The organism is Mesorhizobium sp. M0676, assembly GCF_040320535.1.
Classification (GTDB): domain Bacteria; phylum Pseudomonadota; class Alphaproteobacteria; order Rhizobiales; family Rhizobiaceae; genus Mesorhizobium.
The window spans coordinates 1-113,163 of record NZ_JAMYPU010000004.1 but is presented as its reverse complement, the minus strand read 5'-3'; the positions used below and the strand labels follow the sequence as shown (position 1 = coordinate 113,163).

General features: G+C 60.6%; 110 protein-coding genes and 1 pseudogene (1 of these 111 only partly in view). 66 read left to right on the top strand and 45 right to left on the bottom strand.

Annotated features, from left to right (window positions below; translation table 11 throughout):
• Nucleotides 1-918, bottom strand: the 5' portion of a protein-coding gene (locus tag NKI35_RS05905; protein ID WP_352739040.1) for a phospholipase D family protein. 483 nt of this gene lie to the left of the window's left edge; 918 of the gene's 1,401 nt are visible here — the first part of the coding sequence; it begins with the start codon at nt 916-918; the stop codon falls past the left edge of the window.
• A 422-nt stretch (nt 919-1,340) separates the two neighbouring features.
• On the opposite strand from NKI35_RS05905, the gene NKI35_RS05900 reads away from it, so the two are divergent.
• The 6 genes from NKI35_RS05900 to NKI35_RS05875 all read left to right on the top strand — a co-directional run bounded on the left by NKI35_RS05900 (nt 1,341) and on the right by NKI35_RS05875 (nt 4,137).
• Nucleotides 1,341-1,868: a YciE/YciF ferroxidase family protein gene (locus NKI35_RS05900; RefSeq protein WP_023681150.1), complete on the top strand. Its 528-nt coding sequence runs from the start codon at nt 1,341-1,343 to the stop codon at nt 1,866-1,868.
• A gap of 63 nt (nt 1,869-1,931) precedes the next feature.
• Nucleotides 1,932-2,087 (top strand): hypothetical protein, encoded by a 156-nt coding sequence (locus NKI35_RS05895; RefSeq protein WP_155923313.1) that lies wholly within the window; start codon nt 1,932-1,934, stop codon nt 2,085-2,087.
• Nucleotides 2,084-2,296, top strand: coding sequence for a hypothetical protein (locus tag NKI35_RS05890; protein ID WP_245259911.1), 213 nt, complete (start codon nt 2,084-2,086; stop codon nt 2,294-2,296). The genes NKI35_RS05895 and NKI35_RS05890 overlap by 4 nt, the downstream gene beginning before the upstream one ends.
• A gap of 68 nt (nt 2,297-2,364) precedes the next feature.
• Complete coding sequence (gene xth / locus NKI35_RS05885; RefSeq protein WP_023696334.1) at nt 2,365-3,141, top strand: exodeoxyribonuclease III; 777 nt, start codon at nt 2,365-2,367, stop codon at nt 3,139-3,141.
• Nucleotides 3,142-3,255: 114 nt separating this feature from the next.
• On the top strand, nt 3,256-3,825 hold the full coding sequence (locus NKI35_RS05880) for a hypothetical protein (protein WP_031193040.1): 570 nt from the start codon (nt 3,256-3,258) through the stop codon (nt 3,823-3,825).
• 15 nt (nt 3,826-3,840) lie between these two features.
• Nucleotides 3,841-4,137, top strand: a complete 297-nt coding sequence (locus NKI35_RS05875) for a SemiSWEET family sugar transporter (RefSeq protein WP_023681146.1) — start codon at nt 3,841-3,843, stop codon at nt 4,135-4,137.
• 1 nt (nt 4,138) lies between these two features.
• Here NKI35_RS05875 and NKI35_RS05870 read toward each other — a convergent pair whose 3' ends face one another.
• The gene (locus tag NKI35_RS05870; protein WP_023691414.1) at nt 4,139-4,738 is read right to left on the bottom strand and encodes a cupin; all 600 of its coding nucleotides are present in this window, start codon (nt 4,736-4,738) and stop codon (nt 4,139-4,141) included.
• Nucleotides 4,739-4,778: 40 nt separating this feature from the next.
• Entirely contained in the window at nt 4,779-5,288 is a 510-nt protein-coding gene (locus tag NKI35_RS05865) for a pyridoxamine 5'-phosphate oxidase family protein (protein WP_023691415.1), read from the bottom strand.
• A 16-nt stretch (nt 5,289-5,304) separates the two neighbouring features.
• On the opposite strand from NKI35_RS05865, the gene NKI35_RS05860 reads away from it, so the two are divergent.
• On the top strand, nt 5,305-5,607 hold the full coding sequence (locus tag NKI35_RS05860) for a hypothetical protein (protein ID WP_155923928.1): 303 nt from the start codon (nt 5,305-5,307) through the stop codon (nt 5,605-5,607).
• A 259-nt stretch (nt 5,608-5,866) separates the two neighbouring features.
• On the opposite strand, the gene NKI35_RS05855 is transcribed toward NKI35_RS05860, so the two are convergent.
• The gene (locus tag NKI35_RS05855; protein WP_023681142.1) at nt 5,867-6,784 is read right to left on the bottom strand and encodes a glycoside hydrolase family protein; all 918 of its coding nucleotides are present in this window, start codon (nt 6,782-6,784) and stop codon (nt 5,867-5,869) included.
• A gap of 353 nt (nt 6,785-7,137) precedes the next feature.
• Here NKI35_RS05855 and NKI35_RS05850 point away from each other — a divergent pair, with 353 nt between their 5' ends.
• The 3 genes and pseudogenes from NKI35_RS05850 to NKI35_RS05840 all read left to right on the top strand — a co-directional run.
• Nucleotides 7,138-8,310, top strand: coding sequence for a glycosyltransferase family protein (locus NKI35_RS05850; RefSeq protein ID WP_023817827.1), 1,173 nt, complete (start codon nt 7,138-7,140; stop codon nt 8,308-8,310).
• A gap of 2 nt (nt 8,311-8,312) precedes the next feature.
• Nucleotides 8,313-9,455 carry a UDP-galactopyranose mutase gene (glf, locus tag NKI35_RS05845; protein ID WP_023733195.1) on the top strand — a complete coding sequence of 381 codons (1,143 nt, stop codon included), beginning with the start codon at nt 8,313-8,315 and terminating at the stop codon, nt 9,453-9,455.
• Nucleotides 9,456-9,502: 47 nt separating this feature from the next.
• Nucleotides 9,503-10,018: pseudogene (locus NKI35_RS05840) on the top strand (ferritin-like domain-containing protein); the annotation flags it as partial.
• 75 nt (nt 10,019-10,093) lie between these two features.
• Here NKI35_RS05840 and NKI35_RS05835 read toward each other — a convergent pair.
• Entirely contained in the window at nt 10,094-11,251 is a 1,158-nt protein-coding gene (locus NKI35_RS05835; protein ID WP_023691420.1) for a hypothetical protein, read from the bottom strand.
• A gap of 299 nt (nt 11,252-11,550) precedes the next feature.
• On the opposite strand from NKI35_RS05835, the gene NKI35_RS05830 reads away from it, so the two are divergent.
• From NKI35_RS05830 to cyoD, 5 genes are all read left to right on the top strand, one after another.
• Entirely contained in the window at nt 11,551-12,441 is an 891-nt protein-coding gene (locus NKI35_RS05830) for an MBL fold metallo-hydrolase (protein ID WP_023668030.1), read from the top strand.
• Between the two features lie 197 nt (nt 12,442-12,638).
• Nucleotides 12,639-13,604 carry a ubiquinol oxidase subunit II gene (gene cyoA / locus NKI35_RS05825; protein ID WP_352545315.1) on the top strand — a complete coding sequence of 322 codons (966 nt, stop codon included), beginning with the start codon at nt 12,639-12,641 and terminating at the stop codon, nt 13,602-13,604.
• Nucleotides 13,605-13,606: 2 nt separating this feature from the next.
• A complete protein-coding gene (cyoB, locus tag NKI35_RS05820; RefSeq protein ID WP_352739183.1) occupies nt 13,607-15,607 on the top strand; it encodes a cytochrome o ubiquinol oxidase subunit I in 2,001 nt (666 codons plus the stop codon).
• Nucleotides 15,604-16,290: a cytochrome (ubi)quinol oxidase subunit III gene (locus tag NKI35_RS05815; RefSeq protein ID WP_023681134.1), complete on the top strand. Its 687-nt coding sequence runs from the start codon at nt 15,604-15,606 to the stop codon at nt 16,288-16,290. The genes cyoB and NKI35_RS05815 overlap by 4 nt, the downstream gene beginning before the upstream one ends.
• Nucleotides 16,287-16,697, top strand: a complete 411-nt coding sequence (gene cyoD, locus NKI35_RS05810) for a cytochrome o ubiquinol oxidase subunit IV (protein ID WP_352739035.1) — start codon at nt 16,287-16,289, stop codon at nt 16,695-16,697. Before NKI35_RS05815 ends, cyoD begins: the two co-directional genes overlap by 4 nt.
• A 217-nt stretch (nt 16,698-16,914) precedes the next feature.
• Here the strand turns inward: cyoD and NKI35_RS05805 are convergent, their stop codons facing one another.
• Nucleotides 16,915-17,805: a LysR family transcriptional regulator gene (locus NKI35_RS05805; protein WP_023752165.1), complete on the bottom strand. Its 891-nt coding sequence runs from the start codon at nt 17,803-17,805 to the stop codon at nt 16,915-16,917.
• A 151-nt stretch (nt 17,806-17,956) separates the two neighbouring features.
• Between NKI35_RS05805 and NKI35_RS05800 the strand changes: the two genes are divergently transcribed.
• Both NKI35_RS05800 and NKI35_RS05795 read left to right on the top strand, forming a co-directional pair.
• Complete coding sequence (locus NKI35_RS05800; protein ID WP_023748057.1) at nt 17,957-18,340, top strand: DUF1330 domain-containing protein; 384 nt, start codon at nt 17,957-17,959, stop codon at nt 18,338-18,340.
• 100 nt (nt 18,341-18,440) lie between these two features.
• The gene (locus tag NKI35_RS05795; protein WP_023752166.1) at nt 18,441-19,283 is read left to right on the top strand and encodes an SDR family oxidoreductase; all 843 of its coding nucleotides are present in this window, start codon (nt 18,441-18,443) and stop codon (nt 19,281-19,283) included.
• A 131-nt stretch (nt 19,284-19,414) separates the two neighbouring features.
• Here the strand turns inward: NKI35_RS05795 and NKI35_RS05790 are convergent, their stop codons facing one another.
• The gene (locus NKI35_RS05790) at nt 19,415-22,744 is read right to left on the bottom strand and encodes a DEAD/DEAH box helicase (protein WP_352739032.1); all 3,330 of its coding nucleotides are present in this window, start codon (nt 22,742-22,744) and stop codon (nt 19,415-19,417) included.
• Nucleotides 22,745-23,050: 306 nt separating this feature from the next.
• Between NKI35_RS05790 and NKI35_RS05785 the strand changes: the two genes are divergently transcribed.
• The 3 genes from NKI35_RS05785 to NKI35_RS05775 all read left to right on the top strand — a co-directional run bounded on the left by NKI35_RS05785 (nt 23,051) and on the right by NKI35_RS05775 (nt 24,526).
• Nucleotides 23,051-23,890 (top strand): Crp/Fnr family transcriptional regulator, encoded by an 840-nt coding sequence (locus NKI35_RS05785; RefSeq protein WP_352739030.1) that lies wholly within the window; start codon nt 23,051-23,053, stop codon nt 23,888-23,890.
• A gap of 19 nt (nt 23,891-23,909) precedes the next feature.
• On the top strand, nt 23,910-24,146 hold the full coding sequence (locus NKI35_RS05780; protein WP_023725511.1) for a DUF6894 family protein: 237 nt from the start codon (nt 23,910-23,912) through the stop codon (nt 24,144-24,146).
• Nucleotides 24,147-24,349: 203 nt separating this feature from the next.
• Complete coding sequence (locus tag NKI35_RS05775) at nt 24,350-24,526, top strand: hypothetical protein (protein ID WP_023725512.1); 177 nt, start codon at nt 24,350-24,352, stop codon at nt 24,524-24,526.
• A gap of 168 nt (nt 24,527-24,694) precedes the next feature.
• Here the strand turns inward: NKI35_RS05775 and NKI35_RS05770 are convergent, their stop codons facing one another.
• The 4 genes from NKI35_RS05770 to NKI35_RS05755 all read right to left on the bottom strand — a co-directional run bounded on the left by NKI35_RS05770 (nt 24,695) and on the right by NKI35_RS05755 (nt 27,319).
• The gene (locus NKI35_RS05770) at nt 24,695-25,087 is read right to left on the bottom strand and encodes a response regulator (protein WP_023668021.1); all 393 of its coding nucleotides are present in this window, start codon (nt 25,085-25,087) and stop codon (nt 24,695-24,697) included.
• A gap of 242 nt (nt 25,088-25,329) precedes the next feature.
• Nucleotides 25,330-25,860 carry a DUF1003 domain-containing protein gene (locus NKI35_RS05765; RefSeq protein WP_023668020.1) on the bottom strand — a complete coding sequence of 177 codons (531 nt, stop codon included), beginning with the start codon at nt 25,858-25,860 and terminating at the stop codon, nt 25,330-25,332.
• A 20-nt stretch (nt 25,861-25,880) separates the two neighbouring features.
• Nucleotides 25,881-26,939: an alpha/beta fold hydrolase gene (locus NKI35_RS05760; protein WP_352739028.1), complete on the bottom strand. Its 1,059-nt coding sequence runs from the start codon at nt 26,937-26,939 to the stop codon at nt 25,881-25,883.
• A 125-nt stretch (nt 26,940-27,064) separates the two neighbouring features.
• On the bottom strand, nt 27,065-27,319 hold the full coding sequence (locus tag NKI35_RS05755) for a hypothetical protein (RefSeq protein ID WP_352739026.1): 255 nt from the start codon (nt 27,317-27,319) through the stop codon (nt 27,065-27,067).
• Between the two features lie 221 nt (nt 27,320-27,540).
• On the opposite strand from NKI35_RS05755, the gene NKI35_RS05750 reads away from it, so the two are divergent.
• The gene (locus tag NKI35_RS05750) at nt 27,541-30,693 is read left to right on the top strand and encodes a GAF domain-containing protein (protein WP_352536753.1); all 3,153 of its coding nucleotides are present in this window, start codon (nt 27,541-27,543) and stop codon (nt 30,691-30,693) included.
• A 177-nt stretch (nt 30,694-30,870) separates the two neighbouring features.
• Here NKI35_RS05750 and NKI35_RS05745 read toward each other — a convergent pair whose 3' ends face one another.
• Complete coding sequence (locus NKI35_RS05745) at nt 30,871-31,080, bottom strand: hypothetical protein (protein WP_352739024.1); 210 nt, start codon at nt 31,078-31,080, stop codon at nt 30,871-30,873.
• Between NKI35_RS05745 and NKI35_RS05740 the strand changes: the two genes are divergently transcribed.
• From NKI35_RS05740 to NKI35_RS05685, 12 genes are all read left to right on the top strand, one after another.
• Complete coding sequence (locus tag NKI35_RS05740) at nt 31,073-32,041, top strand: manganese catalase family protein (protein WP_023691426.1); 969 nt, start codon at nt 31,073-31,075, stop codon at nt 32,039-32,041. The two genes, NKI35_RS05745 and NKI35_RS05740, sit on opposite strands and share 8 nt — an antisense overlap.
• Nucleotides 32,042-32,176: 135 nt before the next feature.
• Complete coding sequence (locus NKI35_RS05735; protein ID WP_023681123.1) at nt 32,177-33,226, top strand: chemotaxis protein CheB; 1,050 nt, start codon at nt 32,177-32,179, stop codon at nt 33,224-33,226.
• Between the two features lie 273 nt (nt 33,227-33,499).
• Nucleotides 33,500-34,282 (top strand): heme-binding protein, encoded by a 783-nt coding sequence (locus NKI35_RS05730; RefSeq protein ID WP_023712209.1) that lies wholly within the window; start codon nt 33,500-33,502, stop codon nt 34,280-34,282.
• Complete coding sequence (locus NKI35_RS05725) at nt 34,279-36,156, top strand: methanol/ethanol family PQQ-dependent dehydrogenase (RefSeq protein WP_023691428.1); 1,878 nt, start codon at nt 34,279-34,281, stop codon at nt 36,154-36,156. The genes NKI35_RS05730 and NKI35_RS05725 overlap by 4 nt, the downstream gene beginning before the upstream one ends.
• Before the next feature lie 58 nt (nt 36,157-36,214).
• Nucleotides 36,215-37,006 (top strand): substrate-binding domain-containing protein, encoded by a 792-nt coding sequence (locus NKI35_RS05720; protein ID WP_023815901.1) that lies wholly within the window; start codon nt 36,215-36,217, stop codon nt 37,004-37,006.
• On the top strand, nt 37,003-37,536 hold the full coding sequence (locus NKI35_RS05715; protein WP_023668011.1) for a c-type cytochrome: 534 nt from the start codon (nt 37,003-37,005) through the stop codon (nt 37,534-37,536). Before NKI35_RS05720 ends, NKI35_RS05715 begins: the two co-directional genes overlap by 4 nt.
• On the top strand, nt 37,533-38,546 hold the full coding sequence (gene coxB, locus NKI35_RS05710; RefSeq protein WP_023736070.1) for a cytochrome c oxidase subunit II: 1,014 nt from the start codon (nt 37,533-37,535) through the stop codon (nt 38,544-38,546). The genes NKI35_RS05715 and coxB overlap by 4 nt, the downstream gene beginning before the upstream one ends.
• The gene (gene ctaD / locus NKI35_RS05705; RefSeq protein WP_352739021.1) at nt 38,543-40,519 is read left to right on the top strand and encodes a cytochrome c oxidase subunit I; all 1,977 of its coding nucleotides are present in this window, start codon (nt 38,543-38,545) and stop codon (nt 40,517-40,519) included. The genes coxB and ctaD overlap by 4 nt, the downstream gene beginning before the upstream one ends.
• Nucleotides 40,516-41,121 carry a cytochrome c oxidase subunit 3 gene (locus NKI35_RS05700; RefSeq protein ID WP_352597011.1) on the top strand — a complete coding sequence of 202 codons (606 nt, stop codon included), beginning with the start codon at nt 40,516-40,518 and terminating at the stop codon, nt 41,119-41,121. The genes ctaD and NKI35_RS05700 overlap by 4 nt, the downstream gene beginning before the upstream one ends.
• Nucleotides 41,121-41,462 (top strand): hypothetical protein, encoded by a 342-nt coding sequence (locus tag NKI35_RS05695; protein WP_023681115.1) that lies wholly within the window; start codon nt 41,121-41,123, stop codon nt 41,460-41,462. Before NKI35_RS05700 ends, NKI35_RS05695 begins: the two co-directional genes overlap by 1 nt.
• Complete coding sequence (locus NKI35_RS05690) at nt 41,459-42,337, top strand: cytochrome c oxidase assembly protein (RefSeq protein WP_352739019.1); 879 nt, start codon at nt 41,459-41,461, stop codon at nt 42,335-42,337. Before NKI35_RS05695 ends, NKI35_RS05690 begins: the two co-directional genes overlap by 4 nt.
• Nucleotides 42,318-42,734, top strand: coding sequence for a c-type cytochrome (locus NKI35_RS05685; protein WP_023681113.1), 417 nt, complete (start codon nt 42,318-42,320; stop codon nt 42,732-42,734). The genes NKI35_RS05690 and NKI35_RS05685 overlap by 20 nt, the downstream gene beginning before the upstream one ends.
• Before the next feature lies 1 nt (nt 42,735).
• Here NKI35_RS05685 and NKI35_RS05680 read toward each other — a convergent pair whose 3' ends face one another.
• From NKI35_RS05680 to NKI35_RS05645, 8 genes are all read right to left on the bottom strand, one after another.
• Complete coding sequence (locus NKI35_RS05680) at nt 42,736-43,542, bottom strand: lanthanide ABC transporter permease protein PedC (protein WP_023681112.1); 807 nt, start codon at nt 43,540-43,542, stop codon at nt 42,736-42,738.
• Entirely contained in the window at nt 43,539-44,264 is a 726-nt protein-coding gene (locus NKI35_RS05675; protein WP_023733211.1) for a lanthanide ABC transporter ATP-binding protein PedB/LutE, read from the bottom strand. Before NKI35_RS05675 ends, NKI35_RS05680 begins: the two co-directional genes overlap by 4 nt.
• The gene (locus NKI35_RS05670) at nt 44,261-45,223 is read right to left on the bottom strand and encodes a PQQ-dependent catabolism-associated beta-propeller protein (RefSeq protein ID WP_031203155.1); all 963 of its coding nucleotides are present in this window, start codon (nt 45,221-45,223) and stop codon (nt 44,261-44,263) included. The genes NKI35_RS05675 and NKI35_RS05670 overlap by 4 nt, the downstream gene beginning before the upstream one ends.
• Nucleotides 45,211-46,389: a lanthanide ABC transporter ABC transporter substrate-binding protein PedA1 gene (locus NKI35_RS05665; RefSeq protein ID WP_352739017.1), complete on the bottom strand. Its 1,179-nt coding sequence runs from the start codon at nt 46,387-46,389 to the stop codon at nt 45,211-45,213. The genes NKI35_RS05670 and NKI35_RS05665 overlap by 13 nt, the downstream gene beginning before the upstream one ends.
• Nucleotides 46,386-47,057 carry an ABC transporter ATP-binding protein gene (locus NKI35_RS05660; RefSeq protein ID WP_031204093.1) on the bottom strand — a complete coding sequence of 224 codons (672 nt, stop codon included), beginning with the start codon at nt 47,055-47,057 and terminating at the stop codon, nt 46,386-46,388. The genes NKI35_RS05665 and NKI35_RS05660 overlap by 4 nt, the downstream gene beginning before the upstream one ends.
• Entirely contained in the window at nt 47,057-47,824 is a 768-nt protein-coding gene (locus tag NKI35_RS05655; protein ID WP_023833991.1) for an ABC transporter permease, read from the bottom strand. The genes NKI35_RS05660 and NKI35_RS05655 overlap by 1 nt, the downstream gene beginning before the upstream one ends.
• 10 nt (nt 47,825-47,834) lie before the next feature.
• Nucleotides 47,835-48,869 carry an ABC transporter substrate-binding protein gene (locus NKI35_RS05650; protein WP_023687801.1) on the bottom strand — a complete coding sequence of 345 codons (1,035 nt, stop codon included), beginning with the start codon at nt 48,867-48,869 and terminating at the stop codon, nt 47,835-47,837.
• A gap of 157 nt (nt 48,870-49,026) precedes the next feature.
• Complete coding sequence (locus NKI35_RS05645; RefSeq protein ID WP_023667997.1) at nt 49,027-49,368, bottom strand: DUF768 domain-containing protein; 342 nt, start codon at nt 49,366-49,368, stop codon at nt 49,027-49,029.
• Nucleotides 49,369-49,556: 188 nt separating this feature from the next.
• On the opposite strand from NKI35_RS05645, the gene NKI35_RS05640 reads away from it, so the two are divergent.
• The 4 genes from NKI35_RS05640 (at nt 49,557) to NKI35_RS05625 (ending at nt 52,884) form a co-directional block, all read left to right on the top strand.
• Nucleotides 49,557-50,513, top strand: a complete 957-nt coding sequence (locus NKI35_RS05640; RefSeq protein ID WP_352739013.1) for an NAD(P)/FAD-dependent oxidoreductase — start codon at nt 49,557-49,559, stop codon at nt 50,511-50,513.
• A gap of 165 nt (nt 50,514-50,678) precedes the next feature.
• Nucleotides 50,679-51,965 (top strand): SDR family oxidoreductase, encoded by a 1,287-nt coding sequence (locus NKI35_RS05635; RefSeq protein ID WP_352739011.1) that lies wholly within the window; start codon nt 50,679-50,681, stop codon nt 51,963-51,965.
• Nucleotides 51,965-52,447, top strand: coding sequence for a DUF2269 family protein (locus tag NKI35_RS05630; RefSeq protein WP_023691442.1), 483 nt, complete (start codon nt 51,965-51,967; stop codon nt 52,445-52,447). Before NKI35_RS05635 ends, NKI35_RS05630 begins: the two co-directional genes overlap by 1 nt.
• Before the next feature lie 110 nt (nt 52,448-52,557).
• Entirely contained in the window at nt 52,558-52,884 is a 327-nt protein-coding gene (locus tag NKI35_RS05625; protein ID WP_023681103.1) for a low affinity iron permease family protein, read from the top strand.
• 214 nt (nt 52,885-53,098) lie between these two features.
• On the opposite strand, the gene NKI35_RS05620 is transcribed toward NKI35_RS05625, so the two are convergent.
• Nucleotides 53,099-53,374, bottom strand: a complete 276-nt coding sequence (locus tag NKI35_RS05620) for a hypothetical protein (RefSeq protein ID WP_023667991.1) — start codon at nt 53,372-53,374, stop codon at nt 53,099-53,101.
• Between the two features lie 217 nt (nt 53,375-53,591).
• On the opposite strand from NKI35_RS05620, the gene NKI35_RS05615 reads away from it, so the two are divergent.
• The 9 genes from NKI35_RS05615 to NKI35_RS05575 all read left to right on the top strand — a co-directional run bounded on the left by NKI35_RS05615 (nt 53,592) and on the right by NKI35_RS05575 (nt 62,810).
• Nucleotides 53,592-54,698 carry an NAD-dependent epimerase/dehydratase family protein gene (locus NKI35_RS05615; RefSeq protein WP_023681102.1) on the top strand — a complete coding sequence of 369 codons (1,107 nt, stop codon included), beginning with the start codon at nt 53,592-53,594 and terminating at the stop codon, nt 54,696-54,698.
• A complete protein-coding gene (locus tag NKI35_RS05610) occupies nt 54,695-55,768 on the top strand; it encodes a GDP-mannose 4,6-dehydratase (RefSeq protein ID WP_352739009.1) in 1,074 nt (357 codons plus the stop codon). The genes NKI35_RS05615 and NKI35_RS05610 overlap by 4 nt, the downstream gene beginning before the upstream one ends.
• Nucleotides 55,765-57,057: a TIGR04295 family B12-binding domain-containing radical SAM protein gene (locus NKI35_RS05605; RefSeq protein WP_352739008.1), complete on the top strand. Its 1,293-nt coding sequence runs from the start codon at nt 55,765-55,767 to the stop codon at nt 57,055-57,057. Before NKI35_RS05610 ends, NKI35_RS05605 begins: the two co-directional genes overlap by 4 nt.
• Nucleotides 57,042-58,142 carry a glycosyltransferase family 4 protein gene (locus tag NKI35_RS05600; protein WP_352739006.1) on the top strand — a complete coding sequence of 367 codons (1,101 nt, stop codon included), beginning with the start codon at nt 57,042-57,044 and terminating at the stop codon, nt 58,140-58,142. The genes NKI35_RS05605 and NKI35_RS05600 overlap by 16 nt, the downstream gene beginning before the upstream one ends.
• Nucleotides 58,143-58,144: 2 nt before the next feature.
• The gene (locus tag NKI35_RS05595) at nt 58,145-59,275 is read left to right on the top strand and encodes a CgeB family protein (RefSeq protein WP_352497978.1); all 1,131 of its coding nucleotides are present in this window, start codon (nt 58,145-58,147) and stop codon (nt 59,273-59,275) included.
• The gene (locus tag NKI35_RS05590; RefSeq protein WP_352739003.1) at nt 59,272-60,366 is read left to right on the top strand and encodes a CgeB family protein; all 1,095 of its coding nucleotides are present in this window, start codon (nt 59,272-59,274) and stop codon (nt 60,364-60,366) included. Before NKI35_RS05595 ends, NKI35_RS05590 begins: the two co-directional genes overlap by 4 nt.
• On the top strand, nt 60,363-61,466 hold the full coding sequence (locus NKI35_RS05585; RefSeq protein ID WP_352739001.1) for a CgeB family protein: 1,104 nt from the start codon (nt 60,363-60,365) through the stop codon (nt 61,464-61,466). Before NKI35_RS05590 ends, NKI35_RS05585 begins: the two co-directional genes overlap by 4 nt.
• Nucleotides 61,467-61,489: 23 nt before the next feature.
• The gene (locus tag NKI35_RS05580) at nt 61,490-62,530 is read left to right on the top strand and encodes a UDP-glucuronic acid decarboxylase family protein (RefSeq protein ID WP_023681096.1); all 1,041 of its coding nucleotides are present in this window, start codon (nt 61,490-61,492) and stop codon (nt 62,528-62,530) included.
• Between the two features lie 94 nt (nt 62,531-62,624).
• Nucleotides 62,625-62,810 carry a hypothetical protein gene (locus NKI35_RS05575; RefSeq protein ID WP_023667982.1) on the top strand — a complete coding sequence of 62 codons (186 nt, stop codon included), beginning with the start codon at nt 62,625-62,627 and terminating at the stop codon, nt 62,808-62,810.
• 8 nt (nt 62,811-62,818) lie between these two features.
• On the opposite strand, the gene NKI35_RS05570 is transcribed toward NKI35_RS05575, so the two are convergent.
• A complete protein-coding gene (locus NKI35_RS05570; RefSeq protein WP_352462707.1) occupies nt 62,819-64,633 on the bottom strand; it encodes a hypothetical protein in 1,815 nt (604 codons plus the stop codon).
• An 85-nt stretch (nt 64,634-64,718) separates the two neighbouring features.
• Between NKI35_RS05570 and NKI35_RS05565 the strand changes: the two genes are divergently transcribed.
• The 11 genes from NKI35_RS05565 (at nt 64,719) to NKI35_RS05515 (ending at nt 73,691) form a co-directional block, all read left to right on the top strand.
• On the top strand, nt 64,719-65,822 hold the full coding sequence (locus NKI35_RS05565; RefSeq protein ID WP_023681094.1) for an inositol-3-phosphate synthase: 1,104 nt from the start codon (nt 64,719-64,721) through the stop codon (nt 65,820-65,822).
• Nucleotides 65,819-66,415 carry a histidine phosphatase family protein gene (locus NKI35_RS05560; RefSeq protein WP_023667978.1) on the top strand — a complete coding sequence of 199 codons (597 nt, stop codon included), beginning with the start codon at nt 65,819-65,821 and terminating at the stop codon, nt 66,413-66,415. The genes NKI35_RS05565 and NKI35_RS05560 overlap by 4 nt, the downstream gene beginning before the upstream one ends.
• Nucleotides 66,416-66,429: 14 nt before the next feature.
• Nucleotides 66,430-67,530, top strand: a complete 1,101-nt coding sequence (locus NKI35_RS05555; RefSeq protein WP_023687793.1) for a CgeB family protein — start codon at nt 66,430-66,432, stop codon at nt 67,528-67,530.
• Nucleotides 67,530-68,333: a sugar phosphate nucleotidyltransferase gene (locus NKI35_RS05550; protein ID WP_023712232.1), complete on the top strand. Its 804-nt coding sequence runs from the start codon at nt 67,530-67,532 to the stop codon at nt 68,331-68,333. The genes NKI35_RS05555 and NKI35_RS05550 overlap by 1 nt, the downstream gene beginning before the upstream one ends.
• A gap of 3 nt (nt 68,334-68,336) precedes the next feature.
• Entirely contained in the window at nt 68,337-69,098 is a 762-nt protein-coding gene (locus tag NKI35_RS05545) for a TIGR04290 family methyltransferase (protein WP_023687791.1), read from the top strand.
• Nucleotides 69,091-70,023: a glycoside hydrolase 5 family protein gene (locus NKI35_RS05540; RefSeq protein ID WP_352462709.1), complete on the top strand. Its 933-nt coding sequence runs from the start codon at nt 69,091-69,093 to the stop codon at nt 70,021-70,023. The genes NKI35_RS05545 and NKI35_RS05540 overlap by 8 nt, the downstream gene beginning before the upstream one ends.
• Nucleotides 70,024-70,030: 7 nt before the next feature.
• On the top strand, nt 70,031-71,188 hold the full coding sequence (locus tag NKI35_RS05535; protein WP_352462711.1) for a glycosyltransferase: 1,158 nt from the start codon (nt 70,031-70,033) through the stop codon (nt 71,186-71,188).
• A gap of 8 nt (nt 71,189-71,196) precedes the next feature.
• Nucleotides 71,197-72,174: a GNAT family N-acetyltransferase gene (locus tag NKI35_RS05530; RefSeq protein WP_023667972.1), complete on the top strand. Its 978-nt coding sequence runs from the start codon at nt 71,197-71,199 to the stop codon at nt 72,172-72,174.
• 4 nt (nt 72,175-72,178) lie between these two features.
• Nucleotides 72,179-73,081, top strand: a complete 903-nt coding sequence (locus NKI35_RS05525; protein ID WP_023691450.1) for a class I SAM-dependent methyltransferase — start codon at nt 72,179-72,181, stop codon at nt 73,079-73,081.
• 73 nt (nt 73,082-73,154) lie between these two features.
• Nucleotides 73,155-73,373 carry a hypothetical protein gene (locus NKI35_RS05520; RefSeq protein ID WP_023691451.1) on the top strand — a complete coding sequence of 73 codons (219 nt, stop codon included), beginning with the start codon at nt 73,155-73,157 and terminating at the stop codon, nt 73,371-73,373.
• 141 nt (nt 73,374-73,514) lie between these two features.
• On the top strand, nt 73,515-73,691 hold the full coding sequence (locus tag NKI35_RS05515; RefSeq protein WP_023667969.1) for a hypothetical protein: 177 nt from the start codon (nt 73,515-73,517) through the stop codon (nt 73,689-73,691).
• Here NKI35_RS05515 and NKI35_RS05510 read toward each other — a convergent pair whose 3' ends face one another.
• From NKI35_RS05510 to NKI35_RS05490, 5 genes are all read right to left on the bottom strand, one after another.
• The gene (locus NKI35_RS05510) at nt 73,692-74,255 is read right to left on the bottom strand and encodes a sigma-70 family RNA polymerase sigma factor (protein WP_023667968.1); all 564 of its coding nucleotides are present in this window, start codon (nt 74,253-74,255) and stop codon (nt 73,692-73,694) included. It abuts the gene before it with no gap.
• Between the two features lie 623 nt (nt 74,256-74,878).
• Nucleotides 74,879-75,850, bottom strand: coding sequence for an amino acid ABC transporter permease (locus tag NKI35_RS05505; protein WP_352738998.1), 972 nt, complete (start codon nt 75,848-75,850; stop codon nt 74,879-74,881).
• Between the two features lie 19 nt (nt 75,851-75,869).
• Entirely contained in the window at nt 75,870-77,150 is a 1,281-nt protein-coding gene (locus NKI35_RS05500) for an NAD(P)/FAD-dependent oxidoreductase (RefSeq protein WP_352738996.1), read from the bottom strand.
• Nucleotides 77,151-77,294: 144 nt separating this feature from the next.
• Entirely contained in the window at nt 77,295-78,122 is an 828-nt protein-coding gene (locus NKI35_RS05495) for a transporter substrate-binding domain-containing protein (RefSeq protein WP_023687783.1), read from the bottom strand.
• Nucleotides 78,123-78,419: 297 nt separating this feature from the next.
• On the bottom strand, nt 78,420-79,622 hold the full coding sequence (locus NKI35_RS05490; RefSeq protein ID WP_352738993.1) for an MFS transporter: 1,203 nt from the start codon (nt 79,620-79,622) through the stop codon (nt 78,420-78,422).
• A 176-nt stretch (nt 79,623-79,798) separates the two neighbouring features.
• Here NKI35_RS05490 and NKI35_RS05485 point away from each other — a divergent pair, with 176 nt between their 5' ends.
• The 4 genes from NKI35_RS05485 to NKI35_RS05470 all read left to right on the top strand — a co-directional run bounded on the left by NKI35_RS05485 (nt 79,799) and on the right by NKI35_RS05470 (nt 82,969).
• Complete coding sequence (locus tag NKI35_RS05485) at nt 79,799-80,710, top strand: LysR family transcriptional regulator (protein WP_023681081.1); 912 nt, start codon at nt 79,799-79,801, stop codon at nt 80,708-80,710.
• Between the two features lie 287 nt (nt 80,711-80,997).
• Complete coding sequence (locus NKI35_RS05480; RefSeq protein WP_023741853.1) at nt 80,998-81,201, top strand: hypothetical protein; 204 nt, start codon at nt 80,998-81,000, stop codon at nt 81,199-81,201.
• Between the two features lie 224 nt (nt 81,202-81,425).
• Nucleotides 81,426-81,680, top strand: a complete 255-nt coding sequence (locus NKI35_RS05475) for a hypothetical protein (RefSeq protein WP_023699977.1) — start codon at nt 81,426-81,428, stop codon at nt 81,678-81,680.
• A 314-nt stretch (nt 81,681-81,994) separates the two neighbouring features.
• Complete coding sequence (locus tag NKI35_RS05470) at nt 81,995-82,969, top strand: L,D-transpeptidase family protein (protein WP_023691458.1); 975 nt, start codon at nt 81,995-81,997, stop codon at nt 82,967-82,969.
• 88 nt (nt 82,970-83,057) lie between these two features.
• Here NKI35_RS05470 and NKI35_RS05465 read toward each other — a convergent pair whose 3' ends face one another.
• From NKI35_RS05465 to NKI35_RS05435, 7 genes are all read right to left on the bottom strand, one after another.
• Nucleotides 83,058-85,103: a CHASE2 domain-containing protein gene (locus NKI35_RS05465; protein ID WP_352738991.1), complete on the bottom strand. Its 2,046-nt coding sequence runs from the start codon at nt 85,101-85,103 to the stop codon at nt 83,058-83,060.
• A gap of 15 nt (nt 85,104-85,118) precedes the next feature.
• Complete coding sequence (locus NKI35_RS05460) at nt 85,119-85,943, bottom strand: FecR family protein (RefSeq protein ID WP_023687780.1); 825 nt, start codon at nt 85,941-85,943, stop codon at nt 85,119-85,121.
• The gene (locus NKI35_RS05455) at nt 85,940-87,214 is read right to left on the bottom strand and encodes a tetratricopeptide repeat protein (RefSeq protein ID WP_352738989.1); all 1,275 of its coding nucleotides are present in this window, start codon (nt 87,212-87,214) and stop codon (nt 85,940-85,942) included. The genes NKI35_RS05460 and NKI35_RS05455 overlap by 4 nt, the downstream gene beginning before the upstream one ends.
• A gap of 473 nt (nt 87,215-87,687) precedes the next feature.
• Nucleotides 87,688-88,875 (bottom strand): magnesium transporter, encoded by a 1,188-nt coding sequence (locus tag NKI35_RS05450; RefSeq protein ID WP_352738987.1) that lies wholly within the window; start codon nt 88,873-88,875, stop codon nt 87,688-87,690.
• 504 nt (nt 88,876-89,379) lie between these two features.
• A complete protein-coding gene (locus NKI35_RS05445) occupies nt 89,380-90,096 on the bottom strand; it encodes a pentapeptide repeat-containing protein (RefSeq protein WP_352738985.1) in 717 nt (238 codons plus the stop codon).
• Nucleotides 90,097-92,127: 2,031 nt separating this feature from the next.
• Nucleotides 92,128-92,274 (bottom strand): hypothetical protein, encoded by a 147-nt coding sequence (locus tag NKI35_RS05440; RefSeq protein ID WP_198020077.1) that lies wholly within the window; start codon nt 92,272-92,274, stop codon nt 92,128-92,130.
• Nucleotides 92,275-92,346: 72 nt separating this feature from the next.
• On the bottom strand, nt 92,347-92,643 hold the full coding sequence (locus tag NKI35_RS05435; RefSeq protein WP_023681052.1) for an ATP-dependent DNA ligase: 297 nt from the start codon (nt 92,641-92,643) through the stop codon (nt 92,347-92,349).
• Nucleotides 92,644-92,795: 152 nt separating this feature from the next.
• Between NKI35_RS05435 and NKI35_RS05430 the strand changes: the two genes are divergently transcribed.
• Nucleotides 92,796-93,335 carry a response regulator gene (locus tag NKI35_RS05430; protein ID WP_352738982.1) on the top strand — a complete coding sequence of 180 codons (540 nt, stop codon included), beginning with the start codon at nt 92,796-92,798 and terminating at the stop codon, nt 93,333-93,335.
• A 1,106-nt stretch (nt 93,336-94,441) separates the two neighbouring features.
• Here NKI35_RS05430 and NKI35_RS05425 read toward each other — a convergent pair.
• The gene (locus NKI35_RS05425; protein WP_352738980.1) at nt 94,442-94,942 is read right to left on the bottom strand and encodes a pyridoxal phosphate-dependent aminotransferase; all 501 of its coding nucleotides are present in this window, start codon (nt 94,940-94,942) and stop codon (nt 94,442-94,444) included.
• A 480-nt stretch (nt 94,943-95,422) separates the two neighbouring features.
• Here NKI35_RS05425 and NKI35_RS05420 point away from each other — a divergent pair, with 480 nt between their 5' ends.
• Nucleotides 95,423-96,853 (top strand): coiled-coil domain-containing protein, encoded by a 1,431-nt coding sequence (locus tag NKI35_RS05420; protein ID WP_023681049.1) that lies wholly within the window; start codon nt 95,423-95,425, stop codon nt 96,851-96,853.
• Between the two features lie 289 nt (nt 96,854-97,142).
• Here NKI35_RS05420 and NKI35_RS05415 read toward each other — a convergent pair whose 3' ends face one another.
• The 9 genes from NKI35_RS05415 to NKI35_RS05375 form a co-directional block, all read right to left on the bottom strand.
• Complete coding sequence (locus NKI35_RS05415) at nt 97,143-98,438, bottom strand: HlyD family type I secretion periplasmic adaptor subunit (protein ID WP_348524481.1); 1,296 nt, start codon at nt 98,436-98,438, stop codon at nt 97,143-97,145.
• Nucleotides 98,439-98,509: 71 nt separating this feature from the next.
• Nucleotides 98,510-100,222 carry a type I secretion system permease/ATPase gene (locus tag NKI35_RS05410; protein WP_023681048.1) on the bottom strand — a complete coding sequence of 571 codons (1,713 nt, stop codon included), beginning with the start codon at nt 100,220-100,222 and terminating at the stop codon, nt 98,510-98,512.
• A gap of 333 nt (nt 100,223-100,555) precedes the next feature.
• Nucleotides 100,556-101,470, bottom strand: a complete 915-nt coding sequence (locus tag NKI35_RS05405) for a class I SAM-dependent methyltransferase (RefSeq protein ID WP_023706596.1) — start codon at nt 101,468-101,470, stop codon at nt 100,556-100,558.
• Nucleotides 101,471-101,542: 72 nt separating this feature from the next.
• On the bottom strand, nt 101,543-102,802 hold the full coding sequence (locus tag NKI35_RS05400) for a polysaccharide biosynthesis/export family protein (RefSeq protein WP_023691487.1): 1,260 nt from the start codon (nt 102,800-102,802) through the stop codon (nt 101,543-101,545).
• Complete coding sequence (locus tag NKI35_RS05395) at nt 102,789-104,066, bottom strand: hypothetical protein (protein WP_352738976.1); 1,278 nt, start codon at nt 104,064-104,066, stop codon at nt 102,789-102,791. The genes NKI35_RS05400 and NKI35_RS05395 overlap by 14 nt, the downstream gene beginning before the upstream one ends.
• On the bottom strand, nt 104,063-105,067 hold the full coding sequence (locus NKI35_RS05390; protein ID WP_023748029.1) for an SDR family NAD(P)-dependent oxidoreductase: 1,005 nt from the start codon (nt 105,065-105,067) through the stop codon (nt 104,063-104,065). The genes NKI35_RS05395 and NKI35_RS05390 overlap by 4 nt, the downstream gene beginning before the upstream one ends.
• 44 nt (nt 105,068-105,111) lie before the next feature.
• Nucleotides 105,112-105,786 carry a sugar transferase gene (locus NKI35_RS05385; RefSeq protein ID WP_023681043.1) on the bottom strand — a complete coding sequence of 225 codons (675 nt, stop codon included), beginning with the start codon at nt 105,784-105,786 and terminating at the stop codon, nt 105,112-105,114.
• Nucleotides 105,783-106,934, bottom strand: a complete 1,152-nt coding sequence (locus tag NKI35_RS05380; RefSeq protein WP_023706592.1) for a DegT/DnrJ/EryC1/StrS family aminotransferase — start codon at nt 106,932-106,934, stop codon at nt 105,783-105,785. The genes NKI35_RS05385 and NKI35_RS05380 overlap by 4 nt, the downstream gene beginning before the upstream one ends.
• 49 nt (nt 106,935-106,983) lie before the next feature.
• Nucleotides 106,984-107,712 (bottom strand): nucleotidyltransferase family protein, encoded by a 729-nt coding sequence (locus NKI35_RS05375; RefSeq protein WP_023706591.1) that lies wholly within the window; start codon nt 107,710-107,712, stop codon nt 106,984-106,986.
• Between the two features lie 620 nt (nt 107,713-108,332).
• Between NKI35_RS05375 and NKI35_RS05370 the strand changes: the two genes are divergently transcribed.
• The gene (locus NKI35_RS05370) at nt 108,333-109,010 is read left to right on the top strand and encodes a LuxR C-terminal-related transcriptional regulator (RefSeq protein WP_352738974.1); all 678 of its coding nucleotides are present in this window, start codon (nt 108,333-108,335) and stop codon (nt 109,008-109,010) included.
• 101 nt (nt 109,011-109,111) lie between these two features.
• Here NKI35_RS05370 and NKI35_RS05365 read toward each other — a convergent pair whose 3' ends face one another.
• The gene (locus NKI35_RS05365) at nt 109,112-110,830 is read right to left on the bottom strand and encodes a sensor histidine kinase (RefSeq protein WP_352658288.1); all 1,719 of its coding nucleotides are present in this window, start codon (nt 110,828-110,830) and stop codon (nt 109,112-109,114) included.
• Between the two features lie 250 nt (nt 110,831-111,080).
• Between NKI35_RS05365 and NKI35_RS05360 the strand changes: the two genes are divergently transcribed.
• Both NKI35_RS05360 and NKI35_RS05355 read left to right on the top strand, forming a co-directional pair.
• Complete coding sequence (locus NKI35_RS05360) at nt 111,081-111,758, top strand: helix-turn-helix transcriptional regulator (protein ID WP_023706589.1); 678 nt, start codon at nt 111,081-111,083, stop codon at nt 111,756-111,758.
• Between the two features lie 160 nt (nt 111,759-111,918).
• Complete coding sequence (locus NKI35_RS05355; protein ID WP_081725364.1) at nt 111,919-113,055, top strand: NAD-dependent epimerase/dehydratase family protein; 1,137 nt, start codon at nt 111,919-111,921, stop codon at nt 113,053-113,055.
• Nucleotides 113,056-113,163 lie beyond the last annotated feature (108 nt).

Below are 113,163 nucleotides of genomic sequence, written 5' to 3'. Positions count from 1 at the left end.
AACGTCAACACCGGCGCCGACAAGGTCCAGCAAGATCGCTGTGCCCCTTTTGCCGGGGATGAAATAGGGCGACACAATTTCCAGACACCCGCGGGTGGATTGGATGATCGGACGCAGCTCTTTCATAAGCCAGCTGCGACGTCTCCAACCACGAACCTTCTCCGGCGGATCGGAAATGACCCGCACGCCATCCACCCAATGAACGTCGTTGCTGGCCGCAATAAACTCCGTGATCGAGCCCCGGTTGCCGATGCCGTTCAGGAATTTGGGATCGGGGCCGGTATCGCTTCCTTCAAGCCATTTGGCATGCTCATGCTCAGCCACTGATCCCAAGGTTTTGATTGGCTTGGCTTCATTGCAAGCCCAGAAGGCATCGAATATCGCCGCGGTTTGCCGTACCGCAGGCCCCAGGAGCAGCAGATCGAGATCCCGGAAATTGGTTTCTGCCGCATCGAAATAGGCATCGCCAACATTCCGACCGCCGACAATGGCAAATTTGTCGTCAACGATCCAAGCCTTGTTGTGCATCCGTCGCGTCAATGCAAAGAGCCGCAACAGCACTTCCACACCACGCATGATCCGGCCGCGCCTGATACCGCTCGGATTGAACAACTTCAGTTCGATGTTTGGATGGTGGTTCAGCGCCAGATATGCCGCATCATTTTTGCGCGGATTGACGTCGTCAAGGAGCATGCGCACCCGAACACCGCGCTCAGCAGCTCGAAAAACCTCGCGAAGCAGCAAGCGGCCGGTGTGGTCATCATGCCAAAGGTAATACATCAGGTCGAGGCTGCGCTCAGCGCTCCTTGCCGCCAGCACGCGCACGGCGAAAGCGTCATAATTGTCCGAGACAAGCAGCAAGCCGCTCTTGCCGGCCTTGATGTTGTCGTCTGCGGTTCGCGAAAGTGATACGTCCATAAAAATTGCCACCTTTGGACGGCGCTCGCTGCCATCCCGCTCAAATCATAGCTAGAACCATTCTGAGGTATTCTGGTTGCATACGCAGCGTCCAATCACCCAATTGCTGGATGCAAGCAGGGCCAGCAATCAAGCGGCTGCAGAGCGGTCAGGAGGCTTGAGAGGCGTTGCCCCGACTGCTCTGCTGCCGCCGCGGAACTTGCTTCTCCTGTAGTCCCAGCCCCTCAGACCGTGAACTGTTGGCGGGAGCCCGATGGCGTGCACCCCGCCGCGGCTCTTCGACGAGAATGACGTGGTCGTTGTTCTCACTGAAGCGCAGGACCCTTTAAATTTAGATATCTCCATTATGCCGGAACCGGGTTCGGGTTTCCGAGTTAAGAAAATGCTCGCGACGGGCAATTTTCAACAGAGGAGACGGCACAATGCCCACTGCCAAGAAAGCCAATGGCAACAACAAGGACCTGGAGGACCTTTTCCTCGATGGCCTCAAAGACATCTACTATGCCGAGAAGAAAATTCTGAAAGCCTTGCCGAAGATGGCCAAAGGCGCATCCGAAGAGCAAGTTTCGGCAGCATTCGAGAAGCACCTCGCTGAAACCGAGGGGCAGGTCGAACGTCTGGAGGAGGTCTTCGAGATTCTCGGCGCGGCCGCGCGCGGCAAAACCTGCCCGGCGATCGACGGCATCCTGGAGGAAGGATCTGAAATCCTTCAGGAGTACAAGGGTTCGACTTCGCTCGATGCAGGGCTCGTCGGTGCCGCGCAAGCCGTGGAGCACTACGAGATCGCCAGGTATGGAACCCTGATTGCCTGGGCTACGACGCTCGGCAAGGATGACGTGGTTGCGCTCCTCAATGCGACACTTGAAGAGGAGAAGGCCACCGACGAGGCGTTGACTGCCCTCGGTGAAGCCGGCGTCAACGAACGAGCGGCAGAACGGAAAGCGGCTTGATTGATCGCCTACCCAACCGCCTCGGCGACCCATGTGCCGAGGCGGTCCCGGGAGATGAAGGACATGATCACGCATATCTACAAAGGACTGGAATGTTTCCTGCTTGAGTGTTCGGCCGCGCTGGTCAGGCGCCGCGCGCTTGGCGGTTCGCGCAGCGATCCTCGGCAGCTGCGAGAACAGCGCAGAGATGAGTTCAGGGCCCGCAAAGTCGCCGAATGAGCGCCAAGATGGAGAGTCGGATGGGCTTCTTTGGAAAATATTTCTCAGGACTGTTGAGCAAGAAATCGACTGACGGCAAGGGGAGCGGCGATATGCGGAAAGCTACCGGCGCGGGTCCGGCAATTGCCGCGCATTCCAAAGATGCAAAGACATCCGCTGCTTCCGGTCAAAGCACCAATGCTTCGAGCAAAAATGCAGATGGACGATGACAAAAGGCAAGATTTGGCTACCGACTCTATGTCGCATCGAAGCGGCGCAAAGACGTTAAATCGTCGAGATGACCCGCATCGCAACCTTCAACGTCAATGGCGTCAACGGCCGACTGCCAGTGCTTCTCAAGTGGCTTGGCGAAACCGGCTATGACATCGTCTGCCTTCAAGAACTGAAGACCTCTGACGAAAAATTTCCCGTCGACGCGATTAGAAACGCCGGCTATGGCGCAATCTGGCACGGACAGAAGTCCTACAATGGCGTGGCAATCCTCGCTCGCGGGATTGAGCCGCTGGAACGTCGTCGAGGTCTGCCGGGCGATCCCGACGATTCGCACAGCCGCTACATCGAGGCTGATGTGAATGGGCTTGTTGTCGGCTGCCTGTATTTGCCCAATGGCAATCCAGCGCCGGGGCCGAAGTTCGACTACAAACTTCGCTGGTTCCAACGTTTGATCACCTATGGCCAGGTGCTGCTCGGCGATAGCTCACCGACCATCCTGTGCGGCGACTATAACGTCGTTCCAGGCCCGATCGACGCGGCGGTGCCGGGGCGCTGGGTTGGCGATGCCGTTTACTTCCCCGAGAGCCGGAGCGCGTACGCCGAAATGCTTGCTCAGGGCTGGATCGATGCCGTCCGTCGCATTCATCCAGAAAAGGGAATTTACACCTATTGGAACTTCTCCTACCGCGGCGGGTACGATCGGAGTTCCGGGCTCCGGATGGACCATCTCTTGCTGAGTTCATCCCTATTGGATCGCCTGAAGAATGCCGGAGTAGATGCCGAAACGCGTGCATGGGACAAGCCGAGCGATCATGCCCCAGCCTGGATAGAACTTGATTGAGCTTCCTCGGCAAGGAGCCTGAAGACCTAGTGGCGCTCCTTCGTGATTAGATTTGGCCGCATGTCATGCCAGCAATGAGGACTTCCGGCGCCAAGCGATTCAAAGGACGCAATGATGACAAACAGTCAAAAGGAAGCTGAACTGATTGCGCGTCTTGCACGCCAGCATGGCGTCACCGATGGCGCTGTCATGGCTGTCCTCGAGGCGTTGCGGCGTGGTGGTGGAACCATGGCCCAGTTCAGCCACGTCGACTTCGGAGGAATGTCACAATGGTCTTCCGGCATGACGATGGTCGGCGACGTGTTCAATGACAGCCTCAAGGCGAAGCTCAACGCTATCGCGGCGGAGCTCTCGGCCTACCTGCTCGATCATCCCGCCAAGCCAAAACGCGCCGACACGAATGTGAGCTATCGTTCTGCAGCTATGGCCCACGCCGGCTCATGGTGGCCTGAGGAGCTTGGGAGCCCGTCTGCCGCTGGTTCTCAAAACAATATGCGCTACGCAGCGTTTCCTGAGCGAAGCCGCCTGGTCATCGACGATCATGGAAAGATGGAGATTTATGACACAGGCGACCATCGCATATCCGGCGTTTCGCAGAGCCAGAGCACGGCCTCCACCCTGACCTTTGTCAGCCAGCACGGCGTGGTCCGCGTATCTGATCTCAAGCGCATATCTGCGACGTAGGCCAGGGCCGCTTCCATGCAGACAGTCACGCTCATCGGCTATCTCGCGACCGTCTGCTCGATGAGCAGTTTCACCCCGCAAGCCTGGAAAATCATCAGGACACGGGAGACAAGCGGCATCTCCGCGCCGACGTATGCCATCACTGTGTTGGGCTTCGCCTTGTGGCTGGCCTTCGGCATCATGAAGGCAGAGTGGCCGATCATAATCACGAATGGCGTCTGTCTCCTGCTGTCAGCCTTCATTCTCACAATGACAGTCCTGCCGCAGGCTGAGAAAGACGCAGTTGCCAAGGCTTTCGACCCCGACGACTAAATTAGCGCTTCCAACTTTTCAGCAGCGGACCTTGGCTGCCATATGCAGGATCCTTGCGCGGACGCCCCACGCTGGGGATGGTTGCGAGCGCATCGCTATGCTGATCCTTGCTCCTACATTCGTCATAACTCCCAAACGGAGGATACGCGCCGACAACCAAAAAATCATCGGATGCCGAGAGGCATTGGTGCCCGGTCCCTGCCGGGAGGACCGCGACGTCACCGGCCTTCAGCGACAGCGTTCGTCCTTTCTTGCCGCCAAATCGGACTTCAGCATTTCCGCGCGCAATTCCCAGAACCTCGTGTATTTGCGAATGATAGTGAACGTAATCATAGATGCCGTTTCGCCAGCTATCGCCCCATCCGTTTGCATCGAAAAGCACCTCCATGACGGCTGCTGGATCAAGTCCTTCGGGCAATTCGACGGCGCCGCGATAAACGACGAGCGGCCATGCTGGATGATTGGGTACAAGTCCATCATCCTTGAACCAGAACTCATTCGACTTTCGCTGCCTCACAAATCCGGCGACAGCTTGCTTGCGCGGTCTTGCGAAACCGGTGACGTTCTCGATCACTTTCTTGCTGGTTTCCAAAATGCTCATCGACGCTGCCTCTAAAGCAGAGGTTAGTTTAGCCGCTCGCTCAGAGCTCGACCTTCGCGTTGTCGCCCACATTCGGCTTGGCGCCGGTAAAGGCCGCAAACACCATCGTTGCGGTAGCCATCATTAGCCCCGGGCTGTCCCACAATTCGCCTTCGTCGGGTTTGACCGTTATCAGACGAATCTCGGGATCATCGGCATTATCCCACCAGGCTGAGTCAGTTTTCTCCCAGAGCTCGGCGATCTTTTCCCTATCATTTGTCACTGTGGCCGGGCCTGACATCGTGACGTATTTGTAGTGGCTGTTGTCACTCCAGGCCAATGTGACCTTTGGATAGGTCGACAGCTGCTTGCTCTTGGCGCTGTCGTCATTGACGAGGAAGTATATGGCGTTTTCTTCACGGACCACACGCGCAGATAGCGGACGGGCTCGATTGTACTCGCCGTCCCAGGTCACAAACATGCAGACGTCGATGTCCTCGGCGAGTTCCCAGATGCGGTCTGTTGCCTCGGCGGGCGTGAGGTCCGTCTGCTGCTCTCGGCGGTTAGCCATAAGCGTCCTCCTGCGGGTGAATATCCTCGCTTACAACTCACGTCCCGCCACGACGTTCCAACTCACTGGTTCCTTCGACCTGCTAAGCGGCGGTGGAACTTTCGAAATTGCCGGAAGTTTGGATGGCAAACGCGAGGCCATGATGGTGGACAAGACGCTTCGAACATCAAAACGGACACCCGAGCAGGACGCAAAGGGTCAGTCGGAAAAGGACCACAAGGGCGGGGGAAGCGATGGCGTCGCCAGCGCCGATCCGCGGGTGATCTCCGGCAAAAAAGACGGCGACGCGACATTCCCTGTCAAGGGACCGAAGAAATAGCTATGAGCCCATTAGTCGGGCATCTGGCGGTGTCATCAATGCCACGGAGAAAATTGACGAACGGGCTGAAATCATTTCGCTAAAGCCACAGAGTCAAGGCCAGCCTTCCCGACTTGCCGCCCCCAAGTGCAATCGCGGCAATCCGTCGATCCGTCTGTGTCGCGATGACACTTTGCTAACGTCACCGACGCGGATCACCTTCAACCCTCCGGAGTTTCATGACGCGCATCGGCCTCAAGGCGCTAATGGCAGCCTGGAATCACGCGACCTTTGAAAAGAGAGCGACGTCGCATCTGGCCAAACCGTAGCGCCATCGGTGATCGGTTGTGGCAACCCGGCTCTGGTAGAACAGCGAAAGCTGACTTCCTTCGATCATCACTGTCGAGTGGCCGTTCTCGCCCGGTTGACCTGGCTCCAGCACCGGGCCGATCGAAACGTAAGGTCCGCTGACCTCGTCGGCTATGGCAAAAAACACCCGTTGCCGGTTTCCCCGAAGGCCGTCCGGAAGAAAGCACGTGGCATTGAGAAGCACCCGGCCGTCCGGCAATTCGATCAGTTGCGCGCCCTCAATGCCCCATTCGTAGTCGGGATCATCTCTGGTGTTATGGTGGGGAACATCGTTGTGGTCGAGGATTTTGCCGATCCGCTTCCACGGACCGAACCACGAGTCGGACTGGCTACGCGCCAGATAGATGTCGGGCTGAGGCACCCTGGTGAATTTTGGCATAGCCGAATAAACGAGGTAGCGCCCACCGCCAATGACTGCCGGATGCGGATCGTAAATTCCGTCCTCTTCCGTGTCCGGGATGGCCAGAATGGCCGGACTGAGGACTACCCAATGGAACCCGTCGTTGGAAACCGCATGCTCGCAACGGCCACCCGACTTCATGAATTCCGTCTGGATGAACATGTGGAAGACGCCGCACTCGTGGGTCACACCGGGAGCCGCAACACCAGTGCCGTTGATTGGAAGTTCGATCGGCTCATGCTCGGCCCACGGCCCATACAGATCGGGCGCCGTGGCATGCAAGATTCTCCACGTCTCGGTGGTGACCGTGCCGCTTGACCCGAAGACGTGCCAGACACGGCCATCGAAGACAGGACACGGGTCCTTGAGATCATCCACGCTTTGCGGATGAAACAGTGGAAAAACGTTAGTTTCAAAGTTGATGTTCATGTCAGCCCCGGAATTCGCCTCGGCAGTCGGAGACGCGCAGAGATACAGGCGAATCATTGATGTTAGGCACATTCTATAGCCAACGAGTTCAACGCAAATACGGCAATGCCGCTGTCCACCAGCATTCCTCGTTGAACCACGCTTTCAGTGGCGGCCGGGTTCCGACAGCCGCCCTCGCCTCCGCAACCAGATCCCGCTTCGTGCGTGGAACAAGCGGGCGACCGGGCCTTCTTCATTTCAGTTGGAACAACTCACCTGATCGAAAGTTAGGAGCTGGAACTAAGTAGTTCTCTCCATTCGCGATTAACAAATGTTAATCGTAACATAAATAGTGTCACAGAGGGAGTATGTCAATGGATGCGGCCTTTGGCGGGGTAACCGGCAGTCAATATGTTCGTCGCGAAAATATACTGGTCTGCTTCTCCCACTTACGATGGAATTTTGTTCACCAGCGTCCGCAGCATCTCCTCACTCTCGCATCCGCTCAGCAGCGAGTGGTCTACTTTGAAGAGCCCCTTTTCGAAGAATTGCCGCAGCCGCTGATGCGGACGAGCGTGGCATCGGAAAACATTCTAATTGTCACACCAGTGCTGCCGCTCGGCACGTCGGCCGCGAAAGCAGATGCCGTCCAGCGGAGATTTGTGCAGCAGACGATCGCTTCTATGCCGCATAGCCGGCTGATCGCCTGGTACTACACCCCAATGGCTCTTCGCTTCACGGAATTCCTCGACCCAGACATATGCGTCTATGACTGCATGGACGAACTCTCTGCGTTCAAGAATGCGCCCCCCGAGCTGGGCCAGATGGAAAAGGCGCTTCTGCGCCGCGCGGATCTGGTTTTCACCGGTGGTCTAAGCTTGTTCGAGACCAAGCGTCACCTGCATCCTGCCATCTTTCCATTTCCGAGCAGCATCGATGTGAGGCACTTTCACACCGCAAGACGGCCAGGAAGGGACCCAGCCGACCAGGCCGGCATTCCTTCCCCGAGGGTTGGATATTTCGGCGTCATCGACGAGCGGCTGGACGTCGATCTCGTGGCGCTAGCGGCAAAGACAATGCCGGACGTGCATTTCGTCATGCTCGGTCCGGTCGTCAAGATCGACCCTGCAAGCCTGCCGCAAGCCGAAAACCTGCATTGGCTTGGCCCGAAAGCCTACTGCGATCTGCCCGACTATTTGCGCCATTGGGACGCCGGATGGATGCCGTTTGCCCTCAACGAGGCCACGCGTTTCATCAGCCCGACCAAGACGCCGGAATTCCTCGCCGCGGGTCTGCCGGTGATCTCGACGGCAATCGTCGACGTGGTGCGCAGTTACGGTGCTGCCGGGCTGGTGGAAATCGCCGACTGTGACGATCTGGAAATCAAGCTGCGCTCCGTTCTTTCGCGACCGCGTCAGATGCTCCTGCAGCAAGTCGATGCCTATCTTGCGGACATGTCCTGGGAACGGACATGGAATGTCATGGCAGCTCACATTGAGCGCGCCTATCAACGCAAGAAGGTCGTGCCCCTTCGCAGGAGTGCATAGCCATGTTCGATTGGCTGATCGTCGGCGCGGGTTTCGCCGGCAGCGTGCTTGCCGAAAGGATAGCGTCGCAGCGTCAGGAAAGCGTTTTGCTGATCGATCGCCGCAGCCATGTCGGAGGCAACGCCTATGACTGCTACAATGAAGCCGGCATCCTCATCCATCGCTACGGCCCGCACATCTTCCACACCAACAGCCAAGCCATAGTGGACTACCTTTCGCAGTTCACGCAATGGCGGCCGTACGAGCACAGGGTGTTGGCGGCCGTAGACGGGCAACTGGTTCCCATCCCGATCAATCTCGACACCATCAACCGGCTTTACGGGCTGGACCTGACCTCGGCACAGCTGGAGGATTTCTTCGCGTCGCGACGCGAAACGGTGGAGGACGTCCGAACGGCTGAGGACGTCGTCGTCAGCACCGTGGGGCGCGAGCTCTATGAAAAATTCTTCCGCGGCTACACTAGAAAGCAATGGGGCGTCGATCCCAGTCAGCTGAGCAAATCCGTGACGGCACGAGTGCCGACCAGGACCAACCGTGACGACCGCTATTTCAGCGACAGCTTCCAGAAAATGCCGGCCGGCGGGTACACGCGGATGTTCGAGCGCATGCTCGACCATCCGAATATCAAGATCATGCTGCAGACCGATTTCCGTGAAATTCGTGAGAAGATACCGTTCAGGCGCATGGTTTATACCGGCCCGATCGATGAATATTTCGGCTGGCAGCTCGGGCACCTTCCGTACCGTTCGCTTCGTTTCGAGCACGTTACACTGGATTGCGAGCAATTTCAGCCGGTTGCCGTGGTCAATTATCCCCAGACGGAAGATTACACGCGCATTACCGAGTACAAACATCTGACCGGCCAGCAGAGTTCGCGGACCAGCCTGACCTACGAATATCCCACGGACATCGGGGACCCGTACTATCCCGTGCCCCGGCCCGAAAACGAAGTGCTCTACAAGCGCTATGAAGCGCTCGCGGCAAGCTGCCCAGACGTGTGGTTTGTCGGTCGGCTTGCAACTTACCGCTATTACAACATGGACCAGGTAGTCGGACAGGCTCTGGCCACTTTCGCGCGCATCCAAAAAAGCCTCCCGGCCTGGGCGCGCACGGAGGAGCCGTTGTTGGCCGAGCCGAGAAGATAGTTTCTTCCAAGACGGAAGATCGGGCGGGTATCAGAAGGAGAAACTCGATGGATACAAACTTCAACTCGGAAAGCCGTGAGATATTTATCGTCGGTTTGCGGAACGCGCACGCCATGGAAAATCAAGCGCTGTCGATCATGAAGCCTCAGGTCGAGCGTATAGAGAACTATCCGGAGGTGGCCGATCGCTTGCGCCGGCACATTCAGGAAACCGAAGGCCAGATCACGAGACTCGAGTCCGTCCTGGAGAGCCTTGGTGAGGAGCACTCCACCCTCAAGGACACTGCCTTGTCGATGGTTGGCAGCGTAGCCGCCATTGGACATTCGATGGCCGGCGACGAGATCATCAAGAACAGCCTGGCGAATTTCGCATTCGAGAACTACGAGATTGCTGCCTACAATTCGCTGCTGGTACTGGCCGACGCCGGGGGCTTCCAGGATGCTGAAAGGGCCCTCAAGCAGAACCTGAACGAAGAGGAAGCCATGGCCAACTGGCTCAAGGAAAATCTGAGCGACGTTACCATGCGATATGCCTGGCTGCGCGAGGCTGGGGCGCCTGAAAAACGCTTATGCCCCGCCCGGGCGCGGGCGGCGTTTCTAAACAGACGCCCGCCCGCCCCTCCCCCGTTTGAGGCCCCTTCAAGGCGTCGTGTCCGCCACGAGAAGAGCTTGCTGACGGGCCAGTTCATCTGCTGTGGGTTTGCGCAGGTGTCGCCTGCCATCAGCCTGGATGACGGAAAACAAACCAACCTCGGCATGTCGCGAATTGTCCCAGCCCGGGTAGGCCGTTATCGGGTACAGGCAAATACCCTCGATCGGCGCTCCGAGACTGATTGCGGAACGCACCTCGTCGCAGACATAGTGGAGCCAAGCCGGCCCGCCGGATCCCTCGGAGCCGGTCTCCGCAATGAACATCGGCTTGCCGTACCGGTGAGCAACTTCTAGCAACATTTCCGACAGGGCGCGGTACTCGTGGTGTCCCATCGGAATCGTCGGCCCGTTTACGTACCATTGATTGTGCGGGTAAAAATTCAAGCCCACGACATCGACAACATCTTCGCTCCCGCCCAACTCAGGTTCGACGCGGCCCAGCAACATGTCGTAAGCTTCGAACTGTCCCTGTCGGGCGTTTTCGGCCCGGCGCCGTTCGCTGCGGGTCCGGTCACGAGGGGCGATATGGATAAGCGGCTCGGCCCAGACAAATCTGCAGGCGGGATCGATCTCCCGCATTGCACGAACACCCGCGATGGCGGCCTTGACGAGGTGCCGCTTGAACCATCCACGTTTGTTCGGCCCCACGCGCGGGAAATAGCCGACCTCGACAGCCCATGCGAAAAAGGAGATTTCGTTGATGGGACACAACAGAGGCGATGTTCCGGTGATCGAACGGTGTACCTTGACGGCTTCCGCCGCGAACGAGGCATAGGCGTCGATGAAATGCAGCGAGCCCTGATCGACATGGTCCGGAGATCCGTAGTGAAAGATGTCCCAGATTACCTGAACACCTGCCGATCGGGCTGCCTCGACCATTGGCGCCCAACTTGACCAGTCATAGGTTCCGGGAGCGGTTTCGATCAAATGCCAACGCAGGCCGTCGCGGATGGTGCGAAGGCCGAGTTCGGCGCAGCCGCGGTAGTCGCCCAGGGCATGCAAATTATGCGAGGTCGCACGAATAAGATCGAGGCGAACGCCGTCCTTGCGCCGGTGCGAGGAGCATTCAAAGCCTGCCATGAAAAAACTGGCGAAGCGCGAAGCTTCCGGAACCGAGGCCTCCGTCTGGCGTCCCACTTCGCTCATTTTTCGAAGTCTCCTTTGGGCAATCGGCTTCGAACTCGGCCGCCTTGTCCGGACCGGGAACCGCGTTGGCGAAATACCGAATTCAGTCGGGCGCGCCCCATGTTCGTTGCTCAGTCCAGCTCGTCCTTGCGTGGCCGGGTAGTGCCGAACCCATTGGTAGAGCCTTTGTTCCGGTGGTGAACTGTCCGGGCGCCGCGTGCAAATGAGGAACAAGGAGGCCCGTCCCAAGTTCGGGGCGATGTACAGCCGCCGTCATCCACTCGAGCGGCTGCTCGGCAACAACAGAGGCATGGGATCACATGACCGTTCAGATTCGACTTTCCGAGATCGACCACGCCAGGCGCGAGGATCGTGGCGACGGCGCTTGGAGCATCGCACCGGACCTGGGTTACTTGCGGCTAGCAATCGTCAATGTCGTGTTCTTCGGCGCACCGGGCAGCGGAGATCGGAACTGGGTGCTGATCGATACCGGGTTGCCGACGTCTCGCAGCAGCATTCTAGCGGTCGCGGAAAAGCGGTTCGGCGTTAACGCACGGCCGGCTGCAATCATCCTGACCCATGGCCATTTCGACCATGTGGGAACGGTTCTAGAACTCGCAAATGGCTGGGACGTGCCTGTCTTCGCCCATCCACTCGAGCACCCCTATTTGGACGGAACCACATCCTATCCGCCACCGGATCCCTGGGTTGGGGGTGGACTGATGGCGCTGCTTTCACCGCTTTTTCCACGCGGGCCAATCGATCTTGGCAGCCGTTTGCAACCCTTGCCCGCCGATGGATCGATCCCCGGAATGCCCGGATGGCAATGGCTGCACACACCCGGACATGCCCCTGGGCATATCTCGCTCTGGCGCGAGCAAGACCGCTCGCTCATTGTAGGAGACGCTTTCATCACCACCGGTCAGGAGTCGGTCTATGAAGTCGCCATTCAGGATCTCGAGATGCACGGTCCGCCGCGCTATTTCACGCCAGACTGGGATGCAGCGGAAAGGTCCGTGAAGCATCTGGCTGCCTTGGGTCCCCAGATGGTCATCAGTGGACACGGTGCGGCTGCTGCGGGAGTGGGCATGCGGCAGGCTCTCGATAACCTGGCTGAGCGATTCAGGGTATTCGCCGTCCCGCCGAAATTGAAATTCGTGCGCGAGCCAGCGTCGCCGATAGCTAGGCCAATCGAGCCGCCATCGTTCTGAAATTATGGTCGGATTGGCCAACGCGGGACCATCGGACAGAGTAACTCGGTCCAGCGGAACAAACCCGGCCGGCGACAGTTGGGGCACTCGCTCAGGGGGCGACACCCTGCGAAGTGCCGCGAGGTTCCGCGCCATGGGGAGGCTCAGATGGAAACCCGATGAACGCATGCCCCTAGCACGCGTTCCCGCAAAGAGAGATTGCAGAGCCGGTGTTCTTGCCATCCAGCCCTAAGTTGACACGCCAACTGCTCTGGATCGTCGGAGGCGCATTCTTGCCCGGTTGCACGGGGGGAGTGCTCGATCCCCAAGGACCAATTGGTGTCGGTAATCGCACGATCCTTTTGAACTCGCTGGCGGTGATGCTGGTGATCGTTGTTCCCACGCTTGTTGCACTTCTGGCATTCGCCTGGAAGTTCCGCGCCTCGAACAGCAACGCCCGCTATAACCCGGAGTTCACCTATTCGGGACGCGTGGAGTTGATCGTCTGGTCGATCCCGACGCTCACCATCCTGTTCATTGGCGGTCTGATCTACTACGGATCGTATCAGCTCGATCCGCGCAAACCGATCCCTTCTAGCCAGCCGCCGCTCGACATTCAGGTGGTGGCGCTCGACTGGAAATGGCTGTTCCTCTATCCCGAGCAGGGCGTGGGCGCTGTCAATCAACTGGTTATTCCCGCCGGTGTTCCAGTGCGTTTCAAGTTGACCTCGGCCAGCGTGATGAACACGTTCTTCGTGCCCCAGCTTGGCAGCATGGTCTACGTCATGAACGGCATGCAGACCGAATTGCATCTGCAGGCCGACCGCGAGGGCAGCTTTTTCGGCCAGTCGGCGCACTTCAGCGGCGACGGCTTCTCGGATATGAATTTCAGTGTGAGCGCGGTTTCAGCCGATGCCTTCACCCGCTGGGCGTCATCGCTGCGTGGCGGGGGCGGCGTGCTCAACGCCAACGCCTATCGCGAACTCGCCCGGCAAAGCACAAATGTGGCGCCGGCTTCCTTCGGTCATGTCCAGCCTGGGCTGTTCGAAGCGGTCGTTCAGCAGACGCTCCCACCGGGTCCGGGGCCTGCTGAGAGCGCAGCCAGCGGCGAGCCACAGGTGAGCCCAAGGGCATTACCCGCGGCGGCGGCAACGATGACCCATCATCCACAAGGCGCAGAATGACGATGCTGGGCAAGCTCGACTGGTCGGCCGTTCCTTTCGATCAACCCATCCCCCTCGGCGCAGCCCTTGGCGTCTTTCTGGCAGCAGCCGCCGTGCTTGGCTGGATAACGGTGAAGGGCTACTGGCCATATCTGTGGAGCGAGTGGATAAGCTCGGTCGACCACAAGCGCATCGGCGTGATGTACATTGTGCTGGCGATGCTCATGCTTCTTCGTGGTTTTATCGATGCTATCATGATGCGCACACAACAGGTGCTGGCGATTCACGGGCCGGGCTACCTCCCGCCGGAGCATTACGACCAGATCTTTTCCGCGCACGGCACGATCATGATCTTCTTCGCCGCGATGCCGTTCATGATCGGCCTGATGAATTTCGTCGTGCCGCTGCAGCTTGGCGTACGCGATGTCGCTTTTCCGACGCTCAATTCCGTCAGCTTCTGGCTGACGGCTTCCGGAGCCCTGCTGGTCAACATCTCGCTTGTGGTCGGCGAGTTCGCGCGCACCGGCTGGCTGCCCTATGCCCCTTTGTCGGAAACCACCTACTCGCCGGGCGTCGGTGTCGATTATTATCTGTGGGCGATCCAGATCTCCGGCGTCGGCACGCTGCTCACCGGTGTCAACCTGGTGACGACCATCCTCAAGATGCGGGCGCCGGGAATGGGCTATCTGCGAATGCCGATGTTCTGCTGGACCTCGCTCGCGTCCAACCTGCTCATTGTCGCAGCCTTCCCGATCCTTACCGCCACGCTCGCAATGCTGACGCTGGACCGGTATCTCGGCTTCCACTTCTTCACCAACGAAGCCGGTGGAAATCAGATGATGTTCGTCAACCTGATCTGGGCGTGGGGCCATCCCGAAGTATACATCCTGGTGCTTCCCGCCTTCGGAATCTTTTCCGAGATTTTCTCGACTTTTTCATCGAAGCCGCTGTTCGGATACCGTTCGATGGTCGCGGCCACGATGTTCATCTGCATCGTCTCGTTCATGGTCTGGCTACATCACTTCTTCACCATGGGTGCCGGAGCAGACGTTAATGCCGTCTTCGGCATCGCCACGTCGGTCATTGCCGTGGGAACCGGTGTGAAAATCTACAACTGGCTCTTCACCATGTATGGCGGGCGCGTTCGTTTCGACACGCCGATGCTTTGGGCACTGGCTTTCGTGACCACCTTCACCGTCGGCGGCATGACTGGCGTCCTGCTTGCCGTCCCGCCGGCCGACTTCGTGCTACACAATTCCCTTTTCCTCGTCGCGCATTTCCATAACGTCATCATCTCGGGCGTGTTGTTTGGAGCATTCGCCGGCTTCGCCTACTGGTTCCCCAAGGCGTTCGGTTTCCGTTTGCACGAAGGCTGGGGAAAAGCGGCATTTTGGGTCACCTTGGCCGGCTACATGCTGGTCTTCGTACCGCTCTATATCGTCGGTCTGCTCGGCATGACGCGGCGCCTGCAACATATCGATATGGACCTTTGGGCACCGTGGCTGGTGGTGGCCGCTTTCGGCGTGGTGGTGATGATCGCCGGCGCGGCGCTGCAGATCACACAGCTTTTCGTTTCGATCCGGCATCGCGACAAGTTTCGCGACGAAACCGGCGACCCGTGGGACGGGCGTTCGCTGGAGTGGTCGACATCTTCCCCTCCTCCTGTCTTCAATTATGCACGGCTGCCTCACGTGGAAGACGAAGAGCCCTACTGGAGCATCAAGCAACGAGGGATCGAACAGAGCGCGGACGAGGAAAAGGCATATGAGCCGATCGAGATGCCTCGCAACAGCCCGACTGGCTTCGTCACCGCCTTCTTCAGCACACTGATCGGCTTCGCGCTGATCTGGCATATATGGTGGCTGGCGATCGTCGGCTTCATCGGCGCCTACGCAACCTTCGTCGTATTCGCCTGGCGCGATCATGGAGACTACGAGATCCCTGTCGACGAGGTCGCCCGCATCGACCATGACCACAAGGCAGCCCAGTTTGCCTGGCTGCGCGGGTGGGAGCGCCCGGCATGAGCGATCACGCATTCTCCGGCGACATCAGCGCCGGCACCCAGGCACGGGACCCGTATCGGCTTAATCACACCGGTCGGCATGCGGTGCGCTCTGCGACGGGCCACGGAGAAGGCGGCCCGGCCTCAAAGTTCGTCACAGTGACTTACGGCTTCTGGATCTTTCTCCTGTCCGACATCATCATGTTCTCGGCATTTTTCGCCGCCTACGCCGTGCTCGCCAAGGCAACCGCCGGCGGACCGACAGGCAAGGATCTGTTCGAACCGACACGCGTTGCGGTCCAGACGGGCCTTCTGCTCACTTCGAGCTTCACCGGCGGCGTGGCAACACTCGCCACCCGTCGCAGATCAATGGCTGCCACGCAGTTCTGGCTTCTCGTCACGGGGTTGCTCGGGGCAGCGTTCCTGTTCCTGGAACTACAGGAGTTCGCGGCAATGATCGGCGAGCAGGCAGGCCCCTCGCGCAGCGCATTTCTTTCTGCCTTCTTTGCGCTCGTTGGCTGCCACGGCGCCCACGTCGGTCTCGGCCTGCTCTGGCTGGGAACGATGATGGCGCAGCTGTGGGTCAAGGGCTTTCGGCCCGACATCTTGCGGCGGCTCCACTGCTTCGGGCTCTTCTGGCACGCCCTCGACATCATCTGGGTTGCCATCTTCACCCTGGTCTATCTTCTGGGAGCATCGTCATGACCGAGTTCGAGAGCAAGACCGGCGAGTTGCAGGACCGCCGCGATTCAGCGCCGGGCGAGGAACACCTAAGCGAGCACGAAACGGCTGGGGGCCTCTCGGGCTATGTGCTCGGCTTCGGGCTGGCCATCCTGCTCACGATCGCATCATTCCTGGCGGCGCGAACCGATCTGATTTACCAGCCCGCGGTCATCTCGGCCCTGGTGGTGCTCGCTGTTGCGCAGATGGGCGTGCATCTTGTCTTCTTTCTGCACCTGACCACCGGGCCGGACAACACCAACAACATCCTGGCCCTGGCCTTCGGCGTGCTGATCGTCGCGCTGGTGGTTCTGGGCTCTATCTGGATCATGGCCCATCTGAATCAAAACATGGCTGCCATGACACCCCATCAAGCCGGAACGATGCCTTGAACGCTGCCCTGCGAACGCACGGCCGCCCACAGTGCACCATTCGCACCGATGGCCCGAGCCAAGCTGCGGCGGCAACGCTGAGATGATACTAGGCAGTGAACTCATAAATTGGGGAGACTGGGATCGGTGGGAAACGGGCGCTCCGGACTTCCTGTACTGGGCGGCTTTGATAGGCGCCATGGTCGTCGAGGTCTGGCGATCCTTATTTCAATCGCACTCAGTCGCGGTAGCGCAGCCTTTCCAGCGCGAGTGCGAAAGCCGGCGAGTGTTGGCGCCGGCTTGGATAATACAGGTGATATCCCGGCCGAAGGGGGCACCAGTCCTCAAGAACGCGCACTAGGCGACCCTGTTCGAGTAGGTAGGTCACTAGATCCTCGGGCAGATAGGCGAGCCCGAACCCTTCAAGGCTGGCCTGGCAGATCATCGCGAGGGTGTTGAAGGCGGCGTGTCCGTGAACGCGCACCTTCAATTCCCGCCCCTCCTTGCGAAACTCCCACGGTGCAAAGCCGCCTGTGGGCAGTCGCAGGGGTATGCATGCATGATCGGCAAGATCTTCAGGCGTGACCGGACGGGAGCGGCTTACAAAATATGAAGGCGCTACCACAACCGCCATGCGGAAGTCTGGCCCAATGCGCGCCGAGATCATGTCCTTATCCACCTGTTCGCCGAGCCGTACACCCGCATCGAAGCGATCGGCCGCAATGTCAGCCAAGCCGTAGTCGTGGATAATCTCGACCCTGATGTCGGGATAGTCGCGCATGAGCCCGACCATGGCGGGCCAGATGATGGTCTCGCCGGCATGCTCCACGGTGGTGATCCGGACTGTACCGGCCGGCTTGTCGCGCAGGGCGCTGAGGGCGGCAATCTCGCTTGCGATCTCATCTAACTTGGGAGCGATGCTTCGAAACAGGCGATCCCCCGCTTCGGTTAGCGAGACGCTGCGGGTCGTGCGGGTCAGCAGCCGAACGCCGAGGCGCTCTTCCATCGTCCGGATCGAATAGCTCAGGGCAGACTGCGACACGCCGAGCATGGCGGCCGCCTTGGTGAAACTGCGCTCGCGGGCGACGGCGATGAAGGTCAGGAAGTCATCCAGACTATCGCGACGCATTCATCAATCCTACTTCTAAGCCCATGCAGATTATACCACCTAATGGCATGTCGCTAAAGGAGCTAACTTCCTGACTCAAGGCCAGACGGTCAACCGGAGCAACTCTCCGCGCAATGCCTACCGTCCCACTGGCCCACTGAAGGAGAACAATATGAAGAAGGTAATCGTGGGCGCGCTCGCCGCCCTCACCATGATCGTGAGCCCGGCCGCCTTTGCTCAGCAAGCGACGGGCGTCGCTCCCCGCGCCTACATGATCGGCAGCTATGACATCAAGGATCAGGCGGTGTTTCAGCAGTACATCGAAGCGGCGTCGCCGCTCGTCACCAAGTATGGCGGCCGCGTGATCGTCTACAATCCCAATGTCACTGCCATCGAAGGAAGCTCGAGATCGGTGATCGCCATCGCCGAGTTCCCGAGCCTTGCTGACGCCAAGCGCTACTACAACTCGCCGGAATACACAGCGGCCCGGCAGTTTTTTACCAGGTCGACCGAAGGATTTCGCATCATCACCGAAGGCGCCGGCCTTCCGCAGTGACGCAGTCCGCCGGCGGATGGATCAACATGGGGATCAGTCCCTGCTGGCCATCGCGTCCAAATCCGGGGCCGTGCTGCGGCCTAGAGAACAGGAGCCCAATATGAGTGTTTGGTTCATCACCGGCGCAGGCCGGGGCCTCGGTCTGGATATCGCCAAGGCCGCATTGGCGGCGGGCCACAAGGTGGTGGCAACCGGCCGCAACACGGAAAAAGTCGCAAGGGCCGTGGGAAACGCCGAGAACCTCCTTATCGTCAAGCTGGACGTGACGAGCGCGGCCGACGCCGAAGCCGCTGCCCAGGCCACGTTTGACCGGTTTGGCCGCATCGACGTGCTGGTCAACAATGCGGCGAGTTTCTTTGCCGGGTACTTCGAAGAGTTGACCGCCGAACAGATGCAACTGCAGCTCAGCACCAGCCTCGTCGGACCCATGAATGTGACGCGGGCCTTTCTGCCAGCGATGCGCAAGCAGCGGTCCGGCAGGGTCATTTCGATCTCCTCGACGGCCGGGCTAATGGGTTTCGAGTTCTGCACGGCCTATTCAGCCTCGAAGTTCGGCCTCGACGGCTGGATGGAGGCGCTGCAGACCGAAGTCGTGCCGTTCGGCATCGAGACGATGATCGTGAACCCGGGCTTCTTCCGCACCGAGCTTCTCACGGAAGAGTCGACCAACTATGCCGCCCCCTCCGTCGAGGACTACCATGAGCGGCGGACGGCGCAGATCGCCTTCTGGCGTTCTCAGAACGGCAAGCAGGGGGGTGATCCGGCCAAGCTCGCGCGCGCCCTGATCACGCTCACGTCTGGGGACGTGCTCCCCCAGCGTTTCCTTGCCGGTACTGACGCCATTGCGACGGCAGAGCAGAAGATTGCCATTCTGCAGCAGCAGATCGGTGCCTATCGCGAGCTCTCGAGTTCCCTCGCCATGGACGAGAACGGCCGCAACTAACGACCCCTGCGGAACATCCGGACTTGCGGTACTGGTGGCTGAACACCACTGGCACTGCAATTCCGAGGTGAAGACTCGTGGCTGCGGCACTCCCATTGTCGTGCCGCCGCCGGATGGAGAGAAAAGGCTAGTCAGATCTCGTGCTTTGGCTGAGCTGCACGTATGGCATCAAGCGCTAAGCGAACGGCGTCGACGCCAGAGACGCCGGGCGGGATCGGCCTGAAAATCAGGCGGCCGTTCCGGTACTCCAGGCCCAACGCCTTGCTGTTCCGCCATTGGGACGCCGACGGCTTGTTCCGAAGGGTGATCGCGATGGCCTCGGGACCCAAATCGACTTTGCCGATGCCCAGTTCCGACGCTGCTATTCGCAACCTGGTAAATTCCAGCAAAAGGGCTACTTCGCCAGGCATGTCTCCAAAGCGGTCCTCGAGCTCTTCGCTGAATGTATCGAGGTCCGGCTCCGAACGGATGCGGGAGAGCCGCGCATAGAGGCCAACACGCACCGTAGGCTCTTCGACATAGCTCTTGGGAAAAGCGCCCTTTCCCGAACCGTTGATCTCGGCAAGTTGCTTGTCGAAGTCGGCCCCTCCGCCAGCCGCCGAGACCGCCCGCTCCAGCAAGTGCTCGTACAAGCCCACTCCGATCAGCTTCATATGCCCGGCCTGGTCTTCTCCGAAAAGATCTCCGGCGCCACGCAGGTCGAGGTCCCTTTGACTGATTGCCAGGCCGGAGCCGAGCCGATCGAGCGCAAGCATCGTCGAAAGCCGGGTCCTGGTGCTGTCGGCCAGTTCAACGCCAGGCTGGGTCAGAAGAAACGCAACAGCCTGCACCGCCCCCCTTCCGACCCGGCCCCGCAGCTGGTGCAACTGCGCCAGACCGAACCGGTCGGGGCGCCAAACGATGATGGTGTTGGCCCGCGGCACATCGAGGCCGCTCTCGATGATGTCGGTGCTCAACAAAATGTCGCCATCACCGTCGGCGAATCCGACCATGACTTCGTCCAGCTGTCTCCCCTTCATTTCACCATGCGCCGTCTTGACCCGGAGTTCCGGCACCAGTCTGTTCAGTTGGTCACAGGCCGGGGCAATATCCTCGATCCGCGGGACCACGAAGAAGCTCTGTCCACCCCGGTGAAATTCACGCAGAAGGGCCGCGCGCACCGATGCTGGATCGAACGCTGCCAAGATCGTGCGAACGGGACGTCTTTTGGCGGGCGGAGAGTTTAGAACGCTGACGTCCTGGATGCCCGACAACGTCGATTGCAGCGTCCGGGGTATCGGTGTGGCGCTCATGCTCAGCGTATGGAGGCGAGGCGTCATGGTCCGCAGGGCCCGCTTCAACTTGACCCCGAACCGGTGCTCCTCGTCGATCACCAGCAGTCCAAGATTGGCGAAGCTGACGCTCCTGGACGCCAGGGCCTGGGTACCCACAACGACCGCAACCTGGCCGCTCCGCAGACCCTCTTTTGCCGCTCTCGCCTCCGCTGCCCCGACCATTCTTGAAAGGTGGGCGACCTGCAGGCCGGTTCCTGCGAAGCGGCGGCTGAACGTCTCATAGTGCTGTCGTGCCAACACCGTTGTCGGCGCTATGATAGCAACCTGTTTCCCGCAGAAAGCCGCGGCGGCGCAAGCACGCAGGGCGACCTCTGTCTTGCCGAAGCCGACATCGCCGCAGACGAGCCGGTTCATTGTTCTTCCCGACGAAAGATCATCGAGCACAGCGCGGATGGCGGCCGCTTGGACGGGCGTCTCCGTGTAGGGAAATCTCGCCGCAAAACGGGCCAAGTCCGTGCGGGAGGGCTTGATGATCTCGGCAGGCTGGCTGGACCTGATTTTGGCAAGACTCAAGAGGCGTTTGGCCAGCCTGTCGATCTCGCGCAACGCAGCTTCGCGTCGCTTCGGCCAGCCCTCGCCTTTGAGGCGATCAAGCGACACTGCCTCCGGTTCCGAGCCGTAGCGCCATATTCGTCCAAAGTCGTCGACCGGAACCAGCAAGGAAGCCCCGCCATGATATTCCAGTCTGACGACATCCTGTTGCTGGCCAGCCAACTCGACCTGTTCGACCGCGGCGAGCACGCCCAGGCCATGGTCTTCATGGACGACGACATCGCCGATGCGCAACTCGGGTTCGAGTATGCCCGTGGTCGCGCTCCCGTTCGCCTTCAACGCGGGACCAAACAGGTCGGATGCGGTCACCACGGCGATATTGGATTGCGCGTCGACAAACCCTTCGTCGAGGACGAATTCAGCCTTGAGAAGAGAGCCCCTTGCGGCCGAAAGGATTTGCGGCAAGTCGGCCGCTTCCTCTGCCCGCCGGCCTAGTCTCCTATCGAGCAGGCGATCTGCCCGCTGCAATTCAGAGGCATCGCCGGTGAACGCTACTCTGACTCCGGCGCTCGTCTGCCTTGTGACGAATTCCGCGAAATCATGCCCGGGTCGGGCCTGGCGGAAGAATTTGGGAACTCCCACGGCAGAAACGGCAAGTCTCACGCAGCGGCGGTTAAGCAGAGCAGCGTCCCACTCTTCACGGGATAGGTAAAATCGTCCCGGCAAAGGTTTTTTCGTTCCGACTGCCTCCTGCCTGGCACGACGTGCATCCTCGACCAGATCCAGAATTCTGCCGAGCGGCTGCCCGTCGGTCCCTTCAAGGAAGGAGATCGAGGCGCTGGAAGCCGCATCGAAGACGGATGGCATAGCGCCATACGATGCGACCAGGCGCTCCTCCATCGACGTCGCGCGCATCGCTGTCAGCTCAGGATGCTCACCAGCTTTAAAGATCACCTCGGATGCCGGTCCGACCGTAATCGAGTCTCGAACCTGATCGCTGAGCTGACTGAGCGGGTCGTAGGTCTTGAGCTGGCGGATGCAGGCATCGGGACCAACGATGATGCGAACGGGGCCAGCCGCGCCAGCAGGAAAAATATCGATGGGATCGCCCCGAAAGGCTATCTCACCCGGTTCGTCGACCCTCTCGTCGACGACATAGCCAATTGCTTCGGACCTGGTTCTGAAATCGTCACGGTCGAGCTTTTGTCCCACCTCCAGAATTGTGAAACCGGCAGCGATGACCGGAGCAGGCGGCACCCGCTGCAGAATGGCTTCGAGCGACATTACAGCGATGCGCGGGCGATCCGGCTTCGTTGCGATCTCACGCAACGCGCGAAGCCTTCGCCCCATATTGGCGCGTGTGGGCCATACCCTGTCGTAGGGCAGACAATCCCAGGACGGCAGCAAGATGATATCCGCGTCAGGCAGGAACTGACGCAAGGCGCCGGCGATCTCCTCGGCACTGCGTTCCGAGGGAGCTATATGGATGATGTGCTTGTCCCGACTGGTCTCCAGGCCACGGGCCAGCGCTACCGCGATTGCTGAGGATGGCGGTCCGCCGTGCCCTATCGCAGACCCGCTGTCATCCGTGTGATCGATTTGTTCGACATCCGTCCGCGAAATATGCCTGTTCACTGAAATCTCACCTTGCCACTGAGACAACGTCAGCGGAGCCACCCCGTTCCTGGTGGCGCATCAAAGAGTTCCAGGACGGGCTGCGGGTGCAGCCCTCGAAAGGGCGGAGCGAAGGGTCAAAGCTGCGCCGTGATCGGCGAACTCCCGGGCTGGCTGCCCAGCGGGACAATTTCTAACCGAGCCTATGTCATAGGTTAATGCATTGCTGCCTGGCTCACCTATGGCTGTCCTAAAAAACCGGTGCTTCGATCATTCCGGGATCTTCAACCACCCTCGACGCTGGCAGAACGCTCCAGGCATGGGACCATGCCGCACGGCGGCGCCTTCTGCCGCCGCGCATATCTCCCCATGCCAATCGGAACTTTTGGCGCGGATAATAGTTCGATCACCAACATCAGCCAGGTAGTCAATTTGTTCCCCACCTCATCCTCGGATGTACTCATTCGCAAGCTTCAGACCATCTCGGATCTTCGAGAGGCCGACATCGGCGTTCTGAAAGGCATTCCGATCCAGGAGAAGGAATATTTGGCCAACCACGATCTGGTGCGTGAGGGCGACCGTCCTGTTTACTCGTTTATCGTTCTTGATGGCTTGGTCGGTTCCACCAAACATACGGGCGAAGGAAAGCGACAAATCACATCATTCTTCGTCGCCGGCGACATTCCTGATCTGCATGGGCTGCATCTGTCGGTCATGGATTGTAACTTCTCGACCCTTACGCCGGCCCGAGTAGGTTTCATGCGGCATGACACTCTGCGTGCCGTTTGCGACCAGCACCCTCGCATCGCCACCGCTTTTTGGCGGTCGACGTTGATAGATGCCGCGATTTATAGGGAGTGGGTCATCAATGTGGGAAGACGCGAGGCATACACCCGCATGGCTCACATCCTGTGCGAACTGATTTTTCGCTTGCGCTCTATGGGGCGCATTGAGGATCACGTGGCGGATATTCCCATTACACAGGCGGCCCTTGGCGATGCACTGGGTTTGTCCACGGTCCACGTCAACCGGATGCTCCAGGAACTACGACGCAGAGGCCTCATTGCCACCTCGGGATCAAAAGTTCACGCACTGGACTGGGCTGGCCTCACTCACGCAGGAGATTTCGACACGACCTACCTGCACCAAAGGAACCCCGCAGATTAGCAGTGACGGAAGCTCTCCGATGGCACGATTTTTCTTCGACAGCGGCGATGGCGATCTCATCTTCGAGGACGAAATAGGTGTCGAATGCGCTGGCCTCGAAGAGGTCCGCCGCGCGGGATTCGAGGGCCTTGTCGACCTCACGAGAGAGTCACTGAAGAGCGTCGACGGGCAGCAATTGTTTATCGAAGTGCGTGATGAAAACGGCGCCAAGATTTTGCGGCTGAGCCTCTCGCTTCGGGTAAAATCGATCGCTTAAATTTGCACTCTGCGGTCAGCGCTAGGCGCGCGGATTGAGACTGCAAACATCCACTGGCATGTCGTTGTCTCAAAACCAGGGCCACTTTTGAGCGACATACATTAACCCATAGATTGTGCCTCGATTCGCCTCGATTTGTGTACAGGACGGGGAACCATCAAAGAGCCGCCGAGTTCGTCCAACGGACAAGCTCGGGTTCTAACATGGAAGAAATCGGCAAGGCACAACAAAAGGTCATAGCCCGCCTCATACGGCAGTGGATTTCATCGGACGCCAATCGTCGCCAGCTTCGCCAGTTGCTGGATCTGCCGACAGATACGGACATGCCCAGCGAGCATCGGTCATTGCTTGACGAACTCGACCGAAAGCTCAACCAATGAGCGCCCCTGCTTTCGGGAGGGCTCCCGAGTGGATGCGAGCCGGTGGCGAGGGGAAGGAGCTGAGGTCGACATCTGGTTGAGGCCGCCGGCCCAAGCAGACGCGAACGCTTTACGCCGGACGGCGCCGATTGAATGTTCCGTGGTTTTCGTGGAGCCGCGGTCCGATTCCTAGAGGTGAGTTTCTGCACCTTGCTGCGCGTTTAAAAGTTGAGAAACGGCAGTTATGATCTGCGGCAGAAAAAAGGGCTTGGTGATCATTATGCTGTTGGGCACACCTTCCGCTCCCCAGTGTACCGCGCTGTCGCCACTGATATAGACAACCGGGATGGTAGAGTTGGACCTTCGCAAGTGCCGAGCGACCTCCCACCCCGACTGTCCTGGTCCCAAACGGATGTCCGTGAGTACGGCCTTGAACTTGGTCGGATCGGGGTCGAAAGCCGCCAGCGCCTCGGCGGCACTCCGAGTGCCGACCACCTGGAAGCCGGCCTCCTCCAAAGCTGACTCGAGGTCGAGCAGGATCATTGTCTCATCTTCGACGATCAGAACAGCACCTTCGCTCATCCGGAATCTCCCCAAGCCGCCACCGCTAATACGATTTCGGCGTCAACTTGGTTCCATCTGACGCGCAGCAGCCTGTTGGTTATCGAAGTTCTACGCTGCTTCGATTGCGCGGCGGACTTGTGACGTCGGGAAGCCGCCCTAGAGAACCCCGACGCCGGCTTAGCTGCTTCGACAGCCCTGGACAATGAGGCTGATTACAGGCTGCAGCCGACGCTGAACCGTTGCCGGCGAGGTCGCTTTGATCAAGCGTTCTCCTGATCTTCAGAAGCTTGCTGGATTTGCGTCATCACCTTTTGGGGATCGACATTCTCGGCGAGTTCCGGCAGCTCTTTGTCGGCCGGGGTCGAGATATTCAGACGCGCCGTCAAGGCAGCCACCATCTCGATCAGCCGCGTGGTTTCATGTTCGTTCAGAAGGCTGATCTGCAAATCCAGTTCCGCTCGCCGCTCGCTGTGTGCGGCCATTCTGTTCTGATTGATCAGCACAAAAGTAGACAGGAAGATTGCCTCAACCGAGGCGACCATGGCCAGGATCACGAAAGTCGGGTCCCAGGCTGGGACGGCTGGTATCGCGCCAAGGTTCGCGAGGACCCAGACGACAAGAATTGCAAGGTGCAGATAGACGAAAGTCATGCTTCCCGCGAAGCGCGAAACAGCGCCGGCGACCCACGCTTGAACGCCTTGGTGCTCCTCTTGCTGCCGCCTGTGCTCCACCAGGGCCTGTATGTTCTGGTGGAGCACCGACTGCATGTCGGCTGGACGTTGGTCGCTCATTTGAAAGCCCCGTTTGGAGATCATTCCGTGCAAGCGGCGTCGCTTATCGCCGGTGGCTCCCGCGAGGCCGGATCTGCCTTGAACTCGTCGGCACCCGACTTGGGTCGCTGCCGACGGCCCGCTTGGAACAAGGCGTGCCGCCCTGCAATAGTGTGCACCATGCCAACCACTGCTTGCGGGGCGCTCTGATGAACCATGTGGCCGGCGCCCGGAACCACCTCAAGGAGAGACCCACCGACTTCCGCGTGCAAGCGTCGTGCATCGCGTTGCGCGTCGAACAAACGATCCCCGGATCCCGCCATGATGCCGGTGGGCACGGCAATGTCCCTATAGTTGGCTTTTCCCAACAGGGACGCGGCCAGCATCGATGCTGTCTCCAGAGAAACCGCCCGCAGTTGGGAAGGGCGGCTGGCGACATCTTTGGCAAGTGCGGCGAACTCGCCGGCGACGACGGCGGGTTTAAAGATCTTCTCCATTGCCCAATGCCAAGCAAGCCTTACAAGCGGCGGCAGCAAGGTGTGACGAAACGCGGTGCCGATCACAGGCAGTGCAGGGAGTGCGGCCAGTGCAAGATCCAGCCGCGGTGGCGGATAGTAATAGCCCGAGACCAGCACGATGCCGACGACCGATTGAGAATGCCTGCGCGCCAATTCGAGGGCGATCCAAGCTCCCCAGGAATGTCCAAGCACGAGGTATTTCTCTATACCCAGCCCGCAGGCCGCGGCATGTATAAGGTCGGCTTGGTCGCGAGCGGACCAACGCCGGCCGCGCGGCCGTGAGCTTCGCCCAAAACCGGGACGATCAAATGCAAGCACCCGGTAGGTCTTTGCCGCCTCATCGAAGATGCCGCTCGACTTGAAATCCTCCGCCATGGATCCATTGCCATGCAGGAGAAGCAGCGGCATGCCGGTTCCGGCTTCGATAAAATGCAGACGCAGACCATCGATCTCCATCACACGTCCGCATTCCCGGCCGGCAATCGCACGTTTGGCGCGGATGGCGTTGTATGCCGCCAGCCCCGCCAATGAGGCCGCGAGCAACCCGGTCGCGAGTTTCGGTCCATCTCTGTCGAACGCCATGCCCGTGCCTGTTGGAAACTATCTGCCGACCCCAACTCTCGGGGCGAAAGCTTGTTCCGCCAGACAAGACACGCTGTACAACCGGCTCAAGCGTCTTGGAAAGTAGGCCCATGGAGTTGGGACCGTTAAGCCTGGGCAGCGCTGCTGCCTCCCAGTTTCCAATCACCCTGCCAACGTGCGCGCACGGCAATCATCAGCATGGCCGCTTCCGTCATCCCGGTCTGGAAAAGTCTGACCAGCTCTCTCGCGATGGATTCTGCCGCGGTAGTGTCCGACGAAATCTCAAATTCCAGACACAGCGCGTCGAAAACCGACCGAAGCGTTTTCAGGTCGTCTGGATAGAGAGCGTCCGTATTCGTAAGAATGGGTCGGTCAAGCATCAAACGTCTCCAAACGAGTGAAGTGCGGTTCGGGCACCCAGCCAGCGGGAGCTCGTCAAGTGCCCGCTGGTTTCCCCCTTTATCCGCCACAGCGCGCCAAGCTGTCATTAACCTATGACCGGTGCGGCGTGTTCGGCTGACCGGCCCGCCAAAGAAACTGCCGTCCTGCGGGGAACTCTTGGCCGCAGACTGCATTTAAGTCCGGGCAAAACGGGGGCGAAATGGGGGCCACTTCAAGCAATCCGCGATCTGAACTGCAGCGCTTCGAGCTTTTGGCAGCGCTGGGCGACCGTATTCGCGAGATTACGGATCCCGCAGAACTGGCCTACGCAGCCGCGGAACTGCTGGGGAACCATTTTGGCATCAGCCGAGCCGGATACGGCACGATCGATCTAGAGAAAGAAACGATCACCATCGACAGGGACTGGAACGCGCCAGGCATCAAAAGCCTGGCTGGGACGCTGAATTTCAGGAACTACGGCTCGTATATCGAGGATTTGAAGCGAGGCGAAACCGTTGTCTTTGAAAACGCCGAGACAGATCCGCGAACCAGCGGCCATGCGGAGGCACTCAAAGCCATCAGCGCCCAATCCGTCATCAACATGCCCGTCACCGAGCATGGCGGGCTGGTGGCGCTGTTATACCTGAACCACTCCGCGCCCAGACGCTGGGCGACGGAGGAAGTAGCCCTCATTTCGGCAGTCGCGGACCGGACGCGTACGGCGATAGAACGCCTTCGCGCCGAACTGGCCCTGCGTGAGAACGCCGAACGCCTTGCTTTTCTCGACCGCCTCGGCAGGGAGATAGCCCTCGCGGCCGACGCCGATGCTGTCATGCAGATCACCACTCGGCTCCTCGGCGAACATCTTGGCGTCTCGATTTGCGCCTATGCCGACATGGAGCAGGACCAAGACCATTTCACCATCCGCGGCGATTGGAGCGCACCTGGCTCGCCCAGCATCAGGGGATATTACAGTCTTGCCGATTTCGGTCGCCTGGCTGTCACCAATCTCAGCGCCAACAAGCCGCTTATCATCAACAACAACCTTGAGGAAATTGCTCCCGAGGAAGCGAAGACCTTTCAGGATATCGGGATAACGGCAACCATCTGTATGCCTTTGGTCAAACAAGGCCGACTGACTGCCCTGATGGCCATCCACGACAAGCAGCGCCGCGTCTGGTCGCAACGCGAACTGTCCTTGCTGACCGAGGTGACGGAGCGGTCCTGGGCTCACATCGAGCGCGTTCGCTCGGAGCAGGCGGCACGGGCGAGCGAGGAGCGGCTGAGGCTTGCCACCGACGCGGCCGCTATCGGCACCTGGGATTACGATCCCATCAGCGGAGTGCTGCGTTGGGACGACCGGTGCAAAGCCCTTTTTGGTTTGCCGCCGGACGCGGAGGTGACATATGAAAGCGCCTTCCTGGCGGGCCTCCACCCGGAAGATCGCGCACGGGCCGACGAGGCCGTACGCCAGTCGCTCGCGCCGGGCACCCCCTCCCGCTACGACATCGAATACCGGACGATCGGCCTTCGGGATGGCAAGGAGCGCTGGATTGCCGCAACGGGGGAAGCGCTTTTCCAGTCCGGCCGTGCGATCCGCTTCATCGGCACCGTGGTCGACGTCACCGCGCGAAAGCGGGTGGAGCATCAGCTTCAGTTGATGAACGCCACTGCGGCAGCCGTGGCGGCCGAGCTTGACGTAGAGCGAATTGTCCAGACGGTAACCGATGCCGGCGTGGTGCTGTCGGGCGCACAATTTGGAGCTTTCTTCTACAATGTGATCGACGACAAGGGCGACAGCTATGTGCTCTACGCCCTGTCGGGGGCACCTCGTTCTGCTTTCGAAAACTTTCCGATGCCGCGCAACACCGCGGTGTTCGAGCCCACTTTCCGCGGAACAAGCGTGGTGCGTTCCGACGATATCCTCACCGATCCGCGCTACGGCAAGAACTGGCCCCGCAAGGGAATGCCGGAGGGCCATCTGCCGGTGCGTTCCTATCTCGCCGTGCCGGTCGTCTCGCGTTCGGGCGAGGTGCTGGGTGGCCTCTTCCTTGGCCATCCAGAAATCGGCGTCTTCGCCGAACAGCAAGAGGCGGCCTTGCTGGGGCTTGCGGGCCATGCCGCGACGGCAATCGACAACTCCCGACTGTTCAAGGCGCTGCAGACACTCAACGGCACGCTCGAACAGCGTGTCAAAGATGAAGTAGCGGAACGCGCCAGAGCAGAAGAGCACCTGCGCCAAGCCCAGAAGATGGAAGCTGTCGGACAGCTCACCGGTGGCATCGCGCACGACTTCAACAATATGCTGGCCGTCATCATCGGCGGCCTGAACCTTGTGCAGCGCAAGCTCAGAAACGGCGATACCAACGTCCACCAATTCGTAACCGGCGCGATCGATGGAGCACAACGTGCCGCAGAACTTACCAGGCGACTGCTCGCCTTTTCCCGCCAGCAACCACTGGCGCCGAAGCGGCTGAATCCAAATCGCCTCGTCTCCGGTATGAGCGAATTGCTGAACCGGACGCTTGGCGAGACCATTCAGATCGAGACCGTGCTCGCTGCGGGCCTATGGCATGTCGAGGCCGACGCAGGGCAATTGGAAAGCGCGCTGCTCAACCTTTGCGTCAACGCAAGGGATGCCATGCCTGCTGGCGGCAAGCTGACGATCGAGACATCAAACGCCCACGTCGACGATCGCTATGCCAGGGAGAACGCGATCCCCTCCGGCCAGTATGTGATGATAGCGGTCACCGATACAGGAACGGGCATGACTGCTGATGTTGTCGCAAGAGCCTTCGATCCGTTCTTCACCACCAAGGGGGTCGGCAAAGGCACCGGGCTGGGACTCAGCCAAGTCTATGGGTTTGTTCGCCAGTCCGGCGGCAGTGTGAAGATCTATTCCGAGCAGGGCATCGGAACCACCTTGAAAATATATTTGCCGCGCTCGCACCACGGCGTGCTCGACAGCCAAATCGACGTCGTGGCAGGCGAGCACCCCGGCTGTGCAGACGAGATCATCATGGTTGTCGAGGATGAAGATCGCGTCCGGCTGATGGCGGCGGAAGCGCTGCGGGAACTGGGCTACTCCGTGCTGGAAATGCAAGGCCCACGCGACGCGCTGGTGGCCGTCGAAAGCGGGCAAGTGCCGTCGCTTTTGTTCACCGACGTGGTGATGCCGGAGATGTCGGGCCGGGAGCTGGTGGATCAGGTCAAGACAATGCACCCGTCGCTAAAAGTGCTCTACACCACCGGCTACACACGAAATGCGATTGTCCACAACGGCACGCTCGATTTCGGAACCGAACTTTTGACCAAGCCCTACACGATCGACGAATTGGCAGAGAAAGTCCGGAAGGTGCTGGATCGAAAGTGAACGGGCAACAGCCCGCGACGCTCGCCGTGTGACCGAACCCGGCGTTTGCCGCGTAAGGTGTGCGGCGAAACGGGCCGAAGGTGTCGACACCGACATCGTATTAATATGGCCCGGCTTCACTTTTCCGAGCCAGTATCCCTCCAGATTTAGTCTACCTCTTGCCCATCCGCGGCCTTGCTAATTGCCGTGATGGCGCAGCACGATCGAAATCTCGTTGCCGCCGGTCACCAGTCGGAGAATCCCGGCGAGAAATAAATGCCGCCTCTGGCTCCCTGCGATGCTCAACACTGAAGCTGCCGTAAAAATGCTCGCTGGCCGATGGCCGGATGGAACAATCATCTTGCGGGGATGTTCGGATGATCTAACCGGAGAGATGTCCATGTTCATGCACAACAAGCGCCTGCAATACACCGTTCGCGTCTCGGAGCCGAATCCTCGCCTGGCCTGCATGATCATGGAACAGTTCGGCGGCGCCGATGGCGAGCTTGCAGCGGCCATGCGCTATTTCACGCAAGGGCTTGGCGAGGACGATCTTGGCCGTCGCGACATGTTGCTCGATATTGCGACCGAAGAACTCAGCCATCTCGAAGTGGTGGGATCAATCGTCACCATGCTCAACAAGGGGCTCAAGGCACAGCTGGCCGAGGGCCAAATGAAGGAAGCGGACCTTTACCTGATGATCGGCGCCAGCGGCACAACAGCCAAGGAATCAATTCTGTTCGGCGGCGCTCCCGCGCTGTGCGACTCAGCCGGCGTTCCCTGGACCGCGGCCTATGTCGACTCGCGCGGTGAACCTACGGTGGATTTGCGGTCGAATATCGCCGCCGAAGCCCGCGCCAAGATCGTTTACGAACGCCTCATCAACATCACCGACGACCCGGGAATCAAGGACGCGCTCGGCTTCCTGATGACCCGCGAGATCGCGCACCAGAAGTCGTTCGAGAAAGCACTCTACGCGATCGAAAACAATTTCCCTTCCGGCAAGCTCCCAGGCGTAGAGAAGTACGCCAGCATGTATGTCAACACCTCTCAAGGCGACGGCGATGTCGCTGGCCCATGGAATTCCGGCGAAGAGTGGGATCGGATCGATGACCTTGAAGAGGTGATGCCCGTCGACGGCGGAGACGGCCTGGCAACTGTCAAGCTGGGGGCCAAAGACCTGAAGGTGGTGGCCAGGATGGCCGACCGTACGCTTTCCGATCCGGCTTCCGATCCGACAACAGGCGCTGATCTAGGAGCGGGCCCGGGAGCTGGCCGTACCAAGAACGCCGATTTCGGCGGCGCGGCAAGCATTCAGGAGGCCCCGGCCGTGGCAGAGGCTGCTGTCAAACGCGCACGTAGGCGTTAGTACAGAGCCGACGCGGGCATCTATGTTCCGCGATGCGGCCGGAAGCTAACACCGACGAAGGCAGGGCGCCCGACCAGCAGCGGACTGGCCGGAGCGCTCGCATCGACATCTGTGCTGAATGTGGGTGAAGCAACCATGGCCACCGCCGCACCACGATCAGATTCGGAGCGTGCGGGCCAGCCGGACAAGGTCCGTCCCGACGGTTGCGAGAACCGGTGCATCGTGACAATCGGAGCATCGGCCGGCGGCGTCGACGCGCTGAAGAGACTTGTCCGCGACCTTTCGCCGGACATCCCGGCGGCTCTCCTCGTCGTACAGCACGTTGGTCCCACGAGTTACCTCGGCGACATTCTCGGTCGCGCTGCCAACATGCCCGTTGCAAATGCCTCCAACGGCATGAAGGTTAAAAACGGGCACATCTTCGTTGCACCGCCTGGAGCTCACCTTCTGTTACACGACGATCATATGCTGCTGCGGCGCGGGCCGCGCGAGAACCTGGCGCGCCCCGCCATCGACCCTCTGTTTCGATCGGCCGCTTGCAGCTTTGGCGGCAGCGTGATCGGCGTCGTGCTCACAGGCAGCCTCTCCGACGGCACCGCCGGCCTGCACGCAATCAAGATGTGCGGAGGCGTCAGCGTAGTCCAGGACCCCGGCGACGCCGCAGTACCCGATATGCCGCTGAGCGCCTTGCAGAATGTGGAAATCGACCATTGCGTCCCTCTGTCCGAAATGGCTGGCCTGTTGCACAGGCTTGCTTCCGAAATCGCAGGGCCGACACCAGAAATCCCGTCCGGCATCCGCCTTGAGGCAGCGATTGCAGCTCAGGAGCACAGCACAATGGAACTGACCGAAGGCCAGCTTGGCGCCCCCTCGACATTTGTCTGCCCCGAATGTCATGGCCCCCTATGGGAGATAGAAGACGGGCCGATTACCCGTTACCGCTGCCACACCGGACATGCGTTCGGGGCAGACGTTTTGATGCAGGCCCAGGCTGACGATGCGGAACAGGCGCTTTGGAGCCTTCTAAGAGCGCACCAGCAGCGGGCTGAGTTGGCGAAACGTACGGCAAAACGCGAAGCCGCGCGGGAAAGACACAGCCTGGCCAGCCAAATGGCTGCGCGGGCCGCGGAATACGAAGCCGACGCGAAACTTATTGAAGAGATCATCCATCGTCGAACGCCGTGACAAGGCAACAGCGTTTGTCAGGGCGGGTGCGTCTGCGCCATCCCGATCGCATTTTCCTGGATCAGCCGCGTTGCCTCACCGCTTGGCCTGTGGCCACGGGTATCCAGGTCCCATGCTTTGATTGAACACCTGCACCCAAATCCAACTGCACGAATTTTATGCAAAGCAGGAACATAGAAGCATTACGCGAGTTAGGCACTGACCCATTGGACGTATCCTCGCATTCTGCGGTCTGCCTGGGTGGTCCTTGTTTTGTAAACGAATGCCAGGACAATGTATCGCTCGCAGCTTTTCGTACCTCTTTTTGGCCTGCTGTTGCTGATGGGTGGCCTGTTCCACGGGCACGAGGCCATGGCGCAGGAACCCTGTCCGGCCGATCACGATAAGCTGCTTGCAGCCCTCAAAGCCAACGTGAAGGCAAGCGGCGGACCAGCCAATGGCGGCTTTGAAACCAACGAATGGGCAGCCATCGTTGCCCGTGACGGCACTGTCTGCGCGATTGCGTTCAGCGGCCCCACCCCCGACTCGCAATGGCCGGGAAGTCGGCTCATAGCAGCGGAGAAAGCCAACACGGCCAACGGTCTCAGCCTGGCTCAGATGGCCCTCTCGACGGCCAATCTCTATGCGGGGGTGCAGCCCGGCGGACCGCTATTTGGCCTGCAGGAGACCAATCCCGTCAACCAGGCCGCGGCCTATACGGGCGATCCCAAAACGTTCGGAAGCGCCGGCGACCCGCTCGTCGGCAAGCCGATCGGAGGCGTCGTGGTGTTTGGCGGCGGGCTTGCCCTCTACGACGGCAAGAGCATTGTCGGCGGCCTCGGCGTTTCAGGCGATTCCTCATGCGCCGATCACAATGTCGCCTGGCGTATCCGCGCGGCGCTCGGCTTCGACAAGGTCCCGGCAGGCGTCAATCCAAATCGCAAGGATGCCATTGTCTACGATCTGGACCCCGGCGGCAAAAGCGCTTCGGGCTGGGGCCATCCGCTTTGTGCCGGAACGGAGGCCGACATCGCGGCCGAACTCGGCGCCGGCGTGGGAGGCTCGATCAATAAATGAAAGCTATGCCGCAGTTGGCATTAACGCGCGTTGACGTAGAACGACGTACCCGCAAATTGGCAGCCGGGAATTCCTTTGGCGCTATCCTTCTGGTGACGCTGCTCGCCTGCGTGCTGCTTCTGGGCGCTGCGTCCGAGCCTCCTAAAACACCAGCGATCGTACCGCCAGCCGCAGCCTCGCCACCCGATGACGGCCAATGGACGATGCCGGCCAAGAACTACGCGTCGACGCGCTTCAGCGAACTCTCCGAGATCAATGAAGGCAACGTCAAGAACCTGCAGGTCGCGTTCACGTTCTCGACAGGCGTGAACAAGGGCCAGGAAGCAGCGCCGCTGGTCGTCGGCAACACCATGTATATCGTGACGCCCTTTCCCAACTTCGTCTATGCGCTCGATCTCTCCAAGCCCGGCGCCCCGATGAAGTGGAAGTACGAACCCAATCCCGAGCCGGCGGCACAGGGAGTGGCCTGCTGCGACGTCGTCAACCGCGGGGTGGCATTCGCCGACGGGCGCATTTTTTTCAATACGCTGGACGGCCACACGATTGCCCTTGATGCGAACACGGGCAAGCCGATCTGGAACACTCATGTCGGCAACATCAACATCGGCGAGACCATCACCATGGCGCCGCTTGTGGTGAAGGGCAAAGTGCTGGTCGGCAATTCCGGAGGCGAGATGGGCGTTCGCGGCTGGGTAAAGGCGCTCGACGCCGGCGACGGTCATGTCGTCTGGATCGCCTATAGCACCGGGCCGGACAAGGACGTGCTGATCGGATCGGACTTCAAGCCGCACTACGACATGGACAAAGGCAAGGATCTTGGCGTCACGACGTGGCCGCCGGAAGCCTGGAAGATCGGCGGCGGCAACATGTGGGGCTGGATTTCCTATGATCCCGATCTGAACCTGATTTTCCACGGCACCGGCAATCCCGGACCATGGAATCCGGATTTGCGGCCGGGCGACAACAAGTGGACGTCTGGCATTTTCGCGCGCGATCCAGACACCGGCGCGGCGAAATGGTTCTATCAGTGGAGCCCGCACGACCTCCACGACTATGACGGCATCAACGAGCAGATCCTGCTCGACATGACCTGGCAGGGCAAGCCGCGCAAGGTGCTGATCCGGCCGGAGCGCAACGGCTATCTCTACATCCTCGACCGGACAACCGGCGAGGTGCTGTCGGCAAAACCCTTTGGTCCCGTAAACTCCAGCAAAGGTGTGGACCTGAAAACCGGTCGACTGATCGTAAATCCGGACAAGAAGACCGGCACCGGCAAGGTCGTTCGCGATATCTGTCCGACGGCGTCTGGCCTCAAGGACTGGCAGCCTTCCGCGTTCTCGCCGAAGACCGGCCTGCTCTACATCCCGCACAACAATCTGTGCATGGATGAAGAAGGCGTCGAGGTGAACTACATCGCCGGCACGCCCTATGTGGGCATGAACGTCCGCATGATACCAGGGCCCGGCGGTAATCGCGGCGCCTTCACCGCCTGGGACATCGCCGCGGAGAAACCCGCCTGGAGCCTCAAGGAGAATTTCCCGGTATGGAGCGGCGCGGTGGTGACCGCCGGCGACGTTGTCTTCTATGGCACGATGGAAGGCTGGTTCAAGGCGGTCAGCGCCAAGACCGGAGACCTGCTTTGGCAGTTCAAGACCTCGTCCGGGATCATCGGCCAGCCTATCACCTATCGCGGTCCCGACGGGCACCAATATGTCGCCATCCTCTCAGGCGTCGGCGGCTGGGCCGGCGCAATTGTATCGGGCGATCTTGATCCGCGTGACGCCACCGCCGCGCTCGGTTTCGTCAATGCCATGAAGGATCTGAAGAACGCGACAACCTCGGGAGGCACGCTTTATGTGTTCCGGCTGCCTTGATGAATTGTACTTGACCGTAGGTCCGGCGCGAAAGGCGTGTCAACGACTGGCGATCGGCATGGCCGCCATCGCCTTCGTGTTCTTGACGGCCACAGCCGACGCACGTGAGTTGAGGGTCTGCGCCGATCCGAACAACATGCCGTTCTCCAACGCGGCCGGTCAGGGCTTCGAGAACAGGATCGCCGAAATCGTTGCGTCCGATCTCGGCGCGAAGCTGACCTATACCTGGTGGGCGCAGCGCCGCGGCTTCATCCGCAACACGCTGAAGGCGGGCCTGTGCGATCTCGTGCCGGGCACGCCGAGCAACCTCGAAATGCTGCGCACCACCACGCCCTACTACCGATCGTCCTATGTCTTCGTCACCCGCAGGGACGGCCCCGACGTAGCATCGTTCAATGATCCGCGGCTGCGCGACATGCGGATCGGTGTTCAGCTCATCGGCGACGATGGCGCCAATTCGCCTCCGGTCCAGGCGCTTGGCCGCCGCGGTATCGTCGGGCACCTCGTTGGCTATCCGGTCTATGGCGATTATTCCGCCCCCAACCCGCCGGCGCGCATCGTCGAAGCGGTGGCGAGTGGCGAGATCGACCTTGCCGTGGTCTGGGGCCCCCTCGCCGGCTACTTCGCCGCAAGGCAGAAGGTGCCGCTCCGCATCACGCCGGTTGCGCCCCGCATCGATGGACCGCAACTGCCGATGATCTATGACATCTCGATGGGCGTCCGCCGCGAAGACGATGCGCTGCGCGGCGATGTCAATGGCGCCCTGTCCAGGCACAAGGTCGAGATAGATGCCTTGCTGTCACAGTATGGCGTGCCGCGCCTCGATGCCTCGGGGAGCCCGGTGCGATGAGAGCCGTTGTGGCCATGCTCCTGTTTCCAGTCCTGGCGCTCGCTGCCTGCCAGCGCGAGGAACGTGACACGCGCCCGCAATCGGCGCTCGGATCGGGCGAGCAGCCGACGCCTGTGACCACGCTGGAGCCCGGCGGACAGCGCCCCCCCGCCAGCGATAACAAGGCGGCGAGCTTCGAGGCCAACGCCTTCCATATGAGCGAAGGGAAACGGCTTTTCGGCTGGTTCAACTGTTCGGGATGCCACGCCAATGGCGGCGGCGGCATGGGGCCGGCCCTGATGGACCAGAAGTGGCTCTATGGCAGCTCGATCGAAAGCATCCATGCCACGATCCGCGACGGTCGGCCAAACGGCATGCCGAGCTTCCGCGACAAGATTCCCGACGACCAGATCTGGGAGCTTGCGGCTTTCGTGCGCTCGCTGAGCGGCAACGCGCCGTCTTCCGCCGCGCCGCAACGCAATGACGACATGATGGCGCATCCTTCGGAAAACCGCATGCCGGACGCGGCCACGCTGGGGAAGTCGCCGTGAAACGTCTCGTCTCGATGGCGTTCGCCACCGCCGGCGCTCTGTTGCTCCAGGGATGCGCGGGCTGGCAATCCGCCCTCGACCCGAAAGGTCCCGCGGCGAGCGAACTGGCATGGCTGATCTGGTTCTTCACCGCGCTCTGCGCCGTGGTGTGGGTGCTGGTGATGATCGCCCTCGTCGTGCCCTTGATGATGCGGTCGCGCGCGCAGGCGGAGCCGCTCGCGATCGAGGCCGGCGCCGACGACCGGAAGCTGCGCGCGGTGATGACCGCCGTCGGATTGACCGCCATTGTCCTGATCGGACTGACCTTGCTGAGCTTCTTCGCCAACAGGACGCTCGCCGCGATCGGCTCGGATGCCGCGCTGACCATTCGGGTCACCGGCCATCAATGGTGGTGGGAGGTGCGCTATGAGGATGCCACGCCAAGCCGCATCCTGACCACGGCGAACGAGATCCATATCCCCGCCGGGGAGCCGGTGCGGCTTCTTCTGACCTCGACCGACGTCATCCATTCCTTCTGGATTCCGAGCCTTTCGGGCAAGCTCGACCTCATTCCCGGCCACATGAACGTGCTCGACCTCAAGGCCGACAAGCCTGGTGTTTACCGAGGTCAATGCGCCGAGTTCTGCGGGGCGCAGCACGCAAACATGGGTACCTTCATCATCGCCGAGCCGCGTGCGAAGTTCGACGCTTGGTGGAACGACCAGTTGCAGCCGGCAGCTACTCCGACGGGGGACGAGGCCAAGGCCGGCCAGGATCTGTTTCTGAAGCGCCCTTGCGTGGTGTGTCACAGAATAGGCGGCACGCCTGCCGGAGGAACGGTCGCCCCCGACCTCACCCATATAGCCAGCCGGCAGACGCTTGCCGCCGGGACATTGACGATGAGCCGCGGCAATCTCGCCGCCTGGATAGCCGACCCACAGGGCATCAAGCCCGGATCCCACATGCCGGTGGTGGAGCTCAGCGGCGACGAGCTCAACGCCATGGTCGCCTATCTCGAGGCGCTTAAATGAGCAGCGCGGACCTCACAAGCGAACGCGACCTGCCGCCGGTGCGTGAAACCTCTACCGCGGGCGACGTCGCACCCGAGCATGACGGACCGCGCGACACCGGCATGGACGATGCCAGCCTGGATCGCTGGCTGGCGCGGACATGGCGCACGCCCCCCGGCATCATCGGCGCGCTGTCGAGCGTCGACCACAAGGTCGTCGCACGGCGCTATCTGATCACCGCCTTCGTGTTTCTGTGCCTGGGCGGGCTCAACGCTGTCGCCATGCGCATCCAGCTCTCAGGGCCGCAGCGCGGTCTGATGGGCCCGGACCTCTACAACCAGCTGTTCACGATGCATGGTGTGACCATGATGTTCCTGTTCGCCGTGCCCATCGTGCAGGCGACAGGCATCTATCTCGTCCCGCTGATGGTCGGCAGCCGCAACATCGCCTTTCCCCGCCTGAATGCGTTCAGCTACTGGATCTATGTTTCGGGCGGCATATTCGCCTGGGTGTCTTTCGCGCTCAACATGGCGCCCGACGTCGGCTGGTTTGCTTATGTGCCGCTGTCAGGCCCCGAATTCGCGCCGGGCAAGCGGGCCGACGTCTGGGCCCAGATGATCACTTATACAGAAGTATCCTCACTGGCCGTCGCGGTGGCAACCATCGTCACCGTGTTCAAGCAGCGAGCCCCCGGCATGTCGCTGGACAGGATTCCGCTCTACGTCTGGGCAATGCTGGTTACCTCCTTCGTCGTCGTCTTCGCCATGCCCGCGGTGATGATCACCTCGACCTTCCTGATCCTCGACCGGCTGGTCGGCACACATATCTTCAACCCGGCCGAGGGCGGCGACGCACTGCTCTTCCAGCATCTGTTCTGGTTCTTTGGCCATCCCGAGGTCTACATCATCTTCCTGCCGGCGACGGGCATGGTCTCCGCGATCATCCCGGTCTTCGCCCGGCGTCCCGTGTTCGGGCATCTCGGGCTGGTCTTGTCGCTGATCGCCGTCGGTTTCCTTTCGTTCGGCCTCTGGGTCCATCACATGTTCGCGACGGGGCTACCCAAGCTCGGCGCCAGCTTCTTCACCGCGTCGAGCATGCTGATCGCCATCCCCAATGGCATTCAGATCTTCTGCTGGCTGGCGACCTTGTGGGACGGCAGGCCGGTGATGCGCACGCCGCTGCTGTTCGTGTTCGGCTTCTTTTTCATCTTCGTCATCGGCGGCCTCACCGGCGTCATGCTCGCTTCGGTGCCGCTGGACCTCCAGGTGCACGACACCTATTTCGTCGTCGCCCATTTCCATTACGTGCTGATCGGCGGTTCGGTCTTCCCGCTGCTGGGCGCGGCCTATTTCTGGTTCCCCAAGATCAGCGGCCGCATGATGAGCGAGCGTCTCGGGCGCTGGCATTTCTGGCTGGCTTTCATCGGCTTCAACGCGGCTTTTTTCCCAATGCATCTCGTCGGGCTCTGGGGCATGCCACGCAGGGTCTACACCTATCCGGCCGAGCTTGGCTGGGGCAACATCAACCTGTTCATCAGCGCCGGCGCGGTGCTCTTTTTCCTCAGCTTCGTACTGTTCACGTTCAATCTTATACACGGCGCGTTGAAGGGCGCACTGGCCGGAAACAATCCCTGGGATGCCGGTACGCTCGAATGGGCGACGTCTTCGCCGCCGCCAAGCTATAATTTCGCGCGGATACCGATTGTCACACATGTCGAGCCGCTCTGGGCCGAACGCGAGGCGCTGCCTGTGGCGACCGGTCTCCGCGTCGATGTCCGTGAGCTGTTGATCTCAACCGTGGCGGAAGCCCATCCCGACATTCGCGAGAAATCGGCGACACCGTCGATCTGGCCGCTGCTGGCGGCAATCGCCGTCGGCGGTACGTTTGTCTATTCGATCTTCACGCCCTGGGCGATCGTCTGGGGCGCCGCGCCGATCGCCATCACCTTGATCGGCTGGTTCTGGCCCAAGGACGACCCGGAGGATGAGGGATGAGTGAGCGTCCCAGCTTGGATCTTTCGGACCTCCCAACCTTTGGAGATGGTCCGCGCAGCCCGACCTGGTGGGGAACGCTCGGCTTCATGGCGCTGGAAGGCATGGGCTTTGCGTTGGCCGCGGGCGCTTATCTCTATCTCGCCACCTTGTGGCCCAATTGGCGTCTAAGCGCCCCGCACCCCGACCATTGGCCCGGAACGATCGTCACCATCCTGTTTATCATCAGCGTGGTGCCGAATCACATCCTCCACGGCCATGCCAAGCAACGCGCGATCGTGCCGGTGCGGATCGGGCTGGTGGTGATGTCGCTGCTCGGTCTGGCCCCGCTTGTCGTGCGCTGGTTCGAATTCCCGGCGCTGAACATCTACTGGGACACGAACGCCTACGGCTCGATGCTCTGGGTGCTGCTCGGGCTGCACACCACACACCTGATCACCGATGTCGGCGACACCATCGTTTTGACGGTGCTGATGTTCACACGCCATGGCTATAGCGGCCGGCGCTTCGGCGATGTCGGCGACAATGTCTTCTATTGGGATTTCGTGGTGCTGACCTGGATCCCGATCTATCTGCTCATCTACTGGATGCCGAGGCTAGGCTGATGCGTGCGTTGAAAATGGGAACGTCCTGGGGTGGTCTTCTGTCGGGGCCGATGGCTTGGGCAATCTCGACGCAGCTGAACTACGCACTCGTACCATGGCAGTGCAACCGCCAGGTGCCGGTGGTGCTTCCCGTGGCACTGGTGCTCGCCGTGCTTTCGCTGCTCGGCGGTGCCTTGTCATGGCGGGCGAAGCGGCAGGGCGGCGCCGCCTTCAAGCCTGAGCGCACGCGCAGCACCGAGCAGTTCGTCGCCGATCTCGGCATGCTTGCGGCATTGCTGTTTGCCCTCGTCATCATCATGCAAGGCAGCGCGGCTCTCATTCTCGACGAGTGCCTGCGATGAGCTTCGACGCGTTCTTCTCGACCTCGATCTGCTACGGCGCCGGCGCGCCCGAGGCCGGATGGACGCTCGCATTTCCCATCACGTTTCCGCTGGCCGCGATTGCCTTCCTTTATGCCATCGGAGCGACTCGGTTGTGGCGCCGCAGCAGCCGAGGCCGTCCCGAGCGGATGCGGCAGGCGTTGTTGTTCGCCGCCGGTTGGGGCGTGCTGACGGCAGCACTGGTCAGCCCCATCCATGCGCTCGGCGAGCGGGTGTTTGCCGCCCATATGATCGAGCATGAACTGCTGATGGCGGTGGCGGCGCCTCTCCTTGTCGCCGCGTGCCCAGGCGCAGTCCTGCTCTGGTCCTTGCCGGCCTCACTTCGCCGCGGAACGGGCAAGCTCACGCGCGCAAAGACGCTGCAATCGGTTTGGGCCCTGGTGATCCGCCCCCTCAACGCGACGATCATTCACGGCGTCGCCATCTGGATCTGGCACATTCCGGCGTTGTTCCAGGCAGCGCTCCAGCAGGGCTTTCTCCATTATGCCCAGCATGCGAGCTTCCTCGGCACAGCCTTGCTGTTCTGGTGGGCGCTCCTACCGCGCCCCGGTCGACAGCAGACCTATGGCAACTCCGTCATGCATCTTTTCTTCACCTCGCTTCATACCGGCCTGCTCGGTGTCCTGCTGCTGATGTCGCCCAAACTCTGGTATCCGGAGAATGGCGCCGGCGCGGCATTGTGGGGAATGACCGCGATCGAGGACCAGCAGCTCGCCGGATTGGTAATGTGGGTTCCGGCAGGCTTGATCTATGGCGGCGCCGCCTTGCTGCTCGCCGGCCTCTGGATAAGCAACAGCGCAACCAGGGAGGCAACACATGCGCTCCGACCTGGGTAGGCTGATCGGGGGCGCCCTTGCCGCAATCCTGCTGCTGGCTGCGGCTGTCGCAGCGGCGACTTTGTGGTCCGACAGGCGCGAGCGCGTCCGGCACGAGTCGGATGCGGCGACCGGCGGCGTAGGCGCCCGCGCCATTCCAATCATGACGGCGAATGGCTGCTCCGGCTGCCATACGATACCCGGCGTGCCGGGTGCGCAAGGCCAGGTCGGACCCCGCCTAGACGGTGGCCTTGCCGACAGGGTCTTTATCGGTGGCCTGCTGGCAAACAATCCGGAGAACATGATCCGCTGGATACGCTCGGCGAGGGAAGTCAATCCGCACACGGCCATGCCGTCGACGAGGATCACCGAGCAACAGGCGCGGGACATCGCCGCTTATCTCTATGCTTTGAGGTAAATCAGCCCTCGCCGCCGCGCCGGGACCACAAGCCGCGGCCGGGATCGTAGCCGATGACCGCCGCGAGGAAGAAGGCGATGAGGCAGCCAAGGACCACAATCGCCGCGACAGGATCGAACCGCAGATAGAGCGCGAAGCGTATCAGCTCGACCGCCGAGCTGAACGGGTTCCAGGCGGCGATTGTTGCCAGCACCGGTCCCGCCTCGGCAAGCCGCCACAGCGGATAGAGCGCCGTCGAGGCAAAGAACACCGGAAAGATGACGAAATTCATGACACCGGCAAAGTTCTCCATCTGTGTCGAAACCGAGGAGACAAGCAGGCCGAACGCGCCAAGCATCAGGCCCGCCAGCACGAGCGCCGGAAATACCGCGACGTAGCCGAGAACGGGCGGCCGCACATCCCAGAAACGCGCGATCAACAGAAACAAATAGACCAGCGGCACGCCGACGATCACGCTGGCCAGCAGGCGCGCCGCAAGCAGGTACCAGCGCGGCAATGGTGCGGTCAGCAACAAGCGCATGCTGCCCATCTCGCGATCGTAGACCATGGCCAGCGAACTCGCCATGGCATGGAAGAGCAGCATCATGGCCGCTAGCCCGGGCACCACATACACGTCATAGAGAACATAGGTCTGGTAGGGTGGCGTGATCGACAGACCGAGAACGGAGCGGAAGCCAGCGGCAAAGATTGCCAGCCAGACCAGCGGCCGTACCATCGCCGAGAGCAGCCGGCCGCGTTGCCGCAACGTGCGCAGCATCTCCCTGCGCAGGATGCCGTTGAGCGCGCGCACCGCGTGAGACGTTTTCATTCGGACTCCGTCAGCGACGCGAAGGCCTCGCCCGTGCTCGCCACACCGAGATCGGCAGCCAGCCGATCGGCGCGGCCGGCCCACCGGATTGTGCCTCGATGCAGCACCACCACATCGTCATCCGCCGTTAGTTCCTCCAGAAAATGTGTTGCCCACAGGACGGCAATGCCGCGCTGGCGGCAAAGCTCCCGCACGTGCCGCTCGAGCGCGCGGCGGCCCGGCACGTCGAGCCCGGTGGTCGGCTCGTCCAGCAGCAAAAGGCGTGGGCTATGCATCAGAGCGCGTGCTATCTCGACACGGCGACGCTGCCCCCCGGAAAGCGCTCGGGCAGGATCGTCGATCCTGTCCAGCACGTCCAGCCGGCCGAGTTCGTGGATGGAGCGCTCCTTGCTCAAGGCCTGGCTAAGCCCATGCAAGGCCGCGTGGTAACGCAGGTTCTCGCCGGCCGTCAGATCGAGATCGAGGGTCGGCAACTGGAAGACGACGCCCATCTGCGCCAACGCGGCGGACGGGTTGACATCCATCGCCTGGTCGAAGACATGCACCGAGCCGGAGCGGGCGTGATAAAGACCGGTGATCAGCGAGAACAACGTCGTCTTGCCGGCGCCGTTGCGGCCTAGCAAGATGCACATCCTGCCTTGGGCCACAGAGAAAGAGACGCCGTCGAGAACCCGCCGGTTCCCGAAACTATGACCCAGATTCTCGACCGACAAGGCGTTCATGGCCCGATCACGACGCCCCACGGCCCCCGCCCCACCGGCAGCGATTTCACCACCTCCTGGTTTTCCAGATCGATAAACGAGATATCGCCGGAATTCCCGTTTGCGGTGACCAGGCGCTTCTGGTCGCCGGAGAGCGCAACGTGCCAGGGTCGTTGACCAACAAGGTAGAGCCGACGGACCGCCAGCGTTTTCACATCGACTTCCGCAATCCTGTTGGCGGGGCCGAGCGCCACATAGACGGTCGTGCCATCGCGGGACGTCGCCATGCCGACCGCCTGCACACCCTCGCGTCGTATACCCGGCACCTCGAACTCGACTTTGCCGGTCTGCGCGCGCGTTGCCGTGTCGAAGACGGTGACGGTGCCCCGGATCTCCGAGGACACCCAGAATTGCTTACCGTCCGGCGAGAATAAAGCCGCGCGCGGCCGGGTATCGACCAGTAGATTGTCGACGAGTTCAAGCGTGCCTGCGTCGATCAGATGCACCATGCTGGTGGTCTCCGAAGTGCAGGCGACATAGCGGCCGTCGGCGCTGGCCGCCATTCCTTCCGGTTCGACGCCGACATCCACGGTGCCGATGACCTTGGCCGCGGCGATGTCCACCACCGACACCAGATTGTCATTCTCGTTGGCGACGAACAGCCGCTTGCCATCGGGATGGACTGCGAAGAATTCCGGATCGGCTCCCGAAGGCAATTCCCCGACGACCCGCCGCTTCGCGACGTCGACCACGTCAATGCGGTTGTCGTCGCCTTCCGCGACGAACAGCATCTTGTTGTCGATCGACAGTGCCAGCCCGCGCGGACGGCGGCCGACATCGATCGTCGCCAGCAAAGTCATTGTCACGCCGTCGACGACCGCGACGGTATTATCCTGCTCATTGGAAACGTAGATGGTCTCGGCGGCGGCGGGAGCAGCAAGAGCGAACGCCGCCAACAACAGCGTCATCAGAACTTGCATGTGCTCTCCTCCAGGTCGATGCCCAGCGTGTCGAGCGGCGTGCACTGATGCAGGAAGCCCGGTTGCGGTGAGCTGGAAATCAAGAGGCGAGGCCCGGCGATCAAAATGGGCTGGCGCATCTGTCCGTCCCAGGGACGGAAACTAAGCCCCTGCCCCTTGAAGCCAGCGAGAAGAAACGCGTCGCCGCGTATATATCTGCCGATTGCCGCGGGATCGAGACTGTGCAGGCGCGTCGCCGCTTCGCCGATACTGCGCACAGCGAGCCAGGCCGCGTAGTCGCTGGGCAACATCCAGCGCCCTGCCTGCCTGTGGAAACGGTCCTGCAGTTGCGTGGCGCCCCATTCCTCGCTGACAGCGCTCCAGCCTGTGGCGACAAGCCCTTGCGTGCCGGCGACGATTCTCGGCAGCGCGGTGCGGCCCTCCAGATAGGCGCCGAATTCATCCGCCTCGTCGGCGACCACGAGCACATCATAGTCGCTGACCTGCGTGACCGCCGGTATTTCGGTCTGCAGCGTGACATGCCCTGTATCGGCACGTCCGTTGGCGGGCCTGAATGTCCACGGCTGGTCGATCGTGATCTCGGCTCCGAAGCGAGCCGCCGCCCGTCGAAAGGCCGCAGCCATCGCCTGATCCTGCGAATGCGGCCCCACAAGCAGGAACCAACGCTGCCAGCGCTTCCAGGCGAGATATTGCGCCAGCCCGTCGGCGAGCATGGCGCGGCTCGGGATCGTGTGCAGGACGTTCCCACGGCAGTCCTGCTGGCGAAGCACGTCGTCCGGCGCCCGGCTGTTGAGCAACGTCATCTGCTCGGCACCGGGCGCGGCACTGGCCTGTAGAAGCTGACTGGCGTCGAGATCGGCGACGACAAAGGCGATGCCGGCATCGGCGAATTGTCTTACCGCGTCGTCCGGCGTTTCGGTTGGTTTCAATATCCTTTCCTCCAGCCGAAATTTCTGCCCAAGAAACCGGCCGGTGCTTTCGTCGTCGGCAATGCCGAGCCGTGCGCCTTGCAGGCCGTCATCGGTGACGGTTTCATCAAGGGGTCCAAGGGGCAGAGCCGGTTTGCGCTCCTGGCCGATATACCCGATCACCATCGTCTGTTGTTGCTCGGTGGCGCCAGGGCCGGTGATCAGCAAAAGAAAGAGAAGGCCCAGCAACAGTCTCATTGTGTCGCCCCCAGCCCAAAGCGCGACGATCCCGCTTCATCGCCACGAGAGATTGCGACATCGCGCACGATGCGGGCCGGCGATCCCTCCAGAACAATAACCCGATCACCCAGCGACGAGGCATATGCGAGATCATGCGTAACCAGCAGCGTGGTAGTCCGCCGACTGGCGAAACAATCCTGCAGCAGGCGGCGCATGGCTTGCGCGGTCGCCTCGTCGAGTGAAGCGAATGGCTCGTCGAGGAGCAGGAGCGCAGGCTCCACGGCGAGCGCCCGGGCAAGCGCTACGCGCCGCGCCATACCGCCCGAGAGTCGCTGCGGATAGCTCTTCTCATTGCCTTTCAGGCCGACAGCGGCAAGCCACCGGGCCGCATCGGGCGCGCGATCCGGGATGGCCAGCTCTACATTGCGCAAGGCGGTGAGCCAGGGCAGCAGCCTCGGTGTCTGGAACAGCATGCCTATCGGAAGCGGTCGTCCGCTCACGCTGCCGCGAAATTCGCGGTCGACGCCCGAAACGATCGACAGCAGCGTCGACTTGCCGACACCGGAAGGGCCGGTCAGGACGCAGACCTGTCCGTCGGCTATATCAAGCGACAGCGCGCGAAAGATCGTCCGGCGCTGTCCGTCGTCACCGGGGAAAGTCTTGTCCTCGATCCTGATCCTCAGCATCAGCGTCGCCAGGCGAACAGACGACGTTCCAACGGCACAAGCAGTCCATACTCTATGGCAAGCATCACAACGCCGAAGCTGATCGCATAGGCAAGGATGTGGGTGACGTCGAAGTTCTGAAAATAGACCTGTAGCTGGAACCCGACGCCGTTGGAGCGGCCGAGCAGTTCGGCGAGCAACACGATCTTCCACGTCAATGCCAGCCCGCTGCGCAGGGTGACGAGAAAGAACGGCGCCAATTGCGGCAGCACGACATGCCGCAGCTTTGCAGCACGCCCGAAGCGATAGAGCTCAGCCATTTCGGCAAAGTCCTTGTCCAGCCGGCTGGCGCCTTCACGAATAGTCACCACGACATTGGGGATCTTGTTGAGCGCGACCGCAAGGACAAGCGCAGTCTCGGCAAGACCAAGCCAGATATAAATTAGAATGACCGTGATCAGCGCCGGCATGTTGAGGAGTAACACGATCCAAGGCCTCATCCATATGTCGGCTCTGTGCGAGCGGCCTGCCGCGTAGCCAAGGGCCGCGCCAATGACGATTGCCGACCCGAGGCTTGCCACGACGCGCGCAAGCGAGATGCCCAAATGGTATGGCAGCTCGCCCCGAACCACTTCGTGCAGGAGAACCGAAACAACCTGGACCGGACCAGGAAACAGGCGATCGGCGGCGATCGATGATGCGATCTGCCAGACGAGCACCATGGTCAGCAATGCCGCAGTGGATTGCGAACGCTGCATTGTGATGGGGAACGCTGGGACATCGGTCATTGGCGCGAGCTCAAGCCGGTATGGCCCGGAAGACACCAGGATCGAGGCTCGTCGCCTTGCCGACCAGATCCTCGCCGCCCAATTCGGCCAGGATTGCAAACAACCGGGCCGCGCCATCACGTTCGTCTTTGCCGAACCGACGAGGGATTCCGGCTCGATAGGCGGCGCGTAACGCCGCCTGTAGGTGAGGATCGTCCGTGCCCAATTGGGGCGCGAGCACCCGCCATTCGTCGTCCGAAGACTCGAGCAGCGACTTCGCTGCCGCGGTCGCGCTCGTGAATCGCGCGAGGGCTATCGGGTTGGCCCGCGCCCAGCTTTCATGGAAGACGTAGCCGAGCATCGGCAAGTCCACGGATACGCCAAGCCCCTGCAGGATTTGCGCGACACTGAGCAGAGGCCTTGCCCCCTCTGACTCGAGACGGGCGGCGAAATTCCAGAACGTCAGCAGTGCATCCAGTCGCCCCGCCAGAAATTCCTGCTCCAACAAAGGCGGCGCGCCGAACACTGGCTCCACCTCTTCAGCAAGATCGCGCTTCACCTGACGGAGGCCGAGCGCGCGCAACAGGATCCAGCTTTTGTCCAGCGGACCACCTGCGATCCCCAGCCTTTTGCCCTTGAGGTCCGCAAGAGTTCGAATGGGCGAGCCTTGCGGCAGTTCCAGCGCGCCGACGGCACGAGAATAGGGATAGAAGACCAGATCAGCGCCTTCGCTGCGCTGGCGCATGACCCACACCCAGTCCGAAACGATGACGTCGACGCTGCCCGCCAGCAATGCGGTCTTACCGGCTTCGGTACCGGCAAGCCGCTGAGCCTCGATTGATACGCCGTGCACAGTGTCCAACGCATGTCGCCGCATGACGTCAACTTCCCAGGCGGCGGTGCCAAATCCCAGCACGCCAAATCGCACGAGCGGCGATGGCTGTGGCGCGGCTTCTGCGGGAGCACCCAATAGCCAGCAACAAATACCCGCAAGAGCGGCCCGCCGCGAGATGTGACCCTGATCATGCCGGGTCAGCCATTCGCCTGGAAGGGTAGCAGTCAGCACGGGCGCACCGGGTGTGAAGGAACTTTCCTAACGCCGTGGCGGCAGGAATGTTCCTCAATGGTGCATGGAACTAACGGGAAAGCACCTAAGGTCCGTTTTTCAGCTCGTATAGCAGCCCGGGGGGCTTGTTCAGGCGAACAGAAGAAGGTGTCAGGGGCTACGGTCCGCTCTTGGCATCATCGACCTCCAACGCGTCCATTACAGGTGCCGGATCGCTCTTTTCGGAGCTCGGGCTCTGCACCCCGGACCCGGCGTTCTCGATCGCTTGCACGATAGCATCTTCGATGTTTCCGAGTTCGTCCTCCCTTACTTCACGCCCATAACCAGCCACCTCGGCATCTTGCTCGAATTGCTGAGCGAGCACCGCGACGCTGACTTCCTCTCGACCAGGAAGTGTGCCGACATTCTCCTGTAGCCAGTTTTGAAAAAACTCTCTGGTCGCGCTCATCTCAGACCACCCTTTCGCCAAACTAAGCGCGACGATGAGCCGAAGTTCCATGATGCGTTCACTTTCCCAGTGGCGCTGTACTCACAGCGTTGGGAGCCACGAGGTTTTTGCAGGCTTGATGAGGCAGTGGCCTTTCTCTTCACGACTCGATTGGAGTTCACTCTTATCGCGCAGTGTGCATCCTGATTGCGTCCATTTCGACCCTGTGGAACAAGCTTGTTGAGTTGAAGTTAGGCCCTATGCCAAGCTTTTCGGGCGAACCAAGTTTTTCGGGCGAACAAGTTTTTGACGTTGCCATCGTCGGCGGCGGCCCCGCGGGGCTCGCTGCAGCCATGTATTTAGCCAGGTTTCTGCGTTCGGTGATCTCGCTCGACGCGGGGCATGCGCGTGCCAAGCTCATCCCAAAATCCCGCAACTGTCCCGGCTTCCCCCACGGCATCAGCGGGGAAGAACTGCTCGGCCGCCTACGAGCCCAGGCACAGCTATACGGCGCGAGCCTTGTCCATGGTTGCGTAGGCCACGCCGAAAAACGCGAGGGTTTTTTTGTCCTGACGACCACCTGCGGGATTGTCCAAGCAAGGCGCGTGGTTCTGGCAACGGGCATTGTGGACAAGGCACCTCCCATTGAAAGACTGGAGGAGGCGATCGCAACCGGCATTGTCAGACTGTGCCCGGTTTGCGATGCATATGAGGCCCGGGGTAGCCGCATCGGCGTTGTTGGTCCGGAGCATCTCGCCGTCAGGGAGGCTCTGTTCCTGAAGGGATATGGCAGTCAGGTCGCCTTGCTCGCCAATAACCAGGATGATGTTTCCGAAGCTGCCCGCGGCGCCGCCTTGGCAGGCGGAGTTGAAATCTGGGACGCTGTCGATGACCTGATCCCTCGACGAACCGGGTTCGATGTCGTCATGGCCGAGGGCGCCCCGATGCGCAACATCGATGTGGTGTACCCTTCGATGGGTAGCGACGTACGCTCCGAACTCGCGGTTGCTCTGGGGGCTAACTGTGACGCAGAAGGCTATGTCCTGGTCAACCGACACCTTGAGACTTCAACGCCAGGACTCTATGCCATTGGCGACGTGGCCGAGGGGCTCAATCAAATTGCTGTTGCGTTCGGAGACGCCGCCAAGGCTGCAACTCACATTCATAACGACCTCCGCGATTGCGCCGAGCCGGCGACGAACTTCCGGCGAAGTTGACCTGCAGATGCGAACGCACCGTACCGGCTCACCTTTGGCTGCGTTGATGCCCGGAACCCGTTCCACCCGGCGTGAGACTACCGGCTTCGGCTTTGCTAGAGTTCTCCCAGGCGCAGCCGCTGGGTTGATGGACGGGCACGCGCTGGCGAACGGCTGGAGGAAGGAATGAAAATTCTCGTCACCGGCGCGTCAGGTCTGATTGGAGCCGCGCTTTGCGCGCGCCTGGCCGGCGAGAGTCATGAAGTGGTCCGCGTGCTTCACCACGCAGACACTGGCGTCCACCCGGAGATCCAAACCGTTTCCCTGGATATGGCGCGGGCCTTGCGACCTCAGGACTGGACCCCCTATCTCGCCGGTGTGGACGCCGTCGTAAACTGTGCCGGCGTCCTGCAGGATAGTGCCCGGGAAAACACCCGGCATGTCCATTCTACCGGCGCCTCGGCTCTCTTCACCGCGTGTGAGCAAGCAGGAGTGAACAAGGTGATTCACTTTTCTGCCATCGGGGTCGATCGCCAGCAGCCGTCCGCCTTTTCCGCCAGCAAGCTTGCTGGCGATGAAGCACTGATGGCACGTAGCCTTGACTGGGTCATCCTGCGCCCCTCCGTAGTGCTGGGAAGGCCGGCCTTCGGCGCAAGTGCACTTTTTCGCGGCCTCGCGGCGTTGCCGCTCTTGCCGTTGATGCCCGACACGGGCCGTCTCCAAGTCCTCCAACTCGATGACGTCATCTCCACCGTCCTGTTCTTCCTCAAACCCGGCAGCCCATCGCACCTCACGCTGGACCTGGCTGGGCCCGAGGCACTTTCGATGAGCGAGGTCGTGGGTCGCTATCGCCGCTGGTTCGGATGGAGCAGTGCTCGGGAGTTCATCTTGCCGAATTGGGCCGCAGCTATCTTGTACAGGTTCGGGGATGCCGCGGCTCAGCTGGGCTGGCGCCCGCCCATGCGCAGCAATGCAGCAAAAGAGATTGCCCGTGGCGCTGTCGGCGATCCCCAACCCTGGATGACGGCGACCGGCATTCAACCATCAAGTCTTACATCTGCACTGCGTTTAAACCCTGCGACGGTGCAGGAGCGATGGTTCGCCGGTCTTTACTTCGTCAAGCCGGCGCTCTTTGTCATCTTGCCGCTCTTCTGGATCATGACGGGCATCATTTCCCTCACTGCCGGCTGGCGCAGCGGAGTTGACTTGCTGATTGGCACTGCTGCCGGCCCCTTGGCCGAACCGGCGGTAGTCGCCGGCGCGCTGGCTGACATCGCCGTCGGGGCGCTTATCGCCTGGCGCCCAACCAGCCGGCTTGGTCTTTTCGGCGCAATCGCGGTATCGCTTTTCTATGCGGTCGCTGGGAGCATTCTGCGGCCGGATCTTTGGCTTGAGCCACTCGGGCCGTTGATCAAAATCCTCCCGATCCTCGTTCTGCATTTTGCAGCGCTGGCCATTCTGGAGGAACGCTGATGACGTACTTCGTGCTTAAATACCTGCACGTGATCGGCGCTGCTGTGCTGCTCGGAACTGGTGCCGGCATTGCTTTTTTCATGCTTTTGGCACACCGGACCGGGAATGCCGCGACGATCGCAGCTGTCGCCCGAATTGTCGTGCTGGCTGATTTCCTGTTCACGGCTACGGCCGTTGTCGCACAACCTCTGACCGGACTGGGCCTCGCTAGGGTTGCGGGGTATTCGCTGTCCGAAGGATGGATCGTTCTCTCGATCCTGCTCTACATCTTAACGGGCCTGTTCTGGCTGCCTGTCGTGTGGATGCAGATCGAGATGCGAAATCTAGCCACACAGGCCGCACTCTCCAACCAACCTCCTCCCGAGCGCTACCATCAGCTGTTCAGACGCTGGTTTGTCTTCGGCTTCCCAGCTTTCGGCGCCGTGCTCGCCATTTTCTGGCTGATGATTGCGCGCCCGGCAATCGAGTGGTCATCGTTGTAGCTGCGATCGGCAAGCACTGCGCCGTGAATTCATCCGTCGCGCCTAGCTGGTTCGTGCCGGCGCGATGCACTGCGGTCGGGAACCACGGTCACTGCCGCGAGTTCTTTCGCATGGCCAATCATCCCGTCACCGGCGTGCTTACTTCAATCGGCACATTAACCTCCCGCCCCGCGGCATTCCTGATCCTGTTGGTCTACGCAATCCTTTGGATGATCTTCGAGCGACAGACCCTGGACTGGCATGGAGCGGCTACCTTGTTTACGTGGGCCATGACGCTGTTCATCCAGCGTGCCGAGCACCGCGACACTCAGGCCATTCACGCCAAACTGGATGAGATCCTGCGATCAGACCACAATGCCTCGAACATCACGCGGATCGACGATGAAGAGCCCGAGGAAATCGAAAAACACCGCCACCGCAGGCAGCAGGACGACTGATGAGCGGCGTTTGGTTTCACGGCAGGACGAGTAGCGGGTTTCCGGCTTTTGACGCCTATCCAGCCCCGCCGCCTCCTGCGCTCAGGGCCAAGGCCTTCGATCCTTGCTGCGGCTGTGGTTCAGCGACGGAAGGATCGGAGCCCCTATTGTTCCACCGCATCCAGAAAAATTTGCCCGAGAACCAGGTCAGGCAAATCGGCCGGCTCGAAGTGCGTCATTCGCCCTTCTGGTTGCGCTCGACGAACTTGTTGAAACGGCTGGTTTGTCCGTCACCAGTCTTGGACTGGTAAAGAAAGGCCAGATCGTTCTCGTCGAATATGCGGAAGAACTCATCCCATTCGACCGGCTCGAATGCTTCCTCGGGTTTGCCGAAGTCGATCCGCAGGATGCCGCCCGCGCCTTTGGTGCGAACCACTGCCGGCCGTCCATCCCGCTCCTCCGCCCATTTGCGGATTTCGTCGTGATTGGTGGTCGTTTGCGACTGGGACATTGAAATCTCCTTTGATCATCGGCGTTGCCAACATCGGGCATCGTCGGGGCTGCCGGCGTCCTAACAGCACAAGGGCGGCAATGTTCCGGCACGGCGCGGCGAGCGCGATGTGGCTGCTTCCGAACGAAGCCGGCCAAAGGAACTTTGTTGAAGCCAAGGGAACAAACCTTTTGCCGAAAAGTTCGGGTCGCCAAGATTACCTGTCTGAGGAGTGGTCGTGAAACGGATATTGGTTACAGGGGGCTGCGGCTTCATCGGCCGGCATGTCGCCCAGGAACTCATCGAGCAGGATTATTCGGTTCGCATTTTGGATGTGCTGCTGGAGCAGGTGCACGCAGGCGAAACAGTCGCCCTTCCCGCCGGGGCCGAGCTGATCAAGGGCGACATTCGGGACCGGGAGGCGGTCGCCAAGGCGCTGGAAGGCGTTGACGCGGTCATTCATCTAGCCGCGGAAGTCGGCGTCGGACAGTCGATGTACGAGATCGCGCGCTATGTCGGCACCAACGATCTCGGCACCGCGACGCTGCTTGAGGCGCTGATCAAACACCCGGTCGAGCGCATTGTCGTCGCCTCATCGATGAGTGTCTATGGCGAGGGCCTCTATGCTACATCGGACGGCCGGCGCATCGACAATGCCCGGCGCAAGGCGAGCGACATCAAAAACGGACAGTGGAATCCGCTGTCGCCGGAAGGCGAACCCCTCTCCCCCCTGCCGACGGACGAGGAAAAGCCGGTCGATCTCGCCTCTATCTATGCACTGACGAAATACGCCCAGGAACGCGCCGTGCTGATCTTCGGCGAAGCCTATGGCATCGATGCGGTCGCGCTGCGCCTGTTCAACGTCTTCGGCGCCGGCCAGGCGTTATCGAACCCCTATACCGGCGTGTTGGCCAATTTTGCTTCGCGTCTCGCCAACGGCCAACGTCCAATGATCTTCGAGGATGGCGAACAGAAGCGCGATTTCGTCCATGTGGATGACGTCGCCCGCGCCTTTCGTCTTGCGCTGCAGCAACGCCAGGCAAGGGGTCACGTCATCAACATCGGCAGCGGCCGAGCCTATGCTATCAGCGACGTCGCGCGGGTACTTGCCGAGGCCATGGGAACGCCGGACCGCTCGCCAGAGTTGCTCGGCAAGGCGCGCTCCGGGGATATCCGCAACTGCTTCGCCGATATTTCCAAGGCCCGTGAGCTGCTCGGTTTCGAGCCGAGGCAACAACTGGAGAATTCGCTCGCCGATTTCGTTTCCTGGGTGCGCAACTCGTCCGCCATCGACCGCGGCGCCGACATGAAACGCGAGCTTGAAGAACGTGGGCTGGTGTCATGAATACGCGCAATCGACGCGACGCGCCCGTCGCCATTGTCGGCGGCAGCGGCTTCATAGGATCGAACCTGGCCGACAGCCTGTTGTCGGATGGCGAGCCGGTGCTGGTGATCGACAATCTCAGCCGCCCCGGCGTCGAACAGAACCTTGAATGGCTGGCGCAGAAACACGGAAGCCGCCTCATGGTCGAAACGATTGACGTGCGCGACGCCAACGCGCTTGCGCCCGTTCTGAAGAGTTCCAGGGCGATCTTCCACCTGGCCGCGCAAACCGCCGTCACAACGAGCCTGGTCCAACCGGACGAGGATTTCGACATCAACCTTCGAGGAACGTTCAATGTCCTCGAGGCGGCGCGGCTGAGCAGTGAGTTTGTTCCGGTGGTCTTCGCCAGCACCAACAAGGTCTATGGCAGCCTGCCAGACGTCGCGGTTCGCGAGGACGGCGATCGTTACCTGCCTTGCGACGGCATCATCCAAGCGAATGGCATCGACGAGACCCACGGCCTGGATTTCTGCACGCCCTATGGCTGCTCCAAAGGCGCGGCGGACCAATATGTGCTCGACTACGCCAAATCCTACGGCATGCCGACGGCGGTGCTGCGGATGAGCTGCATTTACGGGCCGCGCCAGTTCGGAACCGAGGATCAAGGCTGGGTCGCGCACTTCCTGCTGAGTGCGCTGACGGGTCGTCCAATCACCATTTATGGCGACGGCAGACAAGTGCGCGACATACTGCATGTCTCCGATGCGGTCGCCGCCTACAGGGCCACGCTCGATCGTATCGAGACGACCAAAGGCCAGGCATTCAATCTTGGCGGCGGCCCCGATAATGCGATCAGCCTGCGCATGCTGTTGAGCGAGATCCGTAGCTTGACCGGCCGTGAGCTTTCGATCCGCCATGATGGCGAACGCACCGGCGATCAGCCCTTCTTCGTCGCCGACACCCGCAAGATCAAAGCGATGCTTGGCTGGAAAGCTCGTGTTTCATGGCGCGAAGGCATTCGCGATCTCGCAGACTGGCTGCAACAACACCGGCTCCAGCCTCGCCCCGAAGTCGTGAGGTACGTCGCATGAAAGTCGCCCTGGTAAACCCGTTCTGGACCTATGACGACAGCATTTATTTCGGCTGCCGCCAACCACATCTCCCGCTGGAACTCGGCTATTCGAAATCCCTGCTCGAAACAGCCGGCCATGAGGTGTTGATGCTGGATGGGCAATTGCAGAAGCTCGACAACTCGGACCTCTCCGAGCGTGTGGCTGATTTCGCGGCTGCAATGACGGTAGTCAGTACCGCCCCGACTTATCTGTTCTGGCGTTGCGCACCACCCGAGTTGCGCGTGCCGGCCGATTTCCTCAACCGTCTCGCCGGGCGCGGTGGACGCACAGTCGCGGTCGGGCCGCATGGCTCGGCTACGCCCGCGCCAACCTTGCGCAAGCTTGGCGTCGACATTGTTGTGCGCGGCGAATGCGAGGAAATCGTCGCGGAACTTGCCCGGCGCGACGACTGGAGCGCTGTGCCCTCGACCGCTTACCTGCGCGAGGCCAAGGTGGTTTTGACCGGCGGCGTCCACGCCAGCTCGTTTGTCGATCATCCGCCACTCCAATGGCCATCAGACTGGATCGCTGCCCATTCGCATCACCATCACAGGTTCGATGACAATCAGGTTGGGTTCGGCGCGGAGGTCGAAGCATCGCGCGGCTGCCCATACAATTGCAGCTTCTGCGCCAAGATCGATTTCCGCGATGCCTATCGCCGCCGAAACCACGAGGCGGTCATAGCGGAAATCGATCGGCTGATTGCCCAAGGCGTCGGCTACATTTATTTCATCGATGAAATCTTCCTGCCGCAAAAAGCGCTGTTGGAAGCGTTGATCCATCGCGACGTGAAGTTCGGTGTGCAGACCCGCATCGACCTTTGGAAACCCGAGCTGCTGGAACTGCTTGGTGCGGCTGGCTGCGTCTCCATCGAGGCCGGTCTCGAAAGCCTGACCGTGGAAGGTCGTGCGATGCTGGCGAAACGCTGCCGGCTGGGTACCGAGGAACTCGCCGCGCTGCTCGTCAATGCCAGGCGTCACGTTCCGTTCGTACAGGCCAATCTGATCGGCGTCGTCGAGGATGATCCTGCCCTCGTCGATTACTGGCGAACGCACCTGATCGACAACGGCGTGTGGGCCAATCAACCCGTACCGCTTTATCCATATCCGAGTTCGCCAAGCTATCGCGAGCTTTGGGGCGAACCCGACGACCTCGCCTGGGAGCGCGCCCATGATCACTATCTCGCATCATTCCAGAAGTTCAGCGACATCCAGGAAAGGCGCCCGCGTCCGCTGGCGGAACTGGAGGCGACATGTTGCGGACACTGACGCCGCGCTCGCGGCGCATCCTGATGACGGTCGATGCCGTGGGCGGCGTGTGGCGCTATGCGCTCGACCTGGCCAGGGAACTTGTCAATGGCGGCGATAGCGTAGTGCTTGCCGGTCTCGGTCCGCCACCGTCCAGGCAGCAGGCCGACGAGGCGGAGGCTTTCGCGAAGCTGATCTGGCTCAACACGCCGCCGGATTGGATGACCCGGAACGGCGGTGATCTCGACGCGCTGCCTCGGGAGTTGCATGCGCCCATGCGCGACCACGCCATCGACCTTGTCCATTTCAACGCGCCTTCGCAGGCGGCGGGATTCGACGCGCCATGCCCGGTCGTGGTGGTCTCCCATTCCTGCGTGACGACTTGGTTCCATGCGGTCAGAGCACAGGCGGCGGATGGGGCATGGGCCTGGCAGAAGGAGCGCAACAGACGCGGCATGGATCGGGCCGACGCGGTCATCGCGCCGAGCCGCAGCCATGCCGACATGCTAGAGACCTGCTACGGCCCGATCGCGCGCTTGAGTGTGGTCACAAATGGTGCCCGTCCTCTGCCGAAGGCCGAAAAGCACCAACCGCTCGTCTTCGCCGCTGCCCGCTGGTGGGACGAGGGCAAAAATGCGGCGGTGGTCGATCAGGCGGCGTCCCTGACGCGATGGCCTCTGTTTGCCGCCGGTTCGACGAACGGCCCAAACGGCGAGCATGTCAGCTTCAGCCATGCTGTTCCTCTGGGAGCAGTGCCGTCCGATGAGGTGCGTTCGTTGATGGCTCGCGCGGGTATTTTCGTATCGCCATCGCTCTACGAGCCATTCGGCCTGGCCGCGCTGGAAGCCGCCATGTCGGCTACGCCCCTGGTGCTTTCCGATATCGCCACCTATCGCGAACTATGGGACGGGGCCGCGATATTCTTTGACGCGCGCGATCCGCACGATCTCGCTGCCTGCCTCAACCGTCTCTCCAGCGATGCCGAGCTCCGGCGAGAGCTTGGCCAGGCAGCCATCCGACGCAGCCGCAGGTTTAGGCTGACAAAGCAGACAGCGGCTATGCGCGGCGTCTACGACAAAGCGGCCTTAGCGATGGCGGAGCGCTGATCATGCGCTTTGTGTTCTACACCCACTCGGTCGTTTCCGACTGGAACCATGGCAATGCCCATTTCCTGCGCGGCGTCATGCGAGAGCTGGTCCAGCGCCGGCATCAGGCGATTGCGCTGGAGCCGGCGAATGGCTGGAGCCGGTCGAATCTGCTGGCTGAGAAGGGGTCGTTCGCCATCGAACGCTTCCGCAAGGATTTTCCCGAACTGATGCCGGTGACCTACGATGCCGGATTTGATCACGAAGCCTGGATCGCCGAGGCCGACGTTGTGATCGTTCATGAGTGGACGGATCCGGAGCTTGTCGCACGTATTGGCCGTGCCCGGGCCGCCGGCGGCAACTTCATCCTTCTTTTTCATGACACCCATCACCGGGCCGTGTCGGCGACCGAGGCGCTCTCGGCGCTCCGGCTGGAGCACTATGACGGCGTTCTCGCCTTTGGCGAGACCTTGCGCGAGAGCTATCTGCGCGCCGGCTGGGGCAAGCGCGTCTTCACCTGGCATGAAGCGGCGGACGATCGCCTGTTCAAGCCGCACCCGGAGATCCACCCCACCTCCGATCTGGTCTGGATCGGCAACTGGGGCGATGATGAGCGGACCGCCGAACTCAAGGAGTTTCTGATCGAGCCGGTGCACGATCTCGGCCTTGATGCCGCTGTTCACGGCGTACGCTACCCCAAGACCGCACTCGCGGATCTGGCCACCGCCGGACTGCGCTATGAGGGGTGGATCGCCAATGCCGACGTGCCGAAGGCCTTCGCCGCGCATCGGGTCACCGTTCACGTTCCACGGCGCCCCTATCGTGAGAGGTTGCCCGGTATCCCGACGATCCGCATGTTCGAGGCACTCGCCTGCGGCATTCCGCTGATTTCAGCGCCATGGTCCGATGTCGAGCAGCTTTTCAGGCCCGGTATCGACTTCCTGTTTGCCGAGAATGGCTCGCAAATGCGGCAACAGCTTCGGACGGTGTTGTCCGACGAGGACTTTGCGGCCTCGCTGGTGACCTCGGGTCTCGAGACCATCCGCTCGCGGCACACCTGCCGCCACCGCGTCGACGAGTTGCTCGGCGTGCTCACGCAATGCGCGAACCGACACACCGCCGTCCCGACAGCCGCAAAGGAAGCCGTCGCATGAAGATCGCATTCTATGGATCGAGCCTTTTGTCGTCCTACTGGAACGGCGCCGCGACGTACTATCGCGGTTTGCTCAAGGCACTTTCGCAATTGGGTTACGAGATCACGTTCTACGAACCCGATGTCTACGACCGGCAGAAGAACCGCGACATCGAAGCTCCCGACTGGTGCACTGTCGTCGTTTATGAGGCGACCCAGCATGCGCTGATGCAGGTCGCGGCACGTGCCGCCGGCGCCGACATCGTCGTCAAGGCGAGCGGCGTCGGTTTCGAAGACGAGGCGCTGCTTCGCGCCGTTCTCGACCACGCCCGCAGCGACGCGCTTGTCGTATTCTGGGACGTGGATGCGCCAGCCACGCTTGCCCAGTTGCGTGACGAGCTGGACCACCCGCTCCATCGTGCACTGCAGGAGATCGACCTCGTGCTGACCTATGGTGGCGGCGATCCCGTTGTCTGGGCCTATCGTGCCATGGGCGCCAAGGAGTGCGTGCCCATCTACAATGCGCTCGATCCCGAAACGCACCATCCGGTCGCCAGCAAAGCGCGTTTTGCCTGCGACCTGGCGTTCCTCGGAAACCGGCTGCCGGACCGTGAAGCGCGTGTCGAATCGTTTTTCCTCGATCCCGCCAGCCAGCTGCCGAAACAGCGTTTCCTGCTCGGAGGCTCGGGTTGGGGCGACAAGCCGCTCCCCACCAATGTAGGCTGGCTCGGCCATGTCGGCACCCGCGATCACAACGCCTTCAATGTCACCCCAAAAGCCGTGTTGAACATCAGCCGCGACAGCATGGCCGCCAACGGTTTTTCACCGGCCACGCGAGTGTTCGAGGCGGCCGGCGCGGGCGCCTGTCTCATCACGGATGCATGGCTGGGCGTGGAACTGTTCCTGAAACCAGGCGAGGAGATCCTGGTCGCGCGTGACGGCGGCGATGTCGCCGAAATAATGCGCTCGCTGACCCCCGGGCGGGCCAAGGCAATCGGCCAAGCCGCACTTCACCGCGTGCTGGCGGACCATACCTACGCGCTTCGGGCGGATGTGGCGGATGCCGTCTTCAAACGTCATTTCGAGCACGGGGCCGTGGAGGCAGCGGAATGACCAAGAAACTGGACATCGTCTTTCTCGGCCTGTCGCTGTCCTCATCCTGGGGAAACGGCCACGCCACGACTTTCCGGGGTCTTTTGAAAGGCTTGCACGGACTCGGTCACCGGGTGACTTTTCTGGAGCGCAACGTGCCGTGGTACGCCAATCACCGCGATCTGCGCGATCCGGAGTTCTGCGCCTTGCGCTACTACGAAACCACTGCGGAGCTGCAACGCGACTACGCACAGTGCCTGGAGCAGGCCGACATCATTGTCATCGGATCCTTTGTTCCAGAAGGACGCCAGGTCATCGACATCGTCGCCTCGCTTTGCAAGGGGCAGCTCTGCTTTTACGACATCGACACCCCGGTGACCCTGGCCAAGCTTTCAGCCGAGGATTGCGATTATCTGAGTTCGCGGCAAATTCCGTATTTCGATGTCTATTTCTCCTTCACTGGCGGACCAACGCTCAACCATCTGGCGCAAGACTTCGGCGCGCGTCATGCCGAACCTCTCTATTGTTCGGTCGATCCAGAACGGCATCACCCGACAGGAGATCCGATCCGCTGGGATCTCGGCTATCTCGGCACCTACAGCATGGACCGGCAGACAACGCTGAACGCTCTGCTGCTCGAGCCCGCACGGCATATGCCGAACCTCCGTTTCGTCGTGGCCGGCTCCCAATATCCATCCGACATCATCTGGCCGGACAATGTCGAACGCATCGAACATTTGCCGCCAGCCGATCACGCCGCGTTCTATAGCCGTCAGCGCTACACGCTGAATGTCACACGCAGTTCCATGATCACCGCAGGATGGTCGCCCAGCGTGCGCCTGTTCGAAGCGGCGGCTTGCGGCACGCCCATCGTCAGCGACCACTGGCCAGGGCTCGACAGCTTCTTTCCCGCATCGGCGATCCACACCGCCGCGGAGACGGACGAAGTCATCGATATCCTCGTTGGCGAGTCCGAGCGCGCACGCCTGGCCATGGCCGGCCGGGCTCGCAAACTCGTCCTCGCTTCCCACACCGGTGGGGCCAGGGCTCGCGAATTCGTGGCGGCGCTGACCCAACCAACGGCGACGGCCCTCGATCTCGACATTGGAAGTGCAGCATGAACGGCAGACAGGAGAAAACAGCGATGCGACAGACAAGAAAGGCGCACAGGGCAAAGACGGTGCTTGTTGCCGGCGGCGCGGGTTTCCTCGGTTCGCATCTTTGCGAAGTATTGCTCCGCAACGGCTGGCGCGTGATCTGCGTCGACAATTTTCTGACCGGGCGCATGGAAAACATCATCTCGATCATGGACCGGCCGGGTTTCCGGTTGATCGAGCAGGACATCTGCCGGCCATTGGATCTCGGCGAGCCCGTGGATCACATCTTCAACCTGGCCTGCGCCGCCTCACCGCCGCGTTATCAGGCCGACCCGATACACACCACGCGTACCTGCGTGATCGGAACCCTCAACCTGCTCGAACTCGCTGTCCGCAATGACGCGCGACTGCTGCAGGCCTCGACGAGCGAAGTGTATGGCGATCCGGAACAACACCCGCAAAGGGAGGATTATGTCGGCCATGTGAACTGCACCGGCCCACGCGCCTGCTACGACGAGGGCAAGCGCACCGCCGAAACGCTTTGCTTCGACTATCTAAGGGCCGGCAAGGCCGACGTCCGCGTCGCGCGCATCTTCAACACCTACGGTCCGAGAATGGATCCGGCCGACGGTCGCATCGTCTCGAATTTGATCATGCAGGCGCTCGAGAAGCGTCCGCTGACGATATTCGGCGACGGCCAGCAGACGCGATCCTTCTGCTATGTCTCCGACTTGATTGATGGATTGATGCGCCTGATGAACATCGACCCCAATCCGGGCAAGCCGGTCAATCTGGGCAATCCCGGAGAATTCACCATCGTGCGACTGGCGGCATTGGTGAAGGCGATGACCGGCACCAAGTCGGATCTGAAATTTCTGCCCCTGCCGCAAGACGATCCTCGGCGCAGGCAGCCTGATATTTCGCGTGCGAAAACGCTGCTCGGCTGGTCGCCGAGAGTGCCGCTCAACGAAGGGCTCAAGCTGACGATCGATTATTTCGCGGCGCTCGAAGGCACCGGCATCGGCGATCAGATGACAGGCCTTGCCAAAAGGAGACCCGCAGGCGGGCTGCAGAACCTTCCTGCATGACGCGGGCCGCGGCCGGACCTGCCCGGAGATCGTTCGGAACATCCATCCAACCTTGTAGTTTGGCGGGAGGGACCCGATACGGAGGATCATCCTCATGCAACCCAAGCGACCCGCGAAGGATGTCGACAAGATTGCCGAACGCGAGGCGGCTGCCTATCTGCGGCGCTCCTCGATCACCTATCTCGAGTGCTGCGTCAGCCTGATGATGACGCATCTGCAGCGCGAGGAAGTGGCCGCTATTCTCGAGCAGGAAGCAGACATGCTACGAAGGCTGGATTGATCGAAACGCTACACCTGAGATTCGTCCAGGAATCGTATCAGCCCCGCCCTGTATCGGTCTCCGGTCGCGGCCAGCCTTGCTTTTTCCTGGCCATTTTCGGATTGCGCAGCCGTGCTCCAGAGCCCGATTTGGAACGCCAAATAGCAGGGTTCGAAAAAATCGATGTGGCCATTGTCAATATCGAGCCCCATCCCCTCGACCAATGTCGTCACATCGCTGTCGGACAGTCCATATTCGACACGGGCGCCGGCAATGTCCCACTCTATCGGCTGGCAGCCAATCAAATCGTGTGCCCGGCAATGGTCGACGGCATCTGTCTTGACCACCGAGCCGTCGGCACAAACGAGAAACTCCCACGCGTGAAGCTTTCCGTCGATTTCCACCGGCTGCAGAACATGCGCAGGGGTTTTTTTCGAGAGCCAGCCGCGCAACGTCGCCGCTCGGTTCTCGCCCAGAGCTTCAGATGTATTGGAAACAGCCATTTCCGTGAGTGCGAGCAATGATGCACCCGGTTCGCAGGTTCGGAGATTGAGCGCCCGCCAGGTTAGATAGCGCGCCAACTCCGCGACCAGCCTTCCTCTTGGCAGCGGCGCCTGGTCCATCGTGGTGCCGTCAATCCACCGTTCGACCAGAAAGCCGTGGCAAAGCCCGACCACTTGCGATCCGAACCCGGCTTTCCCCAACATTTCCGCGGCTCGTCTCTTACGCCGTCCGGTTTCGCCGAGGCCGGCGAATTTGACGAGCCAGCGACCACACCCCGCGGACGCCAGGAATTTACGCCGCTCGATGCCGCGCGGGCTCGGCGGCCAATGCTTTTCGTCGACGTAGTGGACGCTCCTCCATTCGCCACCAGACAGTTCGGTCAGGCGTAATTCGGGGCTGCCGACCGCCTCGGCCACCCATTCGCTAAGCGTGGGAATGTTCGAGCTTTCGGGGAAGGTGCATTCGAGCGCCGTCGCCACATGTTTCGGACAGCGCGACCATGTCTCCCTGGCCTCCCGTGACGCTTCGATGCCCGGGTCGCCAGGATGGCTGGGAAACAGGTGAATGCGGTCCATACCAATACCCAGTTCCCGCAGCCACGCGACGACGGCGTGCATCGAACTGCCGGACAGACCGGGACCTTCGTCTACAACGGCGAAGCGTGCCGATGGATTGTTCTTCCAGGAAGCGATCGAGCGCGGATCGGCATTGATGTGCCTGCGGAAAGGATGGCCGACCGGACGAACGCTGAACGGCGCCGGCGCGCCAATCGCGGCAGCCACTATGGCGGCAAGCCCCAGGCCGATGCTGCGGATGCCGATCACGCATGTGTTCGCATCGAGACCTGACTCCTGCGCCGCTCCGAAATAGCTTTCGGGATAAAGCGCGTAATGCGCGTAACCCTCGGCAGAACCGGTCAGAACCTCAGCCTCGCAATCCAACCCGTCCAGCAGTTGGAGAAGTCCCGGCTCGATGCCACCGCCCACGGCGAAACCGCTTCGCCACGACTTCGCCACCTCTGCCGCAAGACCAACCAGCAATCTGGCGCCTTGCTGTTGCCGCGGCGAAAAGATGTCGATGCCCCTGTTCTCGAAATCGACATCGGCAAGCGCGCGAACCAGTTCCGATACGCTGATGAATAGGCCGACCAACGCGGCATGGCGTCGGACGCCATGAGCCATGCGGTCCAGACTTTGAGCAATTTCGCTCGCAGCATCGCGAAGCCGTTCTGCGCTCTGCCTCCGCTTCTGGTCGCCGTAAACAATCATCGATCGGTTTTCCAATGCTTCGCCTTGCGGCAACGCAGCGAGCGCTGCTTCGATCCATGCTGTCTTGCGCAATTTTTCGGCATGCCAAGGAACATTCCGGCACGCTGGTGGTTCGGCTGCAGGAACTTACCTTTGAACAGCATAGGGCGGCAGTTTCGTGGGATCGAAAAAGGTTCGTGTCGGTATCGTCGGGGTCGGCAATTGCGCATCCTCCCTGGTGCAGGGCCTCTCCTATTATCGTCACGCAAAAAGCAACGAACCAATCCCAGGGCTGATGCATGCCGACCTCGGCGGTTACCATGTCGACGACATCGAGATTGTCTGCGCATTCGACGTCGCCAGGAGCAAGGTTGGCCTCGACGTCGCTGAAGCAATCTACGCCGCCCCGAACAACACGTTCCGCTTTGCCGATGCGGCGGCAAACGGCGTTCGCGTCGAGCGCGGACCGACACTTGACGGCATCGGAAAATACTTGCGCGACGAAATCGAGGAGGCGCCGGAGCCGGTTGCCGACGTCAGCGAAATCCTGCGCAACAGCGGCGCCGACGTGCTGGTCTCTTACCTGCCGGTGGGCTCCGAGGAGGCGACGCGCTTCTACGCCGAATGCGCGCTTGAGGCCGGCTGCGCCTTCGTCAACTGCATACCCGTTTTCATCGCCTCACGTCCGGAATGGCGCCGGCGCTTCGAGCAGCGAGGGCTGCCGCTGGTCGGCGATGATATCAAGAGCCAGGTCGGGGCGACCATCGTTCACCGCCTGCTGGCCAATCTCTTCCGCGAGCGCGGCGTGCGCATCGATCGCACTTATCAGCTGAATTTCGGCGGCAACACCGACTTCCTCAACATGCTGGAACGCGAGCGGCTGGAATCAAAGAAAATTTCCAAGACCCAGTCCGTGGCCAGCCAGTTCGATGTTCCCCTGGAGCCGGGCAATATTCATGTCGGACCCAGCGACCACGTACCGTGGCTGACTGATCGCAAATGGGCCTATATCCGAGTGGAAGGGACGACCTTCGGCGGCGTGCCGCTCAACGCCGAGCTCAAGCTGGAAGTCTGGGATTCTCCAAATTCAGCCGGCGTGGTGATCGATGCGATACGCTGCGCCAAGCTTGCGCTCGATCGCGGCATAGCGGGAGCACTGACCGGTCCCTGCAGCTATTTCATGAAGTCGCCTCCCGAACAGTTCACCGACGCCGAAGCGCGGCAGCGCACGCTCGCCTTCATCGCCGGCAAGGACGAGCCTTTGCTGGATGCCGCGGAATGACGACAACGTTCTTTTTGATCCGTCATGCAGCGCACGACAATGTCGGCTCCTATCTTGCAGGACGGATGGATGGCGTTTGCCTTGGCGAGGCTGGGAAGGCGCAGGCCGCGCATCTTGGTGGCCGCATGGCCCGGGAGCCGATTGAAGCCATCTTGTGCAGCCCGCGTGAGCGTACGCAAGAGACGGCCGTGCCGATCGCGCTTGCCTGCGGCGTCGGTGAAATCGCGATCTGCGCCGAACTCGACGAGATCGATTTCGGCGATTGGTCGGGAAAGACCTTCGACGAGTTGAATGGCGATGCCGGTTGGCGGGCGTGGAACGACCAGCGGCAGGAGGCCAGGACACCGAGCGGCGAGACCATGCTGGATGTCCAGGAGCGGATCGTCGCACTGATGAACGCAGTGCGCGAGCGGCATCCGAATCAGTGTGTCGCCCTGGTCAGCCACGCCGACGTGATCAAAGCCGCCGTCTGCAAGGTGCTTGGCTTGCCGGTCGGCGACTGCTTCCGCTTCGACATCGATCCAGCCTCGATCACGACGATCGTGTCGGGTGACTGGGGCTCCAAGCTCCTGCGAATGAACGAAGCTGCCTGACGAGGACTTTCCGGATGCAGATGGTCATTTTCGGTCTCACCGTTACATCATCATGGGGCAACGGCCATGCCACGCTCTGGCGGGGACTGATCCGCGCCCTGGGTCGGCTGGGATGGTCCATCACCTTCTTCGAACGCGATACCCCCTACTATGCCGGGACGCGTGATCTCGATCGGCTCGATGGCGGCAACGTCGTCATTTATCCGGACTGGGAAGACATCCGTCGCGTTGCGGAGCGGGCAATGAAGCAAGCGGATGTCGTCGTCGTCACTTCCTACTGTGCCGACGCCGTGGAGGCCTCGCGGCTGGCGCAGCAGACAGGTCGCGGATTGCGTGTCTTCTACGATCTCGACACTCCGGTCACGCTTGCCCGCATCGAGCAAGGCGAGCGTCCGCCCTATTTCGGACCTGAGGGTCTTGCCGATTTCGACCTCGTTTTGAGTTACACCGGCGGCTCGGCGATCGAGGCGCTTAAGTCGGTTTTAGGCGCGCGTCACGTGGTACCTCTCTATGGGCATGTCGATCCCGACCAACACCGGCCGGCAGAGAAGCGGGCCGAATTCGCCGGTGATCTGTCCTATCTCGGAACTTACGCGGCGGATCGCCAGGCCGGCGTCGAAAAGCTGCTGGTCCGCCCGGCCGCGCGCCTGCCTGACCACCGCTTCATCATTGGCGGCGCGCAATATCCGCAGGAATTCCCATGGAGCGACAACATCTTCTTTGTCAGGCATCTTCCGCCAGCCGACCATCCGGCTTTCTTCTCATCATCTCGCCTGACACTGAACGTCACCCGGGAGGCGATGGCGCAAAAGGGCTGGTGCCCGTCGGGACGGCTCTTCGAAGCGGCCGCGTGTGGGGCTGCCATCGTCACCGATGCATGGCCGGGCCTAGCCGAATTTTTCGAACCCGGCCGCGAAATATTGTTGGCGCATGACACCGATGATGTGGTCGCCGCATTGCAATTGCCGGAGTGCGAGCTCGACGGCATTCGAAGGCGTGCCCGCGACCGGGTCTTGGGCGAACACACTTCCGCACGGCGCGCGGCGGAACTGGATCGCATCCTGAACGATGCCTTTCAAAGATCTCCCGGCGAACCGATGAGGGAAGCGGTCTGATGTTGGGCATCGTACCCGCTGCCGGGCGCGGCAGCCGCATTCAGCCGCTCGGCTTCTCGAAAGAGCTGCTGCCGGTCGGTAGCCGGATCGATGGACAGACCGAGCGTCCCTGCGCCGTGAGCGAGTATCTGGTACGGCGCATGGTGCAGGCCGGCGTCGACAAGATTTGCTTCATCATCGGATCGGGTAAATCCGACATCCTTGAATACTACGCCGCCGGCTACGGTGACGCGGCGGCTCTCTTCGTGGTGCAGCCGAACCCCGTCGGTCTGTGCGATGCGATCTTCCGGGCGGCGCCCCTCGTCGCGCCCGACGAGGTCGTCCTGGTCGGCCTTCCCGATACGATCTGGTTTCCCGAGGACGGTTTCCGCCATTTGCCCGACGATCAGCTCTCATTTCTGCTTTTCCCGGTGGATCAGCCGGAATTCTTCGACGCCGTCGTCACCGACGTCCACGAGCGCGTGATCGAAATCCAGGTCAAGCGGCAGGATGCCGCCACGAACTGGGTTTGGGGTGCGTTCAAGATGCCGGGCCATATCCTGCATCAGCTTGCGGGACTCTGGCGTGAGCGGGAGCGCAGTGACGAATATATCGGCACTTTGGTCAACGCCTATATTGCGGCCGGCGGTACAGCTTTTGGTGTCAGGGCTGGGTCGGACTATGTCGATGTCGGCACTTTCAACGGCTATCGCACAGCGCTGCGGTTGCTTGAAAACGACGCCCCATCCGCGCACCGCCGGCCCACCATGATCATGCCCGGCGCGCAGTCGCATGTACCCGTCGTTCCTGGCGAAGGAGCCTGAGCCATGCTGCATTCCCATGCCGAAATCCGCCGCCGCATCGATGCGCTCGGCCCGTGGTTCCACAACATGGAACTTGCCGGCGTCGAAACCGCTCCCAACCATTTTCTGGGCAACTACCCGCTGATCAAATGGCGCAAATTTGCCAATGCCATTCCCGCTGATCTGACGGGCAAGGCGGTACTCGATATCGGCTGCAATGCAGGATTCTACTCCATCGAGATGAAACGGCGAGGTGCTGACCGTGTCCTCGGCATCGATTTCGATGACGCCTACCTGGCGCAAGCTCGCTTTGCCGCCGAGGTTGCCGATTGCGAGATCGAATTCCAGAAGCTTTCGGTCTACGACGTCGGCTCTCTGCGCGAGACATTCGATGTCGTGCTGTTCATGGGGGTGCTTTACCATTTGCGCCACCCCTTGCTCGCGCTCGACCTGATCCGCGAACATGTCGCCCGTGACCTGATGATCTTCCAGTCCATGCAGCGCGGCAGCGCGGATCTGCCCGAGTTGGAAGAAAACTATCATTTCTGGACGCATGACCTGTTCGACCAGCCGCAGTTTCCCAAGCTGCATTTTATCGAGCACCGCTATGCCGACGATCCCACCAACTGGTGGATTCCAAACCGCGCCTGCACCGAAGCGATGCTGCGCAGCGCCGGTTTCGAGATCGTTCTGCACCCCGAGCAGGAGGTCTATTTCTGCCGCGCAGCCGGGGACCCGGCCGGCGGCGGCGCCATCTACCCCTCGAAAGGACAGCTCCATGATTGAAGCCGCCATGATCTGGAACGAGCCCAACAACAAATCGCATTGGGACCCAGAGCTCGATCCCGATTGGAGCCGCTTTGCCAGGATGGCGATCTTGTCGGCTGACGCAATCGCGTCGGAGAACCCGTCTTTGACGAAAGTACTCGGTGGCATCTCGCCGATAGATCCGGGCTTTATCACCCGCATGAAGGAATTCGGCGTGCTGGACCATGTCGATGCCGTCGCCGTGCACGGCTTTCCGCTCGACTGGAACCTGTGGCAGATCCACGAATGGCCACAGAAGATCGGCGAGATCGCGACCGTCACCAACCTTCCCATCTGGGTCAGCGAAGTCGGCGTATCAACCTTCGGCGCGGAAGAAATCCAGGTTTGGGGGCTCAAGCGCACCGCTGAGTTGCTGATTGGCAACGCACCACGCATCCAGTGGTACAGCCTCTACGATCTTCCGCGCGAATGGGAAGCAACGACGCGGCATCGCGAGGCGGAGGGCTCTTCTTACTATCGACATTTCCACATGGGGCTGCTGCGCCAGGACGGTAGGCCAAAACCTGCGCTGGAGGAGTTCCTGCGCTACACGCCCGCAATGGGGCTGGTGCAGTGGTTTCATTTCGAGGACCCCCGGCTGGACGATGCCGTCGCCTGGATGAAGCGGCTGGGCGTCACCAATATGCGCACGGGGCTTTCCTGGGCAGACAGCTTCCGGCCGAACGCGCTGGACTGGTTTGACCGGCAGATGGAGGCACTCGCCGATTTCGACGTGACGGTCACCTTTTGCTTTACACCGCAGCATCGCGGAATGATGCCCCACCACACCAGCCCACCTCTGGTGCCGGAGGAGTTCGCGGAATTCTGCGCAACCATGATCCGCCGCTATGCGCCCGGCATGACGTCCGCTTCGCTCCCGACGCGGCGGGCCTCGGCAGCGTGAAAGTGTCATGCTGCCAATGCATCAGACGCCTGACACATTGGACGAATTAGCGGCATCATCGACAGGTGGTGCGGCATACGGGACCGAGGCGCAACCAGCCGCGGCGCTCACTGTCCTCAATGTCGCCTACCCTCTCGCACCCGTCGGACCCGATGCTGTCGGCGGTGCCGAACAGGTTCTGTCGATGCTCGATCGGGAGCTGGTTCGCGCCGGCCACCGCTCTATCGTCATTGGCTGCCGCGGCTCCAGCGCGAGCGGTACCCTTGTGGAAATACCGGCTGAAAACGGCGTGCTCGACGAGGCGGCGAAGAGCCGCGCGCAGCAGGCTCATCGCAAAGCGATCGCCGCTGCCCGCGCCCGATGGCCGATCGATGTGGTTCATCTGCACGGCATCGATTTTCATGCCTATTTGCCCGACGATGGTCCGACCCTGGTGAGCCTCCACCTGCCCTTGGACTGGTATCCGGCCGAGGCTCTGCGACCGACGCGCGACGACCTGTGGCTCCATGCGGTCTCGCCCACCCAGCAGCAAACGGCGCCACCAGGGGCCAGACTGGTGGCGCCGATTCCCAACGGCGTTGACATCGAAGCACTGAGCGTGGTGCAGCCGAAGCGAGACTTTGCCCTGGTTCTCAGCCGGGTCTGCCCGGAAAAGGGCATTCACCTGGCCCTGGACGCGGCCAAACAGGCGGGCGTGCCCCTGGTCATCGGCGGCAAGGTCTATCCCTACGAAACACATACGCGCTACTTTCGCGACGAGGTCCAATCCCGTCTTGATGCTCGCCGCCGCTTCCTGGGCCCGCTCGGTTTTAACGCCAAGAGGCGCTTTCTCAACGCAGCCCGCTGTCTGGTCATTCCAAGCCTCGCCGCCGAGACAAGCTCGCTTGTCGCCATGGAGGCCCTCGCCTGCGGTACCCCGGTGGTCGCATTCCCGAATGGTGCGCTTGCGGATGTCATCGAGCACGGCAGGACGGGCTTTCTCGTCAACACAGTCGACGAGATGGCCCAAGCCATTCTTGCGGCGCCCAGCCTGGACGCCGAGGCGTGCCGGGTGGAGGCGCGACGGCGGTTTTCGCTGGAACGGATGATCTCGTCGTATATGGCTGCCTATCAGGCGCTGGCACAACTTGGCACAGATTGCCGGCGCTTCGCTGCGGCACCGTGAGAAAAGCAGTGTTGCGCAGCGAAATCATCGATGACCCCGTAAAATTCGATGCCTTGACGCCGCACTGGTGGAAACTGTGGGAGCAGAGTTCCTCTGCGACGCCGTTCCAATCCCCCGCCTGGCTGGTGCCATGGTGGCGCGCATTCGCACCCGGTGAACTGGCGACAGTTGCGGTCTGGCGTGGCGGCGATCTGGTCGGGCTGGCGCCACTCTATCTCGAGCATGGAACGGCCGGTTCGAAGCTGCTTCCGGTCGGTATTTCGCTCAGTGATTATCTGGACATCCTGGCTGTCCGGGATATCGAGGCGGCGGTTGTCGCCACCATTGCCGAAACGATCTGCTCGGTCGGGTGGTCACAATGGATCTTGTCTGATCTGCCGCAAAACAGTGCCGGTCTTACGATCGCGCATCCCGGTTTAACGGTCGAGAGGCCGGTAATTCATGCAGCCTGTCCCGTGCTTGCTGTTGCCGGCGACGACACGTTGGCCGGCTGCGTTCCCGCTCGGCGCAGGCGCCAGTTGCGCCGGGCGCGCCAAGCGGCGTCCAGACGCGGCCGGCTCGCGTTGGCGTCAGCGCGGGGCGATCAGAACTTCCTGAACCAATTGATCCGCCTGCACCAGGCACGCTGGGTTGGACATGGAGGTGGTGTATTGGCCGACCCCGCCGTGCAGCACTTCCATGGGCTTTCACTTCCCTTGCTCGATGCTCACGGCCTGGTCCGATGCTGGTTGCTCGCGATCGATGGCACGACTGTCGCCGCCTATTACGGATTTCACCACCGCGGCCGCGCCTATGCCTATCTCGGCGGCCTAGATCCTGCATATGCCGAGGAGAGCCCAGGGGCGATCCTGATCGGCCACGCGATCGCGGAGTCGATCCGCGAGGATGCGCGCGAGTTCGACTTCCTGCGCGGCCAGGAGGCCTACAAATATGGCTGGGGCGCCGTCGACAGGTGGACGATGCGGAGGATCTGGACGCGGAGTTGATGTCATGAGTGTGCACGCGCAGCGCCGGACATCGGTCAGACGGGCGGTCGAAGATTGCATGGCCGATGGTGCCTGCGCCGAAGCTGTTCTCGTCAGGCTGGCGCTTCACCTGCCGCCCACAATTGAAGCGGCGGAATTGGCGGAGTTCGTGCTGAAAGTCCGTCCGGCGGATACCGGCGATGCTGAAAGACTGCGAAAGGTCGCTGGACTGCTGCGCCACAGACCGGGCGTCCTTGCCACTTTGCGAGCGACAGGCGGCGCCGTTCGGCATGAACGCGGTAACGGCGAGACGGATATTGCCGTCGTCACGCGGCTGGCCTCGAGTTTTGATGCCGCGGCAGCAATTTCGACAGCCGCAAGTGTCCAGTTAGGATCCCTTGGCGATGACGAGCGGCTGACAGCCATGACCGACGAAATCGTTGAATGGCTCGAGGCGCGAGAATTCACCGGAATTGAACGAGACATTCTCGACATCGGTTGCGGCATCGGACGTTTCGAGCGCGCGCTGTCCAATTCCTTCAAGCGGATGGTCGGCATCGACATATCATCGCGGATGATCTCTATCGCCTCCGAGCAATGCGCAGCGCTCGGCAATGTCGAACTGCGCCAAACCTCCGGTCTCGATCTGGCCGACTTCGACGACGACAGTTTCGATTGCGTGTTGGCGGTCGACAGCTTTCCCTACCTGGTCCTGGCCGGCATGGCTGAGCGGCTTTTCGATGAAATTGCGCGCGTTCTCAAACGGCCGGGCCGGCTCGCATTGCTCAACTATTCTTATCGCGGATCGCTTTCTTTGGACCGGGCCGACATCGGCCGTCTTGCGCAAGCTCACCAATTGCGGGTCGTCATCGACGGCGAGAAGCCGTTTGGGTCATGGGATGGCGACGCCTTCCTGCTTGCTGGGTGAGACGGAACATTACAGCGCGATGCCGGTTCGGGCGTCGGCACCGATCGGTGTCCTGGATTCGAAGGAGGAGATCATGGCATCCGGCGGCAAAAAGCATTTCGGCCAAGGCAGCCAAGGCAAAGGTGCCGGCGCCGGCGCAATGACCACCTTGGACAAGGACAAGATCGAAGAAAACGCGGTTTTGTCCAACCGCGACAGGAAGCAACATAGCCGAGAGCGCGGGCTGGACGGCAATCGAATCAAGTCCGATCAATTTCAGGATCACGCCGCAAACCGGTTGCTGAAGGACTGACGCCACCGCGCCGCGTCTTGCCGCGGCACGGAGGAAAACTGTGCAAGGGCCGCCGGTGAGCCTCTCGGCGGTCGACAACGCCTTGTAGTGCCGAGCGCTCATCATCAGACTTGGATCTAGGGATGCTATCAAGAGAACGTGATGTCTCATTCGAGCGACGATACCACGGATCTGCTTGTCGAGATGGCAGTGGATCAGGAGATTGCTTCCCTGCTGGCCGCCATAGAGCAGGAAAAGATACCAGACCGCCTATCCAAGCTGGCGATCCAATTGCAAAATGCTCTCGTCGAGAAGCGTCGGCGAGACGTGAAGAGCTGATTATCTGCGGCTGTCGACCTCTATATCGAGCTGACCATCCGACAGCTGATTTCGCCTTTCTATCAATGTCTGCAACGAGCTCTCCCCGAGTAGCTCAAGGATGTTGGCGCGGGCACGGTTCAGCCGGCTCTTGACCGTCCCTACCGCGCAGCCGCAGATTTCGGCGGTTTCCTCGTAGCCCACTCCTAAAACGCCGATCAGCATCAGCACCTCGCGCTGATGTTCGGGCAGCTTTTGGATGGCGCCGTGAACTTCCTTGCTCTGAACGGTCCATTCCTGGGTAGCTTCCGAAATCGGTCTCGAAGACGCGCAGTCGAGAAGGCCTGGCGCTTCCCGTGCAGCGATCTTGATCCGGGTGTAGTAGGTGTTGCGCATGATGGTGAAGAGCCACGACTTCATGCGTGTACCAGGTTCGAACTTGTCGATGTTGGCGAGCCCTTTGGTCAACGTTTCCTGCACCAGATCGTCGGCATCGTCTGGAACGCGGCAGAAGGTGCGCGCGAAAGCCCGCAGGGCAGGTATCAGATCAACGATGGAAACGTCATTGGTTTGTTGGTCGGCCAAGAGATAGCCTCCGGATGACAATGGTCCAGCTCCCAGAAGAAAGAGTGAATGAACGAAGCCAGAGCTAAATGCATGGAAGTTTGGTTCGTTCCCGCCGTTGGAAACAACTCTTCGAAAATTCCACCGGGCGCGAACACGCCGACTACGGTCTTCCCCCAACCACGCCCACTTCAAAGGAACGAAACACCATGCCGAGCTTCATTCCCGGGAAGTCTCGCCGGTGCGTTTGGCTGTGCAGGGCATGGACCGAGTCGTGCGGCTGGTAACGCGCAAACCACTGCTGACAAACCTATTGGCGAACCACGTGGCGAACTCGGCTACCATCGATACATAGCGATAATGGTTGGCCGGAGACATGTTAGAGTCATTAATTTTGTTAACTTATTGGCGCGGGTGAAATCCAGCAATCGGTCGTAGTTGCCGGGCGGTCGGCCAACGAACATGCTCGTCCAGCACTTGCTCTATTCTGCCCTCCGATCGGGCTAAGCCGATGAAATACCGGGTTGATTCACCCCTCACGACGTCGCCGAACGGCATGCTGTCGCGTACAATCTGCAGCTGCTCTCCGAAGCTGGCTGTTGCGGTGCTGTGCAACTCGCTTTGGCGAAGATCACGGATGACGATCAGCGCTTGAGTGAGCGCCCGAACCGGTCCTCGAGCCGCGACTGAAGGAACTCGAGCCCCATCGAGAGCAGCCAATAGATCATCGAGGCGGTGATGAGCATCTCGATGTGGCGGAACTCGGTCTGGCCCTGCGTGCGTGCGAGATACATGATCTCCCAGACCCCGACCACCGAGACCAGCGAAGAATCCTTCAGCATCGCAATGAACTGGTTGCCGGTCGGCGGCACGATGACGCGCATCGCCTGCGGCAGGATGACCAGGAACATCGTCTGGTTAGCGCTAAGGCCGAGTGCCGTAGCACCCTCGGTCTGGCCGCGCGAGATGCTTTCGATGCCGGCCCGGAAGATCTCGGTCATGTACGCGCCGTAGCAGAGCGACAGCGCCATGATGCCAGCCGGCACGGCGCCGATCACGTAGCCAATCTGCGGCAGGCCGAGATAGATGATGTAGATCTGCATCAGCAACGGCAAGCCACGAAACAGAGAGGTATAGAAGGTCGCCAAGCCATAGACCACGCCGTTGCGGGAAAGTTTGGCGATGGCGCCAACGAAGGCGATGAGGGTGGCGATGGCGATCGAAATGGCCGAAATGTAGAGGGTCGTCACCACACCCTTCGAGACGAGGAAGCCGATCTTCTTGGCGATGAACGCGAAGGACAGGTCGAAGGAATAGAAAAACAACATTAGCAACACGAACAGCTCTATCCAAACTGCCACAATCTGCTGTTTGCGGCTGAGATACCGCAGCGCGTTCCAGTTCGCCACCAAGATCAATGCGATCAGCACCGCCGAGACCGCCCGCCCGACGTCCGGGTTGGCGGCGAGCCACTCGACCGACCCCGGAACGAGCTTGCCGAGCCAACTGGCTTTGATGCCGAGCCCATACAGGCCGGCGGCGATGGCGGCGAGCACGAAGAACACGCCAACGCGGCGCGCCGCGTCCGGGTGGTTGAGCAATAGTCGGCCGATCACGTCTTCGATCTCCCTGCGGTCAGCGGGCCCGCTCGCGCCACCAATCCTGCGCCTGCAGCTTCCAGTAGGTGAGTTGCGCAACCGCAAGTCCAGCCGGGCCGCCCGCCCAGGCAAGGCCGAATGGTGCAAACAGCCGGTAACGGTCCGATTGTCCCAGTATGGCTTCGGCGATCAACTTGCCGGCGATCGCCGTGGTGTTGATGCCATGGCCACCAAAAGCCGTGAGGTACCAGACGCCCGGCTGCAACGGGCCTATCTGGGGCATCATGTGCCGGGCATAAGACATGAGCCCGGACCAGGCGAGTTCGGTCTTGAGGTGTTCGAGCTGCGGATAAGTGGTGACCATCTCACGGCGCAATTGCCTCGCCAACACGCCCGATGAGGCTGCCCGGGTGGTGATGCGCCCTCCCCAGAGCAGCCGCCTGCCGCCTTCGACAACACGGTAATAATCGCCTGCGCGACGGTTATCGCCGACGGCGTCGGTCGTCGTAATCGCCTTGGCGATGAGGTCAGGCGCCTCCTCGCTCACCATAACGTAAGTGGCGATAGGCAGGAATGCCCGCTGCAGCCGGCCGACCAGTGGGCCCGTATATCCGCCGGTGGCAACTACGGCCTGGCGGGCGCGCACTTCGCCGCTGTCGGTGCGCAAGACCTTTTCGGCGCCGTCAAGGTTGGCTTCAACGGCAGCCGTTCTCTCGTATATCCTGCCGCCCAGCCGCTCGATCTCGCTCGCAACGGCGCGCAGATAGTTAAGCGGATGCATGTGGAAGGCGCTGGGATCGCGCAGGCCTTGGTGGTAGCGATCCGAATGCAGCACCGCTCGCACCTGGTCGCGATCGAGATAGTCGAGCCGATAGTCGAAATCCCGCGCCAGTTGCTCGGCATATGCCTTGAGCGCGGCGCCACCATCGTGTCGAAGCACGCTCAATATACCGGAGCGCGGCTCTGCCGCCTTGATGTCGAGATCGCGGATTGTCTGCCGCACGAAGTCGACGCCTTCGATGGACAGGCGGTGCAGTTTTTGTGCCGCGTCGACGCCGGCCATCGCGGCGATGTTGTCGGTGCCGGTGGCGAAACCGGGATTGACGAAGCCGCCATTGCGACCGGAAGCGCCGAATCCTATCCGCTGCGCCTCAAGCACGACGACCTGCTGGCCGGCGCGAGCCAGCTGCAACGCCGTCGTCAGGCCGGCCAGTCCGCCGCCGACAACGACTGTCTCGCACTCGGAAACGCCGCTCAGCGGCGGTCTGATGGTGTTGTCGGCAAGCGTGCGTCGGTAATAGGTGTCAGGACATGTCATGATCAATATGATGAGGTGGCGGCACTAGAGCATTTTGCAGGCAGGCGGAGCCGCCCGGTGTCGTGGAAATGCGGCTGAAACAAAACAGATGGAGCGGGATGTTCAATTGAATGCACCCCGCTCAAGCTTTATCCACGATGCCTCTCAGTCAGAGCTGTAATCCTTGCCGTACCACTTGGTGGTCAGTTTCGCGAGGGTACCGTCCTTCTTCATCTCGTCGAGAATGCCGCCGATCTTGGCATTCCACTCGGCATCACCTTTTTCCGCGATCACCACCAGTGGCTCACGGAAGGCATAGCCGCCTTCCAGGACACGCAACGGGTAGCCGTTCTTTATCGCGTTCTGAGCCGTCTGTTCTGGTGCGATGACCGCGTTGAGGCGCACGCCGTCGCCGAGCCTCAAATCGTCGAACGGCAGCATTGAGTCGGCGAAAGTCCTGATCTCACCGGGCTCCAGCTTGTATTCGATGGGCGGCAGGCCGGGAGCATCGATCTCGAGTTGTCTGCGGATGAAATCCTCCGACGTGGTGGCGGTCTCGACGCCGATGATCTTGCCGTTCAGGTCGGCGACCGATTTGGCCGGGCTGTCCTTGTGAACCACGTAAACGTAGGGGCTATAATAATAGATGCCTTCGAAATCGATCACCTTGGCCCGCGCTTTGGTCGGCGTCACCGAGCCGACGCCCAGATCGTAGCGTCCCTGCCAGTGGCCGCCCGTCATCGTCGCCCAGTCCGGCGTGTCGAAACTGACCTCCACACCGAGGCGCCTTGCGATCTCCTTCGAGACGTCGATATCGAAGCCGACCAACTGATTACTGTCGTCGAGGAAACTCTGCGGCGGCCAACCGCTGTTTGTGGCGACCACCATTGCCTTCTTCGAGGTAACCCGGTCGATGGTTTCACCCGCCGACGCCGCAGACGCGAACGCGAGCGTGGTAGTGGCCAAGGCCAGCCACGCGATCAATTTCCTCACTTGAACCTCCCTCTTCATCGTCATTCAGACATATGCTTCCCAGAGCGCGCTCCCGTAGATAACAGCAATTGAGAGCGCGGCATGAGATCGATCTCATATCAGCACACATATCGACGAGGGGATCAAGTCCTTTTTCAAGTAGCCAGTTGTCCTCCGGGGCGCAAAGCATCGGCACCCGTACGGTGCGGCGGAACCCGCGTTTGATGTGACGCGCGTGACTTTCAAGACAGAGGAAACGAAGATCTACTTCAACCTATCACATCATTGCCAGACGGGCGGCACAGGATGGCTTGCTGTCTACGAGTTTCCGATGTTCCGGTTAAGCATGGGTGCGCGGCACACCGGCAGCAGCACCAGCAGGATGATGGCGGAGTCGACCCAGAGGACCCTGTTCACGCCCATCGTGTCGACGATCTGACTGGTCGCTAGGGTACCCACGGAGATGGCAAGATTGAAAGTGAAGCAGTAGATGGCCGTCGCGGTCTCCGCGCTTTCTGGTGCTGCGCTCAGCACCCACGTCTGCAGCGTAATGGGCGCCGCGCCATACGCGAAGCCCCACACCAGCAGCAGGATGGTTCCTGTGAGCGGCGTGACCCCGAGCAACGGGAAGAGAGCCAGCGTGGCGCCGAGCCCAATGACGACGCAGGCCAATGTGCGACCGACGGATTTGGCGGCCCAGACGCCTGCGACGGCGTTGCCAATTATTCCGAGAATGCCATACCCCAACAGTAACCAACCTATGCTCCCTGCAGTGACGCCCGAGACCTCCAGCAACACCGGGCTCACGAAAGTGTAGGCACCGTAGTGGGCAGCCACCAGCAGTGCGGTCGCAACCACGCCCGCCAGGAGGGCGGGATTGCGCAATTGCGCACGCAGGGCTTTCACCTCCATAGGCTGCGCCGCCTCCAGCTTCGGAAGCACAAGCAGGGCGGCGAGCAGTATGGCAAAGCTCAGGCCGGCGAGAGACCAGAACGCGCCGCGCCAGCCGACTAGATCACCGATGATCGTGCCGGCCGGCACGCCCAGCACCGCAGCGGCACTTACACCGCCGAAGACAATAGTCATGGCGCGCGGCACGGACGGTCCAGGAACAAGGCGTACTGCGATGCTCCCGGCTATCGCCCAAAAGCCACCGATGGTGATCCCGACGAGCAGCCTGGACGCGAGCAGAACGGGAAAGTTCGTTGCGAGCGCTGAAATCACGCTCGCCGCAGCCATTACCGCGAGCAGGCCCGCCATCAGAATACGCCGGTCGAGCCTCCCCACTGCCAACGGCAAACCGATAGAAGCGAACGCCGCAATTACGCCGGGTATCGTCACCGTGAGACCGCCACTCCCAATAGAGACATTCAACTCGGAAGAAATTGCCGGAATCAGCCCCACAGGGAGTTGCTCCGCAGTGATCATCGAAAAAATACCCATCGATACAGTGAGCACGGAGAGCCACATGCGAAAAGTGGCTCCCTGTTTCTCCCGAAGGGCTGCTTTGGTCAGAGACATGATCACCTCCAGCCCGCGAGAAGGCACTCGACGCCAACGTTTCGGGCAAACGTTAGAGAGACGGATCGGACAATTGATCCCGGCCTGGTTTCAGATAATCTGTCCACTGCGGATTGATAATCGAGGGAGATATGGATGGTGAATTCACGAAACGTGAATGAAAGAGGTGATTGCAGTTGGACCGGCTGACCAGCATGACCGTGTTTGCCAACGTCGTCGGTGAAGGCAGTTTCGCTGGAGCGGCCAAGCGGATGCGACTATCGCCAGCGGCCGTGAGCAAGCATGTCCAAATGCTGGAAGAGTGGCTTGGCGCACGCCTTCTCAACCGGACGACCCGGCGCATCAGCCTGACAGAGCTCGGCGCCTCCGTCTACGAGCGCAGTCTGCGCATAATCGAGGATGTCGAGGAAGTTCGTACGAGCGCGGCCGAGAGCAAGACACGTCCGACCGGCTCACTGCGTGTCAGCGCGCCGATCTCCTTCGGCGCGATGCACCTTGGGAGAGTCGTTGCAGAATATCTCGCGGTCTACCCGGAGGTGTCGGTTGAGTTGGTGTTGGACGACCGTGTGGTTGACATCGTGGAAGAGGGCCTGGATGTCGCGGTACGCATCGCTCCACTCACGGTTTCCAATCTGGTTGCTCGCCGAATCGCGCCGTCACGCGAGGTGGTCTGCGCTTCGCGCGATTATCTGGACAGACGCGGGCGTCCCACAAAGCCGTCGGATCTCCACGACCATGATTGTCTGGACTACGCGTTGCGCGCCAGCCGCGGAAAATGGCGGTTCGACGGACCAAAGGGGCAAGTGGCGGTAAAAATCACTGCACGGATGACGGCAACGAACGGGCAGCTCCTGCGCGATGCGGCGCTGGGTGGAGCAGGCATAGTACTTTGCCCCACTTTCCTTGTTGGAGAAGCCATTCGTTCGGGCCAACTGGAGACAGTGATGCCCCAGTTCAAGCCGGTAAGCCGGTCGATCTACGCGATGTACCCGTCAAGAAGGCATCTTTCCGCCAAAGTTCAAAGCTTCGTGACGCTTCTCGCCGCCCACTTCGGTGAGAACCCACCTTGGGACAACTTTGGACCATGACGACTGGAATGTTGAGCCCAGAGGCCGCGCGCACTTGCACGGCCTTACTGTGCATGGGACCAGCACCCAGGGCCAAGGGGCGGTGCATATCGCCGTCCAGCACCTTTTCGAGACTGAAGCATCCGCTATTTGCCGACGGTCAGTCGCTGAGGCTCAATCCACCGCCCATCCTAAGCGCCGCCACAGCGCAAGTTGTAGCATCTGCGGTGTCTCTGGTTCTCTGCGGCCACCGGCGGAACGGGTTGTAAGCAGGCGCGTTCCTCCAGCGTCAAGCTTGGAGAACATACATGGATGACGAGCTGCGCCTGAAGTTACAAGAGCTGAGCCAAAGCATGCAAACGCGAGCGGCCGAACTTTCGACGCTCGGCGGCAACGCAGACATAAGTACGCTGATGTCGGGGATCGCCGTCGCTCTGGAGGCGCTACTGGTGATTGCCGAAGAGATGAAAACGCCACGTTCCGGCCCTTCGGTCCTGCCCGACGCTACATGAACATCTCCGATCGCTTGGGAGAGGCTCCAGAGCGAGAGCGCCTACCGCTGACCAGCAAATCGCTCGCCGAGGAACTGGCTTTAATCCACATTCCGGGTTGGAGAGTGGAGAGCGCAATCTACTCGGTGGAGTACTCCAGGTGGGGTGAGCGTCGGCAGAAATGGATTTTGCACTCGACGATGCCTTTTGGGTAATCGAGGACGGCCTTAGGACGGAGGACCACGATGGCTTGGATGGCCGCAATTTGCCCGATTACAGATGAGCAGGCGCTCGTTAATTCGGAGACAGTTGGTGACATCCGGGAGTTTCGCTGTCCGAGTTGCGGCGACTTCAAAATCACGAACTCGGCCACCGCGATGTTCAAAGGCCTATCGGCAGAACAGAAGTTGGAGCGCTTCGAATACGCTAGAGCAATCGCGGGCGACAACGCGATCACAGTGACGACGGAACATGGATCTATCGATACCGAAGATCAATAGAATACCCGCCCGACAAGCCGGTTCCCAGCGCATCTCCTCACTTGCTGCCCTGAGACCATTTGACTGCCGGTCCAGGTAGTGGGCAGTTTGAAGGTAGAAGCTCACGTCAACATGGCCAGACCATTTTTACACTGCCAATCTGCGCGGCCAGCAACGCCTCTCGTGAGGGGCAAGTCACGGGCATCGAACGTCTCGGACCGGTCGGCAGCGTAAGGCAGGTTGCCTAGGATCCTCCTACCGGCGAATGGAACCAGATCTGCCACAGCGCGTCATAGAAGCAGATCAGGTGCGATTTAACGCAAGGAGTGACATCGATGATCAGGCTCCTTCTCCTCCTCGCCATTGCACTCGCCTTCGCATGCGGCGGGACGGAGGCGGCCAAGCTGGACCTAGCCGCGGTAAATCAGGCGCAATTCTCCGCCGGCGATCCGAAAGGGCTGGATCCTGCCGTGCTGAAGGCGCAAATTTTTTTGGATCGTGCGCGCTTCTCACCGGGGCTCATCGACGGCCGCCTTGGAGAGAACTTCGCCAAGGCGGTCAAGGCCTTCCAGGCGTCGAACGGACTGGCCCCAGATGGCAAGCTCACCCAGGCGACCTGGGACAAGCTGATGGCAACCTCCACCAGCCCAGCTCTGATCACCTATGAACTGACCCGCAAAGATGTACGCGGCCCCTTCACCAAACGCATTCCGGGGCGCATGGAGAGGATGGCTCGCCTGAGAAGGCTTGGCTATCACGACTCGATCGAGAAGCTGGCGGAGCGCTTCCATGTGAGCGAACCATTGCTCAGGAGGCTAAACCCAGGCACCGGATTCAGGAAAGCTGGAACCACGCTGCTGGTACCAGATGTTGGCCGGGGTGAACCTCCCGCCACCATTGCCGGCGTCGAAGTCGACAAAGGCGCTCATCAGGTGCGCGTGCTCGACCCCTCCAATAAAGCGCTTGCCGTCTACCCTGCGTCGATCGGGAGCGACGAGAAGCCGGCACCAAGTGGGCAGGCAGAGATCCAAAGGGTGGTGCACAACCCGACCTATCACTACGATCCCGATTTTGCATTCAAGGGAGTCAAAACCAAGCGGCCCTTCACCATTGCTGCCGGCCCTAACAATCCCGTGGGATCAATCTGGATCGACCTCTCCATCGAAAGCTACGGCATTCACGGCACGCCCGAACCCGGCAAGATCGGGAAGACCTTCTCTCACGGCTGCATTAGGCTAACGAACTGGGATGCCGAGGACCTCGCCTCAATGGTGCACAAACATATGAAGGTGACTTTCAAGGACGAGTGACGCAAGCCGTCGCATCCCTCGATGGTCGCCGAAACGAGATGTCCGTCTGTGCCCGTGACAATCGCATCTTGCGATCCGCTGGATCCGATCAGCGGATGCTCCGGGTTCGGGGTGTCAGGTCAAGCGGCGCCATTTGCACGGATGGCGGCGAACCAACCACCATGGCGGGGGCGCCAGATTGCTCAGCACGTTGGCTCTCTACTTCGCGGCTCATACCTTGTTGAGCAGCTTGCATCTCCGGAACGGTGAAAACCGGGACCTCGCCCTTGAAACCCTGGAGCTCAAAGGCGCCCGCCTGAACGACCGGCATCGATGCTCCTGCCGCAAAGCCGGGTCCAAGCACCAGGGGGATGCCCAGCTTCTTGGTCGTCGATTCGAGCCGTGCCGCGCGGTTCACGGGGGAGCCTATCGCGGTGTAATCGAAGCGGCGTTCGGAGCCGAAATTGCCTACCGAGCAGATGCCGGTCTCGATGGCGACGCCGATTTCGATGGATCGATGGCCATCCGCGGTGAAGGCGGCGTCTTCGCGCCTCACCCGCTCGATAAGGGCAACGCCCGCGTCCAGCGCACGCTCACGATGATCGGGTTGATCTAGCGGTGCGTTCCAGAAGGCCAGTACCGCATCGCCCATGAACTTGTCGATGGTCCCGTCGCGCTTGAGGATCTCATCGGTCGCAATGCCGAGGAAATGGTTGACCACCTTGGCGATCTCTTGGGTGTCGAGCTGTTCGCTCATGGTCGTGAAGCCACGTATGTCGCTGATCAAAATTGTGATCTCGCGCTTCTCGCCGGACAGGATTGCCTCGGTGTCCGAGCTTGCGAGGCGCTGCACCACGGAGGGCGACAGATATTGGGAGAACTGTCGCGTCAGGGTGGACCGGCGCTGCTCGCTGCGCCTGTAGAGGACATAGCCTTCGAAGCCCGCAACCATGATGGTTGCAAGCGCCGGCTGCAGCGGGTCATAGAGTGCACCCTGCAGGCTGTACTCGAGAGCGCCGAACACGAACGGCGTGACGGCCAGCAGCGCCAGGGAGACGGCGCCAAGCACGACACGCCCGGCGAGCACTCCGGAAAGCCCGATGAAAACGACGGCACTGAGGAGAAACCAGAGCCGCTCGAGCATACGCGCGTGCGCTGGCTCTGCCAGGAAGCGCCCGGCAAGCATCTGGCCGATCGCATCGGCGTGGATCTCCGCTCCTGGTCGCGCTGGACTCGTCGGCGTGGGCAGGTACTGCGTCAGGCCCACAGCCGACAGGTCGACAATGGCGATGGCGTCCCGCAGCCGCGGATCGCCATGGCCCGAAAGGATAGTGCTGGCAGACAGGCGAGGCGTGTCGGTGGCGGTTTCCCAGAGGCGGATGCTCCCCTCCGGCTCGAGCGGCACAATGGCGCCTGCCATCCTGAGTGCGTCGAACCCGGCTGCATTCATCCGGGCTGTGTAACCGTCCTGTCCAGCGTAAAGGCGCAGGAGCTCGAGTGCGAAAGACGGCCACAGCTGCGCGCGTTGAGGGGTGTTGCGAAGCCAGAGCAGCGGCACATGGCGCAGTACGCCGTCGGGATCGGGCAAGGTGCGAATCACGCCGAGGCCTGCGGCGGCGTTCGAGAATTCGGCAAGCGAGCCGGTAAGACCGGTGAAGCCGGGAAGTGTATCGGGTACTTGCCCGACGATCGACCAGCCGGCTTTGGGTTCTGCTTCTGAAACCGTCGCTTCATTGCCCAGGCTGACGGCAAGCGCCGTTCGATTTTTGGACAGCGCCGCTGCCAGGCGCTTGTCTCCGGCGATGCCCTCAGGCGAGGTGTCAGCCTCGGGGAGTACCAGCGCAAGCCCGACCACCGCCGCGCCGGATTGCGTGATGCCATCGACCAGATCGGCCAAGAGGCCACGGTTCCAGGGCCATCGCCCATGTGCCTTGAGGCTGGCGTCGTCTATCGAGACGATCACGACAGGATTGCTCGTCGCCTGGCGTGGGGCGAGAAACTGATAGAAGTCGTACGTCCGCTCACGCAGGCGCGACAACGGCCCGTCAAAAGCCAAATGGCAGGCGAGCAGCAGGAGCACGACCACAAGGCCGGATATTTTGCGCCTGCCGGCTTGCCGCCAATCAGCCCAGCGCCTACCGACCGAGTGGCTCATCTCGTGCAGCCAGGCCTAATCGCAGTTGTAGTAGTAGCAGCAACCCTCACCCTCACACTCGCCCCGCCGCCCCCCGCTGCCCGCAGGTGGCGTTGGGCTGTCAGGGAATTCCATGACCACTCCTGGCAGTGCGCCGTCCCTGGACCCGCAGACTTTGAGCGAGGAGCCTAGAGCCGACGCACAAATTGCGCTTACGTCCAACCCAGGACCCGGTGCGCCCGGCAGGCCGGTTCCGGCTATCCGGTCGATACTGTCCAAGATCGGGAAGGCGTCGATGCCGCCGTAGCCGGCCAGAAGCTTGCCATCGTCCGACGTGCAGGCGTAGCCCGGGTTCGTGATGACCAGCCGTTTGCCATTGATCGTGCAGGTCATGCGGCCGGCGCGCAATATGCCGACGGTCTGGCCGGCTGCCACCAGCACTTCGATGATGCCGCCTCTCGCTCCGAGCACCATGTGCGGCGTCGCAACCTGCATGACGCCCCCTTTCGAAACCTGGCCGCCATAAAAACGGGCCAGGCCGCTGTTCATCCCGATGTCGATCTTTCCCGACCCAGAGCCCGGATTGTAGACGAACTCATCGATGGTCAGGCTGGTGTTCGGACCAATCTTGGCGCTCGATTCATCCCGGAACACCAGCATTCCGAGACCGGTGGGATTGCTGCGCAACTGGTCGCCGAGTTCGACGCCGGCGCCAACGTTCATCGTCCCGCCGTTATTGCGGACGATGATGGTCTGATAGGCCGTCATCGACCCGACCGTCTCAGCGGCGGATGGTGCCGCGAAGGCGAGGCAGGCGATAAAAATGACGATCTGATGATACCTCATCGCGGCCTCTTTCAATTGAGCGTCAACGTATAGCTCATGAGCATTTCGAACGACTTTCGGTCGCGGTTGGCGAGGGCGAAGTTGGTTTTACGATAGGCGAGATCGACGCTGATCTTCTGCGCTTCCGTCAGCTGAAAATCGCTTTCCGAGGCAATGCGCCAGAAGTCGCTCTTGATATTTGTGCCGATGCCGACGGACAGATCGGGAGTGTCGCTGTGGCCGGCCGATAAGGCGATCTGGTGCGACCATGCGAAAAGATCCGGTACGTTCATCAACAGGCCGCCATAGCGGACCTCGCCCGTATAGCTGCGGCTGATTTCGCCCGATCCGGAAGCGAAGTCATTCGAGCCGACAAAGCGCAAGCCGAGCGCCTGGCCATTGCGGAAGCGGTAGCTGCCGCCTGCCTCATAGAAGACCCTGCTATCCGCGAAAATGCCTTGCGAGGCGCTTAGATCGATGTAGCCGCCACCGGCGAAGAGCGTCGTCTCGACCGTCGGGCGAACGACGAAACGTCCACTGAGGCCGATACCGGTTTCGTAAATATCGCTGTCGAAACGATCCGTAACGGTAAACGCGGAAAGCAGCAGGCGCAGCGAATCGATCCCGCTGTTGGGCAGTCCCTTGTCCCAGGTAATCGCTGCGTTGCCGTGGATAAAAGTCTTCTCGCCACCCGGAACCGACAGGTCTTCCGTGAAGAGACGCTCTGTCGCGGTCAACGACCCCGAAAGAACGAGCGCGTCGGCACTTGGCGTGCCGAGGTCCCACCGCACAAAACCTTCCGCCTGCCCGTAAGGCGAGACGAAGCTGTCGTCGTCCTGCGCCCCGCCTGGCTCAAAATCGGTGAATGCGCTGAATACGCCGCCGGTCAGGGCGAGTTCCCAGGTGACGCCACGCAACGCGCGCTCGACGCGGGCGAGCAGGCGAACAGCTTCCTGTTGCTCACTTGCGGTCAGACCCCCGACTTCGATGCCGTACTGCACCTGCCGCCGGGCCAATTCATAGGACCCGACATGGTAATACAACCGGCTGGCCGCAAGCCGGGCGCGCGCATCGCGGGGGTACTGGATCAGATACTGCTCGATCGAGGAGATCGCCTGATCGTACTGTCCAGCGTTGACCGCAACCGTGACGAATTGGGCGAGCGTTCCATTGTCGGCCGGACTGGCGATGCGGGCCGCAAACGCATCGTCATAGGCCCCAAAAAGACCTTGTGCGCCGGCCGGCAACACGCCGGCACAAAGCAGCGCTGCGGCGATGCCGAAGATCGTTCGAAACGAAGATTGCATGCCGAGAACCCACCCCAAACCCGACTAGTGCGAGGGATTTAGCACGACTGCAAGAAAAAGGCGACTGAACGGTCGCCGGACTTATGCGAGTCTCAGCAGCTGTTGCAGCTGCGCAACAAGATATCGGGTTTATTCCTGTTTCGGCTGCGCTGATTGTCAAAAATTCTTCTCAACATTGCTGCACATAATTGAAGTATTTAGCCCAAGGCGTAACAAGTCAAATCTCATCAGTAGTGGATCGCACAGCCGACAAGATTAATATTGGGTGGGCGATCCTGCGTATCTGGTCACCAGGCTTCAAGGTCACCCACGGCTTCTCCAAAGGCCTTCCGTCGCGTTTCGCAAGGGGCGGAGAGCTGCCGGAGGTGCTTCTCACGAGGCGTGTGCGATTCGGCCCGGGTCTTGCAATTTCTTTGAACGCGAGGTCAGCTCATTGCCTCAACGCCCAGGGACGCGTCACCGCACGCAGCTTGCTACAGCACGAGCATGGTGGCCAGCCCCAGCATCAGGCCCATGCCTACAATATCGGTCACGGTGGTGAGGAAGATCGCCGAGGCGACCGCCGGATCGGCGCCTACTCGGCGCAGGCCCAACGGGATCAGCACGCCGGAGATGCCGGACATGAGGCACGATCCGGACATGGCAAGCAGGATCACAAGTGCCAGCATCGGCGCCTGCGCCGCCGACGCCGGTTGCCTCGAGGCATAGAACCACATCGCCGCAGCCGCAACAACGCCGACGAGCGCGCCGTTGGCGACCGCGAGCGCGCCCTCTCTCATCACCAAGTGCAGCTTCGGTCGTTTGTCCACATCCCCCAGGGCAAGGCCGCGCAGCGTCATAGCCAGTGCCTGGCAGCCGGTGTTTCCGCTCTGCCCGGCCAAGACTGGGAGAAACGCCGCCAAGGCGACGATCTTCTCGATCGTGCCTGTGAACGAACTGACCACGAATGCGGCCATGAAGGCCGTCAGGAGATTCAACTGCAGCCACGGATGGCGCTTCAGGAAGGCTGAAAACAGCGGCGTAAAAGAGCGCTCCTCCTTCTGGAGGCCGACCATCTGGCCAGACTGGGCGGAAATCTCGATGATTTGCTGCTCGAACAAGCGCCAGCCGCGAACCTGCCCGAGCAGCCGGTTCTCCGCATCCACCACCGGATAGACAGGATAGTGACGCCGTACCGCCGCCTTGCATGCGTTACTCAAAGAGAGACCGACATCAAGAGCGAACGGCCTGGGCAGCATGATGTGATCGACAACCGCGTCCGGTTCGCTCAGCATCAGATCGCGCAGGACCGCCAGGCCAACCAGTTTATTACCCTCGTCCGTGACGTAGAGATAAGTGAGCTCGGTCGGCACTTGGGCGCCTCTGACGGCTTCCACCGCGGCAGCAACCGTCGTCCCGACAGGAACGCTGGCGGGGATTGGGTCCATCACCTCGACGAGCGACTCGGGGATCGCGAAACCCATGTCACCATCATGAGAGCTGATGGGCCGCATATGCACTGGCAAATGCTCGGCCACCTTACGGGCGTGCCCGTCAGGCAACAGCTTTAGTGTGTCGCGGATGAACTCGGGAGACTCTCTAGCGAGCAATTCAGCTGCGTCATCAGGTGCTCGAGCACGCAGCGTGCGCACCAACTTCTGAACGCCGGTCTCTTCGTTCATATGATATGGCCCCCCAATTGAAAGTGAAAAAGTTGTGAAGTATCGGATCGCACCGGGGCGGAAATACGACAGCTTCTTCCGGCCCCAGCAGTCCGCCTTGTGGTTCTCGCAAGCGCCGCCTGCACGCTCCTAGCTTGAGAAGGCAAAGCAGACGTCTACATTTTGGGCGTGCCCTCGTCAGGTCAGCATGCGAGTGTCCGCGCTATTTCCCTCGCTTTTCAACCTTTAGATCTGGGAGGTCGGGTCGCTTGGATACCACACCGGCCTCCTTCAAGGCGGTGTATCCAACCTTTTTGAAAGGAGCTTCTCTGTTTTGGCGCGCTCCTTGTCCAGAGCGGTATCACCTTTGACCTTGGGCATCCGTCCTCCATTTGGTCGTTGTCGTTCGCCGGTAAATGAGATTGCCGGAAATGTCCCGCAGTGTCGTGCTTTGACCCGCGGCCGAGGACTGAATTGAGGCGCTTTGCCGCCCGGCAGCCTTTGGGCGGGAAACGGACGGGCGGGCTATTCCTGCTGGAATTGACAGGGCCAATCTTCTGGCCTCGTCATGCCAGAAGGCAACTCGGTCCGGGCGTCTCCGCAAGCCATGTTGAGCTGCCACTGGGACAGACCCGCCGAATTGGACAGATCGAGGCCCTCGATACGGGTCAGAAAGAAAAAAGCGCCGTCAAAGTCTATCGGTGCGGTGAACTTCGCTCCTCGGAAGTCCGCCCGCGCGAGATTGGCAAACGAAAAGTGGCTGCCGCTGATATCGGCGTCATGGAACTGCGCACGCCCCAATTCCGCCTTTGTGAAGTCAACATTGACCAGATTGGCGTCCTGGAAATTCGAGCGCTGCACTTCCGCGCCCGCAAACACGGCGCCCTGCGCGTCCATATGGCTGAAGTCGGTCCTGTAAGCCTCGATTTTGTCGAACCGGGCGCCTTTGGCGGTCGAGCCGGCCAGGGAAGCGCGCACAAGCGTTGCCTTCTCAAAATTTGCCGCAAGGAGATTGCTGTTCCTGAGGTCGGTCGAAGTGAAATCAACACCGAACAGGTTTGCCCCGCTCAGGTCCTGTCCTTCTAGGATGAGAAGCTTTTTGTCACACTCCTGCCAATTGACGCCAGGCGTCGCGGCTGCGTAGCAATCTTGAGCGGCGGTGGCGTTTTGCCAAGCCAATACAGTGCAAACCGCCAGAACCAAGCCGGATCCGCCGTAAGCTCTGGTTCGTCTCAAAGTCATTGTTGCTGGACCCCTCTGCTACTCGTCGACAATCAGCCTTACCACATCTGCTGACACTCGAGCCACGGTAACGACCGCCGTCACAGTTGCGCATCAACGATCCGCCGATAGCCAGCAGCAGCTTGCGGAACTCATCGAGAGGTGGGGAAAGGCTTTGACGGCAGAGCGCTTTTTCGCGGATGCGCATGAGCGCCTCAAGTGCACGAACGAGGAGCGTGAGCAGCGCCTGGAGGAGCGTCTGACGCTCGCGAAGGAAATGACGGGGAGCGTAGATCCGTTGGATTTCATAGTTCGCTAAGCCGTTTCTCTCGTATTATCTCGTATGGTCTGGCGAACCAAAGGCCCAAGAAGACAACCGGTTCCATGCGAGCTGTATTTGAGCATGGTAGTATGAGCGCTACCGCATTTGGCCGGAAGCTGACTGGCCGCTTCTGGCGCAAAACGATAACGGACGTTTAACCTGGTCTGGTTCAAGCACCGTTGTCGGGTTCAAATCGCGTGACCACCCCAAAGCTACTCCAGTATGGCGCTTCGGAACCTCCAGGTTGCGGGGCCTTGTGATCGCAAGTAAACAGTCGCGGAATTTGGTCACACGAAATGGCCAATGACCGGTTTCGAACGTCCGCAATTCGTGGCGTCAACGATATATTGCACACCGACGGGACCTTACTGACCGATGCCGGCCTGCTCGCCTGGAGGCTGGCGAGGAGCGGCCCGGGGAGTCTCTGGGCCGGCGTCGGTCACCGCTGGCATTACGCTGTTGCCGGCGGAAGCTGACAGTCATTGTGATGAGGGCAATTTGCCCACCATCGTCGTCGAACTGCGCGGCCGTGAATGACCTACTGCATTCCGCGGAGGGAATTCACGTCGGCGCAGAACTCGGCGTAGGGCTTGCTCATTGCCGCGTCATTGCATTCGCGCATGATCATTTCGCGCATGGCCTTAGGCTTGGCCATGAAGACCGCCTCCCGGCCTGGTCGGGCGGAGCCGGCGACTTTTTCTGTTCGCCGAAATCGTCAAGCACGCCCCTGCTGGGGCGAAGCTTTCTAAAGCACGCTCCGATCACATATTTTAGGAGGGCGCCACCAACGCTCTACCAATCACGGTTCGGAACACTGCCGAAATAACCGTTAGTCGGCGCTAATGTTTCGGTCTGGACTCGCTACCGCTTTGGAAGCATTCTGCACTCGGGGGAGAGGGCGTGGGCAGAGTCCAGCGTCATCAAGGTGCGGATCAGGCCGACCGCTGGCGCAAGAACGCAAAGGGGCGGTGGATGTGGCGACGGCAATATCTGCCGGCGCTGGTGATGGTTCCCTGACCGGCTCATCCCAGCTGGCTGGCTGAGTGGCACCCGCACGGCCGGCGCGGGGAGCTGCGATATCAAGGGCAACATTTCCACCAGTACCGATGAGCGATTTATTCGTTCCAAGGCAGGAGGATTACTGGAAGACGACGATCAGTTTCAGTACAGCCAGCGCTGGCTGTGCAGCGAGGCAGAGGCATGGGCCGCCGGCTGGCGCAAAGCAAGGCGGTAGCGCGGTAGCCACCACCATGTGCAGGCCCGCCAGCCCGTCATCATGGTCCGAACCTGATCGCACCCGCCGACCTTGGTCTCAACGTGGTTGATTGGCACTGCCACGCGGCTTTCCTTCATTCGCATGGTTCGCAGACATTAGCATGATCGCATACTCCATCATCCGGCGTCGTCTCCCTCACAAAGCAGCGCCGGTAAGGCTCGGCGCCCTTCTTGTTTGTCCCGTGTGCCAAAGGAGGTCGCCGGGCCTGCCGTTGCTCATCTTTGCGGGTTGCTCCTGATGGCTCCGCTTGGCGCCGTGGCCCTGCGTCTTCCTTTGGGTAAGGCCGGCGAGGCGCTTGTCAGACGGCCTGGCATGTAGAATTATGGTCCTCGTTGCGGCGACGCTCTCAATGGAGAGCGCCAATGGCCAGAACAAACCTTCCGAACAGCTTTCCCGGGCTGCCGAAACCCTTTCTTCAATCAAAAACGACCGTACAGATTCATACGCCAAATGGCTATTCGTCGGGGCGCTCGACGGCGGCTTCGTCGACCTCGGCCTCCATCTCGTCGTTGACGGTTTTGGTCTTGCCAAAACCGTCCATCGCCACACCGTCAAAGCCCTGCAGCCACGCGTCGGCATGTTCCTGCCAGTAAGCTGGCACCCACGCTCCTTGCCATCCTTGCGCGCTTGGGCGCCGTACATCCAAGCGTAGGTGGCGCGTTCCTGATCTTTCTTAGGCATGGCCATTTGCATCATCCTCCCGGAAATCCAGCAGCCTTGCGTGCCGCAGCTTCTCTTCGCCTTTGAGGGTCTTGACCCAGCCAACCAGTCCGGGCTTCAGCCACTCGGCCTTGTCCTTTTTATGCCCCTTCGGGACCGGGCGGCCAACCTTGCCCTGGACGCGATCCCAAAGCGCTTGCCGCTCATCGGCATTGAAGTTGACGAGTGCGCCGCCTTTGTAGAGGCCCTTTTCAGCCATGATCACCTGGGTAGCTTTGCCGCGCTCGCGCTGTGCACCGATGATTTGCATTTGCTTTTCCTCAAAGCACTTGATCTTGCGCCAAGCGCTCGTTTGCCGCTGCGATATGACTGCCCTTGAGCTTCGAGACCATGCCTTCTAGCCCGTCTCGTCGACCAGGTGGCAAACGGCGTCACCAGTGCGGCATCGCTCCGCTGAATTGAATGCGCCCGCCGGCAGGGATCATTTCGTGCAGGATCTCGCCGCGATCTTCGGTCGGCATCCCCGCGCAGGTCATGATGCGTGGAACCCTGCCGGTTGCTGACCGTTCTCCGTCAATGGAAGCCCCGAACCAACAGAGCCAAACGATCCTCGTGGTTGACGGCGACGTCATCGCCCGATGCGTCATCGCGGACTATCTCCGCCACTGTGGCTACAGGGTGATTGAGGCCCATTTCGCACGTGAGGCGCAACAAGCGTTGAACTATGCGGAGTTCGGTGTGGACACCGTCTTGTGTGACGTTGACCTGCCGGGCAACATGAACGGGTTCCAATTGTCGAAGTGGGTTCGCGAGAACAAGCCCGAGGTCAAAATAGTGCTTTCTGCCGCAGTAGAACGAACTGCGATCGCGGCGGGCGACCTTTGTCAGGAAGGCCCGCACGTTGCGAAGCCGTATGAGCCGGCCAACGTAGTGGACCATATCAGGCGACTGCAGCGTGTTTGGAGCTTACGATCCAGGAACCCTGGTGCAAAGCGCAATTGATCTCTGTCAGACGCCGAGAGGCTCGTCTGCATACCAATGGTGATTTGGCCCTGCGAACTGGACGCCGCTCAGAGGAAGAACGGCGTATAAGCCGCAGTCCTGCGTGCGGCCGCAACAGTGGACGGTTGTCGCGCGCAGGACGGAGGAAATTCGCCCTCCTGCCGCGGGCGGTGAACGGGATACCGTAGGAGCGTCAGCATAGCGCCGGCCACAGGACGGGACGCGGCACCGACTGTCCCCGCCCGGTAGTCCGCATGTTTTGGTCGAAGCCGACCGGCTGAGATCGTACGCATTTTGGTTCTCGACGGTACGGCCGCTGATCGGCGATGATGCGAGGACCGAGTTGCCTGGAAGAAATCGATCTGGTCTTGCACCTTTTTTGCTTCCTCATTCGCGGGATAGCTTGTGATTTTCCAGCCTGACAGACCCTCCCCTGTCTATAAGAAATTCCCGACGCATGAGCGCACGTCCAACACAGTGCGGGCTCCAATGCTCACCGGCTGCGCGAGAATGGTAACCACCTACCTTGAGGGGAGCGCCACGTGCGCAATCAACGATGCAGGCGCTGCCAACCTCGGCATCCCCGGCAGTAGCAGGCTTATAAATGAATATGTCGTTGATCAACGCTATCGGCGCAGCCGCCGGGAGATGGACAGACCGCGTTTCAGCTAGCTAGGGTATCGATGTTCCAGGCTAAAGGCATTGGCATGCCCGAATTAGAAAAAAGACCTGAATCCCGTAAAGCAGCAACAAAATGCCGAAAGCTATCCAGAAGCCGGGTCGCGTAAGCAATGCCAGATCTTTTCTTAGCTGCTCCATTCACATCAACTAACATGGCCAAGCGTCGTTCCCGTCCGCTGGGGACAAATTTCAACTGAGCTGATAGGCTTCGTCGCATAGTGCCGCGCCACTGCGGATCGAGACACCTCAGCGCCCCGCATGAGCACGCGCAACTCGATCGGAGGCGCAAGGAGAAAGTTCGGAACGGTTCCAAGAACCCCAAGCAAATTGAGCGCCGCAGCGGACGATAAGGTTCACGCATATCCCGGCGAACATCCGCACAGCAATGGTCAATATCAACGGCAGAAGGGCGTCCGAAAAGAAACTCATCTCTGCGTCACCGCCTCATCGAGAGTCACCGCTGCGGCATCCTGAATACAGGCCGGCGACCCGAAGAGCATGCATTGCGCAAGATTTTCCAGATGAGCTGATGCCGAGACCGGCCCAAGCGTCCACCCTAGCCTCCAGCCGGTCATTGCATGAGACTTCGACAGGCTGTTCACAATTATCGTCCGCTCTCTCATTCCGGGACTGAATGCTATTGAGAGGAACTCGCCGTCGAACACTGTGCTGCGGTAAACCTCATCGCTGATGATCCATAGATTGTGCCGCTCGGCAAATGTGGCAATGGTTTCCAGATCCTCCTTGCCGAACACATATCCGCCGGGATTGTTTGGGGAGTTCCGCAAGATCGCCCGCGTTCGATCTCCTACCGCTGAACGGAGAATATCCTCGGATGCCTTCCGCCGCGCATTTTGCAGCGATAGTTTGACGGGTCGGACCACTGCTCCATCGGCGCGTATTGCCGCTTCGTATGTAGATACCAAGGCTCAAGGCAAAGCACCTCGTCGCCAGCTCCGGCAACGGAGGCTTAGTGTATTGAGCGGCCAGGCGGCCGGTCCCAATTCGTTCGAATGATGCGCTTGCCTCGCCAATGTCGCATGGTGAGTCAGCCGGCAAACCAAAACACTCAACCGCCGGTTAGGCCCGGCCGCCTGATGCGCCCCACAAGAGGCTGTGCCGGGCCGTTCGTCGGGGCTTCTGCACCTGAGTTGTTAATGTGCCCAGGCAACACACCATTGACGCCAAGACGATGGCAAGAAGGGGAGCCGCGCAGTCCTCAAGAACAAGTCAGCAGGCACCTAGACCGATGTAGGGCCTTCCGATCGCAGCTCTCGGCTCCTCGCGGCGCCGGCGCCCTGGCATCGTTTGATTGAACGAAGACGCTGAGTTGAGCTCTCGATACAAAAGCATCTCAGTCCTCGTGCCTCAATGGTTCCGGGCATGCGGCTGCAGGGGATGAAGTCATGAAGTTCAGGGATTTGATCAGACGCGCCGAGGACAATGTGGAGAGGTCGTTCGACGATCTCGAAGCTGACTTGGCTAATGCTGTCGACCAGTGCCTCGATTTGGAGGATGTCGCCGACGTGCCAAACATGGCAGGCGAAAACAACGAACAGGATGACAGCGTACCAAGCGAGGACGGTGCCGGCGACGACGATGATAGCTCGCCGATACCAGCGCATCGGATGACCTCACATACGCAGAGCCGAATTGCTGCCGTGAGCTCGTTTAACGGCTTGTTCCACGATGCCAAGCTCCATTTCGAGGAGATCAACGCAAAAATCTCCGAAATTACAAGCACATGTCAACTGACGTTCGAGTTTTTTCACATCCTTCACGCGGACATTCTCCGTGCCAACGAACTGGAGTTGGCGAATCAAAATCTGATCGCAGATCAAAGGAACTTGTCGGAAACACTCAATGACCTGAACAGACGGTACTGTGAGCGTCAAGGCACCGTCGAGACATTGCAGCAGCGCCAGGCAAGCCTTGTTCAGGAGTGTGAAGTGCTCCGTGGCGCGTTGGCCGCGGCAAGGCTGGAGCTGGTCGAAGCGGCGAACACCACCACAAAGAACGAAGCGGAATTTGGCGACCTCACGAACATGCTTGCCGCCGCAAATGTCGAGGCCGACAGGCGCTCCCGAGAGAACAAACAGCTGCGTGAAAAGAATGTGAGCCTGTCTATTGACCTGGAAAAGGCCATGAAGCGGGAGGAAGAGGCACGGCATAGGCTGGATGCCTTCTCCACGATCCATGCCAACGAAGCTGCGCGAAATTCCGAAATGCTGAGTGCGCTCGGCAAGAGCGAAAAAGAGGCAATCAAATTGCACACCTCACTCGAGGTTGCGCAGGCGAAACTATGGGAGGTGACCGAAGCAGCCAGGATTATGCAGGCGGACATGGATGGCGAGCTTAAACGCTGCCAGGCTGAGAACCGAGGATTGCGCTCAGAAATTCAAAGTCTCCAATCGCGCTTCGAACTCGCCTCAAACGCAAACAACGAGGCCGCGGCCGAGATCGCCAGGCTCCAGCTACAATGGAGCGACGCCCTGGCCGAAAAACAGGTGACCGACGAAAGGTTGGCCGCACTCACCGAGGAGGCCGAAACCAACAAGGTGAACCTTTCGAAGATCGCCGCAGATTTTGCACAGCTGTCCATGCAGCAGGCGTCCGATCAGATTGAACTCGATGTGAGACGGCAGGAATGCGAGGACCTGCGGGTCGAAATTGCCTCGGTCAATGCTCGGGTCAGGGAATTGCTGCCCTACAAGAGGTCGCATGGAAGCGCGAACGCCTTGCCGCATACATCTGACGTGGCAAATGTAGCGGTGACTGCAGACCGAACGGTGCATGCCGCACGCCGTGTCCGCCGCAGGGCCCTCGCCGCGTCGTAGGAGCAAAGAACCTCTCCTCGTGAGGCAATTGCTCATCTCGATGATCGTGGAACGGTATGCGCTGTTTGTTGCGCAAAAGATGACAGGACACTAACGCTGTTGTCGGGGCAGGACTTGGTGAGGCGGCCAGGAAAATCCTGTTGGGGCATCCTTGTAGCCGGGACAATGTCCCAGACGAGCCTCGCGCGTCGGCCGCAGGCGTCACCCCTGTGGCATCACGTCGCCTACCCTAATATGTCAGCAAGCACGCCTGCCGTGTTCCCGCGGTCGACCGCTCACAGCCGCCATGTCATTCCCGGAAAGCCCTCGACATCTGGTCGGTAAGCGGCTTCAGCAGATAAGACCAGACGCTGTGTTCGTCCGTACTTATGTGAACCTCCGCTGGCATACCGGGTTTGAGCACTTTGGCATCGGTCAGACAGGTGGACTTGTCTTCGACATTGATGCGCGCCGAGAAATAAGAAAGCTGGCGCTGTTGATCTTTTATCAGGTCCGCCGAGATGCGCTTGACAGACCCTTGGCAGGCAGGCGTAGTCCCGGCGTCGAAAGCCGGAAACCGGATCGAGACCCGCTGACCTGGACGAACGTCATCTATGCGCGACGGCGCAATCAGCGCGTCGACGACAAGGTTGCCGGTGTCAGGGACAATCATCATGAGAACCTCGCCCGCGGCAATCACGCCGCCGATCGTGTGAATGGAAGATTCCTGTACCGTTCCCGATTGCGGAGCGCGGATGGTGGTTTTGGCCAGTTCGTCCTGTGCCACAACCTTGCGCTCGCTGAGTTCGGTTTGCTTGGCTTCCGTTTCACGAAGTTCGCTCGTCACGTCACTACGCCTTTGTTCATCGAGCTGAAGAATCTGCAATTCGGTCTCGCTGATCCGGGCCTGCGCCTCGGCAACTGCCGCCGCGAGGCGCCCTGATTCTCCGTGCGCCCGGGTGGCATCCAGTCTGATGTTGCTAAGTCGCTCTTTGGACACCAGTTTCTTTGTAAAAAGCGCCTGTACATCGACAAGATCGCCATCCAGCAGGACCACGGATTGTTCTTCCGCGGTCTGTTGCGCCTTGAGGCCCTCAACTTGGCGTTCGAGTTGCTTTGAGCGGCTTTGCAACTGTGCCTTCTGCCCCTTGAGGGCCGTAGCGCGGCTGTCGAACAGCGTGCGCTCACCGTTCACCAGCGCAGCCAGCTCCGGCTCGCCCATTCGCGCTTGAAGGCTGAACGGAAGCTGCATCTCCGACAGGCCTTGCCGCTCTGCCTCCAGCCGCACAAGCCGAACCGTTGCCCGATCAAGATCCTTGCTAATTATCTGCAGATTGGCCCGTGTCAGCGTGTCGTCCAATCGTGCCATCACATCGCCGGCCCGTACATGATCCCCATCTTGCGCGAAGATGCCCCCTATCGTGCCGCCCGTCAGATGCTGGACCTTCTTTATGTTGCTCTCGATCACCACGGTCGCCGGCGCAATTACCGCGCCAGCAATCTTGGTCAGTCCGAGCCAGAGCCCGCCGCCGGCAAGCAACATAACCGTGACCGCCGCACCCAGGATCAGGTTGGCCCCGATTCCATCGCGCGTGCCCGAAATCATCGCGTTGCGCCGGCTCCCATTGCCGATCGGGGACGATGGAGCCATCGTCGCCTCAGACAAAAAAATATTCCTCATGCGTGACCGCTCACCCCTTTGTGCATCGCGACGGCCGCTGCCGGGCGTTCAACAGGCGCAGCAAAGGGGCGGATGACGTTGGCCAGGACCTCCTCGCGTGAGCCGAAGGCGTGAAGCATCCCATTGGACATTACGAGTACCCTGTCGATGTTGGTAAGGGCAGAAGGACGGTGCGCAACTACGATGACGATGCCTCCACGTCTGCGCACTGCCAGGATCGCGCCGGCCAAGGCGGTATCGCCATCGACGTCCAGATTTGAATTCGGCTCGTCCAGAACGACGAGAAACGGATCGCCGTAAAGTGCCCTGGCAAGCCCCACGAGTTGCCGCTGTCCAGCCGACAAGGCTGTTCCTCCCTCGCCCATGCGTGTTTGAAAACCGTTCGGCAATCGCAGGATCATTTTGTCGACGCCCGCTGCCTTGGCAGCAGCAAGCACGCCCTTGGCGTCGCCCTTCCCGCCAAATCGCGAAATGTTATCGGCAACCGTTCCATCAAACAGTTCGACGTCCTGGGGCAGGTAGCCAATATGTGCGCCAAGGTGTTCTTGGTCCCATTGGTCAAGCGAGGCGTCGTCCAGCCTCACCGTGCCGCGAAGTGGCTGCCAGACGCCCACCAGCGCGCGCACAAGCGTGCTTTTGCCAGAACCGCTCGGGCCGACAACGGCCATTCCCGTCCCTGCGGCCAGGCGGAAGCTGACATTGGCTACCGTCGGTTTTTGCTGGCCCGGTGGCGCTATAGTCAGGTCCTCGACCGCAAGCTCCGCTTGGGGGCGCGGAAGTTCCATATGTTCGTCCCGGTCAGGAAAAGCGGCCAGGGCCGTTGCCAGTTGCGAATAGCTTTGCCGGAACGCGGCGAAGCCTCGCCAGTTCGCGATAGCGGCGTCAACAGGAGCCAATGAGCGGCCCAGCAAGATGGAGGATGCGATGATCACGCCTGGCGAGGCTTCGCCTCCTATCACCAGGTAGGCACCCAGTCCAAGAACGCAGGACTGCAAGGCCAAACGCAGTGCCCTAGAGAGTGCCCCGGTGGCGCCGACGACGTCGGAAAGCCTCTCTTGGTGCCGCAGATATGCGTTATTGATCTCGCCCCAGCGGTGGGCAAGCCGTGCGGAAAGGCCCATCGCGCGTACGACTTCCGCGTTGCGGCGTCCGGATTCGGCGAGATTGCGTTGCGACACCAGCGTCTCGGACGCGCGTGTCACCGATGTGCGGCCAAGAACTTCCGCCATGACCGTGAGCAGCACGACAATGATCGCACCGCTTGTGGACAACAGACCGAGCGCAGGATGCAGGAAATAGATGATCAGCAGGTAAAATGGAATCCACGGAGCGTCGAATATAACAGTCGGCCCCATTCCGGAAAGGAAGCCGCGTAACTGATCGAGATCACGGAGGGGCTGTATCCGGTTCGCATCCTGCCCGCCAATGAGCGGCAAGGACAGCGAGAGGCCGAACACCCTCTGCTTCAAATTCCTATGGACACGATTGCCCACTCGAACCAGCAGGCGCAGGCGCACGAAATCCAGCAGCCCGTAGACCGCGTAAAGACCCAGCATTCCGATCGTGAACCCGACAAGCGTCGGAACGCTCTGCGAAGGTAAAACGCGATCGTAAATTTGCAGCATATAGACCGAGCCGGTCAGGGCGAGAAGGTTTATGACTGCCGAGAAGACGCCGACGCCTACCAGGCCAGGCACGGTCCCAAGCATTGCGCCTCGCAGATCCGACGAACTCCTTCCACCAGGGTTCATAGGTTTCGACCTCCCGTGAGAGATCGTTGCGCAAGCTCACTGGCCCCACTGGGCACCGACAATCTCTTGCTGTTCAGGAGCGTATCCCCTTAGCCTTCTAATATTACGCCCCACTAACATGATTGGACTTTAGTCAAAATGTAGCAAAATCGTGGCGCTGACCCGAGAAACCCGGAACCCACATATTAAATCGGGGGAAAACTGCCGTTCCACCGTATTTAGACGGGCTTCATGCCGGGCGAGCCACCCCAAGAAAACCGCTGCCTGCCGTTTTCGGGGCTTTCTCGGGATTTAGCGCTTCCTCGCAACAACCAGGAAGTGTTGCGCCAGCTGGCCAGGAACGCGAAGCCTTCTGCAGGCCTTCTCGACAGGCTGCATCATCATTTCACAGAATCCTGGCAACAGGTTTCCCGGCCGAGGCAGGTAACCGTACGGTATCGTCTGCTCGACGGTGAATCCCGAGGCAGTCAGGAGGGCCTTGAACCTCGCTGCGCTCAGCGTGTTGCGAATGGTGCGTCGAGACACTCGATTGAGCAGCCGGCACGCCAGGCCGACGGGCGACGTCGCATTCATGTGAACGTTGCACACAAGCCGCCCGCCATCTTTAAGGTGCTCATTGATCGCTTTCAGTGCATGCCATTTCAGTTCATCCTCTGCGTTCAGGAAAAAACGAAATGCGGTTACCACATCGAACGTCATACCCAACTGCTCCCTTGTCACGTCGACGTGACGCAAACTCACATTGGGCGGTACTTGAGCGCTGTCGAGCATAGTTCTGGAAACGTCGGCGCCAACCACCTCGCTGAAGAGGCCGGCGGCTACCTCGGCGATGCGGCCTGTTCCGCATGCGAAATCAAGGCAGTTTCGGCTCGCTCCGCTCAAGGGGCGAAGAACGTCGAGGATCAGGGGCTTTTCGATGTTCTCCCAAAGCGCGCCATAATAGCCGGAACTGTGCGTTTTGTTGTAATGTAGGCCGTAGCCGGGCGCGCAATGGCTGGTCCTGTAGCCGTCCGACACGAAGCCGCCCTGCGCATTGCTCTCCTTGCTAGACGTAAATTCCTGCCAATTTCCGGACTCACCGGCGCGCGACCTGGACCGCACAATTCGCGCTGACGGCATATGGAAAGCATAACTTGACGACTGCGTCACCTGATCCGCGTTCGTTGAGGGTGTCAGGGTCGCTCCCTGGTTGAAAATGCGCCTCACCTTGGATCTCCGTTCAGTTGGGTTCGCCCCCCCGATAGAACAGTAAGCTCCGCACGGACTGCGGCTGACGCCCTATTGGACTGCCACACTTTGCAGTTCACTGCTGAATCTGGCTTCGACAGTATCCCCCGGCAGCACAATCGCATCTTCGTCAACCAACAGCTTGCGCCATTCATTGCCGATCTTGCGTACGATGGTCACCTGGGCCCGTACCGTTTCGCCGGCAATCGGCAATGGCTGTGTGGATGCTCCGGTCGGCTGCAGCTTCTCGCTGGCGGCATGGAGCCTGGCGGTGACATCCGCCAGCCGGGCGTTGGTGTCCTTCAGATCCGTCAGCAGGCCAATCCTCCTTTGATTGTCGTTGCGTTCGTGCTGTCTGACAAAGTCCTCCTGCTGGCGCCGCGCCCTCATCAGTTCGACCGAGGTTTGAAGCGCGCCGCTTGAAGATAAAAGCAACGCGCGCCTGACATCCGCGAGCCGGGTGTTGGTCAGATTGCCTGCATCGAATGCCTTCGTCACTCGCGCCAAATCTTGCTCATCCGCCTTCACGCTCTCGCCCTCGACTCGTTCGCGTTTCTGCAAAACGCCAATTTGCTCGGCAGCGTCCGTCCGGCCCTTCTCCAGAAAATCCTGCTCTTGCCGGAAATCACTCAGCGCAACCTTCAGCGCCTCTGCTTCAGCCTGTGCCATCGCGGCTACAACGCTCGGCGAAAGAGGTGATCCCTGTGGTGTCTTCTTGTCGAAATCCGCCTGGCCCTGAAGCTCGGCGCGAATGCGGGCAGCGTGAAGGTATTCTTTCGTGTAATCTCCCCAGAGCATTTCGTAATCGCGCTTGAGATCGACCGGATCAGGCCCGGCCTGGCCCGCCCGTGATCGCAAAAAACTGAAGCCGCCGGAAACGGCCAGCGCCTGCCGTACAGTCATGAGCGGACGGTAGGCCTGTTGTCCCGGGGTGAGCACATCGCCCGTTACATAGATCGGGCGATAGTCCGCTATGATCGCTGTGACATCGTCGGGCTCGACAGTAACTGTCTGCTCCCGCCCATCAGTCAGACGCACGTGAAAAATCTTGCTTGGCAAGACCTCTTGCATGCGCCTTTGCAGTTGGGACGCCGTCAGGCCTGCGACCATGATCATTCCAGCCTCCGGAAGGGCGATATTGCCATCCATCTGGACTACGGCGCGCTGCGTCCGATCAGGGATCGGCGCTATTCCTATCTCGACCGTATCGCCAGGTGAGAGTTGATAGGGCTCGACCTCGCCTGCGCAAGCCATCGAGGTTAGCGACATCATCACGACTGCGCCAAGAACGTATCGTCTACTGAAGGTCATTTGCGACAATCTCCTTCCGGTCAAACACCGGCTTCAAAGGCCATTCAACACGACTAACGAAATCGTATACCGGGCCACCGGGCACGCCCCAGTTGCTGGACCAGACCACCTGGGAGCCGTCCGGAGAGGGAGAGGCATGCGTCTCGCTCCAGTAGTCGAAGGGCGCGTTGTGCGTGTCTGCGACACGGCGGACCTCTCCACTGCCGTCTAGACGCAGAGCAATGACTTGCTGAGCGTAAGGCGCCCAATCCGGGTGCTGCGATAGTTCGGCTGGCGTGCCGCCATAACTCAGAAACACCCAGCCGGGCCTGCCGAGCGACCTGAGTGACGCATGCATGGCCTCGCCATATTTCATCAGCGAGGTAGCCTTGCCATCAGCCAAGCGGCGCTTGATCACCTGATATTTGTCAGGATCCGATTTGCTGATCCCGACATAGATTTCGCTTCCGTCGGAATCGACCGTCATGTCGCCATGGCCCGGTCGATGGTGCTCCATCCACTTCTGGCGCAATATGCCGTCGATGGAGAAGACGAAACTCGCTTCGATTCCGTCCGGTAATTGCTGGGAACACACTATGTTGATTCCGAGTGGTGAGATCGAGCAGGAGCCGGTCGTTCCCGGGAATTCGGCAAGATCGATATCCGGGAATTTCCGCCGTTGCTTGAGATCGTAGCCAAAAACCACCGCTCGGCCGTCATTGTTCGTTGCACGCACCGCAATCCGGCTGCCGTCGCGGCTCGGATTGCCTTTGTTGGGTCCAAATTTGAGGTTGGAGTACGCTCCGGAGGCGAACACGACGTCCTCATGATCGGTACGTGGGGCCCATGTCGCAATCTGCCGGCCCCCCACGCAGATCATCAACTCGGGATCAGTGGGATGCCATTCGCATTCGGTCGCGCGGTTGCGGTGGAACAAAGGCAAGTAGGTTTGTCCGTCGAGAAAGCACAGGCCACCGCAGCCATTGGCGATCAGGAGCAGGCTCTGGTCGGCATTCCAAGCCTGTGCGCTTGAGTAACGGTGGGTGCAGTTCTTCTTCCCGCATACACCCGCCCGGCCGAGAACGCCCGGTCTGGTGATCCGTGCGAAAACCATGCCAGACCAAGGATCCCTTGTTTGGCGCACATAGCCCGGCAGGTTGTTCACGACCGCTGTGGCCGCCACCTCCGCTGCCTTGCTTTGACGGCCGCCGGCAACATAGATGTTGGGAGATATGGCACCGGCAGCCAGCAACAGCGCCAACGCATGACGGCCGCCCAGGGTCATGTCATGTAACCCACTTCGCGCCGTACCCGGCCTTCACTAAGGCGCTCGCGCCACCACGTGATTGTTCGCTCCAGCCCATCGCGCAGGCTGGTCTGTGTCCGCCATCCAGTCTCACGTTCAAAGCGCGAGGAGTCGGCGAGCAAGGCGCGAACTTCGGAATTTTGCGGCCTCAGGCGGCTTTCATCACGACGGACCGGCTTTTTGCAATCGGTCAACTCAAGAACAATGGCCAATACGTCCGAGACGGTCGCAGCGCGTTGGCTGCCAGCGTTGTAGGCGTGGCCGAACTCGAGCTGGGCGAGACCTGCGGTCAGGAACGCTGTCGCGGTGTCTTCGACATAGGTCAGGTCGCGGATCGGGCTGGTATCCCCTACCATGATTGCAGGACATTTCGGGTCGAGGACCTGCCGGATAATGGTCGGCACGATGGCGCGTTCACTCTGGCGCGGGCCATACGTGTTGAAGGGTCGCATGATGACCACAGGGACATCGAACGACCTGGCGTAAGACTCCGCCATCATGTCGGCGCCGATTTTGGATGCCGAATATGGTGACTGTCCCTGCAGGGGGTGTGTTTCGCCGATCGGCATGGTTTGGGCAGTTCCGTAGACCTCGCTCGTGGAGGTATGGATCACCCGCTCCGTCTCCCATAGGCGCGCCGCTTCGAGGACGTTCACCGTGCCTAGGATGTTGGTTTCCACATAGGACTGGGCAGCGGCGTAGGAATATGGAATCGCAATAAGCGCCGCCAGATGAAAAACCGCGACTTGGCCGCGCATGATCCGGTTAAGGAACGCACTGTCGCGGACGTCACCACGGACGAGCCTCAACTGGCTGCGGATGGTGTCCGGCAGATCGTCTAGCCATCCATGGCTGTCGAAGGAATTGTAAAGGGCAAGGGCTGTGACATCTGCCCCGTTGCGAACAAGCGCCTCCGTGACATGCGAACCGATGAATCCGTCCGCGCCGGTCACCAGGACTTTCTTTCCATTGTAGCTCATCACTGCGCATTCCCTTGGCTGTTTGGAACGCTTCCCTTGGATATTCAAACGTCGATCGGCGGTACCGGAACCCAACCGACCACTGCCAGCACTCCCCGCACCATCCACGCGAGGTCGGAGACGATGGTGCGTCGCGGATAATATGAGAGGTCCAGTGTTGCCTTGGCGGGGAACATGACCTCCCGGTAGAACACGATCGGATCTACGGATTGGGGGAAGTAATGCGCTTCGTGCCGAAAAACGACCTGGGCTGGTCCCAGCAGGCCTGGCTTGTATTGCAGCACGGCCCTAAGCTCGCCCCGGAAACAATCGGCGAAAGCCAGGCTCTCGGGCCGTGGGCCGACGATCGCCATTTCGCCTTTGAGGACATTCCACAGCTGCGGTAGTTCGTCCAGCTTCGTCGCTGCGAGAAAGCGGCCAACGGTGGTCATGCGTGTATCGCCCACGACCGTCAGCGCAAGGCCTTGAGAGCCGCAGTTCACACCGAATTTGCGAAATTTGTACATGCGGAAGGTTCGGCCGCCGGCCCCGATGCGGGTCTGAGCGAACAAGATCGAGCCACCGCCCTCGAGCAGAAGCGCTCCGGCGATCAGCAGCATCAATGGCGCCAATGCGACGGTAGCGATGCCCGCCACCGCAAGATCGATTGCGCGTCTCGCAAAGCCGTGATCAGGATTTGGAACGAACATCCGGTGAAAGGCAGGGTCTAATGCATTCATGCAGCAGTTCCTCTTTGGGCGCCTGCTTTGAGCGCGCCTGTTTTGAGCGCGGCTGCCAGGGCAGCCACGACTGATTCGGCGGCGGCGGAAGTGATCTGGGGGTGCAGCGGAATTGTGAGCTCTCGCTCAGCGAAATCCTCTGTTCGGGGCAAACTCACGCCGGGAAAGCGCTCGCGGTAGAACGTCATTTGGTGCACCGGCGGGTAGTGGATGGTGGTCTGTATGCCCTGTGTCCGCAGCTCGTCGATGACATCCTGCCGGCTCGCGTAGCGCGGCAGGACGATCGGCATGATGTGGTAAGCCGACGTCCGGGGTTCGCTAAATGGAATGACAATGGCTGGGCAACGGTCCGCGATCAGGCGTCGGTACAAGACAGCTATGATTCGCCTGATTTCGTTCCACTCTTGCAGGTTCTGCAACTGAACCAGCCCTATTGCCGCTCGCATCTCGTCCATTCGGTAGTTGAACCCGAGCATCGTGACATCATATTGCGGCGTACGACTGTTCAGCCGCTGATGCGTCCCCGTGGTCATTCCGTGCCCGCGGGCCAGGCGAACCCTGTCGAGCAGATCGGGGTCACGTGCAATCACGGCGCCCCCTTCGGCCGTTGTCATGTTCTTGTTGCCATAGAAGCTGAACGCGGCCGCGGCGCCGAAGGTCCCGACTTCCCTAAGCCCGGGCGCGTGCGCAGCGTCCTCGATGATATGCAGGCCGCGAAGCCGGGCGAACCGCTGCCATTGTTCCCGATCGGGGAGATACCCGGCGAAGTGAACGAGAATGACCGCTTTCGTGCGCGTCGTGCACCGCGCTTCGGCTTCCGCAACCGAGATCAACGGCACGTCGACGGACTCGATATCGACGAAGACCGGCGTCGCCCCTACATACAGCACCGCATTCGCCGTCGCCACGAACGTCAGCGAAGGAACCAGTACTTCGTCGCCAGGGCCGATGCCCAAAGCATGGAGGAGAAGATGGAGCGCTGCGGTGCAGGAACCAACCGCAACGCAATCTCGCGCGCCATGCATGCTGGCAAAGGCCTGTTCGAACTCTCGTACCCTGTCCCCCATCGTAAGCCAGCCGCTATCAATCACCTGCGACAGGGCTGCCTTCTCTGGCACGCCTAGGATCGGGGCGCTCACCAAGAGCATCTTGACCTCCTGAAAGCCTTGTTAGTGGGTAGACCTCTGCATCAGACTTTCATGCGGCTGCAGCGGCAGCCGCGACCTCGATTGAGGACGACTGATCTTCCCAGGCAATTGCCTGTGCATTCTGGAAGTCATCGACACGACCGATGTCGAGCCAAAGACCGTCATGCTTGTAAACATGCACGGTCGTGCCGCCCTGCATCATCTGCAGCATCAGGTCATCGAACCCAAATGGGATCCCGGACGGAATGAACCGCAGGACATCTGGGTTCATGCAGTAAATCCCCATGCTGACGAGATGGGAAAGCGTCGGCTTTTCCCGGAAGAGCTGGACGGTATTGTCGATCTCGTCGATGACCCCGAAGTCCATCTTGATATGACGGCACGCCGTGGCGATCGTAACGGGATCCCTATGCAAGCGGTGCGCGGCTACAAACCGGCTCAGGCTTAGATCTGTGAGGACATCGCCGTTCAGAACGACAAATGTTTCGTTCAGTTCATCCCTAATCAGAGAGAGAGGTCCGACGGTGCCGAGTGGCTCCATTTCCTGGGTATATTTGATCTTCAAGTTCCATTGCGATCCGTCGCCGCAGACGCTACGGATCAAATGCCCTAGATACCCTGTCGTAATATACACGTCTTCAATGCCGTTGCGCCGCAGCCACTTCAAAAGCAACTCAAGAACAGGCCGGGCCCCTATCGGCATTAATGGTTTCGGCAGGACCGATGTAAACGGTCGAAGGCGCGTACCCATCCCACCACATTGAATCACCGCTTTCATTCGATCCTCCTGATCTGCAGTTGGCTTTGTTCGGGATCGGTGTTCCATTGTCCGGCCAGGGCATACCCTCAAATCCGGCCAAACCTCGGCGGCAATCCGAACATCATATGTGAAAAGGTATGTGACAGCCGGGGCGGCTGTCGTCGTGCATTCGAATGGTAGGGATTCAAAACGTTCAAGGTATTAGATGGCCACGAGATCAACAGCCGATAGAAGCGCGATTGGGCACTGATCATGACGGCGATAAAACGAAAGCAGTTGCTTTCAAAAAAGCTGCGATCCGCCCGGGCCGGACCGGCCTACAGGTCCAGCGACAGCGGGTGGCGACATAACAGAAATGGTCCTGAACAGCTGGCTTTGGACCCACAAATGGGGAACCGGCATCGTTTTGCGGACAGGCACCGCACGCCAGGGTTAAAAATCTATGGATGAGCTTCGCAATTTAGTATTATATTAGACGTTCTGGATGTGCGTGGATGGGACGCTGCGGACATCACTGTGATGCGTTGACCAGTGGATGGCCGCCATTTTAGGACCACCACGGATTGTCGATCATAGGCGAATGGGAGGTTCCAGCGGGTTTTCTCGTCGGGAACCGAGTAACGCGTTGGGGTAGTTGCATGGCTCGGATCGTCATTGCCGACGATCACGGCTTATATCGGCGTGGTCTCCGGCTGGCACTCATGGCTGGAATTCCAAGCGCCGAAATATTCGAAGCTTCGTGTTTCGATGCCGCGGTCAATCTTCTAGAGGAGCAGGCGTCCATCGATCTTGCGATCCTCGATCTGAACATGCCTGGGCTGTTCCATCAGGAAGTGCTCAGCGACTTTATGGCTGCCTATCCTGACACTCGCTTTGCGATCGTTTCCGGGGATGATTCCCGCTCGGAGATACTGACCGCGCTTTCGATCGGACTTCACGGGTATATCGTCAAATCGCAGAGCGACGAAGAAGTCGTGCTGGCTGTAAACGAAATCCTCGCTGGCCGGATCTATGTGCCATCTCTCCTATCTCGAACGTCTGCCGACCAGAGATCGCATGCCCCCCCACCTCCGGTACAAAATGCCAGCCGACGGCACGAGGGCTCGGGCGACATCGCTAGGCTGACATCTAGACAGAAGGACGTCCTCAAGCTGATGGCAGAGGGGTACTCGAATAAGGAGATTGCCCGCAATCTGGACATTGCCGAGGCGACAACGAAAATCCATGCCGCAGCCGTGCTGCGTGAGCTTGGGGTTAGAAACCGTACCGAAGCAGCTGTGTTGCTCCAAAGCTGGCTGACGAGACAGGCGAGTTGACGTATGCCCCTCGAACCGGCCCGAGTTTGCTTGCAGGAAATCGCAGCAAAGGGCCCACACCATCCGTTAATTGGCCAATTCGGCTTCGACTTGGAGGGGCTCTATTGCAATCCAAATTCCTCAATTTCTTTGCGCGATACACGCAGCGAATATCGAAGGCCATCTTCGGTTATTTCCATATTCGGGGAATGACCGACAAGCGGCGTGCTGTCCACACCGATTATCAGTGACCCGAACCCGCGGCGTACGACTTTTGAACTCTTCCGTCGGCCCGATTCCACCCAATCGAACACGAGGTCGTCACCTTCGTCCTCGGATGCAAATCGCCACTTAACTTCGACCTTGCCATTCGGGTCACCCAGCGCACCATGTTTCACCGAGTTTGTCGTCAACTCGTGAAGGATCATCGCCAAGCCCTCGGCGGCGCCGCTTGGCACAGTGAGGGAAGGTCCACTGATCGTTATGTCGCGTGTCTCCTTGAAGGGCTGCAATTCCCGGTCCACGAGCTCATGGAGCATCCCTGACAGGTTGGCGTGACGAGAAAGGATGCGATGGGTCGCCTCCAGCGTTCGGATCCAATCGATCAACATCTCCTTGTATTTGGCAACGTCATTGTCGGGAATATCGATCATGTTGACCAGAGCTCTGATCACTGGAAACACATTGCTGAACCGATGGCGCTCTTCGCGCATTATGCGCTCGCGTCTCTTTACGGCGGCGCGAAGCAAAGTTGTTTGTCGACGTTCGGTCAGATCCGCCGCCACCCCGATGCGCATTTTGCGGTCGCCGTGCTCTTCCTGCCGTCCACGCAAAGCAATCCAGCGTGTGTGACCATCCACTTGCCGGACACGGATCTCGACGTCATAGTTCAATGCCGATGAAGGCTTTGCCGAGGCGGACAGCTTCGGCCAGTCGACGGGATGGATTACAGCCGAGAGTTCTTCCAAGCGGCGGACTGGGGCCGGAGGCAGACCAAGAATGTCCCAGAACTTGCTCGAGCCGGCGACTGTCCCATCGTCAATGTCTATTTGCCATGTTCCCAGGCGCCCGGCAGACACGGCGAGATCAAGCCATTCCTTCTGAGCCCGAAGGGCCTCGCGTGCCGCTTGTCGCTCGGAAATATCGTCAACCACCACGAATACGCTCTCATTTGGCGCCTCGTCCGGCCGCGACGAAGACAGGGCCAGGTGAGCCCAGAATGCCGTGCCATCCTTGCGCAAAACGCGGATATCCGTCGCAGACGCGGTCCCATTGCCCAAATCTTCCAAAAGTTTCCGCACAGTACCTCGATCGTCGGGGACAATGAGTTCCTGCAACTCGAGTTGGGCAAGTTCCTTGTGCGCGTAGCCGGTCATCTCCAAAAGCCGTCTGTTCGACTGCAGCAGTTCGCCATGGCGATTGGTATTAGCAAAGCCCAAGGCGGCAGCGTCGATGGCAGCGAGCCTCGCTTCTGCCACCCTGAGCGCACCGTGCAGATCTTGTCGCAGGCGGTGGAACACAGCTGCGATCAGGCTACCCGAACCCAGGAGGAAGACAGCCCCGGTCCAGTCTCCACCAGTGAGGTGACCGTCCAGCAGGTGTCGCATCCACAAGCCGGCGACCGCCATCAGAAGCGTTGCTGCGATGGCAACAAAACGGCCCTCAAGATACACGATGACAACGGTTATGGGGATAAACGCAACAAGCGGCAACGGCTGGCCGCCATATACCGTACTTATCGCCTCGAATGCTATCGATGCTGCAAACACCAACAGCGAAGCTAGATGAGCCAACGTAGTGCTCGACACATTCGATTTGAGCCAGCGCAGGTCCGAACCCATGCGCAAAGACTACAACTTTCGGTCTAGTCCGTCGAGACTAGGCCGAAGGGGTGGCACCTAATCCCAATGCCCGATTGCCATGACTTTGCCGGCGAATAAAATCATGTGTCAGGAGCGCTCTTCAGAAAGGTATCCAAGAGACGCTGCGGAAAACCATTCGCAGATTTCTCGCAGTATGTGGAAATTCAAGTTGAAGCAGCAACTTCAACCGATTTGATTTGCGTCAGTAGCAATGGGTTGGGTGGAAGCGATGACACTGATTGAAACGCGAAACGATACGCTCGCAGGCAGGCAATACATTGTATTGAACGATACCCGCCACGAACGGCCGATAAGCCTTGTGGACCGACCGGACGCAAGGGTCGGCGGATCTCGACGACGCAGCCTGGAATCCATCACCGGCATGCTTGATCGTATGGGTTGCGGCTATCTCGTCCTGGACCGAGACAAGAAAGTAATAGAATGGAACGCTGCCGCTCGGGACACCCTCGCACGCCAGGGCGAAGCAACTGATACAGCCGTCGAGCTTGCCGCCGGGTTGAGGCGGCTGGTCGCGAATGTTCCGGTCCACCTCCAGCCGGGCTCACTCTCATGGGTAGTGATCCACAGCAGAGGCGACAGGCCGGTGACCATGAACGAGACGGGCGTCGTTACACCGGACGGGACAACCGTCGTCGCATTGCTGGACCGGGATAACAAATCGGCGGCCAACCCTCGCACGTTGCAAAGGATGTTCGGTTTGACCAGCGCGGAAACGCAGTTGGCGCTACGCCTCGCCCATGGCGACGCGCCCCTGGAGATCGCCCGCAGTTGGCATCTCAGTCGCACGACTATCCGCTCTCAGCTTGCCTCACTGTTCGCCAAGACCGACACGAGGCGTCAGGCGGAACTAGTGGCTCTTTTGGGGCGCATTTCGGTTTTGCCATGAGAAATCGACTGCTGTCTGCATCCGCTTTGATTCAGACAGCGGCGGCCCGCATTGAGGGCGCTGTCGCGTAGATCACAAGGCCGGCGGCGCCATTTCCGATCGTTCAAGGCGCTGCCGAGATAGCGCAGAACGCGGAACCTGGAAACGGGAGTGACCTGCCATGGCCGAAGCAGATTCGAAGGTCAACAAGCTGGCGGATATCGTTCACGCGCTGCAGGATGGTGCTGCGTCGAACCTTACGCACACGGGGCCGATCATCGTCACGGGCGCCGCTGGGTTCATCGGATTTCATGTTGCGTCACGCCTTTTGCGGCTCGGCGCCGAGGTCATCGGCGTCGACAACTTCACGCCTTACTACGACCTGAAGCTGAAGGAGGCGCGATTTACACGGCTCTGCGCCGAGCCGAGGTTCACGCCGATGCGCTTCGACCTGGCGGACCGGTCGCTGGTGAAAGCGCTGTTCTGCGAATTCCAGCCATCGCACTTCGTGCATCTGGCCGCCCAAGCCGGGGTGCGTCATTCGCTCGTCGACCCGCATGCCTATGTGGAGTCAAACATAGTCGCATTTCTCAACGTTCTGGAGGGCTGCCGACACGCCGGCGTCAGCCATCTCGTTTATGCCTCGTCGAGCTCCGTATATGGCGCCAATCGACGCATACCCTTCTCCGAACATCATGGTGCCAATCATCCGGTGAGCTTCTACGCCGCCACCAAGGCCGCCAACGAATGCATGGCGCATTCCTACAGCCATCTGTTCGGCTTGCCCGTAACCGGATTGCGCTTCTTCACCGTCTATGGTCCCTGGGGCAGGCCCGACATGGCAGTATACACGTTCACCCATGCCATCGCCGAGGGCCGAACGATCGAAATCGCCAATGCCGGGCGCGTATGGCGGGATTTCACCTATATCGACGACATCGTAGAGGGGGTTGTTCGCGTGCTCGCCAAACCACCGTGTCAGGATCCCGGTTGGGACGGTCGCGCTGCCGATCCTGCCACCAGTTCGGCGCCATATAGGCTCTACAATATCGGCAATGATCGGCCGGAAGAAATCAACCATCTGATCGCGCTCATCGAGACGGCCCTTGGTCGCCGCGCCGTTCGCGTCAACGTACCTTTACCGCCAGGTGACGTCCTGGAAACCCGCGCCGATGTCAGGGACCTGCGCCGCGCCGTTGGCTTCGCACCGGCGACAACACTGGAGGACGGCGTGCAACGTTTCGTGGAATGGTATCGGGAATTCCATGCACGCCCTGTCGGACAGGTGCGACCAGCTGGCCTTCCGGCAACGGCATAGTGAGCACAACGCCCCCGTTTCCCCATAGGCGCTAAGATAGGTATTGCCCTGCGGAATCGGGTGTGATTCTACACTGCGATGACACACGAATCGCTTGTTGATGACGGC

What these genes read in the sequence shown, in the direction of transcription:
- NKI35_RS05715 (WP_023668011.1), top strand. Translation starts at nt 37,003, where the DNA reads ATGAGAGCCGTTGTGGCCATGCTCCTGTTTCCAGTCCTGGCGCTCGCT.
- NKI35_RS05465 (WP_352738991.1), bottom strand. Translation starts at nt 85,103, where the DNA reads ATGAGCCACTCGGTCGGTAGGCGCTGGGCTGATTGGCGGCAAGCCGGC.
- NKI35_RS05745 (WP_352739024.1), bottom strand. Translation starts at nt 31,080, where the DNA reads ATGAACATGGACATCTCTCCGGTTAGATCATCCGAACATCCCCGCAAG.
- NKI35_RS05355 (WP_081725364.1), top strand. Translation starts at nt 111,919, where the DNA reads ATGGCCGAAGCAGATTCGAAGGTCAACAAGCTGGCGGATATCGTTCAC.
- NKI35_RS05410 (WP_023681048.1), bottom strand. Translation starts at nt 100,222, where the DNA reads ATGCTTGGGACCGTGCCTGGCCTGGTAGGCGTCGGCGTCTTCTCGGCA.
- NKI35_RS05365 (WP_352658288.1), bottom strand. Translation starts at nt 110,830, where the DNA reads ATGGGTTCGGACCTGCGCTGGCTCAAATCGAATGTGTCGAGCACTACG.
- NKI35_RS05735 (WP_023681123.1), top strand. Translation starts at nt 32,177, where the DNA reads ATGGCCACCGCCGCACCACGATCAGATTCGGAGCGTGCGGGCCAGCCG.
- NKI35_RS05815 (WP_023681134.1), top strand. Translation starts at nt 15,604, where the DNA reads ATGAGCGATCACGCATTCTCCGGCGACATCAGCGCCGGCACCCAGGCA.
- NKI35_RS05515 (WP_023667969.1), top strand. Translation starts at nt 73,515, where the DNA reads ATGTCTCATTCGAGCGACGATACCACGGATCTGCTTGTCGAGATGGCA.
- NKI35_RS05585 (WP_352739001.1), top strand. Translation starts at nt 60,363, where the DNA reads ATGACCAAGAAACTGGACATCGTCTTTCTCGGCCTGTCGCTGTCCTCA.
- NKI35_RS05380 (WP_023706592.1), bottom strand. Translation starts at nt 106,934, where the DNA reads ATGCTCTTGGTGAGCGCCCCGATCCTAGGCGTGCCAGAGAAGGCAGCC.
- NKI35_RS05830 (WP_023668030.1), top strand. Translation starts at nt 11,551, where the DNA reads ATGACCGTTCAGATTCGACTTTCCGAGATCGACCACGCCAGGCGCGAG.
- NKI35_RS05780 (WP_023725511.1), top strand. Translation starts at nt 23,910, where the DNA reads ATGGCACGATTTTTCTTCGACAGCGGCGATGGCGATCTCATCTTCGAG.
- NKI35_RS05430 (WP_352738982.1), top strand. Translation starts at nt 92,796, where the DNA reads ATGCGCCCGCCGGCAGGGATCATTTCGTGCAGGATCTCGCCGCGATCT.
- NKI35_RS05360 (WP_023706589.1), top strand. Translation starts at nt 111,081, where the DNA reads ATGACACTGATTGAAACGCGAAACGATACGCTCGCAGGCAGGCAATAC.
- NKI35_RS05635 (WP_352739011.1), top strand. Translation starts at nt 50,679, where the DNA reads ATGAAAATTCTCGTCACCGGCGCGTCAGGTCTGATTGGAGCCGCGCTT.
- NKI35_RS05880 (WP_031193040.1), top strand. Translation starts at nt 3,256, where the DNA reads ATGACAAACAGTCAAAAGGAAGCTGAACTGATTGCGCGTCTTGCACGC.
- NKI35_RS05865 (WP_023691415.1), bottom strand. Translation starts at nt 5,288, where the DNA reads ATGGCTAACCGCCGAGAGCAGCAGACGGACCTCACGCCCGCCGAGGCA.
- NKI35_RS05890 (WP_245259911.1), top strand. Translation starts at nt 2,084, where the DNA reads ATGAGCGCCAAGATGGAGAGTCGGATGGGCTTCTTTGGAAAATATTTC.
- NKI35_RS05655 (WP_023833991.1), bottom strand. Translation starts at nt 47,824, where the DNA reads ATGACCGATGTCCCAGCGTTCCCCATCACAATGCAGCGTTCGCAATCC.
- NKI35_RS05415 (WP_348524481.1), bottom strand. Translation starts at nt 98,438, where the DNA reads ATGATTTCGGGCACGCGCGATGGAATCGGGGCCAACCTGATCCTGGGT.
- NKI35_RS05520 (WP_023691451.1), top strand. Translation starts at nt 73,155, where the DNA reads ATGGCATCCGGCGGCAAAAAGCATTTCGGCCAAGGCAGCCAAGGCAAA.
- NKI35_RS05675 (WP_023733211.1), bottom strand. Translation starts at nt 44,264, where the DNA reads ATGAACGCCTTGTCGGTCGAGAATCTGGGTCATAGTTTCGGGAACCGG.
- xth (WP_023696334.1), top strand. Translation starts at nt 2,365, where the DNA reads ATGACCCGCATCGCAACCTTCAACGTCAATGGCGTCAACGGCCGACTG.
- NKI35_RS05490 (WP_352738993.1), bottom strand. Translation starts at nt 79,622, where the DNA reads ATGTCTCTGACCAAAGCAGCCCTTCGGGAGAAACAGGGAGCCACTTTT.
- NKI35_RS05800 (WP_023748057.1), top strand. Translation starts at nt 17,957, where the DNA reads ATGAAGAAGGTAATCGTGGGCGCGCTCGCCGCCCTCACCATGATCGTG.
- NKI35_RS05795 (WP_023752166.1), top strand. Translation starts at nt 18,441, where the DNA reads ATGAGTGTTTGGTTCATCACCGGCGCAGGCCGGGGCCTCGGTCTGGAT.
- NKI35_RS05665 (WP_352739017.1), bottom strand. Translation starts at nt 46,389, where the DNA reads ATGAGACTGTTGCTGGGCCTTCTCTTTCTTTTGCTGATCACCGGCCCT.
- NKI35_RS05850 (WP_023817827.1), top strand. Translation starts at nt 7,138, where the DNA reads ATGGATGCGGCCTTTGGCGGGGTAACCGGCAGTCAATATGTTCGTCGC.
- NKI35_RS05385 (WP_023681043.1), bottom strand. Translation starts at nt 105,786, where the DNA reads ATGAATGCATTAGACCCTGCCTTTCACCGGATGTTCGTTCCAAATCCT.
- NKI35_RS05450 (WP_352738987.1), bottom strand. Translation starts at nt 88,875, where the DNA reads ATGAACGAAGAGACCGGCGTTCAGAAGTTGGTGCGCACGCTGCGTGCT.
- NKI35_RS05545 (WP_023687791.1), top strand. Translation starts at nt 68,337, where the DNA reads ATGCTGCATTCCCATGCCGAAATCCGCCGCCGCATCGATGCGCTCGGC.
- NKI35_RS05600 (WP_352739006.1), top strand. Translation starts at nt 57,042, where the DNA reads ATGTTGCGGACACTGACGCCGCGCTCGCGGCGCATCCTGATGACGGTC.
- NKI35_RS05855 (WP_023681142.1), bottom strand. Translation starts at nt 6,784, where the DNA reads ATGAACATCAACTTTGAAACTAACGTTTTTCCACTGTTTCATCCGCAA.
- NKI35_RS05625 (WP_023681103.1), top strand. Translation starts at nt 52,558, where the DNA reads ATGGCCAATCATCCCGTCACCGGCGTGCTTACTTCAATCGGCACATTA.
- NKI35_RS05435 (WP_023681052.1), bottom strand. Translation starts at nt 92,643, where the DNA reads ATGCAAATCATCGGTGCACAGCGCGAGCGCGGCAAAGCTACCCAGGTG.
- NKI35_RS05550 (WP_023712232.1), top strand. Translation starts at nt 67,530, where the DNA reads ATGTTGGGCATCGTACCCGCTGCCGGGCGCGGCAGCCGCATTCAGCCG.
- NKI35_RS05610 (WP_352739009.1), top strand. Translation starts at nt 54,695, where the DNA reads ATGAATACGCGCAATCGACGCGACGCGCCCGTCGCCATTGTCGGCGGC.
- NKI35_RS05375 (WP_023706591.1), bottom strand. Translation starts at nt 107,712, where the DNA reads ATGAAAGCGGTGATTCAATGTGGTGGGATGGGTACGCGCCTTCGACCG.
- ctaD (WP_352739021.1), top strand. Translation starts at nt 38,543, where the DNA reads ATGAGCAGCGCGGACCTCACAAGCGAACGCGACCTGCCGCCGGTGCGT.
- NKI35_RS05775 (WP_023725512.1), top strand. Translation starts at nt 24,350, where the DNA reads ATGGAAGAAATCGGCAAGGCACAACAAAAGGTCATAGCCCGCCTCATA.
- NKI35_RS05765 (WP_023668020.1), bottom strand. Translation starts at nt 25,860, where the DNA reads ATGAGCGACCAACGTCCAGCCGACATGCAGTCGGTGCTCCACCAGAAC.
- NKI35_RS05560 (WP_023667978.1), top strand. Translation starts at nt 65,819, where the DNA reads ATGACGACAACGTTCTTTTTGATCCGTCATGCAGCGCACGACAATGTC.
- NKI35_RS05445 (WP_352738985.1), bottom strand. Translation starts at nt 90,096, where the DNA reads ATGACTTTGAGACGAACCAGAGCTTACGGCGGATCCGGCTTGGTTCTG.
- NKI35_RS05525 (WP_023691450.1), top strand. Translation starts at nt 72,179, where the DNA reads ATGAGTGTGCACGCGCAGCGCCGGACATCGGTCAGACGGGCGGTCGAA.
- NKI35_RS05395 (WP_352738976.1), bottom strand. Translation starts at nt 104,066, where the DNA reads ATGACCCTGGGCGGCCGTCATGCGTTGGCGCTGTTGCTGGCTGCCGGT.
- NKI35_RS05420 (WP_023681049.1), top strand. Translation starts at nt 95,423, where the DNA reads ATGAAGTTCAGGGATTTGATCAGACGCGCCGAGGACAATGTGGAGAGG.
- NKI35_RS05390 (WP_023748029.1), bottom strand. Translation starts at nt 105,067, where the DNA reads ATGAGCTACAATGGAAAGAAAGTCCTGGTGACCGGCGCGGACGGATTC.
- NKI35_RS05540 (WP_352462709.1), top strand. Translation starts at nt 69,091, where the DNA reads ATGATTGAAGCCGCCATGATCTGGAACGAGCCCAACAACAAATCGCAT.
- NKI35_RS05725 (WP_023691428.1), top strand. Translation starts at nt 34,279, where the DNA reads ATGAAAGCTATGCCGCAGTTGGCATTAACGCGCGTTGACGTAGAACGA.
- NKI35_RS05575 (WP_023667982.1), top strand. Translation starts at nt 62,625, where the DNA reads ATGCAACCCAAGCGACCCGCGAAGGATGTCGACAAGATTGCCGAACGC.
- glf (WP_023733195.1), top strand. Translation starts at nt 8,313, where the DNA reads ATGTTCGATTGGCTGATCGTCGGCGCGGGTTTCGCCGGCAGCGTGCTT.
- NKI35_RS05870 (WP_023691414.1), bottom strand. Translation starts at nt 4,738, where the DNA reads ATGAGCATTTTGGAAACCAGCAAGAAAGTGATCGAGAACGTCACCGGT.
- NKI35_RS05470 (WP_023691458.1), top strand. Translation starts at nt 81,995, where the DNA reads ATGATCAGGCTCCTTCTCCTCCTCGCCATTGCACTCGCCTTCGCATGC.
- NKI35_RS05875 (WP_023681146.1), top strand. Translation starts at nt 3,841, where the DNA reads ATGCAGACAGTCACGCTCATCGGCTATCTCGCGACCGTCTGCTCGATG.
- NKI35_RS05400 (WP_023691487.1), bottom strand. Translation starts at nt 102,802, where the DNA reads ATGACCTTCAGTAGACGATACGTTCTTGGCGCAGTCGTGATGATGTCG.
- NKI35_RS05640 (WP_352739013.1), top strand. Translation starts at nt 49,557, where the DNA reads ATGCCAAGCTTTTCGGGCGAACCAAGTTTTTCGGGCGAACAAGTTTTT.
- NKI35_RS05370 (WP_352738974.1), top strand. Translation starts at nt 108,333, where the DNA reads ATGGCTCGGATCGTCATTGCCGACGATCACGGCTTATATCGGCGTGGT.
- NKI35_RS05835 (WP_023691420.1), bottom strand. Translation starts at nt 11,251, where the DNA reads ATGAGCGAAGTGGGACGCCAGACGGAGGCCTCGGTTCCGGAAGCTTCG.
- NKI35_RS05900 (WP_023681150.1), top strand. Translation starts at nt 1,341, where the DNA reads ATGCCCACTGCCAAGAAAGCCAATGGCAACAACAAGGACCTGGAGGAC.
- NKI35_RS05535 (WP_352462711.1), top strand. Translation starts at nt 70,031, where the DNA reads ATGCTGCCAATGCATCAGACGCCTGACACATTGGACGAATTAGCGGCA.
- NKI35_RS05670 (WP_031203155.1), bottom strand. Translation starts at nt 45,223, where the DNA reads ATGCAAGTTCTGATGACGCTGTTGTTGGCGGCGTTCGCTCTTGCTGCT.
- cyoD (WP_352739035.1), top strand. Translation starts at nt 16,287, where the DNA reads ATGACCGAGTTCGAGAGCAAGACCGGCGAGTTGCAGGACCGCCGCGAT.
- NKI35_RS05720 (WP_023815901.1), top strand. Translation starts at nt 36,215, where the DNA reads ATGGCCGCCATCGCCTTCGTGTTCTTGACGGCCACAGCCGACGCACGT.
- NKI35_RS05770 (WP_023668021.1), bottom strand. Translation starts at nt 25,087, where the DNA reads ATGAGCGAAGGTGCTGTTCTGATCGTCGAAGATGAGACAATGATCCTG.
- NKI35_RS05680 (WP_023681112.1), bottom strand. Translation starts at nt 43,542, where the DNA reads ATGAAAACGTCTCACGCGGTGCGCGCGCTCAACGGCATCCTGCGCAGG.
- NKI35_RS05760 (WP_352739028.1), bottom strand. Translation starts at nt 26,939, where the DNA reads ATGGCGTTCGACAGAGATGGACCGAAACTCGCGACCGGGTTGCTCGCG.
- NKI35_RS05805 (WP_023752165.1), bottom strand. Translation starts at nt 17,805, where the DNA reads ATGCGTCGCGATAGTCTGGATGACTTCCTGACCTTCATCGCCGTCGCC.
- NKI35_RS05695 (WP_023681115.1), top strand. Translation starts at nt 41,121, where the DNA reads ATGCGTGCGTTGAAAATGGGAACGTCCTGGGGTGGTCTTCTGTCGGGG.
- NKI35_RS05455 (WP_352738989.1), bottom strand. Translation starts at nt 87,214, where the DNA reads ATGCAATCTTCGTTTCGAACGATCTTCGGCATCGCCGCAGCGCTGCTT.
- NKI35_RS05475 (WP_023699977.1), top strand. Translation starts at nt 81,426, where the DNA reads ATGGCTTGGATGGCCGCAATTTGCCCGATTACAGATGAGCAGGCGCTC.
- NKI35_RS05895 (WP_155923313.1), top strand. Translation starts at nt 1,932, where the DNA reads ATGATCACGCATATCTACAAAGGACTGGAATGTTTCCTGCTTGAGTGT.
- NKI35_RS05595 (WP_352497978.1), top strand. Translation starts at nt 58,145, where the DNA reads ATGCGCTTTGTGTTCTACACCCACTCGGTCGTTTCCGACTGGAACCAT.
- NKI35_RS05480 (WP_023741853.1), top strand. Translation starts at nt 80,998, where the DNA reads ATGGATGACGAGCTGCGCCTGAAGTTACAAGAGCTGAGCCAAAGCATG.
- NKI35_RS05785 (WP_352739030.1), top strand. Translation starts at nt 23,051, where the DNA reads ATGCCGCACGGCGGCGCCTTCTGCCGCCGCGCATATCTCCCCATGCCA.
- NKI35_RS05605 (WP_352739008.1), top strand. Translation starts at nt 55,765, where the DNA reads ATGAAAGTCGCCCTGGTAAACCCGTTCTGGACCTATGACGACAGCATT.
- NKI35_RS05750 (WP_352536753.1), top strand. Translation starts at nt 27,541, where the DNA reads ATGGGGGCCACTTCAAGCAATCCGCGATCTGAACTGCAGCGCTTCGAG.
- NKI35_RS05755 (WP_352739026.1), bottom strand. Translation starts at nt 27,319, where the DNA reads ATGCTTGACCGACCCATTCTTACGAATACGGACGCTCTCTATCCAGAC.
- NKI35_RS05685 (WP_023681113.1), top strand. Translation starts at nt 42,318, where the DNA reads ATGCGCTCCGACCTGGGTAGGCTGATCGGGGGCGCCCTTGCCGCAATC.
- NKI35_RS05555 (WP_023687793.1), top strand. Translation starts at nt 66,430, where the DNA reads ATGCAGATGGTCATTTTCGGTCTCACCGTTACATCATCATGGGGCAAC.
- cyoB (WP_352739183.1), top strand. Translation starts at nt 13,607, where the DNA reads ATGCTGGGCAAGCTCGACTGGTCGGCCGTTCCTTTCGATCAACCCATC.
- NKI35_RS05590 (WP_352739003.1), top strand. Translation starts at nt 59,272, where the DNA reads ATGAAGATCGCATTCTATGGATCGAGCCTTTTGTCGTCCTACTGGAAC.
- NKI35_RS05690 (WP_352739019.1), top strand. Translation starts at nt 41,459, where the DNA reads ATGAGCTTCGACGCGTTCTTCTCGACCTCGATCTGCTACGGCGCCGGC.
- NKI35_RS05620 (WP_023667991.1), bottom strand. Translation starts at nt 53,374, where the DNA reads ATGTCCCAGTCGCAAACGACCACCAATCACGACGAAATCCGCAAATGG.
- NKI35_RS05500 (WP_352738996.1), bottom strand. Translation starts at nt 77,150, where the DNA reads ATGACATGTCCTGACACCTATTACCGACGCACGCTTGCCGACAACACC.
- NKI35_RS05660 (WP_031204093.1), bottom strand. Translation starts at nt 47,057, where the DNA reads ATGCTGAGGATCAGGATCGAGGACAAGACTTTCCCCGGTGACGACGGA.
- NKI35_RS05700 (WP_352597011.1), top strand. Translation starts at nt 40,516, where the DNA reads ATGAGTGAGCGTCCCAGCTTGGATCTTTCGGACCTCCCAACCTTTGGA.
- NKI35_RS05630 (WP_023691442.1), top strand. Translation starts at nt 51,965, where the DNA reads ATGACGTACTTCGTGCTTAAATACCTGCACGTGATCGGCGCTGCTGTG.
- NKI35_RS05645 (WP_023667997.1), bottom strand. Translation starts at nt 49,368, where the DNA reads ATGGAACTTCGGCTCATCGTCGCGCTTAGTTTGGCGAAAGGGTGGTCT.
- NKI35_RS05740 (WP_023691426.1), top strand. Translation starts at nt 31,073, where the DNA reads ATGTTCATGCACAACAAGCGCCTGCAATACACCGTTCGCGTCTCGGAG.
- NKI35_RS05730 (WP_023712209.1), top strand. Translation starts at nt 33,500, where the DNA reads ATGTATCGCTCGCAGCTTTTCGTACCTCTTTTTGGCCTGCTGTTGCTG.
- NKI35_RS05580 (WP_023681096.1), top strand. Translation starts at nt 61,490, where the DNA reads ATGCGACAGACAAGAAAGGCGCACAGGGCAAAGACGGTGCTTGTTGCC.